Source organism: Nocardioides sp. Z30_9, from assembly GCF_058215735.1.
Genome location: NZ_JBZAJF010000002.1, coordinates 1,515,037 through 1,618,028 on the forward strand (window position 1 = coordinate 1,515,037; position 102,992 = coordinate 1,618,028).

At 71.1% G+C, this 102,992-nt stretch carries 97 protein-coding genes; 63 read left to right on the top strand and 34 right to left on the bottom strand.

Annotation, left to right across the window (positions count from 1 at the left end):
- The first annotated feature begins 153 nt into the window (after positions 1-153).
- Together AC4BGB_RS18065 and AC4BGB_RS18070 are read left to right on the top strand one after the other, a co-directional pair.
- Positions 154-1,698, top strand: coding sequence for a hypothetical protein (locus AC4BGB_RS18065; protein ID WP_490548325.1), 1,545 nt, complete (start codon positions 154-156; stop codon positions 1,696-1,698).
- A 44-nt stretch (positions 1,699-1,742) separates the two neighbouring features.
- The gene (locus AC4BGB_RS18070; RefSeq protein ID WP_490548327.1) at positions 1,743-2,972 is read left to right on the top strand and encodes an MFS transporter; all 1,230 of its coding nucleotides are present in this window, start codon (positions 1,743-1,745) and stop codon (positions 2,970-2,972) included.
- Here AC4BGB_RS18070 and ppsA read toward each other — a convergent pair.
- The 4 genes from ppsA to AC4BGB_RS18090 form a co-directional block, all read right to left on the bottom strand.
- Entirely contained in the window at positions 2,969-5,380 is a 2,412-nt protein-coding gene (gene ppsA / locus AC4BGB_RS18075) for a phosphoenolpyruvate synthase (RefSeq protein WP_490548328.1), read from the bottom strand. The genes AC4BGB_RS18070 and ppsA overlap by 4 nt on opposite strands.
- Positions 5,377-6,258 carry a pyruvate, water dikinase regulatory protein gene (locus tag AC4BGB_RS18080; protein WP_490548329.1) on the bottom strand — a complete coding sequence of 294 codons (882 nt, stop codon included), beginning with the start codon at positions 6,256-6,258 and terminating at the stop codon, positions 5,377-5,379. The genes ppsA and AC4BGB_RS18080 overlap by 4 nt, the downstream gene beginning before the upstream one ends.
- Positions 6,259-6,332: 74 nt before the next feature.
- Entirely contained in the window at positions 6,333-7,286 is a 954-nt protein-coding gene (locus AC4BGB_RS18085; protein WP_490548330.1) for an NAD(P)H-binding protein, read from the bottom strand.
- 44 nt (positions 7,287-7,330) lie between these two features.
- A complete protein-coding gene (locus AC4BGB_RS18090) occupies positions 7,331-7,798 on the bottom strand; it encodes an FHA domain-containing protein (protein WP_490548331.1) in 468 nt (155 codons plus the stop codon).
- 58 nt (positions 7,799-7,856) lie between these two features.
- Here AC4BGB_RS18090 and AC4BGB_RS18095 point away from each other — a divergent pair, with 58 nt between their 5' ends.
- Complete coding sequence (locus AC4BGB_RS18095; protein ID WP_490548333.1) at positions 7,857-8,750, top strand: MerR family transcriptional regulator; 894 nt, start codon at positions 7,857-7,859, stop codon at positions 8,748-8,750.
- A gap of 25 nt (positions 8,751-8,775) precedes the next feature.
- On the opposite strand, the gene AC4BGB_RS18100 is transcribed toward AC4BGB_RS18095, so the two are convergent.
- A complete protein-coding gene (locus AC4BGB_RS18100; protein WP_490548334.1) occupies positions 8,776-9,582 on the bottom strand; it encodes a hypothetical protein in 807 nt (268 codons plus the stop codon).
- Between the two features lie 108 nt (positions 9,583-9,690).
- Positions 9,691-11,148 (bottom strand): DUF222 domain-containing protein, encoded by a 1,458-nt coding sequence (locus tag AC4BGB_RS18105; protein WP_490548335.1) that lies wholly within the window; start codon positions 11,146-11,148, stop codon positions 9,691-9,693.
- A gap of 630 nt (positions 11,149-11,778) precedes the next feature.
- Here AC4BGB_RS18105 and AC4BGB_RS18110 point away from each other — a divergent pair.
- Positions 11,779-12,237: a hypothetical protein gene (locus tag AC4BGB_RS18110; protein ID WP_490548337.1), complete on the top strand. Its 459-nt coding sequence runs from the start codon at positions 11,779-11,781 to the stop codon at positions 12,235-12,237.
- Positions 12,238-12,252: 15 nt separating this feature from the next.
- On the opposite strand, the gene AC4BGB_RS18115 is transcribed toward AC4BGB_RS18110, so the two are convergent.
- From AC4BGB_RS18115 to AC4BGB_RS18130, 4 genes are all read right to left on the bottom strand, one after another.
- Positions 12,253-14,517 carry a glycoside hydrolase family 3 C-terminal domain-containing protein gene (locus tag AC4BGB_RS18115; RefSeq protein ID WP_490548338.1) on the bottom strand — a complete coding sequence of 755 codons (2,265 nt, stop codon included), beginning with the start codon at positions 14,515-14,517 and terminating at the stop codon, positions 12,253-12,255.
- Between the two features lie 68 nt (positions 14,518-14,585).
- Positions 14,586-15,686, bottom strand: a complete 1,101-nt coding sequence (metX, locus tag AC4BGB_RS18120; RefSeq protein WP_490548339.1) for a homoserine O-acetyltransferase MetX — start codon at positions 15,684-15,686, stop codon at positions 14,586-14,588.
- A gap of 16 nt (positions 15,687-15,702) precedes the next feature.
- Positions 15,703-16,992, bottom strand: coding sequence for an O-acetylhomoserine aminocarboxypropyltransferase/cysteine synthase family protein (locus tag AC4BGB_RS18125; protein ID WP_490548341.1), 1,290 nt, complete (start codon positions 16,990-16,992; stop codon positions 15,703-15,705).
- Positions 16,993-17,104: 112 nt separating this feature from the next.
- On the bottom strand, positions 17,105-17,992 hold the full coding sequence (locus AC4BGB_RS18130; RefSeq protein WP_490548342.1) for an SDR family oxidoreductase: 888 nt from the start codon (positions 17,990-17,992) through the stop codon (positions 17,105-17,107).
- A gap of 125 nt (positions 17,993-18,117) precedes the next feature.
- Between AC4BGB_RS18130 and npdG the strand changes: the two genes are divergently transcribed.
- On the top strand, positions 18,118-18,798 hold the full coding sequence (npdG, locus tag AC4BGB_RS18135) for an NADPH-dependent F420 reductase (RefSeq protein WP_490548343.1): 681 nt from the start codon (positions 18,118-18,120) through the stop codon (positions 18,796-18,798).
- On the opposite strand, the gene AC4BGB_RS18140 is transcribed toward npdG, so the two are convergent.
- On the bottom strand, positions 18,795-19,388 hold the full coding sequence (locus tag AC4BGB_RS18140; RefSeq protein ID WP_490548344.1) for a rhomboid family intramembrane serine protease: 594 nt from the start codon (positions 19,386-19,388) through the stop codon (positions 18,795-18,797). The two genes, npdG and AC4BGB_RS18140, sit on opposite strands and share 4 nt — an antisense overlap.
- 69 nt (positions 19,389-19,457) lie before the next feature.
- Between AC4BGB_RS18140 and AC4BGB_RS18145 the strand changes: the two genes are divergently transcribed.
- Genes AC4BGB_RS18145 through AC4BGB_RS18155 form a run of 3 tightly spaced genes read left to right on the top strand, consistent with a single transcriptional unit; the run spans position 19,458 to position 21,881 of the window.
- Entirely contained in the window at positions 19,458-20,393 is a 936-nt protein-coding gene (locus AC4BGB_RS18145; protein WP_490548345.1) for a glucosyl-3-phosphoglycerate synthase, read from the top strand.
- A gap of 26 nt (positions 20,394-20,419) precedes the next feature.
- A complete protein-coding gene (gene folP / locus AC4BGB_RS18150) occupies positions 20,420-21,283 on the top strand; it encodes a dihydropteroate synthase (protein ID WP_490548346.1) in 864 nt (287 codons plus the stop codon).
- A 10-nt stretch (positions 21,284-21,293) separates the two neighbouring features.
- On the top strand, positions 21,294-21,881 hold the full coding sequence (locus tag AC4BGB_RS18155) for a class III extradiol ring-cleavage dioxygenase family protein (protein WP_490548347.1): 588 nt from the start codon (positions 21,294-21,296) through the stop codon (positions 21,879-21,881).
- Between the two features lie 13 nt (positions 21,882-21,894).
- Here AC4BGB_RS18155 and AC4BGB_RS18160 read toward each other — a convergent pair whose 3' ends face one another.
- Positions 21,895-22,773, bottom strand: coding sequence for a crotonase/enoyl-CoA hydratase family protein (locus AC4BGB_RS18160; RefSeq protein WP_490548349.1), 879 nt, complete (start codon positions 22,771-22,773; stop codon positions 21,895-21,897).
- On the bottom strand, positions 22,770-23,990 hold the full coding sequence (locus tag AC4BGB_RS18165; protein WP_490548351.1) for an LCP family protein: 1,221 nt from the start codon (positions 23,988-23,990) through the stop codon (positions 22,770-22,772). The genes AC4BGB_RS18160 and AC4BGB_RS18165 overlap by 4 nt, the downstream gene beginning before the upstream one ends.
- 24 nt (positions 23,991-24,014) lie before the next feature.
- Here AC4BGB_RS18165 and AC4BGB_RS18170 point away from each other — a divergent pair, with 24 nt between their 5' ends.
- The 8 genes from AC4BGB_RS18170 (at position 24,015) to AC4BGB_RS18205 (ending at position 35,235) form a co-directional block, all read left to right on the top strand.
- A complete protein-coding gene (locus tag AC4BGB_RS18170) occupies positions 24,015-24,506 on the top strand; it encodes an acyl-CoA thioesterase (RefSeq protein WP_490548353.1) in 492 nt (163 codons plus the stop codon).
- A gap of 97 nt (positions 24,507-24,603) precedes the next feature.
- The gene (locus tag AC4BGB_RS18175) at positions 24,604-26,061 is read left to right on the top strand and encodes an LCP family protein (RefSeq protein ID WP_490548354.1); all 1,458 of its coding nucleotides are present in this window, start codon (positions 24,604-24,606) and stop codon (positions 26,059-26,061) included.
- A 30-nt stretch (positions 26,062-26,091) separates the two neighbouring features.
- Positions 26,092-27,900: a glycosyltransferase gene (locus AC4BGB_RS18180; protein WP_490548355.1), complete on the top strand. Its 1,809-nt coding sequence runs from the start codon at positions 26,092-26,094 to the stop codon at positions 27,898-27,900.
- A 77-nt stretch (positions 27,901-27,977) separates the two neighbouring features.
- The gene (glf, locus tag AC4BGB_RS18185; protein WP_490548356.1) at positions 27,978-29,174 is read left to right on the top strand and encodes a UDP-galactopyranose mutase; all 1,197 of its coding nucleotides are present in this window, start codon (positions 27,978-27,980) and stop codon (positions 29,172-29,174) included.
- Entirely contained in the window at positions 29,171-31,207 is a 2,037-nt protein-coding gene (locus AC4BGB_RS18190; RefSeq protein WP_490548358.1) for a glycosyltransferase, read from the top strand. The genes glf and AC4BGB_RS18190 overlap by 4 nt, the downstream gene beginning before the upstream one ends.
- Complete coding sequence (locus AC4BGB_RS18195; RefSeq protein WP_490548360.1) at positions 31,204-32,232, top strand: ABC transporter permease; 1,029 nt, start codon at positions 31,204-31,206, stop codon at positions 32,230-32,232. Before AC4BGB_RS18190 ends, AC4BGB_RS18195 begins: the two co-directional genes overlap by 4 nt.
- Positions 32,232-33,014, top strand: a complete 783-nt coding sequence (locus AC4BGB_RS18200) for an ABC transporter ATP-binding protein (protein WP_490548361.1) — start codon at positions 32,232-32,234, stop codon at positions 33,012-33,014. Before AC4BGB_RS18195 ends, AC4BGB_RS18200 begins: the two co-directional genes overlap by 1 nt.
- A gap of 169 nt (positions 33,015-33,183) precedes the next feature.
- Complete coding sequence (locus AC4BGB_RS18205) at positions 33,184-35,235, top strand: N-acetylmuramoyl-L-alanine amidase (protein WP_490548362.1); 2,052 nt, start codon at positions 33,184-33,186, stop codon at positions 35,233-35,235.
- Positions 35,236-35,254: 19 nt separating this feature from the next.
- On the opposite strand, the gene AC4BGB_RS18210 is transcribed toward AC4BGB_RS18205, so the two are convergent.
- Positions 35,255-35,986 carry a TIGR03089 family protein gene (locus AC4BGB_RS18210; RefSeq protein ID WP_490548363.1) on the bottom strand — a complete coding sequence of 244 codons (732 nt, stop codon included), beginning with the start codon at positions 35,984-35,986 and terminating at the stop codon, positions 35,255-35,257.
- 67 nt (positions 35,987-36,053) lie between these two features.
- On the opposite strand from AC4BGB_RS18210, the gene AC4BGB_RS18215 reads away from it, so the two are divergent.
- Entirely contained in the window at positions 36,054-37,133 is a 1,080-nt protein-coding gene (locus AC4BGB_RS18215) for a mannose-1-phosphate guanylyltransferase (RefSeq protein WP_490548364.1), read from the top strand.
- A gap of 40 nt (positions 37,134-37,173) precedes the next feature.
- Here AC4BGB_RS18215 and AC4BGB_RS18220 read toward each other — a convergent pair whose 3' ends face one another.
- Genes AC4BGB_RS18220 through cofD form a run of 3 tightly spaced genes read right to left on the bottom strand, consistent with a single transcriptional unit; the run spans position 37,174 to position 40,023 of the window.
- Positions 37,174-37,896: a DUF3105 domain-containing protein gene (locus AC4BGB_RS18220; RefSeq protein WP_490548365.1), complete on the bottom strand. Its 723-nt coding sequence runs from the start codon at positions 37,894-37,896 to the stop codon at positions 37,174-37,176.
- A gap of 39 nt (positions 37,897-37,935) precedes the next feature.
- Positions 37,936-38,916, bottom strand: coding sequence for a coenzyme F420-0:L-glutamate ligase (gene cofE / locus AC4BGB_RS18225; RefSeq protein ID WP_490548366.1), 981 nt, complete (start codon positions 38,914-38,916; stop codon positions 37,936-37,938).
- Complete coding sequence (gene cofD, locus AC4BGB_RS18230) at positions 38,917-40,023, bottom strand: 2-phospho-L-lactate transferase (protein WP_490548367.1); 1,107 nt, start codon at positions 40,021-40,023, stop codon at positions 38,917-38,919.
- A 134-nt stretch (positions 40,024-40,157) separates the two neighbouring features.
- Here cofD and AC4BGB_RS18235 point away from each other — a divergent pair, with 134 nt between their 5' ends.
- Positions 40,158-40,412 carry a WhiB family transcriptional regulator gene (locus AC4BGB_RS18235; RefSeq protein WP_490548368.1) on the top strand — a complete coding sequence of 85 codons (255 nt, stop codon included), beginning with the start codon at positions 40,158-40,160 and terminating at the stop codon, positions 40,410-40,412.
- A gap of 58 nt (positions 40,413-40,470) precedes the next feature.
- Here the strand turns inward: AC4BGB_RS18235 and AC4BGB_RS18240 are convergent, their stop codons facing one another.
- Positions 40,471-40,953 carry a metallopeptidase family protein gene (locus AC4BGB_RS18240; RefSeq protein ID WP_490548369.1) on the bottom strand — a complete coding sequence of 161 codons (483 nt, stop codon included), beginning with the start codon at positions 40,951-40,953 and terminating at the stop codon, positions 40,471-40,473.
- Positions 40,954-41,002: 49 nt separating this feature from the next.
- Here AC4BGB_RS18240 and AC4BGB_RS18245 point away from each other — a divergent pair, with 49 nt between their 5' ends.
- The 4 genes from AC4BGB_RS18245 to AC4BGB_RS18260 are packed head-to-tail and all read left to right on the top strand — an operon-like array spanning position 41,003 to position 43,956.
- Positions 41,003-41,359 (top strand): DUF3499 domain-containing protein, encoded by a 357-nt coding sequence (locus AC4BGB_RS18245; protein ID WP_490548370.1) that lies wholly within the window; start codon positions 41,003-41,005, stop codon positions 41,357-41,359.
- A 43-nt stretch (positions 41,360-41,402) separates the two neighbouring features.
- Positions 41,403-42,770 (top strand): phosphomannomutase/phosphoglucomutase, encoded by a 1,368-nt coding sequence (locus AC4BGB_RS18250; protein ID WP_490548371.1) that lies wholly within the window; start codon positions 41,403-41,405, stop codon positions 42,768-42,770.
- Positions 42,770-42,940, top strand: a complete 171-nt coding sequence (locus tag AC4BGB_RS18255; protein WP_490548372.1) for a Trm112 family protein — start codon at positions 42,770-42,772, stop codon at positions 42,938-42,940. Before AC4BGB_RS18250 ends, AC4BGB_RS18255 begins: the two co-directional genes overlap by 1 nt.
- Positions 42,937-43,956, top strand: a complete 1,020-nt coding sequence (locus AC4BGB_RS18260) for an SIS domain-containing protein (protein ID WP_490548373.1) — start codon at positions 42,937-42,939, stop codon at positions 43,954-43,956. Before AC4BGB_RS18255 ends, AC4BGB_RS18260 begins: the two co-directional genes overlap by 4 nt.
- A gap of 4 nt (positions 43,957-43,960) precedes the next feature.
- Here AC4BGB_RS18260 and AC4BGB_RS18265 read toward each other — a convergent pair whose 3' ends face one another.
- On the bottom strand, positions 43,961-44,905 hold the full coding sequence (locus AC4BGB_RS18265; protein ID WP_490548374.1) for a DUF808 domain-containing protein: 945 nt from the start codon (positions 44,903-44,905) through the stop codon (positions 43,961-43,963).
- Positions 44,906-45,068: 163 nt separating this feature from the next.
- On the opposite strand from AC4BGB_RS18265, the gene ahcY reads away from it, so the two are divergent.
- The 12 genes from ahcY (at position 45,069) to AC4BGB_RS18325 (ending at position 58,716) form a co-directional block, all read left to right on the top strand.
- Entirely contained in the window at positions 45,069-46,499 is a 1,431-nt protein-coding gene (ahcY, locus tag AC4BGB_RS18270; protein ID WP_490548375.1) for an adenosylhomocysteinase, read from the top strand.
- An 11-nt stretch (positions 46,500-46,510) separates the two neighbouring features.
- Positions 46,511-47,227 carry an MtrAB system response regulator MtrA gene (mtrA, locus tag AC4BGB_RS18275; protein ID WP_490548376.1) on the top strand — a complete coding sequence of 239 codons (717 nt, stop codon included), beginning with the start codon at positions 46,511-46,513 and terminating at the stop codon, positions 47,225-47,227.
- Positions 47,208-48,848, top strand: a complete 1,641-nt coding sequence (gene mtrB, locus AC4BGB_RS18280) for an MtrAB system histidine kinase MtrB (RefSeq protein ID WP_490548377.1) — start codon at positions 47,208-47,210, stop codon at positions 48,846-48,848. Before mtrA ends, mtrB begins: the two co-directional genes overlap by 20 nt.
- A complete protein-coding gene (locus AC4BGB_RS18285; RefSeq protein ID WP_490548378.1) occupies positions 48,845-50,605 on the top strand; it encodes an LpqB family beta-propeller domain-containing protein in 1,761 nt (586 codons plus the stop codon). Before mtrB ends, AC4BGB_RS18285 begins: the two co-directional genes overlap by 4 nt.
- A 94-nt stretch (positions 50,606-50,699) precedes the next feature.
- Positions 50,700-51,392, top strand: a complete 693-nt coding sequence (locus AC4BGB_RS18290; protein WP_490548379.1) for a ComF family protein — start codon at positions 50,700-50,702, stop codon at positions 51,390-51,392.
- 133 nt (positions 51,393-51,525) lie between these two features.
- Entirely contained in the window at positions 51,526-52,137 is a 612-nt protein-coding gene (gene hpf / locus AC4BGB_RS18295) for a ribosome hibernation-promoting factor, HPF/YfiA family (protein WP_490548380.1), read from the top strand.
- Positions 52,138-52,252: 115 nt separating this feature from the next.
- Positions 52,253-52,936 (top strand): response regulator, encoded by a 684-nt coding sequence (locus AC4BGB_RS18300; RefSeq protein ID WP_490548381.1) that lies wholly within the window; start codon positions 52,253-52,255, stop codon positions 52,934-52,936.
- Positions 52,937-52,982: 46 nt separating this feature from the next.
- Entirely contained in the window at positions 52,983-54,221 is a 1,239-nt protein-coding gene (locus tag AC4BGB_RS18305) for a winged helix-turn-helix domain-containing protein (RefSeq protein WP_490548382.1), read from the top strand.
- Positions 54,222-54,258: 37 nt separating this feature from the next.
- Positions 54,259-54,885, top strand: a complete 627-nt coding sequence (locus AC4BGB_RS18310; protein ID WP_490548383.1) for a class I SAM-dependent methyltransferase — start codon at positions 54,259-54,261, stop codon at positions 54,883-54,885.
- A gap of 127 nt (positions 54,886-55,012) precedes the next feature.
- Positions 55,013-57,856 carry a preprotein translocase subunit SecA gene (gene secA, locus AC4BGB_RS18315; RefSeq protein ID WP_490548384.1) on the top strand — a complete coding sequence of 948 codons (2,844 nt, stop codon included), beginning with the start codon at positions 55,013-55,015 and terminating at the stop codon, positions 57,854-57,856.
- Between the two features lie 25 nt (positions 57,857-57,881).
- Positions 57,882-58,337 carry an NUDIX domain-containing protein gene (locus AC4BGB_RS18320; protein WP_490548385.1) on the top strand — a complete coding sequence of 152 codons (456 nt, stop codon included), beginning with the start codon at positions 57,882-57,884 and terminating at the stop codon, positions 58,335-58,337.
- A gap of 40 nt (positions 58,338-58,377) precedes the next feature.
- The gene (locus AC4BGB_RS18325; protein ID WP_490548386.1) at positions 58,378-58,716 is read left to right on the top strand and encodes a hypothetical protein; all 339 of its coding nucleotides are present in this window, start codon (positions 58,378-58,380) and stop codon (positions 58,714-58,716) included.
- 30 nt (positions 58,717-58,746) lie between these two features.
- Here AC4BGB_RS18325 and AC4BGB_RS18330 read toward each other — a convergent pair whose 3' ends face one another.
- Both AC4BGB_RS18330 and AC4BGB_RS18335 read right to left on the bottom strand, forming a co-directional pair.
- Positions 58,747-59,217: an Rv3235 family protein gene (locus AC4BGB_RS18330; RefSeq protein WP_490548387.1), complete on the bottom strand. Its 471-nt coding sequence runs from the start codon at positions 59,215-59,217 to the stop codon at positions 58,747-58,749.
- Between the two features lie 2 nt (positions 59,218-59,219).
- The gene (locus AC4BGB_RS18335; RefSeq protein ID WP_490548388.1) at positions 59,220-59,816 is read right to left on the bottom strand and encodes a LysM peptidoglycan-binding domain-containing protein; all 597 of its coding nucleotides are present in this window, start codon (positions 59,814-59,816) and stop codon (positions 59,220-59,222) included.
- 113 nt (positions 59,817-59,929) lie between these two features.
- Between AC4BGB_RS18335 and AC4BGB_RS18340 the strand changes: the two genes are divergently transcribed.
- Positions 59,930-60,475 carry a hypothetical protein gene (locus tag AC4BGB_RS18340; RefSeq protein WP_490548389.1) on the top strand — a complete coding sequence of 182 codons (546 nt, stop codon included), beginning with the start codon at positions 59,930-59,932 and terminating at the stop codon, positions 60,473-60,475.
- A gap of 7 nt (positions 60,476-60,482) precedes the next feature.
- Here the strand turns inward: AC4BGB_RS18340 and AC4BGB_RS18345 are convergent, their stop codons facing one another.
- On the bottom strand, positions 60,483-60,725 hold the full coding sequence (locus tag AC4BGB_RS18345; protein WP_490548390.1) for a helix-turn-helix domain-containing protein: 243 nt from the start codon (positions 60,723-60,725) through the stop codon (positions 60,483-60,485).
- 89 nt (positions 60,726-60,814) lie between these two features.
- Here AC4BGB_RS18345 and AC4BGB_RS18350 point away from each other — a divergent pair, with 89 nt between their 5' ends.
- Both AC4BGB_RS18350 and AC4BGB_RS18355 read left to right on the top strand, forming a co-directional pair.
- Entirely contained in the window at positions 60,815-61,480 is a 666-nt protein-coding gene (locus AC4BGB_RS18350; protein ID WP_490548391.1) for a hypothetical protein, read from the top strand.
- 4 nt (positions 61,481-61,484) lie between these two features.
- Positions 61,485-62,678, top strand: a complete 1,194-nt coding sequence (locus AC4BGB_RS18355; RefSeq protein WP_490548392.1) for a CpaE/TadZ family protein — start codon at positions 61,485-61,487, stop codon at positions 62,676-62,678.
- On the opposite strand, the gene AC4BGB_RS18360 is transcribed toward AC4BGB_RS18355, so the two are convergent.
- Together AC4BGB_RS18360 and AC4BGB_RS18365 are read right to left on the bottom strand one after the other, a co-directional pair.
- Positions 62,654-64,015 carry a hypothetical protein gene (locus AC4BGB_RS18360; protein ID WP_490548393.1) on the bottom strand — a complete coding sequence of 454 codons (1,362 nt, stop codon included), beginning with the start codon at positions 64,013-64,015 and terminating at the stop codon, positions 62,654-62,656. The two genes, AC4BGB_RS18355 and AC4BGB_RS18360, sit on opposite strands and share 25 nt — an antisense overlap.
- Positions 64,016-64,020: 5 nt before the next feature.
- Positions 64,021-64,464 carry a hypothetical protein gene (locus AC4BGB_RS18365; protein WP_490548394.1) on the bottom strand — a complete coding sequence of 148 codons (444 nt, stop codon included), beginning with the start codon at positions 64,462-64,464 and terminating at the stop codon, positions 64,021-64,023.
- A 137-nt stretch (positions 64,465-64,601) separates the two neighbouring features.
- Between AC4BGB_RS18365 and AC4BGB_RS18370 the strand changes: the two genes are divergently transcribed.
- The 5 genes from AC4BGB_RS18370 (at position 64,602) to AC4BGB_RS18390 (ending at position 69,028) form a co-directional block, all read left to right on the top strand.
- Complete coding sequence (locus AC4BGB_RS18370) at positions 64,602-66,041, top strand: WS/DGAT/MGAT family O-acyltransferase (RefSeq protein ID WP_490548395.1); 1,440 nt, start codon at positions 64,602-64,604, stop codon at positions 66,039-66,041.
- The gene (locus AC4BGB_RS18375; protein ID WP_490548396.1) at positions 66,038-66,466 is read left to right on the top strand and encodes a DUF6912 family protein; all 429 of its coding nucleotides are present in this window, start codon (positions 66,038-66,040) and stop codon (positions 66,464-66,466) included. The genes AC4BGB_RS18370 and AC4BGB_RS18375 overlap by 4 nt, the downstream gene beginning before the upstream one ends.
- Positions 66,467-66,556: 90 nt before the next feature.
- A complete protein-coding gene (pruA, locus tag AC4BGB_RS18380; protein ID WP_490548397.1) occupies positions 66,557-68,185 on the top strand; it encodes an L-glutamate gamma-semialdehyde dehydrogenase in 1,629 nt (542 codons plus the stop codon).
- A gap of 4 nt (positions 68,186-68,189) precedes the next feature.
- The gene (locus AC4BGB_RS18385; protein ID WP_490548398.1) at positions 68,190-68,426 is read left to right on the top strand and encodes a hypothetical protein; all 237 of its coding nucleotides are present in this window, start codon (positions 68,190-68,192) and stop codon (positions 68,424-68,426) included.
- A gap of 62 nt (positions 68,427-68,488) precedes the next feature.
- Complete coding sequence (locus tag AC4BGB_RS18390; RefSeq protein WP_490548399.1) at positions 68,489-69,028, top strand: DinB family protein; 540 nt, start codon at positions 68,489-68,491, stop codon at positions 69,026-69,028.
- Positions 69,029-69,050: 22 nt separating this feature from the next.
- On the opposite strand, the gene AC4BGB_RS18395 is transcribed toward AC4BGB_RS18390, so the two are convergent.
- Complete coding sequence (locus tag AC4BGB_RS18395) at positions 69,051-69,536, bottom strand: DUF2505 domain-containing protein (RefSeq protein ID WP_490548400.1); 486 nt, start codon at positions 69,534-69,536, stop codon at positions 69,051-69,053.
- Positions 69,533-70,018, bottom strand: coding sequence for a DUF2505 domain-containing protein (locus tag AC4BGB_RS18400; protein ID WP_490548401.1), 486 nt, complete (start codon positions 70,016-70,018; stop codon positions 69,533-69,535). The genes AC4BGB_RS18395 and AC4BGB_RS18400 overlap by 4 nt, the downstream gene beginning before the upstream one ends.
- 59 nt (positions 70,019-70,077) lie before the next feature.
- Between AC4BGB_RS18400 and AC4BGB_RS18405 the strand changes: the two genes are divergently transcribed.
- Both AC4BGB_RS18405 and AC4BGB_RS18410 read left to right on the top strand, forming a co-directional pair.
- A complete protein-coding gene (locus AC4BGB_RS18405) occupies positions 70,078-70,905 on the top strand; it encodes a tryptophan 2,3-dioxygenase family protein (protein WP_490548402.1) in 828 nt (275 codons plus the stop codon).
- Between the two features lie 83 nt (positions 70,906-70,988).
- On the top strand, positions 70,989-75,866 hold the full coding sequence (locus tag AC4BGB_RS18410; protein ID WP_490548403.1) for an NAD-glutamate dehydrogenase: 4,878 nt from the start codon (positions 70,989-70,991) through the stop codon (positions 75,864-75,866).
- A gap of 9 nt (positions 75,867-75,875) precedes the next feature.
- On the opposite strand, the gene AC4BGB_RS18415 is transcribed toward AC4BGB_RS18410, so the two are convergent.
- Positions 75,876-76,031: a hypothetical protein gene (locus tag AC4BGB_RS18415; protein ID WP_490548404.1), complete on the bottom strand. Its 156-nt coding sequence runs from the start codon at positions 76,029-76,031 to the stop codon at positions 75,876-75,878.
- Positions 76,032-76,073: 42 nt separating this feature from the next.
- Here AC4BGB_RS18415 and AC4BGB_RS18420 point away from each other — a divergent pair, with 42 nt between their 5' ends.
- From AC4BGB_RS18420 to AC4BGB_RS18430, 3 genes are all read left to right on the top strand, one after another.
- Positions 76,074-77,003 (top strand): SDR family NAD(P)-dependent oxidoreductase, encoded by a 930-nt coding sequence (locus AC4BGB_RS18420; protein WP_490548405.1) that lies wholly within the window; start codon positions 76,074-76,076, stop codon positions 77,001-77,003.
- 67 nt (positions 77,004-77,070) lie between these two features.
- Positions 77,071-77,997, top strand: coding sequence for an esterase/lipase family protein (locus tag AC4BGB_RS18425; protein WP_490548406.1), 927 nt, complete (start codon positions 77,071-77,073; stop codon positions 77,995-77,997).
- A 247-nt stretch (positions 77,998-78,244) separates the two neighbouring features.
- On the top strand, positions 78,245-79,378 hold the full coding sequence (locus tag AC4BGB_RS18430; RefSeq protein ID WP_490548407.1) for a DUF222 domain-containing protein: 1,134 nt from the start codon (positions 78,245-78,247) through the stop codon (positions 79,376-79,378).
- On the opposite strand, the gene AC4BGB_RS18435 is transcribed toward AC4BGB_RS18430, so the two are convergent.
- The 6 genes from AC4BGB_RS18435 to AC4BGB_RS18460 all read right to left on the bottom strand — a co-directional run bounded on the left by AC4BGB_RS18435 (position 79,284) and on the right by AC4BGB_RS18460 (position 85,675).
- The gene (locus AC4BGB_RS18435) at positions 79,284-79,895 is read right to left on the bottom strand and encodes a class F sortase (protein WP_490548408.1); all 612 of its coding nucleotides are present in this window, start codon (positions 79,893-79,895) and stop codon (positions 79,284-79,286) included. The genes AC4BGB_RS18430 and AC4BGB_RS18435 overlap by 95 nt on opposite strands.
- Positions 79,896-79,929: 34 nt before the next feature.
- Complete coding sequence (locus AC4BGB_RS18440) at positions 79,930-81,201, bottom strand: hypothetical protein (RefSeq protein WP_490548409.1); 1,272 nt, start codon at positions 81,199-81,201, stop codon at positions 79,930-79,932.
- A 150-nt stretch (positions 81,202-81,351) separates the two neighbouring features.
- The gene (gene ku, locus AC4BGB_RS18445; RefSeq protein WP_490548410.1) at positions 81,352-82,350 is read right to left on the bottom strand and encodes a non-homologous end joining protein Ku; all 999 of its coding nucleotides are present in this window, start codon (positions 82,348-82,350) and stop codon (positions 81,352-81,354) included.
- A gap of 84 nt (positions 82,351-82,434) precedes the next feature.
- Entirely contained in the window at positions 82,435-83,388 is a 954-nt protein-coding gene (locus AC4BGB_RS18450; RefSeq protein ID WP_490548411.1) for an SDR family oxidoreductase, read from the bottom strand.
- An 11-nt stretch (positions 83,389-83,399) separates the two neighbouring features.
- The gene (locus AC4BGB_RS18455; protein WP_490548412.1) at positions 83,400-84,353 is read right to left on the bottom strand and encodes a bile acid:sodium symporter family protein; all 954 of its coding nucleotides are present in this window, start codon (positions 84,351-84,353) and stop codon (positions 83,400-83,402) included.
- Positions 84,350-85,675 (bottom strand): flavin-containing monooxygenase, encoded by a 1,326-nt coding sequence (locus tag AC4BGB_RS18460; protein WP_490548413.1) that lies wholly within the window; start codon positions 85,673-85,675, stop codon positions 84,350-84,352. Before AC4BGB_RS18460 ends, AC4BGB_RS18455 begins: the two co-directional genes overlap by 4 nt.
- 63 nt (positions 85,676-85,738) lie before the next feature.
- Here AC4BGB_RS18460 and ligD (AC4BGB_RS18465) point away from each other — a divergent pair, with 63 nt between their 5' ends.
- The 6 genes from ligD (AC4BGB_RS18465) to AC4BGB_RS18490 all read left to right on the top strand — a co-directional run bounded on the left by ligD (AC4BGB_RS18465) (position 85,739) and on the right by AC4BGB_RS18490 (position 94,015).
- Positions 85,739-86,701: a non-homologous end-joining DNA ligase gene (gene ligD, locus AC4BGB_RS18465; protein WP_490548468.1), complete on the top strand. Its 963-nt coding sequence runs from the start codon at positions 85,739-85,741 to the stop codon at positions 86,699-86,701.
- Positions 86,701-87,618 (top strand): non-homologous end-joining DNA ligase, encoded by a 918-nt coding sequence (gene ligD, locus AC4BGB_RS18470; RefSeq protein ID WP_490548414.1) that lies wholly within the window; start codon positions 86,701-86,703, stop codon positions 87,616-87,618. The genes ligD (AC4BGB_RS18465) and ligD (AC4BGB_RS18470) overlap by 1 nt, the downstream gene beginning before the upstream one ends.
- Before the next feature lie 222 nt (positions 87,619-87,840).
- Positions 87,841-89,340: a flavin monoamine oxidase family protein gene (locus AC4BGB_RS18475; protein WP_490548415.1), complete on the top strand. Its 1,500-nt coding sequence runs from the start codon at positions 87,841-87,843 to the stop codon at positions 89,338-89,340.
- 174 nt (positions 89,341-89,514) lie between these two features.
- Positions 89,515-89,781, top strand: a complete 267-nt coding sequence (locus AC4BGB_RS18480) for a hypothetical protein (RefSeq protein WP_490548416.1) — start codon at positions 89,515-89,517, stop codon at positions 89,779-89,781.
- A 74-nt stretch (positions 89,782-89,855) separates the two neighbouring features.
- Positions 89,856-91,151 carry an MFS transporter gene (locus AC4BGB_RS18485; RefSeq protein WP_490548417.1) on the top strand — a complete coding sequence of 432 codons (1,296 nt, stop codon included), beginning with the start codon at positions 89,856-89,858 and terminating at the stop codon, positions 91,149-91,151.
- The gene (locus AC4BGB_RS18490; protein ID WP_490548418.1) at positions 91,148-94,015 is read left to right on the top strand and encodes a DUF2804 family protein; all 2,868 of its coding nucleotides are present in this window, start codon (positions 91,148-91,150) and stop codon (positions 94,013-94,015) included. The genes AC4BGB_RS18485 and AC4BGB_RS18490 overlap by 4 nt, the downstream gene beginning before the upstream one ends.
- 47 nt (positions 94,016-94,062) lie before the next feature.
- Here the strand turns inward: AC4BGB_RS18490 and AC4BGB_RS18495 are convergent, their stop codons facing one another.
- On the bottom strand, positions 94,063-94,692 hold the full coding sequence (locus AC4BGB_RS18495; protein ID WP_490548419.1) for a TetR/AcrR family transcriptional regulator: 630 nt from the start codon (positions 94,690-94,692) through the stop codon (positions 94,063-94,065).
- Positions 94,693-94,773: 81 nt separating this feature from the next.
- Here AC4BGB_RS18495 and AC4BGB_RS18500 point away from each other — a divergent pair, with 81 nt between their 5' ends.
- From AC4BGB_RS18500 to AC4BGB_RS18545, 10 genes are all read left to right on the top strand, one after another.
- Positions 94,774-96,240, top strand: a complete 1,467-nt coding sequence (locus AC4BGB_RS18500) for an FAD-dependent monooxygenase (RefSeq protein WP_490548420.1) — start codon at positions 94,774-94,776, stop codon at positions 96,238-96,240.
- Positions 96,241-96,353: 113 nt separating this feature from the next.
- On the top strand, positions 96,354-97,325 hold the full coding sequence (locus tag AC4BGB_RS18505) for an FKBP-type peptidyl-prolyl cis-trans isomerase (RefSeq protein ID WP_490548421.1): 972 nt from the start codon (positions 96,354-96,356) through the stop codon (positions 97,323-97,325).
- A 114-nt stretch (positions 97,326-97,439) separates the two neighbouring features.
- Positions 97,440-98,114, top strand: coding sequence for a GAP family protein (locus AC4BGB_RS18510; protein WP_490548422.1), 675 nt, complete (start codon positions 97,440-97,442; stop codon positions 98,112-98,114).
- 167 nt (positions 98,115-98,281) lie between these two features.
- Complete coding sequence (locus tag AC4BGB_RS18515; protein ID WP_490548423.1) at positions 98,282-99,538, top strand: TadA family conjugal transfer-associated ATPase; 1,257 nt, start codon at positions 98,282-98,284, stop codon at positions 99,536-99,538.
- The gene (locus AC4BGB_RS18520; RefSeq protein ID WP_490548424.1) at positions 99,538-100,392 is read left to right on the top strand and encodes a type II secretion system F family protein; all 855 of its coding nucleotides are present in this window, start codon (positions 99,538-99,540) and stop codon (positions 100,390-100,392) included. The genes AC4BGB_RS18515 and AC4BGB_RS18520 overlap by 1 nt, the downstream gene beginning before the upstream one ends.
- The gene (locus tag AC4BGB_RS18525; RefSeq protein WP_490548425.1) at positions 100,389-101,315 is read left to right on the top strand and encodes a type II secretion system F family protein; all 927 of its coding nucleotides are present in this window, start codon (positions 100,389-100,391) and stop codon (positions 101,313-101,315) included. Before AC4BGB_RS18520 ends, AC4BGB_RS18525 begins: the two co-directional genes overlap by 4 nt.
- A gap of 25 nt (positions 101,316-101,340) precedes the next feature.
- The gene (locus AC4BGB_RS18530; RefSeq protein WP_490548426.1) at positions 101,341-101,505 is read left to right on the top strand and encodes a hypothetical protein; all 165 of its coding nucleotides are present in this window, start codon (positions 101,341-101,343) and stop codon (positions 101,503-101,505) included.
- Positions 101,477-101,890 (top strand): TadE/TadG family type IV pilus assembly protein, encoded by a 414-nt coding sequence (locus AC4BGB_RS18535; RefSeq protein ID WP_490548427.1) that lies wholly within the window; start codon positions 101,477-101,479, stop codon positions 101,888-101,890. The genes AC4BGB_RS18530 and AC4BGB_RS18535 overlap by 29 nt, the downstream gene beginning before the upstream one ends.
- Positions 101,887-102,330, top strand: coding sequence for a hypothetical protein (locus AC4BGB_RS18540; RefSeq protein WP_490548428.1), 444 nt, complete (start codon positions 101,887-101,889; stop codon positions 102,328-102,330). The genes AC4BGB_RS18535 and AC4BGB_RS18540 overlap by 4 nt, the downstream gene beginning before the upstream one ends.
- On the top strand, positions 102,327-102,779 hold the full coding sequence (locus AC4BGB_RS18545) for a pilus assembly protein TadG-related protein (protein ID WP_490548429.1): 453 nt from the start codon (positions 102,327-102,329) through the stop codon (positions 102,777-102,779). Before AC4BGB_RS18540 ends, AC4BGB_RS18545 begins: the two co-directional genes overlap by 4 nt.
- Positions 102,780-102,992 lie beyond the last annotated feature (213 nt).

Below are 102,992 nucleotides of genomic sequence, written 5' to 3' on the forward strand. Positions count from 1 at the left end.
CCGCGCAAGGGCGGGGTGGAGGAGCGGCACGCGTGGCGTTGGCCGCGGCACTCGACACGAATGAGGGCCGGTGCTGCCAAAAAGGCCATAACGGACTGAAATCCCCGTAACGTTCCTCTCGCCCGCCATTCGAGACGCCAACAGGGGTCACACATGTTCCACGCCCGCCCTGCACGCTCCGTGCCGGCGCGCGCCCTCGTGGCCCTGCTGCTCGTGCTGACGGCGACGGCCTGTGGGGGTGACGCGGACCCGCCGCTGCCACGGCCCGCAGCCAACGCGTCGGTGGACGCGGAGGCCGCCGCCGCGGAGGACCTCGGCGTCGAGGTGATCGGCCTTCCCGAGGACGTCGAGCTCGAGGTCGTCGAGACGGCGGAAGGGGCCGAGAACGGTGTCGACCTCGACTTCGTCTCGCCGGTGTTCACCCTGGCTCCCGCCGAGCAGCTCGTCGAGCCGGTCACGGTGATCATCGAGCTCGACAACGCGCTGCCCGACAACGTCCCGACCCTGGTCGCGACGCGGACCGCTGCGGACCAGCCCTGGACGTTCAAGCCCGGCCAGCTCACCAGCGACCTGCGCCACGTGGAGTACACGACCAACCGCCTCGACCAGGTCGGGGTGCTGACCCTGAACCTCGACGCCGCGCTGGCGAGCTTCCAGGCGGACGTGCGCAAGGGGATGGCCAGCGGGATCAGCCGGAAGACGCGTCAGCCCGACTGCGAGGCCAAGCCCGAGGCCCGCGAGAGCGGCTACTCGATCGCCTCCACCAGGAGCCAGACGCTGCTGTGGTGCTTCGGCCTCGAGGACGGCAAGCGCGTCGTGAAGGTCACCAACCGCAGGCTCAGCCCGGTGCAGCTCGCCCACCCCGAGGTCCCGGCACTCGACGAGCCGGCGGCCTCGCGCGCGTTCGCGCCGTGGCTGCCGATCCTCGGGACCGAGAGCACCTTCCTGCCGCCGGGTGGTACGGCGACCTACGACGCCGACCTCGAGCCGCTGACCTCGCTGTCGCTCTCGGCCAGCGCGGCCCCGGCGACCCAGTCGCTGCGGCTGCTCCAGGCGACCGTCCGGGCGACCGCCCTCAGGCTGGCCGCCTTCGACACCGGCCCAACGAACGTCGTGGCCACGGTCAAAGCCCTGCTGGCGATGCCGCAGTGCAGGAGGAGCCTGGGCAAGGGCAGCGACGCACTCCTGGCCGGCTGCTTCTCCCAGGGCAAGCTGGTGCGGGCGTTCGGTCCCCGTGCCGTGCTCCTGTCCCAGATCTTCGCCGCCCCGACGACTGCGGCGTTCCTGCGGGAGCAGGCACAGGCGATGACCGTCGCGCAGCCGGCCGAGCAGCAGCTGCTGGTGGTCAAGCGCGCGGCGCCTGACTTCAGCACCCTCGCTGGGTTCTGGTCGGGCAAGACCCGCCTGCTCGTGATCAGCAACGAGGGGATGGTCACCGAGACCCTGAACAGCGGCGTCGATCTCGTAATCAAGATGACCTACCAGCTCGAGGACCCGGTCGTCACGGGCGCCACCACGACCGCGAAGTCCACGGTCACGGCCGTCAAGGTCGGCCAGCGCAAGCTGCTCAAGGGACGGGTGCCGCGGGTCGGCAGCAAGGGCACGATCCGCCTCGACAAGGGGATCATCCGGCCGCCGTACCTCAAGACCACCTACTGCGAGCCGAAGAAGGCCAAGCGCGGGGTCTGCGGGAAGTAGCCCTCGATTGGCGGGGCCGTGACCCTCTCTGGTCTGCTGGACCCGTGACCCCGGTTCTCTCTGCCCGCAACGCCGTCGGGCTGGTGTTCTTCCTCAACGGACTGATCTTCGCGACCTGGGTCTCGCGGATCCCGGAGGCGCGTGAGTCCCTGGGCCTCGACAACGGCCAGCTCGGGCTGCTGCTGCTGGCGATCGCGGGTGGCTCGCTGTGCACGATGCCCACCACTGGGGCCGCCGTCGAGCGCCTCGGCACGGTCGCGGTCTCCCGCATCGGTGGCGCGTGCAGCGTGCTCGGGCTGCTCGTCGTGTCCTTCGCCCTGGCCGGCGACCAGGTGTGGGCGGCCGCGGCGGGGCTGTTCGTCTACGGCGTCGGCACCGGTGTCTGGGACGTGTCCATGAACGTCGAGGGTGCTGCGGTTGAGCGTCGCCTGGGCCGCAACATCATGCCGCGCTTCCACGCCGGGTTCAGCCTCGGCACGGTGGTCGGCTCGGGGGTGGGCGCAGCAGCCGTCGCACTGGACGTGCCGACCCTGGTGCACCTGCCCGTGCTCGCTGTCGTCTCGTTCGTGCTGCTGGCCGTGTCCACCCGCAACTACCTCCCCGACGAGCCAGTGGCCGAGCACCACGAGAAGTCGCCCTCGGCCTGGCAGGCCTGGCGTGAGCCCCGGACGCTGCTCATCGGCCTGATGGTGATGGCGCTGGCGCTGACCGAGGGCACGGCCAACGACTGGCTGGCCCTGGCCCTGGTCGACGGGTACGACGTGGAGCACTGGGTCGGGGTGGCGGGGTTCGCGGTCTTCGTGAGCGCGATGACCGTCGGCCGCCTCTTCGGCACGGTGCTGCTCGACCGGTTCGGCCGGGTCCCGGTGCTGTGGGGAACGATGGTCGGCGCGGCCGGGGGAGTGCTGCTGATCGTGCTGGGCCAGCACCCCGTCCTGGTCGTCGCCGGGATCGTGCTGTGGGGCCTGGGCGCCTCGCTGGGCTTCCCCGTGGGGATGAGCGCGGCCGCCGACGACCCCCGCCGGGCGGCCGCCCGGGTGAGCGTGGTCTCCACCATCGGGTACGGCGCGTTCCTCGCCGGCCCGCCGCTGCTGGGCTTCGTGGCCGACCACGTCGGCACCCTGGACGCGCTGCTGGTGGTGGCGCTGGTGCTGATCCCCTCGGCGCTGGTGGTGCCGAGCGCACGCGAGTCCCGCACCGGAGACACCGGTGACGCCCCGGGGACCGGCGGCGCCGGCCCCCGTGAGGCCAGCGCCGCCGAACCGAGTTCCTAGGCGCTCTTCTCGGTCGCCTTGCCGAGCCGGATCCAGGTGTCCACGACGGTGTCGGGGTTCAGCGACATGGACTCGATGCCCAGCTCGAGCAGCCACTCGGCCATGTCGGGGTAGTCGCTGGGGCCCTGTCCGCAGATCCCGACGTACTTCCCGGCCTCGCGGCACGCGGTGATCGCGCGCTCGAGCATGAACTTCACCGCGGGGTCGCGCTCGTCGAAGGACCCGGCGACCAGGGAGGAGTCGCGGTCCAGCCCGAGGGTCAGCTGGGTCATGTCGTTGGAGCCGATCGAGAACCCGTCGAAGTGCTCGAGGAAGTCCGCGGCCAGGATCGCGTTGGAGGGCACCTCGCACATCATGATCACCTGGAGGTCGTTCTCGCCCCGGACCAGACCGTGCTCGCCGAGCAGGTCGATCACGCCCTTGGCCTCCGCGAGGGTCCGCACGAACGGGATCATGATCTTGACGTTGGTCAGGCCCATCTCGTCGCGCACGAACTTCAGCGCCTCGGCCTCCATCGCGAAGCAGTCGACGAACTCCGCGGAGAGGTACCGCGAGGCTCCGCGATAGCCGATCATCGGGTTCTCCTCGTCGGGCTCGTAGAGCTCGCCGCCGACGAGGTTGGCGTACTCGTTGGACTTGAAGTCACTCATCCGCACGATCACCGGCTCCGGCGCGAACGCGGCCGCGATCATCGAGACGCCCTCGGCGACCCGCTTGACGAAGAAGTCCCGGGGGCTCGAGTAGGCCGCGATGGCGTCGCTGATCTGGGTCTTGAGGGGCTCGTCGAGGCTGTCGTGCTCCAGCAGCGCCTTGGGGTGGATCCCGATCTGCCGGTTGATCACGAACTCGAGGCGGGCCAGGCCCACACCGGCGTTCGGCAGCTGGGCGAAGGTGAACGCCTGCTCCGGCGTACCGACGTTCATCATGATCTTGGTGCCGATCTCCGGCATCGCGGAGAGCTCGGTCTCCTCGACGGTGAAGTCGAGCTCGCCCTCGTAGACGAAGCCGGTGTCGCCCTCGGCGCAGGAGACGGTGACCGCGCGCCCGTCCTCCAGGCTCCTGGTGGCATCCCCGGTCCCGACCACGGCCGGGATCCCGAGCTCGCGAGCGATGATCGCCGCGTGGCAGGTCCGCCCGCCGCGGTTGGTCACGATGGCCGCGGCCCGCTTCATGATCGGCTCCCAGTCGGGGTCGGTCATGTCGGCGATCAGCACCTCGCCCTCGTTGAACTCGTGCATCTCCTCGATGGAGGTCATCACCCGGACCTTGCCGGCGCCGATCTTCTGGCCGATCGCGCGGCCCTCCACGACGACCTCGCCCTTCTCGTCCATCCGGAAGCGCGTGCGCACCCCGGCGCGCGACATCACGGTCTCCGGCCGGGCCTGGAGCACGTAGAGCTCGCCGTCGAGGCCGTCCTTGCCCCACTCGATGTCCATCGGGCGCTGGTAGTGCTCCTCGATGGTGAGCGCGTGCCGGGCCAGGGTCTCGACCTCGTCGTCGGTGAGGCTGAGCAGCGGGCGCTCCGCCTCGTCGGTGTCGACGAACTCGGTGGTCTTCCCGACCGCCGCGTCCTCGGTGTAGACCATCTTGGTGGCCTTGCTCCCGACGCCGCGCTTGAGCACGGCGGGGCGCCCGGCGCGCAGCGCGGGCTTGTAGACGTAGAACTCGTCGGGGTTCACCGCGCCCTGCACCACGGCCTCGCCGAGGCCGTAGGAGGAGGTGATGAAGACCGCGTCGTCGAAGCCGGACTCGGTGTCCATCGTGAACATCACGCCGGAGGCGCCGATGTCGGAGCGGACCATCTGCTGCACCCCGGCGGAGAGAGCCACGGCGTCGTGGTCGAAGTCGTGGTGGACGCGGTAGGCGATCGCGCGGTCGTTGTAGAGGGAGGCGAACACCTCACGGATCGCCTGGAGCACGCCGTCGATCCCCTTGATGTTCAAGAAGGTCTCCTGCTGCCCGGCGAAGGAGGCGTCGGGGAGGTCCTCGGCGGTCGCGCTGGAGCGTACGGCGAACGACACCTCGTCACGCCCGGCGACGAGCTGCTCGTAGGCGGCGCGGATGTCGGCCTCGAGGTCCTCGGGGAACGGCTGGTTCGCCACCTCCTCGCGGATCTGCTTGCCGGTCTTCGCGAGCGCGCGCGTGTCGTCGGTGTCGAGGCCCTTGAGCTCCTCGGAGATCCGCTCGGCCAGCCCGGTGTCGCCGATGAAGCGGCGGAACGCCTCGGCCGTGGTCGCGAAGCCGTCGGGCACGCGGACGCCGAGGTCGGAGAGGTTGCTGACCATCTCGCCGAGGGAGGCGTTCTTGCCTCCGACCTCCTCGATGTCGTTCAGGCCGATCTCAGCGAACGGTCGGACGTTGACGGGCGAGTGCTGCTCCACGGTGGGCTCCTGGGTCGGGTCGGTCACTTCGACGTTCTCATTCTCATGGTCTTCAGGCGCTGCAGGATCATGGTGGCGAGCTCCTCGACCGACTTCGTCGACGAGTCGACCACCGGGAGGCCGTGCCGCTTGAACATGGCCTGAGTCTGCCGCAGCTCGAACGTGCACTGCTCGAGGGAGGCGTATTGGGAGTTCGGACGCCGTTCCTGGCGCACCGCCGAGAGGCGCTGCGGGGAGGTGATCAGGCCGAAGCACTTCTCCGGGATGTTGCGCACCGGCCGGGGCAGGTCGGAGGACTCGAGGTCCTCCTCGACGATCGGGTAGTTCGCCACGAACAGTCCGTGCTGGAGGGCGAGGTACATCGCGGTGGGCGTCTTGCCGCACCGGGAGGGCGCCACCAGGACCACGTCGGCCTTCTCGAGGCCGCGCACGCTCTGGCCGTCGTCGTGCTCGATCGTGTACTCGACCGCCTGCATCCGGCTGTTGTAGCGCTGCACGTCGCCGACGCCGTGCAGCCGGGCGGCCATCCGCACGCCCTTGGTCCCGAGGATCGACTCGACCTTCTGCATGTGCAGGTCGAAGAAGTCGATCACCGGGCACCGGGTCTCCTGCAGTGCCTGGCGCACGTCGTCGCGGGCGGCGGTGGTGAACACCAGTGGCGTGCGTGCGCTCTCGTCGAGGACCGCGTCGATCCGGGCCACCACGGCCCGGGCCTCCTCGACCGAGGAGATGAACGGGATCACGGTCCGGTCGAAGCGCAGGTCGGGGAACTGGATCAGCAGCGCGTTGCCCATGGTCTCGGCGCTGATCCCGGTGCTGTCGGAGAGGAAGAACACCGGAACGACGTCACCTCCACCGTCCTCGACGGCGGCCTCGTTGACGGCCAGGCGGGGTACGTCGTTCATCTCGCTCCTTCGACACTGCGGAAGACGAGTCAAACGCCCCGGGCCGCGCGCCACAAGTCGGCGCGGACGAGAGCCTATGCCGGGTCGGTCGAGGCAGCTGCCTGGACGTCGCCCAAAAGGCTGGTGGCCTCCTCCTCACTGTCCTCCAGGGAGCGGGAGAAAGCCTCCACGAGCGGGACGAACTGATGTCCCGGCGCTGCCAGCTCGCGACGCGCGTCGTCCTCGGCGCACACCATGTCGTGGGCCAGGCTCTGCACCAGCGAGGTCACCGTTGGCCGCGGCATCCCGGTGACCCAGGCGACGATCCAGCCGACGAGCAGCCGAGGGGCCCACGGCACCGTGAACTGGCGGCGGCGGAGCCCGGCGACGTCCGTGACGAGGCCCAGCAACTCGGGGTAGCTGACCACCGCGTCCCCGCCGACGTCGTAGTGCCGGTTGCGGGGTTCCCCCTGCAGGGCCCTCCCGACGAGGTGCACCACGTCCTGGATCGCCACCGGCTGCAGCCTGGTCCGCATCCAGCCCGGGATCGGGGTGAACGGGACCCGCTCGACGAGCCGGGTCAGGATCTCGAAGGAGGTGGAGCCGGCGCCGACCACCATGGCGGCGCGGAGCACGGTCGTGGGGACGCCCGAGCCGAGGAAGACCTCCTCGACCTGCAGGCGCGAGCGCAGGTGGTCCGAGAGGCCGTCGTCGGGCACGAGGCCGGAGAGGTAGACAATGCGCTCCACTCCGGCGTCCTCGCAGGCGGCGGCGACCTGGCGGGCTGCGCGCAGGTCCTTGGTCACGAAGTCCCCGGACTCCATCGAGTGGACGAGGTAGACGACTGCGTCGACCCCCTCCACGGCGGAGCGGATCAGGTCCGGGTCCTCGATGTCGAAGGGCCTCGGCGTGACCTCCGGGCTCCAGGGGTAGTCCTCGACGGCCCCCTCCCGGCGTACGGCGGCGAGGACCTCGTGGCCCTGCTGCAGCAGCTCGGGGATGAGCCTGGAACCGACGTAGCCGGTGGCGCCGGTGACGAGCACCCGCATTCGATCACTCCTCGTTCAGGGTTGTGGGATCCCGGTCGGGAACCTCACCGGTCGCGCTGGTTCGCCTGGATGGCGCTGCGCGGGGGCTGGGCGTACTGGTGGCCGAACTCGCCGCCGATGCGGCCTCCGAAGGGACGGCCGTGGTCGGCGTACTCCTCGCGGAAGAAGGCGAGACAGTGCTCTCCGATGTCGACGCGGGCGCCGGTGCGCAGGATCGCCGAGGTCGCGACGGGGGCGCCGTGGACCCGGACCAGGGGTCCGCAGTTGCTGAGCATGTACTCGTCGTCGTCGTCGTTGAAGACCATCGTGTGCACGTGCTCGATGCCGGGCAGCACGATGTCGCAGATCTCGTTGGAGCCGATCAGCACCATCGGGTGGTCGAGCCAGTACACCGGTTGCTGCTGACCTTCCCAGCGGTCCTCGAGCTTGAGCATCAGGCGTGGACGCCCGGCGCGTTCGTGGGCGTGCGTGGTGGTGGCCCCGGCTCGGGGGACCCAGCGGTCGGTGGACATGGCCGGCTCCAATCCTCGACATTGACCTCAACAAGGTGTTGAGGTTTATCATCACACTATGAACTCGATGCAAACCGATGCGCAAGTCGACCCAGCCGTGGACGGCGCCGGGAGCCTGTCCATCGGGGAGCTCTCCGAGCGCACCGGGGTCGCCCCGGCGACGCTGCGGATGTGGGAGACCAGGCACGGGTTCCCCGTCCCGCGCCGGCTCGCCAGCGGTCACCGCCGGTACCGGGAGGAGGACGTCGCCACCATCCGGGCCGTGCTGCGGCACCAGGACGCCGGCACCCGGCTCGAGCAGGCCATCGCGCACGCGATGCAGGACGCGGTGCCGGTGGCGCCCTCGGTGTTCGCGCTGCTGCGCCGGCGTTACCCCCACCTCGGCGTGCACCGGCTGAAGAAGGCCACGCTGGACGCGTTGTCCTCGGCGATCGAGGACGAGTTCTGCGCCAAGGCCGACCGGGCCGCGATCTACGGGTCCTTCCAGGAGGAGCGCTACTACCGCGCGGCGCAGCCTCGCTGGACCGAGCTGGCACGCGTCTCCGCGGGCGTCACGGTCTTCGCCGACTTCACCGACCCGGAGGTGGAGGCCGCGCCCTCTGAGGTCGCCCTGCCGCCGGACGCGCCGATGCGGCGCGAGTGGGTGGTGGTGTGCGACGCGCTGGACCTCCCCGTGGCGCTCACGGCCTGGGAGCTCCCCGGGCAGTACGACGTCCCCGACCGGCTCCGGCTCTTCGAGAGCATGTGGACCGTGGACGGTGCGGCGGTCCACGACGCCGCCCGGGTGTGCGCTTCCGTGGCCGAGCAGTACGGTGCACCCCCGACCTCGGGAGCGCTCGCCGCCACCGCGGGCGCGGGCGAGCAGGGCGCCCACCCGCACACGCCCGACCTCGCCGCGGTCACGGCGCTGTTCAACCGGATGGTGGCCTACGTGGACCGGGCAGGTGACTGAGCGGGCGTGGACTCACGCCCCGCGCTCACGCGTGGCCGCTGAGCTGGTCCAGCCGGGCCGCGAGCGCGTCGATCATCGCGTTGGCCCGCTTCGACGGGACCGCCGACTTCCGGTCGCCGCCGACGCTGCACACCGGGAGCACGTCGACGGAGAGCTTCGCACCGCCGGCCAGCGCCCGCAGCTCGTCGACCTTGTCGCCGAACGGTGACCCGCTGCCCGGTGAGTAGTAGCGCACGACCTCGTCGAGCTCGTCGGCGTAGAGGTCGGTCTTGGTCACTGCGATGACCAGCCACACGGGCTTGTCCCGGCGTACGGCCATCGAGGCGATGCGGTGGGCGGTGATCGCCCAGTCCTCGAGCTCCGCGGCGAGCTGCTGCTCGCGGGTCGCGGTCGCCGCGCCGGTGGTGCCCGCCGTACGCCGTGGGGTGGCGTAGCCGTTGGCGACCACGTGGATCACCCCGTCGACCGGCTCGTCGTGGAACACCTCGTCGAGGGCGCCGAGCCGGGTCGCCGCGTTGTCTCCGGGCACGACCAGGAAGCGGAAGCCCTGGAGCCGGGGGGAGCGGCGGGTACGGCGCTCCATCACCGCGGAGCCGACCTCCGCCGTGCCCTCACCGGCGGTGCGCCGCGAGAGCTGGTCGGCGAGCTGGGTCTTGCCGACCCCGGTCATCCCGGTCACGGCCACCGTGGGGAAGCGGCGCCGCAGGAGCCGGGTGACCCGGTCGGGAGCCGACGCCAGCCCGGAGACCAGGCCGCCGGCGATGGTGGCACCGAGTGCGGCGCGACCCGAGCTGGGCAGGATCGTCCGGAATCGGGTTGCTGCGCGGGACACGGGGCCTCCTGGCCGTACGGATCAGGGGTGCTGGCACGCCCGAGCCTACGTTCCGGGCGTGCAGCGTGCTCCCGGCGCGCTCGGGCGCTGGTCGGTCGCCGCCCGGGCTCAGGAGGCGAGGGCCAGTGCGGTGAGGCGCTCCTCCAGCGGTGAGTCGTATCGGGTTGGTGTGGTGGGGGTGCGCCGGTGCACGCGGTGGGTGCCGGTGTGGTCGACGAGGTAGCGGGCTCCGTAGGGGTCGCGCCACTCGTAGACGCCGGGGCGGGGTTGTCGCACGCTCCACCCGCCGTGGGTCTTGATGCGGTGGTGGAAGCCGATCATGGGGCCGTAGTTCCCGATGCGTGACTGCTGCTCACCGGCCGCTGCGCGCTGCCGGGACCAGGCGATGGTGTGGTCGAGCTGCATGTCGCGAGTGGTGTTGCTCGCGTAGGGGAAGGTGTCGGCCGGCGTCAGCAGATGCACGGCCTGTCGATGTCGCTGCGGGATCTCCCAGGCGTCGACCGGGACCTGGTCGAGGGGGTCCAGAGCCGGGGTGATCTTGAACCGGCAGCGTTCGCCGAGGTGGCGGCGGACCCAGTCGGCGGTGACCGGGGCGCTGCCCTCGACCCGCGCGACCGGTCCGAGGTGCCCGGTCGGGGTGGCCGTGTCGGTGCCTTGGGCGGCGAGGTGGACGAACAGCCACACCGCCGGGAGCAGCTGCCGCTCGTAGAGGAGGTCCGCGGGCACGACCGCAGGGTCGAACGGCTCCGGTTCCAGCCCGTCCTCGGCGGCGTCCGCACGGGCGTGGAGCTGGTCGCGCACCCGGGCGTAGCCGGCGAGGATCCGGACCGCCTGGGCCGGGTTGGCCAGGATCAGCACCGCCTTGACCCGGCGCTCGTCCAGGGACGAGTCGTCGCCCATGGTGAGCAGGGCCTGGGCCAGGTAGGCGACGGTGGCGTCGATCCGGGCGACGGTGGCGAAGTCGGCCCGGACGTAGAAGCCGCGCATCCCGTGCTCGGTGGAGTGGGTGGTCCGCGCGAACCTCTCCCGGGCGGCGGCGAGCTCGCGGGCCGCTGCGGCGTCCGGGTCGGCGGCCTTGATCGCGGCCTCGACCAGGGTCTCGAACCGGGTCCACGACAGCCGCCCGTCGGCGTACGGCGCCACCCGGGCGTCGACGTAGGCCGCCTCCTCCGGGTTCAGGTTGCGGGTCCTGCGCGCCACGAACCGGGCGTGCTGCTCGTCGATCGCCAGTGTCTGCACCCCGGCCCAGTGCTGCGGCAGCCGGTGCTCGAGATCGAGCGCATCGGCCACCAGGCGGCCCCCGGCGTACGGCGAGAGGCCGAGTCGCGCGGCGAGCACCGACGGCGCGAACTCCGCGACCAGCGGGGTGCCCTCACCGCCGAGCCGCACCGCCCGCTCCCGTCCCGGCAGCCTTGCCTCGACGGGATCCACGGTGCCGGCGCCGTGCTGACGCGCGAACTCCGCGACCAGCACCAACAGCTCCGCACTGGTCCGGCGCTGCCGCAGCCGCAGCGTGTCCACCTCGTCGAGGAGGTCACGCTGGGAGAGGTCCGCGGTCTCGGCCATGAGTGAATCCCATCACCGAGCACTGACAAGAAGCAGCGAGTTTCGCCTTGTCTGACCGGAGATCGGGGAAGATTTTGGGAGCGGATGGAACCCTCGGCCGCCGGGCGACGTCGCATGTACATGAACAGGTGCCTGACTGGTCGGACACGGCGCGCGGTGGTCCTGGTGCTGTCACTGGCAGCCCTGTGGCTGGCCGGATGCACGAGCACCGAACGGCCCGGGGACCGGACGGCTGCGCCCATGGACCGGGCCGGCTCGTCCAGCCAGCCGCCTCCCCGCACATGCCTCGATCCCGCTGAAGCGACGCGGGAGACCATCGCGGGGACGGCGGCGTGGGCGAGGTTCTGTCCTGGGCCCGAAGGCCGCACAGCACCTGCTGAGGTTCCCTCCGACGCGCTCACCACGCACCTGGATCTCCTCGGCGGCCTGGTCGAGCTGGACACGGGTCGCACCTCTGTGGCGACGCGGTGCGGTGACTGGGTGGGCCGCACCTACCGAGTACAGATCGGGTACGCCGATGGCCGTGTCGCCACGATCGTCGGGCACACCGATCCCGATTGTGCGGGGCGACTACCTGCAACGGGCACGCCGGTCGTCGGACCGGACGGGCGGGGCGTGTACGGGTTGGTGATGACGGCGTTCGGGCGTCAGTACGCCGACCAGTTCGAGCACAGCGCGAGCGGCGTACCGCTCGTGTGCCCCGATGAACCGCGCAAGCCCGGCACCGTCGACCTCGACGGTGCCTCGGCCTCGCTCGACACCGGTTACCTCCTCGGGGAGCGCCAGCCGATGATCACGCCGCTCACGGCGGTACGCGGCATTGTCTGCACGTGGCCGTACCGGGCAGAGGACCGCGAGCCCGGAGTGCGAGAACTCGACCGCGAGCAGGCCGAGCGGGTGCGGATCGGGCTGCACGCGATCTCAGGGGCCATGGTCGACTGTCCTGGCAGCCCGGAGCCGACGTACACCGCCGTCGTCGAGGACCGCACGGGCACCCGGCGCGCGGTCACGATCATCGACTCGGAGTGCGCGACGGTGATCCGCAGCGACCAGGGCTACGGCCTCGGGTTCGACTGGCTGGACCGCTGAGGACATGAGACCCACTCAGCTCAGCCGACTCACCAGGTCGTCGAGGAGGTCGTGGTCGAGGCCGCCCATGCCGAAGCCGGCGAGGGTGGACAGGGGCATGGTGCCGACGACCTGGATCATCGCGGGGTCGGCGAGGACGTCGCCGGCCGGGCCGTCGCCCATCGCGTCGAGCAGGACCGCGCGGCCGCGGTCGTCGTCGAGCCACTCGTGCAGCGTGGAGTCCCGGTCGAGCGGTGCGGCGATGCGCGGTGCGTCCAGCGCCAGCACGAGGCTGTGGGGCAGGTCCCGCGAGGAGGTGCCGACGTGCAGCCCGAACTCGCCCGCCTCGACGACCCAGCGGCCCAGCAACGTGGACCAGAACGAGAACGCCCGGGTGTCCAGCTCGATGGTGACCTCGTCCGACTCCCCGGGCTCCAGGCCGACCTTGGCGAAGCCCTTCAGCTCGCGGTCCGGGCGGCGCACGCTGGACTCGGCGTCGGAGACGTAGACCTGCACCACCTCCGCGCCCGCGCGCTTCCCGGTGTTGGTGACCCGGACCGTGAGCCGAACCCGGAGGTCCTCGTCTGCCACGGACCCGGTGACCTCGACCTCGGGCGGCGCGACCTCGAACGTGGTGTAGGACAGGCCGAAGCCGAACGGGTGGCTGACCTCGAGCCCGAGGGCGTCGTAGGACCGGTAGCCGACGAAGAGTCCCTCGCCGTACCGCACCTGCCGGGAGTCACCGGGGAAGTTCAGGTACGACGGGTTGTCCTCCAGCCGCTGCGGGATCGTCTCGGCGAGCTTGCCGGACGGGTTCGCGGCCCCGGTGAGCAGGTCGGCGACGGCGCCGCCCGCGGCCTGGCCGCCGAGCCAGCACTCCAGGACGGCCCCGACCCGGTCCTCCCAGGCCGAGGTGCGTACGACGGACCCGTTGGCGAGCACGACCGCGACCTCGTTGCTGACCTGGGCCACGGTCTCCAGCACGGCGAGCTGGTTGCCGGGCAGCTCCAGGTGGGTGCGGTCGAAGCCCTCGGACTCGGCCGCGTCGGGCAGCCCGAGGAACAGCACCACGGCGTCGGCTCGACGGGCGAGGTCGCGGGCCTCCTCGAGCAGGGCGGCGTCGATCCCGTCGTCCTCTCCCAAGGTGAAGCCGGGGGAGTGGACCACCTCGACGCCGGTGGCCAGGAGCGCCGTGAGCTCCTCGAGCGGCACGTCGACCGAGGTCGGGTTCACCTGCGAGCTGCCGGCGCCCTGGTAGCGGGGCGAGGTGGCGAACGCGCCGATCACCGCGAGGGTCTGCCCGTCGGCCAGCGACAGCGGGAGCACGCCGTCGTTGCGGAGCAGCACCGCGGACTCGGTGGCGGCGCGGCGGGCGAGCCGGTGGTGCTCGTCGTACGCCGGCTCGGGCGGTGTCGCCTCCAGCACCGGGGTCGCCTTCTCCACCAGCCCGAGCACCCGGTGCACGGCGAGGTCGAGGACCTCCGGGGCCAGCTCGCCGGAGGCCAGGGCGGCCAGCAGCGCGACGTCGCTGCGGCCCTTGTCCGGCGGCATCTCGAGGTCGAGCCCGGCGGCGAGCGCGGTGACCCGGTCGTGGACCGCGCCCCAGTCGGAGACGACCAGGCCCTCGAACCCCCACTCCTCGCGAAGCACCTCGGTGAGCAGCCAGTGGTGCTCGGAGGCGTAGGTGCCGTTGACCTTGTTGTAGGCGCACATCACCGTCCAGGGCTGGGCGCCGGTGACCACCCGCTCGAAGGCCGGCAGGTAGATCTCGCGCAGGGTCCGCTCGTCGACCTCCGCGCTGACCCGCAGCCGGTCGTCCTCCTGGTTGTTGGCCGCGAAGTGCTTCAGCGAGGTGCCGATGCCCTGCTCCTGGATCGCGGAGACCAGGGCGAGCGCGAGCTCGCCGGCGAGGTGGGGGTCCTCGGAGAAGTACTCGAAGTTGCGCCCGCACAGCGGTGAGCGCTTGATGTTGATCCCCGGTCCGAGGATCACCGAGACGCCCTGCACCCGCGCCTCCTGGGCCAGTGCGGCACCGACCTCGGCGAGCAGGTCGCGGTTCCACGAGCTGGCGAGCCCGCTCGCGGTGGGGAAGCAGGTGGCGGGGAGGCTGCCGCCGATCCCGACGTGGTCGGACTCCCGCGGCTGCATCCGCAGCCCGTGCGGCCCGTCGGCGACCATCACCCGGGGGACCTCGAGGCGTGGGACCGCCGCGGTGTGCCAGAAGTCGGCGCCCATCGTGAGCGCGACCTTCTCCTCCGGCGTCAGCTGCTCGACGAGGGCTGCAGGGTCCAGACCGGGCACGAAGGACTCCGTTCGCGGGTGAGTGCGTCTGGCTTCGACGCTAGCCGCTCCCGCTAGGCCTGGACACCTCAGGCGAGGAAGTCGGCGACCTGCTCGTGGTAGCCGGGCGGGCGCAGCAGAAACGAGTCGTGCCCCCACACCGACGCGATCTCGACGTGCCGGCTCTCGGCCCCCGCGGCGGCCAGCTGCTCGTGCAGCCGGACCGAGTGGTGCGTCGGGAAGCGCCAGTCGGTGTCGAAGGAGATCGCCAGGAACCGGGTCCCGTACGCCGCCGCCCGCTCGGCCGCAGTCGGGTCGGCGAACGGGTCGAAGTAGTCCATCACCCGGCTCAGGTAGAGGTAGGACAGCGCGTCGAACCGCTCCAGGAACGAGCGGGCCTGGTAGTCGAGGTAGGACTCCACCTGGAAGTCGGTGCCGATCCGCGGCGGACCGTCGTCGCGGCGCTCCCGGCCGAACTTCTCGTCGAGCAGCTGCTCGGAGACGTAGGTGATGTGCGCCATCATCCGGGCCACCGAGAGCCCCGCGGCGGGGCGGGTCCCGGCGGCGGCGTACTGCCCGCCGTGGAAGTCGGGGTCGGAGAGGATCGCGGTCCGCGCCACGGCCGAGAAGGCGATGTTCTGCGCGGAGAGCTGGGAGGACGCCGCGACCAGCACGGCCCGGTCGATCTCCCCGGGGGCGTCGATCGTCCACTGCAGCACCTGCATCCCGCCCAGCGAGCCGCCGATCGCGGCGAACAGGTGGTCGATGCCGAGGTGCCGGAGCAGCCGCCGGTGCACGGTGACGAGGTCCGACATCGAGAACAGCGGGAAGTCCATCCCGTAGGCCCGGCCGGTCGCGGGGTCGATCGAGCTCGGCCCGGTGGTGCCGCGGCAGCCGCCGAGCAGGTTGGGGGAGATCACGAAGAACCGGTCGGTGTCCAGGGGACGGCCCGGGCCGATCAGGCTGTCCCACCAGCCCGGTCGCGCGGGGTCGCCGTGGTGCCCGGCGGCATGGGCGTCGCCGGTCAGGGCATGGCACACGAACACGGCGTTGTCGCGGGCCGCGTTCAGGACCCCGTAGGTCTCGTAGGCCACCTCGACCGGGCCCAGGGAGGAACCGTCGGAGAGCACCAGCGGGTCGTCCTCGTCGTACAGGACGACCCGCTGGGTGCTCACCAGGCCGAGTGGCACTTGCTCACCGTGGTGCTCACTTGGCAGCGGTCAGTGCCTGGTCGAGGTCGGCGATCAGGTCCTCGATGTGCTCGATGCCGATGGAGAGCCGCACCAGGTCCTCGGGGACGCCCGCGTTGTCGAGCTCCTCGGGGGTCAGCTGGGAGTGGGTGGTGGTGGCGTTGTGGATCGCCAGCGACTTCGCGTCACCGATGTTGGCGAGGTGGCTGAACAGCTTCAGCGCCTCCACGAACCGCTTGCCGCCGTCGCGGCCGGACTTCACCCCGAAGCTGACCAGGCCGCCGTAGCCCCGGCCCTCGATGAAGGTGCGGTCGGCGACCTCCTTGTGCTCGGAGTCCGGCAGGCCCGGGTAGCTGACCCAGGAGACGAGCTCGTGGCCCTGGAGGAACTGGGCGACGGCGAGCGCGTTCGAGCTGTGCCGCTCCATCCGCAGGTGCAGCGTCTCCAGGCCCTGGAGGAACAGCCAGGAGTTCAGCGGGGCGATGGCAGCGCCGGTGTTGCGCAGGAGGACGGTGCGTGCGCGGATGATGAAGGCCATCTCCGCAGCGGCCTCGGTCCACACCACGCCGTGGTAGGCGGCGTCGGGCTGGGTCAGGCCGGGGAAGCGGTCGGCGTGGGCGGCCCAGTCGAACTTGCCGGAGTCGACGATGACACCGCCGACCGAGGTGCCGTGGCCGCCGATGTACTTGGTGGCGGAGTGCACGACGACGTCGGCACCGAGGTCGAACGGGCGGCACAGGAAGGGCGTCGGCGCCGTGTTGTCCACGATCAGGGGCAGGCCCGCGGCGTGCGCGGCGTCGGCCCAGGCGCGGATGTCGACGACGTTGATCTTCGGGTTGCCGACCGTCTCGGCGAAGACGAGCTTGGTCTTCTCGTCGACGTGCTGGGCCAGCTCCTCGGGCTTGGTCGGGTCGACGAAGCGGACCTCGATCCCGAACTGGGGCAGCGTGTGCGCGAACAGCGCGTAGGTGCCGCCGTAGAGCGTGGAGATCGCGACGATGTTGTCGCCGGCGTAGGTGAGGTTCTGCACGGCGTACGTCGTGGCGGCGGAGCCGGAGGCGGTCGCGAGCGCACCCACACCGCCCTCGAGCTGGGTGATCCGCTCCTCGAAGACCGACTGCGTCGGGTTCATGATCCGGGTGTAGATGTTGCCGGGCTCGGCGAGCGCGAACAGGTTCGCGGCGTGCTCGGTGTCGTTGAAGACGTAGGAGGTCGTCTGGTAGATCGGCACCGCTCGCGCGTTGGTCGCGGAGTCGGGCTCCTCCTGTCCGGCGTGGACGGTCAGGGTCTCGGGGCGGTAGGTCATCGGGTCTCCTCGGTGTGGGTCGCGATCAGCATAAAAGCACCAAACAACTAGACTATGGATGACCGCCTGTCGAGACGATCGTCCCATCCCCGGGACGCGGGCTCACGCCGGCTCACTCCGGGCTCATTCTGGGCTCACTCTGGGATCGCTCTGGGCGGCCCAGCAGGTCACGGAGCGAGAGCGGCGGCCGCCCGGTGAGCCGCGCGACGTCGTCGCTGAGCGCGGCGACCTCCCCGGCGGCGATCGCGGTGTACGTGCTCACCCACGCGTCGTACTGCCAGTCGGGGGCGGGCCAGCGCCGGCGCGACTCGTAGGCCTCCTCGACGGTCTCGTCGTGGTAGCACACCTCCCGGCCGAGCCCCTCGGACAGCACCTGCGCGACCGAGTCCATCGACAGCGCCTCGGGACCGGTGAGGTCGTAGGTGGCCCCCGTGTGCGCACCGGGGTCGCGCAGCACGGCCGCGGCACAGGCCGCCACGTCGTCGCGGCTCACCGCGGAGAGGAGCCCGTCCCCGGCGGGACCGCGGATCACGCCGTCCTCCCCGACGATGTCGGGCAGGAAGTCGAGGTAGAAGTTGTCCCGCAGGAACGTCCACTCCAGCCCGCTCGACCGGACGTGCTGCTCGGTGGCGTAGTGGTCGCGGCCCAGCGTGAACGTGCAGTCAGGGGCGGCGCCGAAGAACGAGGTGTAGACGATCCGGCGTACGCCGGCCTGGGCGGCCGCGTCCACGAAGGTCCGGTGCTCCTCGAGTCGGTCCGCGCTCTCGGACGCCGAGACCATGAACAAGGTGTCCACGCCGGCCAGGGCGGCAGCGGAACTGTCCCGGTCGCGGTAGCCCACGAACTCCACGGCGACGGCACCGTCGAGGTCGGGGACGCGCGCCGGGTCACGGGCCAGCAGGCGGGTCTCGACGCCGGCCTCGGCCAGGCGGCGGGCCACCCGGCTGCCGAGCGCGCCGGTGGAACCGGTGACGGCGAGGGGAGGCAGGACGGCGCTCATCGGTCCAGAGTAGGCACGGCATCGTGCCGTGGGAGAGGCGTCCACGACCCGACCCCCTCGCCGCGCCCCTGGGGGCGCGGTGTTGGATGGCAGGCCAGCCCTGAGGCGACCCCGAGGAGACCCAGATGAGCCTGCCCGAGTCCCTGAACGACAAGACCGTCGCCGTGCTCGGCGGCACCGGCCCGCAGGGGCGCGGCCTGGCCCGTCGCTTCGCCGCAGCAGGGTTGCCGGTGGTGCTCGGCAGCCGCAGCGCCGAGCGCGCCGAGGAGGCCGCAGCCACGCTGGCCGAGGCCACCGGGGGCACCGTGACCGGCGCCGACAACGCGGGCGCCGCGACGGCCGGCGACATCGTCGTGGTGGCGGTGCCGTGGGACGGCCACGGAGACCTGCTGCGCGGCCTCGCGGGTGAGCTCGCGGGCAAGATCGTGGTCGACTGCGTGAACCCGCTGGGCTTCGACAAGAGGGGCGCCTACGTGCTCGAGGTCGAGGAGGGGTCGGCCGCCGAGCAGGCCGCTGTGCTGCTGCCCGACTCCACCGTGATCGGCGCCTTCCACAACGTCTCCGCGGTCAAGCTCGAGGACCCGGAGGTCACCGAGGTGGACACCGACGTCCTGGTGCTGGGCGAGGGGGAGGACCGCGAGGCCTGCGACCTGGTGCAGGACCTGGCCGGGACGATCCCGGGCGTCCGTGGGATCTACGGTGGCCGGCTGCGCAACGCCCACCAGGTGGAGTCCCTGACCGCCAACCTGATCAGCGTGAACCGGCGCTACAAGGCGCACGCCGGCATCAGGATCACCGACATCTAGCGGTTCGGCGTACGCCGGAGCAGGAACGCCGCCCAGGCCCCGCCGAGGAACCCGAACAGGTGCGCCTGCCAGGACACGAACGGCTGTCCGGGCAGGACACCGGTGATCGTGCCGCCGTAGACGAGCAGCATCATGATGCTCACCGTGATCGCGCCGGGGCTGCGCTCGGCCAGGCCGCGCAGGAGCAGGAACCCCAGCAGGCCGAAGATCACCCCGCTGGCGCCGATCACGACCGTTCCCGGGTTGCCCAGGAGCCAGGCGCCGAGGCCGCTGGTCAGCGTGGTGATCACGATCACCGCGACGAACCGGCCCAGGGTCACGGAGGCGTAGGCGACCACCCCGAGCACCGCGAACACCAGCGAGTTCGAGAGCAGGTGCCCGAACCCCGCGTGCAGGAACGGCGCGAGCGGGATGCCCTCGAGGCCCTCGACGCTGCGGGGCCGGATGCCGTAGGCGTCCAGGCGGCCGTCCATGCCGGCGTCGACGAGCTCGAGCGCCCACAGCACGAACAGCGTCACCGCCACCATCCCGAAGGCCCCGGGGAGCCGGTGGGCCCAGCGCTCCTCGCGTCGGTCCAGACCGTAAGACATGGGGCCATCGTGCCAAGGCCCTGGTTGCGGTCGCGGGGCGCTTCGCACCGGAGACTAGGTTGGCCATCGATGAGCCATCCCTCGTACGGCGACCGCACCCACCGCTGGCAGGACTGGGACCTCGACCTGCTGCTGCGGCGCAAGCGGGAGTCCGGGCAGACGGTCAGCCTGGTGGTCCCGGCGCGCAACGAGGCGGCCACGGTCGGCGCCGTGGTGGGCCGGGTCCGCGAGGCGCTGCTCGAGACCACGGCGCTGCTCGACGAGATCGTGGTGATCGACTCCGACTCCACCGACGACACCTTCGCCGTGGCCACGGACGCGGGTGCCGTCGTACACCGCTCCAGCGAGATCCGGCCCGACCTCGGCACCCACCCCGGCAAGGGCGAGGCGATGTGGAAGTCGCTGTTCGTCACCCGCGGCGACCTGATCGTGTTCATGGACGCCGACCTGCTCGACTGGGACACCCACTTCGTCCCGGGCCTGCTCGGGCCGCTGCTCGACGGCGACGGGGTCGCGCTGGTGAAGGGCTTCTACGAGCGCACCGAGGGCGACGACGCCGCCGGCGTCGCGTCCCTGGAGGGCGGCCGCGTCACCGAGCTGGTCGCGCGCCCGCTGATCGCGCTGGAGTGGCCCGGGCTCGCCTGGCTGGTCCAGCCCCTGGCGGGGGAGTGGGCCGTGCGCCGCGAGGTGTTCGCGCAGCTCCAGGTCCCCACGGGGTACGCCGTGGAGCTCGCGGCGCTCATCGACACCGCCCGCCTGCTCGGGCCCGGCGCGATCGCCCAGGTGGACCTCGGCCGGCGGGCGCACCGGCACCAGTCGCTGGGCGACCTCGGCAGCATGGCGGTGCAGATCATCGCGGCGTCGAGCCGTCGCTCGACCGGGGCGGCGCCGGAGCGTGTTCCTTTCGTCCACCCGCGCAAGGCCGGCGACGAGATCGACACCGTGCGCCGCGAGGTCACCCTGGTGGAGCGCCCACCGGCGGCAGGCCTCCTGCCGCCGGGCTGATCGGGGCGGGTGGGAGGATTCGGGGCATGACGCTCCGTCTCGGCCGGCAGTCCTTCGCCGACGACCGGCGACTGATGATGGCGATCGTCAACCGCACCCCGGACTCCTTCTACGACAAGGGCGCGACCTGGTCGGAGGACCGTGCCTTCGACCGCGTCGGGCAGGTGGTCGACCTCGGTGCCGAGATCGTCGACATCGGCGGGATCAAGGCCGCGCCCGGCGAGGAGATCGACGCCGAGGAGGAGATGCGGCGCACTGTGCCGTTCGTGGAGCGGGTGCGCATCGCCTACCCCGACGTGGTGATCAGCGTCGACACGTGGCGGGCCTCCGTGGGGCGGGCCGTGTGCCGCGCGGGCGCCGACCTGCTCAACGACGCCTGGGGCGGTGCGGACCCCGAGCTGGTCGACGTGGCCGCCGAGTACGACGTGGGGCTGGTCTGCACGCACACCGGCGGGGTGGTGCCGCGGACCCGCCCGCACCGGATCGAGTACGCCGACGTGGTGGCCAGCGCGATCGCCGACACCACGTCGTACGCCGAGCGGGCGGTCACCGCGGGGGTGGACCCGAGCAGCGTCGTGATCGACCCCGCCCACGACTTCGGCAAGACCACCCACGACTCGCTCGAGCTGACCCGGCGCCTGGACGCGATGGTGGCGACCGGCTGGCCGGTGCTGGTGTCGCTGTCGAACAAGGACTTCGTGGGCGAGTCCCTCGACCTGCCGGTGGACCAGCGGCTCACCGGCACCCTCGCGGCCACGGCGATCGCCGCCTGGCACGGAGCGAGGATCTTCCGGGTGCACGAGGTCGCCGAGACCCGTCAGGTGGTGGACATGGTCGACGTCATCGCCGGCCGCCGTCCGCCGGCGCGCACGATCAGGGGCCTGGCGTGAGGAGATGGGCGTGATCCGGACCGTGCTGGTGCTGCCCAGCCCGCCGGCGCTGCTGGCCCCCCGCTCGGTCGTCGACCCCGTCGCCGAGCTGCGCGAGGCCTGCGCGCTCGCCGTCTCCGAGCTCCCCGAGGACCAGCCGGTCGTCGTGCTCGCCGAGCCCGTGACCCCGGCCAACGCCGCCCGCGGGATCACCGAGCCCCTGGGCCACCGGGTCGCCGCCCACCTCCTGGGGGACCGCCCGTTCGAGGCCGTGCTGGCCTCGCCCGGCGCGGCTACCGCCCTCGTGGAGCCTCCGGAGCCGACGACGCTGGTGGTGATGGCCGACGGCTCGGCCCGTCGCGGCGAGAAGGCGCCGGGACACCTGCATCCCGGCGCGATCCCCTTCGACGATCACGTCGAGGAGGCGCTGCGCTCCGGTGACGCCGAGGCGCTGGCGGCGCTGGACCCCGAGGTGGGAGCCGAGCTCTGGTGCGAGGGCGTCGCCGGGCTGCGCGTGCTCGGCGAAGTGGCCCGGGGTCGCCGGGTCCTCGCCGAGGTGGTCTACGCGGACGCGCCCTACGGCGTCGCCTGGTGGGTCGCCCGCTGGGACCTCACCTGATCAGAAGACCGGCTCAGAAGATCGGGGGGAGCTCGCTGGCCTTCCCGGTGAACTGGGGGTCGCGCTTCTCGCGGAACGCGGCCACACCCTCCTTGCCGTCGGCGACGCTGGTGTGGAACATCGCCAGGCTGTCGGCGCGGTGGGCCTCGAGCGGGTGGTCCACCGCGCCGTTGCGGTAGAGCAGCTGCTTGGCCAGCCCCAGGGCGACCGGGGAGCGGTTCACCACGAAGCTGCGCGCCAGCTCCTGCGCTGCGTCGAGCAGGTCCTCGGGCTCGTGCACCGAGCGCAGCAGCCGGCCGGCGTACGCCTGCTCCGCGGTGAGGATCTCCGCGGAGTAGACCCACTCGAGCGCCTGCTGGATGCCCACGATGCGCGGCAGGAACCACGAGGACGCCGCCTCCGGGACGATGCCGAGGCGGCCGAACACGAACCCGATCCGGGCCTTGGTGGAGGCCATCCGGATGTCCATCGCGAGCGTCATCGTCGCGCCGATGCCCACGGCTGCGCCGTTGATCGCCGCGATCACCGGCTTGGGCAGCTCGTGGATGGCCAGCGTGACCTTGCCGCCGGTGTCGCGCACGCCGTCGTTGATCTCGGGCTCCTCGAGCCGCTCGCGCAGGTCGGCCGGCGTGGGGGAGAGGGTGTCGTCGAGCCCGAAGACGTTGCCCTCCGCGGAGAGGTCCATCCCGGCGCAGAACGCCCGGCCGGCCCCGGTGACCACGACCGCGCGGACCTCGTCGCGCATGGCCTCGTTGCGGAAGAAGTGCTCCAGCTCGCGGGCCATCGTCACCGTGAAGGAGTTCAGCGCGTCCGGCCGGTTGAGCGTGAGCGTGCCCACACCGTCCTCGTCCAGGGTCCAGCTCAGCGTCTCGTAGGTCACGGCGTCGGTCATTTGCTCACTCCAGGCAGTCCGGTCGGGGTGCAGAGGCGCTTCGGGATGTCCCCGGTGCGGTCCTCCTTGATGTACTTCAGCAGCGCCAGCGCGCGCTCCTTGTCCCAGTGCACCTGCTGGTCGGCGATGGGGATCCCGCAGGTGAGGCCGTCGGTGCCGTTGACCCGCGTCATCGCCAGGCCGAACTTGGCCAGCGCGATCGGGCCGGTGCCCTCGCTGATCCGCAGCGAGGAGGTGGCGGCCTCGTTGACCCGGAAGTAGCGGAACGGGTTGACGAACGTCCACGGCGACTTGATCTCGGAGCCGATCGCGCTGACCACCTCGCGCTGGTGCCGGGCACGGTCGATGTCGCCGTACGGGCTGACGTGGCGCGAGCGCGCGTAGCCCAGGGCCGTGACGCCGTCCACGTCCTGGCAGCCCTTCTTGATCCGCAGGTTGGCGCGCCGGTCCACCATCCGCCTGGTCGGGCAGATCTCGATGCCTCCGACCGCGTCGACCGAGTTCACGAAGCCGCCGAAGCCGATCTCGACGTAGTCGTCGATGTGCAGGCCGGTGTTCTTCTCGATCGTGTCCACCAGCAGCTTGGGACCGCCGATGGCGAAGGCCGAGTTGATCTTGGAGGTGCCACGACCCGGGATCGAGACGATCGAGTCGCGGGGGATGGACATCAGCACGCTCGGACCGTCGCCGGTGTGCAGCAGCATGATCGTGTCGGTGCGCTGCCCGCGGTCGTCGACGCCGCCGGTCCCGAGGCGCTTGTTCTCGGCCTTGGAGAGTCCCTTGCGGCTGTCGGAGCCGACCAGCAGGTACGTCGTGCCGGGCTGCGAGTCCGGGCGGGCGCCCGCGGGCTCGATGTCCACCTTGTCGATGTTGTTGACCGCCCAGAACGGCACGGCGACCAGGAACACCAGCCACGCCACCACGAGGAGCAGCAGGATCCGGCCCACCGGGGGCCTCCTGCGCCGCCCCTTGGCGGGCTTGGCGCCGGCGTCCGTCTGGGGTCGCCTGGGAGGCGCCACGGGCTGGTTCGGCTGCACGGGCCGGCTCGACCGGCCCTGCTGGCGCGGGCGGTCGATCTGGGGCAGGACCTGGGTGGGCTCGGGGTCCTCGGAGCCCCGGCCGCGGCCCCCGCCCCGGGAGGCGCCGGACTTCCCGCCGTAGAGCCAGCCGTAGTCGGGCCCCTCGTCGCTTCCGCCGCTGCTACCGCTCTCAGGCATGGCGCAGACGCTACCGTGCAGTTCATGGACCCGTTGCCACCCACGTACAGCCGGGTGAGCCTGACCCTGCTGGCCGGTCAGGCACACGTGAACCTGCTCGGCAACGTGCACGGTGGCGAGGTGATGCGGCTGGTCGACTCGACGGCCGGCGCGGTGGCCCAGCGGCACAGCGGAGGTCCCGCCGTGACCGCGGCGATGGACGAGATGGCCTTCCTCGCCCCGGTGCACGTGGGGGACATCCTGCGCGCGACGGCGCAGGTCAACTGGGCCGGCCGCACCTCGATGGAGGTCGGGGTGCACGTGGAGTCCGAGCCGTGGAACCAGGCGGGCACCGAGCCGGTGCACGTGGCGTCGGCGTACCTCGTGTTCGTGGCGATCGACGAGCACGGACACCCGCGTGAGATCCCCGGTCTGGAGGTCGGCGACGCCGAGGAGGTACGCCGCATGCGCGAGGCCGAGATCCGCCGCGCCCACCGGCTCGCACGCAAGACCGAGATCGACCTGGGTCGCGCCTAGACCACTCGGCGCGCCTCTCGCGGCGTGACTGCTGTGGCTGGTGATACTTGTCGGCACCGACTCGCCGCCCGCGCACGACCCCGAGAGGTCCCCCTTCATGGCCCCTGTTCCACCCCTGCTCGAAGCACGGCCCGCTGTACGCGGATCCCGGGCCAGCGGAGTCCAGTTCCGCCGTGCCCTCGTGCTGATGCTGATGACCCTGGTGATGCCCGGGTCGGCGCAGCTGGTCGCAGGGAACAAGCGGGTCGGGCGGGTCGCGCTGCGGATCGCGGGGGGCCTGGTCGCCACGGTCGTGGTGCTGTTCCTGCTCGGGATGATCTTCGGCTCGTTCGTGTTCTGGCTGCTGAGCAACACCTTCGTCCTGGGGATCGTCCGGATCGTGCTGATGGCGATGGCGGTCGGCTGGGCCTACCTGTTCGTCGACGCGTGGCGTCTCGGTGACCCGCTCGCGCTGCGGCAGAAGCAGCGCTTGGCGATGGTCGGCATCAACGGGGTGCTGTGCTTCAGCGTCGCCGGATCGCTGCTGTTCGCCTCCAGCGTGGTCAGCGCCCAGAAGGACTTCATGAGCGCGATGTTCACCGACGGCGTCGCCACCGGTGCGCACGCCGGGCGCTACAACGTGCTGCTCCTGGGCGGGGACTCGGGCTCGGACCGGTGGGGGCTTCGCCCGGACAGCCTGTCCGTGGCCAGCATCGACGCCGAGACCGGGGAGACGGTCCTGTTCGGCCTGCCCCGCAACATGCTGAACTTCCCCTTCCCGAAGGGGTCGATCATGGACGAGCAGTTCCCCGACGGCTACGACTGCGGCCCCGAGTGCGAGCTCAACTCCCTCGCGACGTACGCCGCCGACCACAAGGCGCTGTTCAAGGGAGTGAAGAACCCGGCGGTCGAGGCGACCGTCCAGGGCGTCGAGGGCATCACCGGCCTGAAGATCAACTACTTCGCGATGGTGAACCTGCAGGGCTTCGAGAAGCTCGTCGACGCCGTCGGCGGGGTCACCCTCAACGTCCGCGACGCGATCCCGATCGGCGGCATCGGCGCTCCGGTGACCGGCCACATCAAGCCGGGCAAGCGCAAGCTGAACGGCTTCGAGACGCTCTGGTTTGCCCGCTCCCGCGTGGCCGCCGACGACTACTCGCGGATGGCGCGGCAGAAGTGCGTGCTGAACGCGATGCTCCAGCAGCTCAGCCCCCAGACCGTGGTCCTCAACTTCGACAAGATCGCCAAGGCGAGCACCGCCCTGATCACCACCGACCTGCCCAAGGGCGAGGTCGACCGGTTCGCCGAGCTCGCGCTCAAGGCCCGCGAGAAGCCGATCCGCACGGTCTCGTTCGTGCCCCCGATGATCTCCACCAGCAACCCCGACATCGACAAGATCCACGCCGAGGTCGACAAGGCGATCGACCGCTCCGAGGGCAAGAAGTCGAAGGACAAGCCGACGAAGGCCTCCAAGCCGGCGCCGGCCCCGAGCACGGGCACCACCGGTGGGTCGATCGGCAGCCTCAAGGCGGGGTACGCCGCCAACCAGGCCACCGACCTGTCCTCGGCCTGCTGACCGTTCGGCCCCTCCCGTAAGGTGCCGGACGTGTCAGAGACGACGGGGGCCGGTACGGCCGGGGGCTCCAGCGTCCCCGACGTGAGGGCCGTGGTCGTCACGTGGAACCGGTGCGAGCTGCTCGGCGAGGCGCTCGCGGCGCTGCGTGACCAGACCCTCCCGCTGGGCGGGATCGTGGTCGTCGACAACGCCTCCACCGACGAGACGCCGCAGCTGCTCGACGCGCAGCAGGGGCTCGACGTCGTACGCCTGACCCAGAACACGGGAGGCGCGGGCGGCTTCGCCGTGGGGATCGAGCAGGCGATGACCCACGCCCCCGACCTGGTCTGGCTGCTCGACGACGACACCATCCCGACCCCGAACGCCGCCCGGGAGCTGGTGCGCGCCTGGCAGGACTACCGCGCCCGGCACGGCCGTGCGCCGGCGGTGGTGGCCAGCAAGGTGGTGTGGACCGACGGTCGCGACCACCCGATGAACACGCCTCGCAGGAAGCCGGGAGCCGGTCGCGCGGAGAGCGCGGCGGCGGCCACGGTGGGGGCGGTGCCGATCCGGTCGGCCTCGTTCGTCTCGATCATGTGCGACGCCGAGGCGGTCCGCAGCCGGGGGCTGCCGGTGGCCGACTACTTCTTGTGGAACGACGACTTCGAGTACTCCACCCGGCTGATCCGCGACGGCGTCGGGCTCTACTGCCCGCGCAGCGTCGTGGTCCACAAGACCAAGGTGTTCGGCTCCACCGACGCCGACCCGGGGGAGCGGTTCTTCTTCGAGGTCCGCAACAAGCTGTGGCTGTTCACGAGGTCCCGCGGGCTGCGCCCGGCCGAGAAGGCCGTCTACGGCGCCTCCACGCTGCGCCGCTGGGCGGGCACGTTCGCGAAGTCCTCGGACCGCGCCACCCTGCGCGGCGCCCTGGTCAAGGGGGTCCGGGCCGGTCTCGGGTCCGGTCCGCGCCCGAGCGCCGCGGTGCTCGCCGAGGCGGGGTGGATCTCCCCGGAGCGGCGGAGCACGAAGCTGGACCCGGGGCAGCCGTTCTCGTTGCTGATGAGCACCTGGGGCGGTGACCGCCCCGACTACCTCCGGGCGGCGTTCGTCTCCACCGTCCAGGACCAGACGCGTCGTCCGGCCCAGGTCGTGCTGGTGCAGGACGGACCGGTCCCCGAGGAGCTCGCGGCCGAGATCCGCCACCTGGCCGCGACCAGCCCGGTGCCGGTCACCCACGTGGAGATGCCGGCGAACCTCGGTCTCGGCCCGGCGCTGGACGCCGGCCTCCAGGCCTCCGAGCACGAGATCGTGGCCCGGATGGACGCCGACGACGTCAGCGCCCCGGACCGGTTCGAGAAGCAGCTCCCGGTGGTCGAGGCCGGTGCGGACATCGTCGGCTCCGGGCTCTGGGAGTTCGCGGAGTCGCCCGAGGAGGTGGTGGGTCGCCGTACGCCGCCGGTCGACCCCGACCAGATCCGCCGCGTGATCAAGTTCCGGGACCCGTTCAACCACCCCACGGTCGTCTACCGCCGTACGGCGGTCCTCGCCGCCGGCGGATACACCGACCTGGCGCTGATGGAGGACTACCTGCTCTTCACCCGGATGGTCACCATGGGGGCAGTGCCGGCCAACCTCGCGGAGCCGCTGGTGCACTACCGGGTCGGCGACGGCGCCTACGCCCGGCGCGGGGGAGTCGCCCTGCTGCGCTCCGAGCTCGCGCTCCAGTCCAGGTTCCGCCGGCTCGGCCTGACCACCCGGCGCCAGTACCTGCGCAACGTCGCGATCAGGGGCGGATACCGGCTGGTCCCGGAGGCTGTGAGAAAGGTCGCCTACCGCAGCCTGTTGGCGAACCGATCCTGAGGCGTGCGCGGCTAGACTGTCGCGGGTCGAACGGCCCGAATCTGCCGGTCGTCGCACCCCACCGCTGAGGAGCTTCGTTGAACGCCGAGCAGACCCCCGACCTCGTCATCGTCGGATCCGGTTTTTTCGGCCTCACCATCGCAGAACGCTGCGCCAGTGAGCTCGGGCTGAAGGTCCTCGTGCTGGAGCGCCGGCACCACCTCGGCGGCAACGCCTACAGCGAGCCCGAGCCCGAGACCGGCATCGAGGTGCACGTCTACGGTGCGCACCTGTTCCACACCTCCAACGAGGTCGTGTGGGAGTACGTCAACCGGTTCACCTCGTTCACCGGCTACCAGCACCGCGTCTTCGCCAAGTACCAGGGGCAGGTCTACTCCTTCCCGATGAACCTGGGGCTGATCAACCAGTTCTTCGGTCGCAGCCACACCCCGGACGAGGCACGCGCCCTGATCGCCGAGCAGGCCAGCGAGATCGACACCGCCGACGCGCAGAACCTCGAGGAGAAGGGGATCAGCCTGATCGGCCGCCCGCTCTACGAGGCGTTCGTCAAGGGCTACACCGCCAAGCAGTGGCAGACCGACCCCAAGGAGCTCTCGGCCGACATCATCAGCCGCCTCCCGGTCCGCTACAACTTCGACAACCGCTACTTCAACGACAAGTACGAGGGCCTCCCCGTCGACGGCTACACCGCCTGGCTGACGCGGATGGCGGACCACCCCAACATCGAGGTACGCCTCGAGACGGACTTCCTCGACCCCGCCAACGGGTACGCCGAGCAGTTCAAGGGCAAGGTCCCGATCGTCTACACCGGCCCGGTGGACGCCTACTTCGGCAACTCCGAGGGCCGGCTGTCGTGGCGCACCGTGGACCTCGAGCCCGAGGTCCTCGACGTCGACGACTTCCAGGGAACCTCGGTGATGAACTACAACGACCAGGAAGTCCCGTACACCCGGATCCACGAGTTCAAGCACTTCCACCCCGAGCGCACGCACCTCCCGGGCAAGACCGTGATCGTGCACGAGTACTCCCGCTTCGCCGAGGAGGGCGACGAGCCCTACTACCCGGTGAACACCGCGGAGGACCGCGCGAAGCTGCTCAAGTACCGCGACCTCGCGCGCAAGGAGCCGATGGTGCTCTTCGGCGGCCGTCTCGGCACCTACAAGTACCTCGACATGCACATGGCCATCGGCTCGGCCCTGTCGATGTACGAGAACAAGCTCAAGCCGCACTTCCGCGGCGGTGCGGAGCTGAAGTCCGGAGGAGTGGACGAATGACGACGACCCTTGCCACCGACGCCACGGGACCGGACCCGGTCGTCGCGACCGGGCGCCGGGTGCTGCAGCGCTTCGTGCTGCCGGCCGACCGTGACCTCGACGTGCTCCCGCTGTACGTCGACACCGAGCCGGCCGTCCTGGACGCCGACAAGGCCTCGATCGGCTCGAGCAGCGTCGCCAAGAACATGAACCGGGCCGCGCTGCGCCAGTCGATCTCGACCGGGACCTCGCTGCACCCCGACGCGATCATCGACCGCCACCGCCTGCGGGTCGACCACAGCGACCGGATCTCGTCCGGCACCTACTTCAACGGCTTCCCCGCCAGCTACTGGCGGCGCTGGACCGTGGTGGAGGAGGTCACGCTCGACATCACCGTGAGCGGGCCCGGCGCCACCGTCACCGTCTACCGGTCGATGGCCAACGGCCGCTCCCAGCGCGTCGACGCCGCCACCACCGAGGGCGGGGAGCGCAACCGGTTCGAGTTCCACCTCTCCCTGGTGCCGTTCGTCGACGGCGGCTGGTACTGGTTCGACGTGGTGGCCGGCGACGAGGACGTGGTCATCGAGGAGGCCACCTGGGTCGCCGACGTACCCGTCGACCTGGTCACGCCCGGCACCGTCACCGCCGGCATCACCACGATGAACCGGCCGGACTTCTGCGCCAAGCTCGTCGGCCAGCTCGGGGCCGACGCCGAGGTCAAGGCGCTGCTCGACGAGGTCCTGGTGATGGAGCAGGGGACCGACAAGGTCACCGGCAGCGAATACTTCGAGGCCGCCGAGGCGTCCCTCGACGGCAAGCTGCGCGTCATCGAGCAGGGCAACATCGGCGGTTCGGGCGGGTTCGCCCGGGCGCAGTTCGAGACGCTGAAGGCCGACCGCTCCAAGTACGTCCTCTTCCTCGACGACGACATCGTCGCCGAGCCGGAGAGCATCCTGCGCGCCGTAGCCTTCGCCGACCTGGCCCGCCGGCCCTCGATCGTGGGCGGGCACATGTTCAGCCTGTTCTCCAAGGCCCGGCTGCACAGCTACGGCGAGATCATCAACCGCTACCGGTTCTGGTGGATGTCGCCGCCCACGGTGGAGACCGACTGGGACTTCGGCGCCCGCAACCTGCGCAGCTCGCGGTGGCTGCACCGCCGGGTCGACGTGGACTTCAACCCCTGGTTCATGTGCCTGATCCCCACCGAGATCGTCCGCGAGATCGGCCTGAGCCTGCCGCTGTTCATCAAGTGGGACGACTCCGAGTACGGCGTCCGCGCCCAGGCCGCCGGGTTCCCGACGATCACCATGCCCGGAGTCGCCGTGTGGCACGTCCCGTGGACCGACAAGAACGACGCGCTGGACTGGCAGGCCTACTTCCACCAGCGCAACCGGTTCGTGGCCGCGCTGCTGCACTCACCGTTCCCGCACGGTGGCCGGATGATCCGGGAGAGCTTCAACCACCAGGTCAAGCACCTGCTGGCGATGCAGTACTCCACCGTCGAGCTGCGCCACCTCGCGCTCGAGGACGCCCTCGCCGGACCCGACCAGCTCCACGACGACCTCCCGGTCAAGCTGGGCCAGGTGCGCGAGCTGCGCAAGCAGTTCACCGACGCCCAGCTCAAGACCGACCCGGACGCCTTCCCGCCCCCGCGCCGCGAGAAGCCGCGCAAGCGCGACCTCGACTCCGAGATCCCGGGCCGCGCCTCCCAGCTGCTCTCCGCGGTCAAGGGGTCGGTGCGCCAGTTCGTCGGCACCCGCAAGCTCTCCCGCGAGTACCCCGAGTCGGCCCTGCCCGCCATGGACGCGAGCTGGTTCCGGCTGGCCACGCTCGACTCCGCGGTGGTCAGCATGCCGGACGGCACGGCGGCTGCTCTCTACCGGCGCGACCCCGAGATGTTCCGCGACCTGCTGCGCCGCACCGTGGAGATCCACGAGCGGCTCTACCGCGAGTGGCCGCAGCTCTCGCGCGCCTACCGGGCCCAGCTGGAGGAGATCACCTCGGTCCAGCGGTGGGAGAAGACGTTCGCGGCGTCCACCAAGGACCCTCGATGAGAGCCGCCAACAAGCGGGCCGAGGGGAGTGGGGCCGAGGCGGTCGACGAGGAGACCCGGCGCAAGCGGGCCGCCCGGCGGGCCCGCAGGATGCTGCGCAACAACGCGGACGCGATGCCGGTCGTGGAGGCCGACGGCGGCCCCCGCCAGGTCCGCGTGGTCGACGCCGAGCTGGCACCCCCCTCACCGCGCGGTGGTCTCTTCGAGGTCTTCCAGCAGCCCTACCTGCTCAAGCTGATCGTCCAGCGCCAGCTGGCCCAGATGTACGCCGCGTCGCTGCTGGGCCTGCTGTGGTCCTACGTGCAGCCGGCCCTCCGGTTCGCCGTCTACTACGTGATCATGGGCTTCGTCCTGAAGCTGCACGCGGACACGCCCTACTTCGCGATCCACCTGTTCACCGGGATCGTGGTGGTGCACTACTTCGGCGAGACCTGGGGCGGTGGCACGCGCTCGATCTGGCAGAACAAGTCCCTGGTCCAGAAGATGCGGATGCCCCGGGAGATCTTCCCGGTGGCCTCGATGCTGGTGGCGGCGTACCACACACTGCCGCAGCTGCTGGTGCTCGTGCTCGCCTGCCTGGCCTCGGGGTGGCACGTCACTTGGACCGCGATCGGCGCCGGGCTCCTCGGCATGGCGATCCTGGTGAGCTTCGCGATGGCGATGGCGCTGATCTTCTCGGCGCTCAACGTCTTCTTCCGCGACTTCCAGAACATCGTGCAGACCGTGATGCAATTCATGCACTTCCTGGTCCCGATGATCTACCCGTTCGCGATGATCTACGACGCCCACGAGTCCCACCCGGTCCTCTACCAGCTCTACCTGGCCAACCCCGTCGCGCAGGCGGTGCTGCTGCTGCAGCGGTTGTTCTGGTACCCCCTGATCGAGGACACCAGCAAGATGGGCCAGGCGTTCCCGCCGGACATGTACGTGCGCGGCTTCATCACCCTCGCCCTGTGCCTGATCCTGGTGTGGGTGGCCCAGAGGTTCTTCTCGCGAGTCGAGAACAAGTTCCCGGAGCGGCTCTGATGACGGTCTCGATCAAGGTGGAGCACGTGACCAAGGAGTTCACGATGCAGTACCACCGCACGCTGAAGCAGATGGCCGTCGCCTCGGTGAAGCGGCTGCCCCTGCAGGAGAAGTTCCTGGCGGTCAACGACGTCTCCTTCACCGTCGAGCAGGGCGAGTCCGTGGGCCTGATGGGCCTCAACGGCTCGGGCAAGAGCACCCTGCTCAAGGTGATCAACGGGGTGATGCGCCCCGACCAGGGCGAGATCCTGACCCGGGGCCGCATCGCCGGCCTGATCGCCAAGGGCGCCGGCTTCCACCCCCAGCTCACCGGTCGGGAGAACCTCTTCCTCAACGGCGCGATCATGGGGATGAGCGAGGCGGAGACCAAGCGCAAGTTCGACGCGATCGTCGACTTCGCCGACATCGGCAAGTTCATGGACACCCCGGTGTCGCACTACTCCTCGGGCATGTACGCCCGGCTGGGGTTCTCGATCGCCATCCACGTCGACGCCGACATCTTCCTCGCCGACGAGGTCCTGGCAGTGGGGGACCGCCCGTTCAAGAAGAAGTGCATGGCCAAGATGCAGGAGATCCGCCAGCAGGGCACGACGATCTTCTACGTCAGCCACGCCACGGCCTCGGTGCGGGCGATGTGTGACCGCGTGCTCGTCCTGGAGTCCGGTCGCCTCACCTACGACTCGAAGACCGTCGAGGGCGGCTCGGTCGACGGCGGCATCCACCACCTGCAGTACGACGACGAGAACGCAGCCACCGACGAGGAGCTCGGCGCGGACGTGTGACAAATGAGGTCACAGCGCAAGGAAATGATTAGCGAGCCATTTAAATTACACCCTTGTAATTCATTAAATACAACGGTGTAATTCGGGCAAATCGCTTTCCAAATGCTGTGACGGGTGTGAACCTTGGTACTCGTGTGACTCGCTTCCCCCATCACGTGGAGTGCCCTCAATGCCTTTCAGCCGTGCCCGTTACGTCACGTTCTGCCAACAGTCCCTGGTGACGGCAGCCGTCCTGGCCGTCGGCGTCTCCGCCGCCGGCGTCAAGACGCTGGACATCGTTCCCCAGCCCGCCCCGCACGCGGGGGAGCAGGCGTCGACGTCCCCTCACGAGGTCACCGGGCCTCCGGACGGGTCGACGCGCCCGAGCGCGTTCGCACGCTCCGCGCCGGCCGCGACCAGGTCGGCCCCGGTCCGCGCTGTCCCGCCGACCGCTGACCGCGCGCCGGTTGACAAGGCGCCGGTGAAGAGCAAGGTGCGCGAGATCAAGGTGACCGGCGTCCAGGCGAAGGGCACTCCGGGTGCCGCTCAGCGAGTCGCCCCCAAGACTCCGGCCACCCAGGCTCCGGCCACACAGGCTCCGGCCCCCAAGCCCGCTGCCCCGGCAGCTCCGGCGAACGGGGAGAAGCTGGTGGCGCTCTCGGAGCCGCAGACCGTCCGCGGGTACGCCACGGTCGGGATCACCTGGAGTTCCGGGGTCGAGTACGCCGACGACGCCATCAGGGTCGAGGTGCGCACCGCTCGCGAGGGCGCCTGGTCGGGCTGGATCGAGGCGGGCTACCACGACGAGCACGGACCGGACGCGGCCGAGGCCGCCGTGGCAGGGGAGCGCCCCGGCACCGACGCACTCGTGGTCGGTGACGTGGACCAGGTGCAGATGCGCGCGTTCACCACCGACGGCGTCACCCCGCCCGACCTCAAGCTCGCGGTGGTGGACCCCGGAACGGGCGCGCAGGTGCGCCAGGCGCCGGCCATCGACACCGCGGCGCTGGCACCGACCTCGACGTCACCGACCCCCCCGGCAACGGCCCCGACCTCGGCACCTGCCCCGGCGACGGACGCTCCCGCCGCGGGTGGATCCGGCGACGCGGTGCTCAGCGCCATGAAGGTCGCCCCCAAGCCCTACATCTACTCCCGCGCACAGTGGGGGGCCAACGAGCGGCTGCGCGAGCAGACCAGCCCGGGCTACGGCACCATCAAGGCCGGCTTCATCCACCACACGGTGAACGCCAACAACTACACGGCCGAGCAGGTGCCCGCCCTGCTGCGCGGCATCTACGCCTACCACACGCAGTCGCGGGGCTGGCGCGACATCGGCTACAACTTCCTCGTCGACCGGTTCGGCCGCATCTGGGAGGGCCGTTGGGGCGGCGTGAACAGCGCGGTCGTCGGCGCCCACACGTCGGGCTACAACGAGGTCTCGTTCGCGATGTCGGCCATCGGCAACTTCGACATCGCCAACTCGCCGCAGGCAGTCTCCGACGCCTACGCCCGGCTGTTCGCCTGGAAGCTGTCGGCCTACGGGATCCGTGCCGACGCCACCCGGGTCTACGTGAAGAACCGCTACTTCCAGGCGATCAGCGGGCACCGGGACGCGGGCTCGACCGCGTGTCCGGGGCGCTACCTCTACGCGAAGCTCCCGGCCATCCGGCAGGCGACCCAGAAGCTGCAGAACGCAGCCCAGGGAGGGGCCCCGGCCCCCACGCCCGCCAAGCCGGTGACCCCGGCTGGCCCGGCGTACACGGGGGCCGTGCGCAGCGACGCCCGCTGCACGCACGCCACGGTGAGCAAGCGCGCCTACGGCTACGTCGGCTCGGCCAAGAACACCAGCCTGCTGGTGCCGCTGCAGTGCCTGCTCAAGGGCCAGGGCCACTACCCCTACGCCGTGACCGGCCGCTGGAACGCTCAGACCCTCGCCGCGATCCAGGCCTTCCAGAAGCGCGTCAAGCATCCGGTGGCAGCCGGGTTCAGCCGCAACGACTGGGTGAGCCTGCACGCGACCGGGAGCAGCGGGCGCGTGCTGGGGACCGGGTCCAAGGGGACTGACGTGATGCGGGTGCAGCGTGCCATGAACGCGGCGCTGCACCGCAAGCTGCCCGTGACCGGCAACTACAACAAGCGCACCAAGCGGGTCGTCCGGATCTACCAGAAGAGGGTGGGCATCAAGTCGACCGGAACGGTCGCGAACCAGACCTGGGCAGCCCTGCGGGCAGGCCGGATCTAGCCAGGCACCGGCACCGTCGTCAGGACGTGGCGCGCAGCTCGGACGTCGCGCGCTCGTCCTGGCGCAGGGTCGGCCACCGGGTCGCGGCGACGTTGCGCAGCAGCACCAGCGACCCGTCGGCGAGAAGGGGTGCGAGGAAGGCCGGGACACCCCGGCCGGCCGCGGGGTGCTCGTCGGTGAGCAGCCGGACCCCCGGCTCGCAGGGGGTGACGGCGGCCGTCTCGAGCAGCTCGGCGTGGGTGTGCGCGCTGTCCACGTCCAGCCAGGCGACCGTGTCCGGGCTGGGCGGGGTGCTGCCGATGAACACGTCGCTCTGGCCCGGCCACAGGACCCCGTAGTCGAGCACCCCGGCGGGCAGCGGCTCGGGGAAGCGGACCGCGAACGGACGCAGCGAGCAGGCGACGACCTCGTCGGCGTCGCGGTGCCGGTCCAGTGAGTCCGGACCGCACACGACGACGCTGTGCGGGGCCCGGGGGTCGTCGGTCACCGCAAGGCCGGCGCTCCAGGCCGCGCCGAGGAAGACCGGCACCAGCCAGTGGGCGGGCAGGTCCAGCAGCACGGTCTCACCGGAGTCCAGGCCGAGCTCGTCGGTGAGCAGGTTGGCGGTCTTGCTGACCCAGTTGACGTAGGTGGTCACCGACAGCTCGGTGCGCTCGCCCGTGGCGTCGTCGTAGGCCGTCACGAGGGGCTGCCCGGGGTCGGTTCGCAGGCGCTGGACGACCAGTTCGGGGAAGGTACGAGGGGTGATCACAGCGCAACCGTAGTCGCCGGTGGGCAGGAGCGGTCGCACCTGCAGCGGTGATGACAAGATGCCCGCCATGACTTCCTCAGTGCTCGACCGGCTCTGGGCCGTGGTGCCGGCCGGTGGTGCCGGCACCCGGCTGTGGCCGGTCTCCCGGGCGAACCGCCCCAAGTTCCTCCTCGACCTCACCGGGAGCGGGCGCACCCTGATCCAGGGCACGGTCGACCGGCTGACCCCGCTGGTGGGGGAGCGGGTGGTGGTTGTGACCGGGGCGGTGCACCAGGACGCCGTACGCGCCCAGCTGCCGGAGGTGGACCGCGTCATCGCAGAGCCGTCCCCGCGCGACTCGATGGCCGCGATCGGCCTCGCCGCCGCCCAGCTCGAGCGCGAGGACCCCGATGCGCTGATCGGCTCGTTCGCCGCCGACCACGTGATCACGGGGGAGGAGGCGTTCCTCGCCTGTGTGCGCGAGGCCGCCGAGGTCGCCGCGCAGGGGCTGCTGGTGACCATCGGCATCGAGCCCACCCACGCCGCCACCGGGTTCGGCTACATCCGCGGCAGCGACCCGCTGCCCGGGTTCCCCACGGCGCGCAGGGTCACCGAGTTCGTGGAGAAGCCGGACGCCGAGCGTGCGGAGGCCTACGTGCGCAGCGGGGACTACCGCTGGAACGGCGGCATGTTCCTGGTCCGGGCGGCGACCCTGCTCGACCTGCTGGCCGAGAACCACCCCGAGCTCGCCGCGGGGCTGCGGGCGATCGCGGCGGACCCGTCGCTGCTCGAGACGCAGTGGCCGAGCCTGACCAGGATCGCGATCGACCACGCGGTCGCCGAGCCCGCCGCGGCGGCCGGCCGGGTCGCGATGGTGCCGGGTCCCTTCGGCTGGGAGGACGTGGGCGACTTCGCGGCACTGGCCGAGATGACGCCCGAGGCTGCCGGGGGGATCAAGCTCGTCGGCGAGCAGGCGCACGTCGTCTCACGCGACGCCAGCGGCCTCGTGGTGAGCACCACGGGCCGCACGGTGGCTGTCGTCGGGCTCGAGGACGTCGTGGTGGTGGACACCGGCGACGCCCTGCTCGTCACCACCTACGCCCACGCGCAGGACGTGAAGGCGGTCGTCGACGAGCTGAAGCGGAGCGGGCACCAGGAGCTGACCTGATCCGAGAGGACGTGTCAGCGGGTGCCCGCTCCTGCCGGCCTCAGGGGGCGTTGGGCTCGGGTGCGTCGGAGGCGGGGTAGGCGTCCATGAACTTCTCCACGACCGCACCGGAGGGCTCGGCGCAGTACTGCCTGATGCCCTGCTGCTTCTCCGGGCCGGTCCAGTGGGTCAGCGCGACGTGCTTGCCCTCGGGGAAGGCGCCACCGTCCTTCGACGTCCACGGGGCGGCGATGAACTTGTCGGTCTCGCCGTCGAACTTCGCCGCGATCGCCTTGACCTCGCGGTAGATCTTCGTGCCCGGCTTGACGCTGTCGTCGTACCACAGGACCGTGTGGCCGTGCTCGAGGCTGTGCACGAGGCGCTCGACCTCGGGCCGGTCCCCGACGGTGTAGAAGCTGCGGATCTCCGAGCCCTGGAGGAAGTTGCCCCAGTGCGGTCCGGAGGCGGGCGGCGCCTTCGGGTAGGAGATCTTGGTGCCGGGGTTCACGTGGTCGTTGTTCCCCGTCGCCTCCTCCTTGACCACCGGGTCGCACTGGGCGGCGGACGTCGTGGCGCCGACCTCGGCCAGGGGAGTGCCCGCGTTCTTCTTCGCCTCGCGCTCGTTCTGGAGGTAGGGGATCAGAGCGGCGGCCAGGAGGCCGAGCACGACCACGATGCAGGCACCGAGGATCAGCAGGCTCCGCCTGCGTTCCTTGCGTTGCTGCTCCTTGCGGAGCTGCTCGGCGATCGCTCGCCGATTGTCGCGTTCGTTCTTCTTTGCCACTCGAGGCCAGCCTTTGATCGGGGGGTGTGCGCGGAGAGTCTACGGAGCGGTGGGTGAGATCATGACGTGCTCCCCGTGGAGGTCCGGCGTGGCGACGTCGCTGTGCGGCTGCCATCCGTGCGCGTGGGCCACCAGGCGCACCCGCTCGGCGGCCACGACCTCGTCCCGCAGCTGCCCGGACGGCAGCTGGACCCGGATGGAGACGCCTCGCGTGGAGGCCTGCAGCCCGCACGACTCGAGCGCCTCCAGCACCTCCTCGGACGTGGCCGCGCTGCCGAAGCAGTCGGGGGAGACCCCGCGTACGGCGGCGACCACCGCCTCGCGGGCACCGAGGGCGAACATGTCCTGCTGGCGGGGGCGGAGCAGCGGTCCGGCGCCCGGGCCGTGCTCGCCGGCGGGGAGCACCCGCTCGCCGAGGCCGCGCACCACCGAGACGGGTCGCGCGCCCAGCTTGCCGGTGACCAGCTCGGCCACGGAGGCCAGCTCGTCGGCGACCGCAGGTGCCGTGACCGCCAGGGGGTTGCCGTAGGAGTCGGTGCGCCCGGCGTGGTCGTCGAGGGGCTCGAGGCCCGCGACGCCGATGGCGATGTCGGTCTGTCCCTGTCGCCACGCACGGCCGGCGGTGTCGGTGAGCACCACGGCCACGTTCGGGCCGTCCTCCTCGCGGACCCGCTCACGCAGCGTGCGGGCAGAGTCGTCCGGGCTCACCGGCAGGAGCACGACGTACCCCGGGGCGACGTTGGAGGCATCCACCCCGGCGGCCGCCATCACCAGGCCCAGGTGGTTCTCCACGATGGAGGTGGGTCCTCGGCGAGCCACCACCCGGACGGTCTCGTCCCGGATAGCGGCCTCGCGGTCACCGCGGCGGACCCGGCCCTCGGCCTTGCTGACGACCTTGCTCGTGACCAGGACGATGTCGCCGTCCTGGAGGGCGTCACGCCCGGAGAGCCCACGCAGCAGGTCCCCGAGATCGGTCCCCTCGGTGATCTCGCCGATGCCCTCGACGGCCCAGGCCTCCAATCAGGCACCGCCTGTTTCTGTCTCGGCCGGTTCGATCGCGGCCAGCTCGATCGCGGCCGCGACCAGGTCGGCGGTGGCGTCGTGGTCGGTCATCCACAGGGGGACCGCGCGGCAGCGGATCCCACTGGCCTGCACCCGGTCCACGCTCGCCTCGTCGACGGTGTCCACCAGCCAGCCGTCGAGCAGGCCGCCGCCGGAACGGGCGCCGTAGTGCTCCGCGACGCCGGCCGCGGAGACCTCGACGCCGATCACGCCGAGCAGCTGGCGGGCCATCCCGTGGACGTGGTCCGAGCCGATGATGCCGGAGACGCCCACCACGGGTGCCGAGGTCGCCACGAGGGCCTCCCTGATCCCGGGCACTCCCACGATCGTGCCGATCGAGACGACCGGGTTCGACGGAGGCACCAGGACGAGGTCCGCGCCCGTGATCGCCTCGACCACGCCGGGAGCCGGCCGGGTCTCGGCGAGCCCGATCGGCACGACGCCGTACGCGGGCACCTCGGCGTGGTGACGGACCCAGTACTCTTGGAAGTGCACCGCGCGTCGCTCGTCGGTGTCCGGGTCGTCGATCACCACGTGGGTCTCGACACGGTCGTCGGTCATCGGCAGCAGCGTGAGGGCGCCGGCCTCGGTGGCGGGCAGCCAGCGGCGGCACAGTGCCGCGGTGACCGCGCTGAGCGGGAAGCCGGCCTCGAGCATCTGGGTCCGGACAAGGTGGGTGGCGATGTCACGGTCGCCGAGACCGAACCAGGTCGGCTCCACGCCGTACGCCGCGAGCTCGTCCTTGGCGTTCCAGGTCTCCTCCCGCCGCCCCCAGCCGCGATCGGTGTCGATACCGTCGCCCAGGGTGTACATCACCGTGTCCAGGTCCGGGCAGACCTTGAGGCCGTGCACCCAGATGTCGTCGGCGGTGTTGGCGATCACGGTCACCGAGGTGTCCGAACCGGTGCGCTCCACCAGTCGAAGCAGGCCCTGGAGAAAACGGGCACCGCCGACACCACCGGACAAAACGGTGATACTGCTGGGCAGTGGACGGGAGCCCTGGTCAGGGCGCGAGGAGGGGCGGTCAGGGCCGCCGCCGGGGGTGCTCAGGGGGGATTCGGACATGTTCTCAAGTGTGGACCAGTTGGTCCAATACCAGACTTTCGCTTGACTTCAGGGGTACGACAGGCATGTAATCACACCAGTGTGATTAGTAACTCGGTCCGTCAGGATCGAAGGGTCGAATAGGGGCAAACACCGTGCGCGAACTGTATCTGCTCGAGGGCGATTCCGAAGACGCTGGATGGCAGGAGCGCGGGCTGTGCGCTCAGACCGATCCAGAGGCGTTCTTCCCGGAGAAGGGCGGCTCCACCAGGGAGGCCAAGAAGGTCTGCCTGACCTGCGAGGTGCGCCAGGACTGCCTGGAGTACGCGCTGGAGAACGACGAGCGCTTCGGCATCTGGGGCGGGCTCTCGGAGCGGGAGCGCCGCAAGCTGAAGAAGCAAGCCGTCTGAGGCCGGCGGGCGGGCTCCGGCCTTCCCGCCCAAGCTCGTGGACCCAGGCTCGGGTGACTCAGGGCTCGTAGTCGGGGTGCACGTCCTCGGCCGGTACCCCGAGGTAGTCCGCGAGCTGCTCCACCACGACGGTCAGCACCAGTGCCTCGAGGTCCGTGCGGGTCTCGGCCCGGTGCTCCAGGGGCCGCCTGAACAGCACCAGCCTGGCCGGCGTCGTCGGCGTCGCCGGCACCAGCGAGGCCAACGGGACCCGCGGGGCCACCCAGGTGCTCGGCAGCACGGGGATGTCCTCTACCGCGAGCTCGACCAGGGCGAGCTCCTCGGTCCACCGTGACTCGACGTCGTTCATCACCTCGACCGCGATCTGGTCGAAGCGCTCCCGCGCCGACCGCTGGGCGGGGACCGGGCCGCCGGGGGCGCCGGGTCCGAAGGCCGGGCCACGCATCCCACGACCACGCCGGTCGTGCAGGAAGCCTGCGCGCCGGGCTCCGGCGAGCTCCCCGTCGGGGACCGCCCCGATTCTGGGTGAGGGATTCTCCACGACCGCGAGCCTAATGGGCCAACCGTCCGGGGAGTTGTAACCTCACGCCGTGGGTCTCCTTCGTCGTTGTTCGCGTACTGCCTGCGGGCGCCCTGCCATCACGACGTTGACCTACGTCTACGCCGACCAGACGGCGGTCGTGGGCCCGCTGGCCACCTACGCGGAGCCACACGCCTACGACCTGTGCGACCGGCACAGCGAACGGCTCTCCGCCCCTCGCGGGTGGGAGGTGCTCCGGCTGGCCAACGACGACCACCAGGGGCCCACCTCCGACGACCTGCTCGCGCTGGCCGACGCGGTCCGCGAGGCCGCCCAGCCCAAGCCGGTCGAGGTCCCGCTCAACCCGCCCCAGCAGCCTGAGGGCACCCGCCGCGGACACCTGCGCGCGCTGCGTTCCGAGGACTGAGGCGGCACCTGCCCACGGGCGGCGCGATGGGTAGGGTCTGCGCATGCCGAAGACCAGCGACCCCGCCAATCTCGCCGCGATCTTCAAGGCCTACGACGTCCGCGGCACGGTGCCGGACCAGATCGACGACGACCTCGCCCGTCGGGTGGGCAACGCCTTCGTCGCGGTGACCGGCGCCGATCGCGTGGTGGTCGGCCACGACATGCGCCCCTCCTCGCCCGGCATGTCCCGGGCTTTCGCCGAGGGTGCCGCGTTGGCCGGTGCCGAGGTGACGCTGATCGGCCTCGCCTCGACCGACCAGCTCTACTTCGCCTCCGGACGGCTGGAGCAGCCCGGCGTGATGTTCACAGCGAGCCACAACCCCGCGCAGTACAACGGCATCAAGATGTGCCGCGCGTTCGCCGCACCGATCGGCCAGGAGACCGGGCTGATGGAGATCCGGGACCGGGTTGCGGGGGGCGAGACGCTCACGGCGGAGCGGCCGGGCGCCGTCGTGGAGCAGGACGTGCTGGGCGACTACGCGGCCTACCTCCTCGGCCTGGCGCCGGTGAAGGGCCGCCGGCTCAAGGTGGTCGTCGACGCCGGCAACGGGATGGCCGGTCTCACCGCCCCTGCCGTGCTCGGCGAGGTCGACCTCGAGGTCGAGGAGCTGTACTACGAGCTCGACGGCACCTTCCCCAACCACGAGGCGAACCCGATCGAGCCGGCCAACCTGGTCGACCTGCAGGCCAAGGTCCTCGAGACCGGCGCCGACATCGGCCTGGCCTTCGACGGGGACGCCGACCGGTGCTTCCTGGTCGACGAGCGCGGCGAGCTGGTCAGCCCCAGCGTGCTGACCGCCCTGATCGCGGCCCGCGAGCTGCTCAAGGCCCCCGGCGCCACGATCATCCACAACCTGATCACCTCGCGTGGGGTCCCCGAGATCGTGCGCGAGCTCGGCGGGGTCCCGGTGCGCACCCGCGTCGGCCACTCCTACATCAAGGCGCAGATGGCCGAGACCGGTGCCGTGTTCGGCGGGGAGCACTCAGGGCACTTCTACTTCCGCGACTTCTGGCGCGCCGACTCCGGGATGCTCGCGGCCCTGCACGCCCTGGCCGCGCTGGCCGAGAGCAGCGCGCCCCTGTCCGAGGTGATGGGTCCCTACGCCCGCCACGTCGCGAGCGGCGAGATCAACTCCGAGGTGCTCGACCAGCAGGCCGTCCTCGACGAGCTCGAGCAGACCTGGAGCGGGCGAGACGACGTGGAGGTCGACCACCTCGACGGGCTCAGCGTCACCCATGAGGACTGGTGGTTCAATGTTCGCGCGTCCAACACCGAACCCCTGCTGCGACTCAACGCGGAGGGTACGGACGCTGACACGATGACGCAGGTTCGCGATGCTGCGCTCGCCATCATCAGAAGGAGCAAGTGATGAATCTGGACAGCCATCTCCTCGACGTGATCGTCTGCCCGGCCTGCCGGCAGGCGCTCGCGGTCGACGAGGCCGCCGAGGAGCTGGTCTGCGTCGGCTGCGGCCTGGCCTACCCCGTGCGCGACAACATCCCGGTGCTGCTGGTCGACGAGGCCCGCAAGCCGGGATGAGCTTCGACGACGGCCTCCTGGACGACGAGCGGGCCCTGGCCCGCGTGGACGCGCGGCTGCGCCACCTGGCCGAGGGAGGTGCGCGGGTCCGCCGCGAGGCGCTGGCCGCCCAGGAGGCGGTCGCCCCGGCCGTCGCCCGCCTCGCCGAGGAGCGTCCCCGGGCCGTGGTGGCCGCAGGTCCGGACTCCCGGCTGCTGCGCGCGGTGCTGGAACCGGTGTGTCCCGTCCCCTTCGTGGCGTGGCCCGGCCCCGGGCTCCCGGGCTGGGCCGGCAGCCTCGACCTGGTCGTCGTACTGGCTCCCGAGGGAGCCGACGCCGCGACGGCCGCTGCCGTGGCCGAGGCCGTGCGCCGCGGCTGCCAGCTGGTGGTGGCTGCGCCGGCGAGATCCCTGGTCGGCGAGCACGCCCAGGGGCGTGACGTGATGCTGCTGCCGACCCAGACGGGGGACCAGCTGGCCGTCGCGGTGGTGGTCCTGGAACTGCTCGACCAGGTCCACCTCGGGCCGGGCACCGACCCCGAGGTGGTCGCGAACGCGCTCGACGACATCGCGATCGCCTGCGGCCCGCACCGCGACATCGCGGTGAACCCCGCCAAGATCCTCGCGATCGGGATCGCGGACTCGAACCCGATCTTCTGGGGCGGGACCGTGCTGGCCGCCCGCGCCGGTCGCCGGATCGCGGAGTCCGTACGCCGGGCCACCGGCCGCACCGCGCTGGCGGCCGACGCCGAGCACCTGCTGCCCGTCCTCGCGGCGACCGCTCCCTCCGACGTCTTCGCCGACCCGTTCGCCGACGGCGGCCTCGAGCGCCGCCCGGCGCTGGTGGTGCTCGACGACGGGGCCGTCGACCCGGCGGTCCTCGAGACGCGGCGCCTCCTCGAGGAGACCGCCCAGGCCCACGGCGTCAGGGTGGAGACCATCTCCTCGCAGGCCGAGGGAGACGTCGCCCGCTACGCCGCGATGCTCGCCACGGGGACCTACACCGCGACGTACCTGCAGCTCGGTCTCGACGCCTGAGGCGTCAGTGAGCGCCGGCCTTCTTGCCCGGCCCGAACGGGAGCACGTGCATCACCGCGACGACCACAGCGCCCACCAGGACGCCGACCACTGCCGAGCAGGCGGTGTTGGTCAGCCAGCCCAGGACCGCGCCCATCGCGTGCCAGGAGTCGTGGGCGGCGTGCTCGAGGTCGTGGACCAGGGAGTACGGCGCATGCCAGCCGAGCTCGTCGACTCCCACGAGCAGGATGTGCCCGCCGACCCACAGCATCGCCACGATCCCCACGGCGGAGATGACCGCCAGCAGCTTGGGCATCCCCGCCACCAGGCCGAGGCCGATCCTGCGGACCGCCGCGGAGCTCCGCCCGGCCAGGGAGAGGCCGAGGTCGTCCATCTTCACGATGCCCGCGACCACGCCGTAGACCAGGATTGTGATCGCGATCGCGACCACCACGAGGATGGCGGCCCGGGACACGAACGGCTCGTCGGCGACCTCGTTCAGCGAGATCACCATGATCTCGGCGGAGAGGATGAAGTCGGTGCGGATCGCACCGGACACCACGGTGTCCTCGTCGGGCCGCTCCTCCGCGCCGGTCTTCGCCGCGGCGCCGCGGTGCGCGATCCGCTCCCAGATCTTCTCCGCGCCCTCGTAGCAGAGGTAGGTGCCGCCCACCATCAGGATCGGGGTCAGCAGCCACGGCAGGAACTGGCTGAGCAGGAGAGCGGCGGGCAGGATGAACAGCAGCTTGTTGCGCAGGGACCCCTTGGCGATGCGCCAGATGAGCGGCAGCTCGCGCTCGGCGGCGACGCCGTGGACGTACTGAGGGGTCACCGCGGTGTCGTCGACGACCACTCCGGCTGCCTTGGCGCTCGCGCGGCCCGCCGCGGCTCCCACGTCGTCGACGGAGGCGGCCGCCAGCCGGGCCAGTGCTGCCACGTCGTCGAGAAGGCCGAACAGTCCACCGCTCACGCCCGCGAGCCTAGCGCCGCGGACCTTGCTCGCGGCTGCTGGGCGCCGCGCGTCGCCTTGAGTAGACTGCCCCGAGCGCCTTTCGCACGAGATCGTGGCCAGACGCCGCCGCACCCCCAGGTGCGCTGACCACTCGACCCCCCAGCACACAAGGACTTCACTGATGGACTACAAGGTTGCCGACCTCACGCTGGCCGACTACGGCCGCATCGAGATCGAGCTCGCCGAGCACGAGATGCCCGGCCTGATGGCGATGCGCGAGCGCTACGGTGCGGACAAGCCGCTCGCCGGCGCCAAGATCGCGGGCTCGCTGCACATGACCACCCAGACGGCGGTGCTGATCGAGACCCTCGTGGCGCTCGGCGCCGAGGTCCGTTGGGCCTCCTGCAACATCTTCTCCACCCAGGACCACGCTGCGGCCGCGGTGGTCGTGGGCCCGAACGGGACCCCGGAGGACCCCCAGGGCGTCCCGGTCTTCGCCTGGAAGGGCGAGACGCTGGAGGAGTACTGGCAGTGCGCCCAGGAGATCCTGGACTGGCCCGGGGACGAGCACCCCAACATGATCCTCGACGACGGCGGCGACGCCACGATGCTGCTCCACCTCGGCGTCCAGGCTGAGAAGTCCGGGGTCGCACCCGACCCGGCGACCGCGCACAGCACCGAGCAGCGCATCGTCTTCGAGCTGCTCAACGCCCAGCTCGAGAAGAGCAAGGACCACTGGACCCCGATCGCCAACTCGGTCAAGGGAGTCACCGAGGAGACCACCACCGGGGTGCACCGCCTCTACGAGATGATGCGCGAGGACTCGCTGCTCTTCCCGGCGATCAACGTGAACGACTCGGTCACGAAGTCCAAGTTCGACAACAAGTACGGCTGCCGCCACTCGCTCATCGACGGCCTCAACCGCGCCACCGACGTCCTCATCGGCGGCAAGGTCGCCGTGGTCTGCGGCTACGGCGACGTCGGCAAGGGGTGCGCGGAGTCGCTGCGCGGCCAGGGCGCCCGGGTCATCGTCACCGAGATCGACCCGATCTGCGCGCTGCAGGCCGCCATGGACGGCTACCAGGTCGACACCCTGGAGAACGTGCTGCCCCAGGCCGACATCATCATCACCTCGACCGGCAACAAGGACGTCGTGACCATCGACCACATGCAGTCGATGAAGCACAACGCGATCGTCGCCAACATCGGTCACTTCGACAACGAGATCGACATGGCCGGCCTCGAGGCGCCGGGCGTCGCCGAGCGCAAGAACGTGAAGCCGCAGGTCGACCTGTGGACCTTCCCCAACGGCAAGGCGATCATCATCCTCTCCGAGGGCCGGCTGATGAACCTCGGCAACGCGACGGGTCACCCCTCGTTCGTGATGTCGAACTCGTTCACCAACCAGGTCCTGGCCCAGATCGAGATCTTCACCAAGACCGAGGAGTACCCGGTCGGCGTCTACGTGCTGCCCAAGCACCTCGACGAGGAGGTCGCCCGGCTCCACCTCGGCGCGCTGGGGGTCAAGCTGACCACGCTCACCGAGGAGCAGGCCGCCTACCTCGGCATCCCGCAGGAGGGCCCGTACAAGTCCGAGCACTACCGGTACTGACGGGTAGTCGGGTGGCGCAGCCGGAGGTGGTGGATCGGGCACGGGTCCTCGTCGTCGACGACGACGCGGCCCTGGCCGAGATGCTCACCCTCGTGCTGCGCAACGAGGGCTTCGTGAGCCGGATCGTCACGCGTGGCGACGAGGCCATGGCCGCCTTCCGGTCCTTCCGCCCCGACGTGGTGCTGCTGGACCTGATGCTTCCGGGCAAGGACGGCATCGACGTGTGCCGTGAGATCCGGGCCGAGTCCGGCGTACCCATCGTGATGCTCACCGCGCGCAGCGACACCATCGACGTGGTCGTCGGCCTCGAGTCCGGGGCCGACGACTACGTCGCCAAGCCGTTCAAGCCCAAGGAGCTGATCGCCCGCATCCGCGCGCGGGTACGCCGCTTCGAGGTGCCCACGCCCGACGACCTCCACATCGGGGACCTCACCGTCGACGTGGCCGGGCACTCGGTCACCCGCAACGGCATGCCGATCGCCCTGACCCCCCTCGAGTTCGACCTGCTGGCCTGCCTGGCGCAGAACCCGCGCAAGGTGTTCACCCGCGAGGTCCTGCTCGAGCAGGTGTGGGGCTACCGCCACGCCGCCGACACCCGGCTGGTCAACGTCCACGTGCAGCGGCTGCGAGCCAAGATCGAGGTCGACCCGGAGAACCCGACGATCGTGCTGACGGTCCGGGGCGTGGGCTACAAGGCGGGCGCGGCGGATGAGCCGTCCCTCCGCTAGCCGACGCGCGACCGAGCTGCTGACGCGACTACGAGGCCTCCCCGGCGCCGTCGCCTCCTTCTGGCGCCGTTCCCTGCGCACCCGCGTGGTGACCGCGATCGTCGTGCTCTGCGCGGTGGTGGTCGGCTCGGTCGGGTGGCTGGTGCTCCGGCAGATCACCGACGGGCTGGTCAAGGGCCGCGTCGATGCGTCCGTGGCCGAGGCCAGGACCGAGACCGCCACCGCCCGCGAGCGCCTGGGGTCGGCCGGCGGGAACGACTTCGACCCCGACACCCAGCTGCGGCTGCTGGTGGAGAGCCTGGTGGCCCGCGGCGAGGTGAAGGGCTTCGATGTGGTCGTGCGGGGCCCGGTGGGGGAGGGAAGCGACGCGGCGGGCGTCCGCACCACCCCCACGGTGGACTCCGACAGCGTCCCGGAATCACTGCGCCGCTGGGTCGAGGGCAGCGAGGACGGGCTGGCCTGGACCTACACGCGCATCGGCTACACGACCCCGGCCGACTCCGGAGCCGTGCCCCGCCGGTCGCAGCCGGGGGTGGCGGTCGGCTCGACCGTGGTGCTGCCCTCGAACGGGGGCAGCTACGCCCTGTACTACCTGTTCCCGATGGACCAGGAGCAGCGCACGCTGGTGCTGCTGCGTGGTGTGTTGCTCACCGCCGGGCTGCTCCTGCTGGTGCTCGTCGCCGGCGTGGCACTGCTGGTCACCCGGCAGGTGATCACCCCCGTGCGGCTGGCCAGGCGGGTCGCGGAGCGGATCGCCTCGGGGCAGCTCGAGGAGCGGATGCACGTGCGCGGCGAGGACGACATCGCCCGGCTCGCGATGTCGTTCAACCAGATGGCCGGGGCCCTGCAGTCCCAGATCCGCCAGCTGGTGGAGCTCTCCCGCGTCCAGCGCACGTTCGTCTCCGACGTCTCGCACGAGCTGCGCACCCCGCTGACCACGGTGCGGATGGCCGGCGACGTCCTCTACGACGCGCGGGACAGCTTCGACCCCGTCACCAGGCGGGCCGCGGAGCTGCTGCAGACCGAGCTCGACCGCTTCGAGAGCCTGCTCGCCGACCTGCTCGAGATCAGCCGCTTCGACGCCGGTGCCGCCGTGCTGGAGCTCGAGGACACCAACCTCCACGACGTCGCGCAGCGGGTCGTCGCGGCCACCGCCCCGATGGCGCTGCAGCGCGGGGTGACGGTGAGCATCGCGGACGAAGGCATGTTCATGGCGCAGGCCGACGTACGCCGGGTCGAGCGGATCGTGCGCAACCTGGTCACCAACGCGATCGACCACGCCGACTCGACCGGCGTGACGATCCGGCTGGCGAGCGACGACGAGGCCACAGCGCTGAGCGTCCGCGACCACGGCGTCGGCCTGCAGCCGGGACAGTCCTCGATGGTGTTCAACCGCTTCTGGCGTGGCGACCCGGCACGCGCCCGCACCACCGGCGGCACCGGCCTCGGGCTCGCGATCGCCCTGGAGGACGCCCGCCTGCACGGCGGCTGGCTGCAGGCCTGGGGCACACCTGGCGGCGGTGCGCAGTTCCGGCTGACGCTGCCCCGGCAGGCCGGCGCCCCGCTGACGCACAGCCCGCTCCCGCTCGTTCCCAAGGACATCCGGCAGGGGGTCGGATGAGCTCGGTCGCACGTCTGCGCACGCTTCTCGTGGTCCTGCTGGTGCTGGCCGGCAGCCTCGCGGGCTGCGCCAGCCTGCCCGAGTCCGGCGAGGTGCGCCGCAGCCCCGCCGACCTCCCGGACCGACCCCAGGACGCGCCCTACTTCAGCCCGCCGGGTCCCTCGGCGGACGGCAGCCCGGAGTCGATCGTCTCGGGCTTCCTGGTCGCGATGCAGGCCAACCCGCTGAGCACCTCCATCGCCCGGGGGTTCCTCTCCGAGCGCGCCAAGGCCACCTGGCAGCCGCAGCGCGGCACGATCGTCTACGACGCCTACTCCGTGGAGCCGGTGCCCAGCGGCGTCACCGTCCGGCTGGCCGACACCCAGCGACTCGACGCGCGCGGCGCCTGGCGAGCGGGTCCGCCGGCGGGATCGGAGAGCCTCGACCTCTCGCTGGTCTCCGAGAACGGGCAGTGGCGGATCGACAACCCCGTGAACGCACTGGTCGTCCCGACCTCGTTCTTCGACCGGAGCTTCGCGCGGTTCAACCTCTACTTCTTCGACCAGACCGGGAAGACGCTGCTGCCGGACCCGGTGTTCATCCCGCGGGGGGAGCAGACGGCGACCAACCTCGTCCGCGGCCTGCTCGCCGGGCCGGGGGAGGCGCTGGACGACATCAGCCGGTCCGCGCTGCCGTCGCGGACGGGCCTGGACCTGTCCGTCGTGGTGACCGAGAGCGGCGTCGCGGAGGTGCCGCTGTCCCGAGAGCTGCTCCGCGCCTCGCCGGCCGAGCTCTCCCGGGCCGTGGACCAGCTCGCCTGGACGCTGCGCCAGGTGCCCGGCATCGAGAGGGTCCGGATCACCGTCGACGGTGCTCCCGTGCCGTTGCCCGGCGGACGGGTCGACGCCTCGGTGACCTCGGGCCCCGAGTACGACGCCGCCGGCCCCTCGCGCGCCCAGCTGTGGGCGCTGCGGGGCAACCGAGTGGTCGACCTCTCCCCGGACTCGAAGGGCAGTGCCGGCGTGGGAGGGCCGTTCGGGCGGCCCGGCTTCTCGATGCGCAGCTTCGCGGTGAGCGAGCCGCCGCAGCGCATCGCCGCGGTCTCCGGCAGCGGCAGCAGCGTCTATGTGGCGGGCACCGAGGGCGGGACGAAGGGGTCGGCCGTGTCGAGCCCGCTGGTGCGGGGCACCGACGTGCTGCGACCTTCCTTCGACATGTTCGGGGACCTGTGGCTGGTCGACCGGACCCCCCGTGGTGCCCGCGTGTACCTGGTCAGCGAGGGCCGGGTCCGCCCGCTGAGGGTCCCCGGCGTCACGGGTGCCGACGTGGCCGCGTTCTCCGTCGCCCGGGACGGCAGCCGGATGGCGGTGGCGTACGCCGGCCTCCCCGCCCCGCAGGTGCGGGTGATCGACATCCTGCGCACCGACGAGGGGATCGTCTCGGGAGCAGGGGACACCCGGTCCCTGACGGCGAAGGTCCCCGAGAACGCCCGCATCCTCGACCTCGGCTGGCGCGACCCCGGCACCCTCGCGGTGCTCAGCCGCCCCAGTGCGGAGACCAGCCAGGTGAGCTTCCTGTCCACGGACGGGTCACCCACGCACCGCGACCTGATCGAGCCCAACGTCTTCCGCGGCGCGGCCCAGGCGATGGTGGTCTCCCCGGACGAGAACGTGCCGCTGCGCCTGGTCACGCCCGCCCAGCGGCTCTACACGCTCAGCGAGAACGGCAGCTGGCCCCGGACCAGCTCGAAGGTCGCTGCCGCGGCGTACGCCCCCTGACCGGAGGGCGTCCACACCCCTCGCCCGGGACGCCTGGCTCCACAGGGTCCGCGGCCCAGCGCGGCGGCGACGTGGCGAGGACCAGGATCGGCGGGTGCTCGACGCCTGGCTCGACCTGGTGCACGGCGCTGCGTGCGTGGGCTGCGCCGCCCCGGGCCGGTCGCTGTGTGCCCGGTGCCGCTCCCGGCTGCCGCAGGGCGGGCGCCCGGTACGGCCCACGCCGTGTCCGCCGGGCCTGGCGGCGTGCTTCGCCGCGGGGGAGTACGACGACCTGCTGCGCGCCATGGTCCTCGCCCACAAGGAGCACGCGGTGTTCTCCCTGGCCGAACCCCTCGGCACGGTGCTCGCGAGCGCGGCCGCCCTTGCGGTGGATCCGGCCGTCGCCACGCTGCTGGTCCCGGTGCCCTCCCGCGGCGCCGTGGTTCGTGAACGCGGCCACGACCCGGTGCTGCGCCTCACCCGTGCTGCGGCGCGGTTCCTGCGGGCTGGCGGGGCGCGCGTCCGGACCGCGTTGGTCCTGGAGCAGTGCGGCCCGGTGCGCGACCAGGCCGGCCTGAGCGCGGGGCAGCGGTCGGTCAACCTGGCCGGCTCGATGCGGGTCCGGACGGCCGCCCGGTCCGCGCTGGCCCGCCGGCCCGAGCCGGTCTCGCTGGTGGTCTGCGACGACGTGCTCACCACCGGGGCGACGGTGCGGGAGGCGCAGCGCGCCCTTGAGGACTCGGGCCTCACGGTCCGAGCAGTGGCCACGGTGGCCGCGACACGCAAGCGGCTCCCGCACCCACCGTGAGCGCCAGTCTCGTCGGAGGGGGGCGCCCTACCGCTTTCAGGAGGCGCCGACTACCGTCAGGTCAACCCCCCAGGACGTTCCGGGACGTTCGGCATCGAGCGTTTCAAGCCGTGTGAACTACAGGAGGTCAGCGATGGATGTTGTGGTCAGCACTCGTAACTGCGAGGTGTCCGATCGGTTCCGCCAGCACGCCGAGGAGAAGCTCAGTCGGCTGGAGAAGCACGACCACCGGATCATCCGCGTCGATGTACTCGTCGAGAAGGAAGCCAGGGCTCGCGAGCCCGAGCGCGCCGTACGGATCGAGCTGACCGCGAAGTCCCGCGGGCCCATCGTCCGTGCCGAGGCCTGCGCCGAGGACAAGATGGCTGCACTGGACCTGGCGCTGGACAAGATGGCCTCCCAGATGCGCAAGGCCGCGGACCGGCGCAAGGTGCACCGCGGACAGCGCAAGCCCGAATCACTGGGTGAGGCGATGGCGCGCACCGCCGTGCCGGCCGAGGAGACCGAGGAGGACACGGCCATCGAGCACAAGGTCGGTCCGGTGACGGTCACCGGCGACGGCCCGCTGGTGGTCCGGGAGAAGACCCACGCCGCGACCCCGATGAACCTCGAGCAGGCGCTCTACGAGATGGAGCTCGTCGGTCACGACTTCTTCCTGTTCGTGGACAAGGAGAGCGAGCGTCCCTCGGTGGTCTACCGCCGACGCGGTTATGACTACGGCGTGATCACCCTCGACGTCAGCTGACCGCCCCACCAGCCCCACCAGAACCTCGGTGACTACTCCCGGCGTGGTCCGAAAGGACCACGCCGGGATAGTCCATCCCGTACCCATTCGGGCCAACCTCTGCCATAGTGACCGAATGGTCGCCGATGCCACCCCTGCCCATGACGAGCCAGTGCGTGTGGTCGTCGTCGACGACCAGGAGCTCTTCCGCCGTGGACTGACGATGCTGCTCGGCGTCGAACCCGACATCGAGGTGGTCGGTGAGGCGGGCGACGGCATCAGCGCCACCGACCTGATCGTGGCCACGGTGCCCGACGTGGTGCTGCTCGACGTACGCATGCCCAAGCGCTCCGGGCTGCAGGCCTGCATCCAGATCAAGGAGCTCGTGCCGAGCGTCAAGATCATCATGCTCACGGTCAGCGACGAGGAGGGTGACCTCTACGAGTCGGTGAAGAACGGCGCGTCGGGCTACCTGCTCAAGGACTCCTCCATCGACGAGGTCGCGCAGGCGGTCCGCGTCGTCGCCGAGGGGCAGTCGCTGATCAGCCCGTCGATGGCGGTCAAGCTGATCGACGAGTTCAAGGAGATGGCCCGCACCGACCGCGAGCAGGTGATCATCCCGAAGCTGACCGATCGCGAGCTCGAGGTGCTGCGACTCGTCGCGACCGGGATGAACAACCGCGACGCCGCCCGCGAGCTGTTCATCAGCGAGAACACCGTGAAGAACCACGTGCGCAACATCTTGGAGAAGCTCCAGCTGCACTCGCGCATGGAGGCGGTCATGTACGCCGTGCGCGAGAAGCTCCTCGACATCCCCTGATCCGGCGGCCGTCACATTGTCGGCGCTGCCGGGCATACTCGGCCCCGTGGCGACCGACCAGCTCTCCCTCGCGCAGGCGCGGCGGATCGCCCTGGTCGCGCAGGGGTTCCGGGACCCCCGGCACACCGTGCCGACGATGCGCACCTTCGCGCGCACCCTGACCCGCACCGGGGTGCTCCAGGTCGACTCGGTCAACGTGCTCCAGCGGGCCCACTACATGCCGCTGTTCTCCCGGATGGGCGTCTACGACCCCGCGCTGCTCACCCGTGCCTCGGAGAAGCACCCTCGCCGGATGGTGGAGTACTGGGCGCACGTGCAGGCGTTCATGCCCGTCGACCTGTGGCCGGTGATGCGTCACCGGATGGACAGCTTCCGCGACAGCCCGCGTTGGGGTGGCTGGTTGCAGACCAACCCCGGACTCGCCGAGGGCGTGCTGGAGCAGGTCCGCGACCGGGGGGCCACCACCGCCCGCGACCTCGACGACGAGCCGCGGGGGCCCAAGCTGCACTGGGGATGGAACTGGTCGGAGGCCCGCAAGGCCCTGGACTTCCTCTACCTCACCGGCGACCTGGCGATCGCCCGGCGCACCCCGTCCTTCGAGCCCGTCTACGACCTGGCCGAGCGGGTGATCCCTCGCGAGCACCTCGAGGCCCCGGCACTGGACGCCTTCGCCGCCACCAAGGAGCTGGTGCGCCGCGCTGCCCGCAGCCACGGCGTGGGCACGCTGCGGTGCCTGACCGACTACTACCGGCTCCAGATGCAGCCTGGGGCCGGCCAGAAGGCGGCCAGGCTCGCGGTCGACGAGCTCGTCGAGGACGGCGAGCTGCTGCCGGTGCAGGTCGAGGGGTGGCAGCGCCCGGCGTACCTCCATCGCGACGCGGCCCTGCCCCGGCGGGTGGACGCGCGCGCGGTGCTGAGTCCCTTCGACCCGGTGGTGTGGGAGCGCGAGCGCACCGAGCGGCTCTTCGACTTCCACTACCGCATCGAGATCTACGTGCCCGAGGCCCAGCGGCGCTACGGCTACTACGTGCTGCCGTTCCTGCTCGGCGACCGGATCGTGGGCCGGGTCGACCTCAAGGCCGACCGCCGCACCGGCCGGCTGCTGGTCAAGGCGGCGTACGCCGAGCCCGGTGCGCCGGCCGAGACCGCGGCCGAGCTGGCCGAGGAGCTGCGCGAGCTGCAGCGCTGGCTCGGGCTCGAGGACGTCTGCGTCGACCCCCGGGGCGACCTCGCTCCCGCGCTGGCCGCCGAGCTTTCCACCGGGCCGTCCACCGGGCCTGCGTGAGCAGCGCGCCGGTGCGCGAATGGTGCAGGGTGGGGTGATGAGCGTGGTCCGGCACCCCTTCTTCGCCCGTCTCTACAGCCGGGTGATCGCGCCCGGCATCGCCAAGCAGGGCGGTGACGCCCTCCGCCGGCGGGTGCTGGCGGGCCTGAGCGGGACGGTGGTGGAGGTCGGGGCCGGCGACGGGGCGAACTTCGGGTTCTATCCCGCGGAGGTCCAGCGGATCGTGGCCGTCGAGCCCGAGCCCTACCTGCGGGCGAAGGCGGCGGCCCGCACGGGGGAGCGCGTCGAGCTCCACGACGCGGTGGCCGACGACCTGCCCCTGGGTGACGGCACCGCGGACGCGGTCGTCTTCAGCCTCGTGCTCTGCTCGGTGGACCAGCCGGCGGCCCTCGCCGAGGCCCGGCGGGTGCTGCGGCCCGGTGGCCAGCTGCAGTTCCTCGAGCACGTCCGTGCCGAGGAGCCGCGCATCCGCCGGCTGCAGCGGGTCCTGGACTCGACGGTGTGGCCGCTGCTCGGTGGCGGGTGCCGCCTGTCCCGGGACACCGAGTCGGCGATCAGCCGGGCGGGATTCGCGATCACGGAGATCGACCGGTTCCACTTCCCCGACGGGGTGCGCGGTCCCTCGTCGTGGGTGATCGCCGGAAGCGCCGTACCCGCTGGGTGAGTCGGATTGAAACAATGCTCCACCCCGGAGCGTTACGATACTTGAAGGGCCCAGCCGTGACGCTCAGTCGCGCCCGGCCACGACCCCAGTGAAGGTCCCACCCCCAAGTTCCCCAGGAGTTATCCGCGTGTCGCTGATCGACAAGGTCCTGCGCATCGGCGAGGGCAAGATCCTGCGCCAGCTCGAGGCCATCGCCAAGGCGGTCAACGCCATCGAGGACGACTTCGTGGCCATGTCCGACGAAGAGCTCCGCGCGATGACCGACGAGTTCAAGGACCGGCTCGCCAAGGGGGAGACCCTCGACGACATCATGCCCGAGGCGTTCGCCACCGTCCGCGAGGCCGCCAAGCGCGTGCTCGGCCAGCGGCACTTCGACGTGCAGATCATGGGTGGCGCGGCGCTCCACCTCGGCAACATCGCCGAGATGAAGACCGGTGAGGGCAAGACCCTGGTCTCGACCCTTCCGGCGTACCTGAACGCGCTCGCCGGCAAGGGCGTCCACGTCGTCACGGTCAACGACTACCTCGCCAAGTACCACGCGGAGTGGATGGGCCGGGTGCACCAGTTCCTCGGCCTGACCGTCGACGTGATCCTGCCCGACATGCGCCCCGCCGAGCGTCGCGTCGCCTACAACGCCGACATCACCTACGCCACCAACAACGAGCTCGGGTTCGACTACCTGCGCGACAACATGGCCAACTCGCTGGAGGACTGTGTCCAGCGCGCGCCGTTCTTCGCCATCGTCGACGAGGTCGACTCGATCCTGATCGACGAGGCGCGCACGCCGCTGATCATCTCGGGCCCGACCCAGGACGAGGTGGAGTGGTACGCCGAGTTCGCGAAGGTCGCGACCAAGCTGACCAAGGACGTCGACTACGAGGTCGACGAGAAGAAGCGGACCGTCTCCATCCTCGAGCCGGGCATCACCAAGGTCGAGGACTACCTCGGCATCGAGAACCTCTACGAGTCCGCGAACACCATGCTGATCTCGTTCCTGAACAACTCGATCAAGGCCAAGGAGCTGTTCCGCAACGACAAGGAGTACGTCGTCATCGACGACGAGGTCCTCATCGTCGACGAGCACACCGGCCGCATCCTGTCGGGTCGCCGCTACAACGACGGCCTCCACCAGGCGATCGAGGCCAAGGAGGGCGTGACCGTCCGCGAGGAGTACCAGACCCTCGCCACGATCACCCTGCAGAACTACTTCCGCCTCTACGAGAAGCTCTCCGGCATGACCGGTACGGCGATGACCGAGGCCTCCGAGTTCGACAAGATCTACAAGCTCGGCGTGGTCCCGATCCCGACCAACAGGCCGATGGCCCGGATCGACCAGAAGGACCTGATCTACCGGACCGAGGAGGCGAAGTTCGACGCGGTCGTCGAGGACATCGCCGAGCGTCACAAGAAGGGCCAGCCGGTCCTGGTGGGCACCACCTCGGTGGAGAAGTCCGAGCGACTCTCCGGCCTGCTCAAGCGCAAGGGCGTCCCGCACTCGGTGCTGAACGCCAAGATGCACGCCGACGAGGCGAAGGTCGTCGCGATGGCCGGTCACCGGGGCGCCGTCACGGTCGCCACCAACATGGCCGGTCGAGGCACCGACATCATGCTGGGTGGCTCGACGGAGTTCCTCGCCGACCAGGAGCTGCGCGACCGCGGGCTCGACCCGGTCGAGAACGCCGAGGAGTACAACGCGGCGTGGCCCGAGACCCTCGAGCGCATCACCGCGCAGGTGAAGGCCGAGCACGACGCGGTCACCGAGGCCGGTGGGCTCTACGTGCTGGGCACCGAGCGGCACGAGTCGCGCCGGATCGACAACCAGCTCCGTGGACGCTCCGGGCGTCAGGGTGACCCGGGTGAGTCCCGGTTCTACCTTTCGCTCGGCGACGACCTGATGCGGCTGTTCAAGTCCGACTGGGTCGAGCGCGTGCTGCTCGCTCTCAAGGTCCCCGACGACGTCCCGATCGAGAACAAGTCGGTGACCAAGTCGATCCAGTCCGCGCAGTCGCAGGTCGAGGCGATGAACTTCGACTCCCGCAAGAACGTCCTCAAGTACGACGACGTGATGAGCCGTCAGCGCGAGGTCATCTACGGCGAGCGCCGGGCCGTGCTCGAGGGTGCCGACCTGCACGACCAGGTCGTCACGATGATCGACGACACCATCGCCACCTACGTCACCGCAGCCACCGAGAGCTTCCCCGAGGAGTGGGACCTCGACGCGCTGTGGGAGGCGATGAAGTCCATCTACCCGATCTCGCTGCGCTACCAGGACCTCGAGCGTGAGGCCGGCGGTCGCGACGGCATGGACCGCGAGACCCTGGTCGCCGACCTGCAGGCCGACGCGCAGAAGGCCTACCAGGCCCGCGAGGCCGAGGTGGGCTCGGAGGTGATGCGCGAGCTCGAGCGCCAGGTGATGCTCTCCGTGCTCGACCGCAAGTGGCGCGAGCACCTCTACGAGATGGACTACCTGCGCGAGGGCATCGGCCTGCGGGCGTACTCGCAGCGCGACCCGCTCGTGGAGTACCAGCGCGAGGGCTTCGACATGTTCAACGCCATGAAGGAAGGCATCCGCGAGGAGACCGTGGGCTTCCTGTTCAACCTCGAGGTCCAGGTCGACGACGACGAGGACGACGACGAGGACGAGGAGGAGCTGGTGGCGGCCAACGCCGTCACCGACACCCTCGAGGCCGCGCAGCACGTCCACGTCCACGACGGCCACGCCCACGTGCCGAGCGTCAGGGCCAAGGGACTGCAGACGCCCAAGGCGCCGCAGAACCTGACCTACACGGCACCGAGCGAGGACGGCGACGCCGAGGTCTTCACCGAGCCCGGCACGGTCACGAACGCGGACAACCCCTACGCCGGGGTCAGCCGCAACGCGGAGTGCCCCTGCGGGTCGGGCAAGAAGTACAAGAAGTGCCACGGCGCTCCGGGCGGGCCGACCGGCCTGACCGCGCGTCCGGCCGGCTGAGCCGGGGGAGAGGCACGGCGCTGCGGTGTACGTCAGTTGTTCCTGCGGTCGTCAGCACTGGGGACGCTACGGGGCGGCGGGGCTGCTGCTGACCGACCCCGGTCGCACCGGGGTGGTGCTGCAGCACCGCTCGGCGCGGGTCCACCAGGGCAACACCTGGGCATTCATGGGCGGCGCGATCGAGCGCGGCGAGGACCCGGCGACGGCTGCCCTCCGCGAGGCCCACGAGGAGAGCCGCCTCGACGCGAGCGGCGTCACGGTGCTGCGAGACGTGCCCGGTCTCCAGCACCCGGAGTGGCGCTACACCTACGTCCTGGCGCAGACGCCGCGGCCCGAGGACCCGGAGCTGCCGGGTGGCTCGAGCTGGGAGGCCGAACGGACCACCTGGGTCGACCTGGACGCGGTCTCCGGCCTGCGGCTGCACCCCGTGCTGGCCGAGGACTGGCCCTGGCTGCACGCGCTGCTGCGCACCGGCGACTGAGCCTGCTCGGCACCGGCGGCTGAGTCACGGTCACGTCGCGGTGCGCCGTATGCTCGGAGCCGGGGTCGCGACCGATGGAGGCAGGAAGACCATGCGCGGCGGCTACGGCACCAGTGACCACGGCACGCTCGCGGACCGCAACCGGACCCTGCGCCCCGCTCCGGCGGCGGTGCCGCCGGACCCTGAGCGTCCCCCGGGGCGTCCCCCGAGTCCCGCCCGGCACTGCCACGTGCACGGTGAACCGAGCCTGCTGGTGGAGTGGCGACGCGGGGCGACGCAGTGGGAGGGCCGCGTGATCAGCGTGACCTGGCTGGGCGAGGCAGGCGGCTGGGCGACCGTGGAGCGGTGGGTCGCCGCCGGGGAGATCGAGCGCAGCTAACGTCCCCGGCTGCGGGATCGTCAGCCCGAGTCACCCGAACTCCAGCGCGGTGCAGCACCAGCGACCGCCGAGGTGCTCGATGCGGGCAGCGATGGCGCGTGAGCGCTCGCCGTGCCGGACGTGGATGCTGATCTCCGCGGCACCGGCGGACGGGCAGAACACGCGCACGCTGCGCACCTGGCTGCGCAGCCGGCGCATCCGCCGGTCCCCGGGCGTGGTCCGGGCGAGCAGCGCCGCCCGCCGCTGCAGGTCGGCGTAGACGCTCTCGGTGGTCCACCGCAGCAACTGGCTCGGACCCCGGTCGCCGCCGACGACCTCCACGACCGCGCTCGCGAACCGGTGCGCGAAGGCCTCGAGCTCGGCACGCTGCCCCGGGAGCACCCGCAGGCCGGCCGCGCGGGTGGGCCGGACCGGGGTGTCGTAGGCGAGCGCGAGGGTGCCCTGCACGCTGGCGAGCGGGACGGGGTGGGGGCCTGAGGACCGGTGGGCGGGCATGGTCATGGCTACTCCTGGTGGTGACGGCTGGACTCGTGGGCGGTTGCTGGGACGACCAGTCGCTGTCCTGGCCGGATCAGGTCCGGGTCGGGTCCGATGACGTGTCGGTTGCGGTGGTGGACCCGCTCCACGAGGGCGGCGACCTCCGCCGTACGGGCGTCAGCCGGGAGGCGACGCTCTGCGATCCGCCACAGCGCGTCGCCCGGCCGGACCAGCACCCGCTCGCGGACCTCGACGACGCCACCCGTGGGCCGGGCGGGGGGCCGCAGGTCGGCGCCGGCGGCCGGTGACCCGGGGGCGGCGACCAGCGCGATCCCTACTGCGGCCAGCAGCGCCCGGCGCAACGACGGCGGACAGGCCACCCATGCGGTGGCGCGCAACCGGCCCGCGGAGGCAGCCTCGACGGTGGCGGCCGCGCACAGCAGCGCACCCCACGCAGCTGCCCCGAGCAGCATCCAGGCGGCGCCAGCGGCCAGCAGGTGGTCGAACCCGTCGGGGGCGGCGTGGCGCAGCGACTCGGTCAGCGCCGCCACACCCCGCACCGCGACGAGGCTCAGCAGGAGCAGCCCGGCAGCCCTGGTTCGCGGCAAGAGGATCTGTTTCATGCTCGATGCTTCCGTTTGCTTGCGTTTGCATCAGTCAAGGCCTGCAGTAGACCAGTGTCAATCGCTCGTCCACAGCCGGTTTGCTCCGACGGGGAAGGGGCACCACAGGTGGCATGGGTTGGGAAGAGTCGATGTTCGCGGTGTTCGAGGACCTCGAACAGCAGGCCACGGGTCTGCAGCTCGCGGAGCGTGACGCGGAGGTCGCGGACCTCAGCGTCGCGGAGTACTCACGGATCACCCTGGCTGCCCGGCTGCACGCCTCCGTCGGGATGCACCTGCGGATGCGCCTGGTGGGCGGTGCCCAGGTGGCCGGGCGGCTGGCCAGGGTCGGCGAGGACTGGCTGCTCCTGGTCGACCACAGCGCCGAGTGGATCGTGCGCCGCGACGGGGTCGCCACCCTCTCCGGCCTGTCCTCACGAGCCGACAGCGAGGAGACCTGGACCGTGATGGACCGGCTCAGCCTGCGCGCGGTGCTCCGACGGATGTCGAGCGTGAACGAGAGCTGCCAGGTGCACTTCGCCGACGCCCATCACTCCCAGGGCCGGGTCGGGCGCGTGGGCAGGGACTTCTTCGAGCTGCACGTGGGCGAGGGGGAGAGCCGTAGCGTGCAGGTCGTGCCGGTGATGGCCGTCGCTGCGCTCCAGGGGCGCACCGAGTGAGCGGACCTCAGTCCTTGGCGGTCGCTGACCCCTCGACGAACGGGTGCTCGTCCACGAACCGGTCGGCGTCGGCGTACGCCCGCTCGATGTAGGCCTCGAGCTCGCTGGCCTCGACCCGCCACTGACCCCGCCCCCCGATCTTGAGGGCACGCAGCTCCTTGCGGCGGACGAGTGCGTAGACCTGTGCGCTCGAGGTGTTTAGGATCTCCGCCACGTCGGCAAGCTGCAAGAACCTCGGGGTCGCGCTCATGTGCCCCACTGTGCCAGTGTTCACGTGCGGTTGCGAGCGGACGACACACGTTGCCTGTGGATGGCTCCACCGAGGAAGGGGCACACGCGATGACGACGGTGCTGCAGCAGGAGACCGGGGCACCACGCGCGGTGCGGCCCCGTCCGCCGGGCTGGCGAAGCCCCCGGCTCGTCCTCGGGATCGTGCTCGTCACCGGCTCGGTCGTGCTGGGTGCGCGGCTGCTCGCGGCAGCCGACGACACCGTCGGGGTGTGGGCGCTGAGCCGCAGCCTCCCCGCGGGAGCCGCCGTGGAGGCGGGCGACCTGGAGCGGCGCGAGGTGCGCTTCCCGGACGAGGCCACCGCGGACGGCTACCTCTCCAGCGACGACGACCTCCCCGTGGGCACGACCCTGAACCGTCCGGTCTCCGCCGGGGAGCTGCTGCCGCGCTCGGCGTACGCCGCGACCGATGACGCGGGCCTGGTCGAGGTGCCGATCAGCGTCGTCGCCGACGACCTCCCGGCCACGGTCAGGCAGGGCTCGGTGATCGACGTCTGGGTCGCGCCCAAGGCTCCGGCCGCAGGGGAGGACCGGCCCCGGGCCACCCCGGTGCTCACCGACGTGGTCGTGGTGGCGGTGCCCCGCAGCTCCGAGTCCCTCGCGCCCCAGACGACGCGCCAGGTGATCGTCGGTGTTCCCGACTCCCGCAGCTCGGCCCTCGGGTCCGCGCTGGGAAGCATGTCCGAAGGACGCGTCGTCATCGCCCGGAAGGGCTGAACCGGTGGCCGAGCGGGTCACCGTCCTCCTCGCCGCCGCGGGCGAGCCCTGGGAGGCCTCGGCGCTGGGCCTGCTCGGCGACGACGACGCCAGCGTGGTGCTCAAGCGGTGCGTGGACCTGACCGACCTCCTCGCCAGCGCCGCGACAGGGGAGGCCGACGTCGCGGTGGTCTCCGGGGACCTGGGCGGTCTCGACGCGGACGCGGTGATGCGCCTGCTGCGCGACGACGTGCGCTGCGTCGCCGTCGGTGGGGACGCGGACGGGCTCGGCCGGATCGGGGTGGTGGCAGTGGTTCCCCGGGCCGACCTCGATCAGCTGCCCGACGCGGTGGCCACGGCCGGCTCCCGCGAGCTGGTGATCGACCCCGAGCCGGTCGCCGACGGCCGGCTGGAACCCATCGAGGCGTCCGGCCGGCTGGTCGCCGTACACGGTCCTGCCGGCGCCCCGGGGCGCACCACGCTCGCGATCGGCCTCGCTGCTGAGCACGCCCACCGCGGCGACCCCACCGTGCTGGTGGACGCGGATCCGCACGGCGGGGCGGTGGCGCAGCACCTCGGGGTCCTCGACGAGGTCTCGGGCCTGCTCGCGGCGGCCCGACTGGTCAACGCCGGGTCCCTGGACGCGGCTGCCTTCGCGCGCTGCCGGCGCCGGGTGGGTGACCACTTCGAGGTGCTCACCGGCCTGCCCCGTCCCGACCGCTGGGTGGAGGCACGACCGGGGGTGCTCGACGCCGTCCTGGAGAGTGCGCGCGAGGTCGGCGACGTGGTGGTCGACACCGGGTTCAGCCTCGAGGACGAGGCCGACCTGGGGCGTCACGTGTCGCGCAACCAGCTCACCCTGGACGCCGTCGGCGCCGCGGACCACGTGGTGGCGGTCGGAACCGCCGAGCCCACCGGGCTGGCCCGACTGGCGCGCACCCTGGTGGAGCTGCGCGACAGCACCGATGCGCCGGTCACGGTGGTGGTCAACCGGATGCGGGACTCGCTGGGGTGGAGCCGGCGCGACATCACCGGCATGGTCGAGGGCTACGTGCGCCCGGCGGGGGTGCACTTCCTGCCCGAGGACCGCGCCACGACCGACCGGGCGCTGGTGGCGGGTCGCGCCCTCACCGAGCTGGGTGACTCAGCGCTGCGTCGCGCCGTGGCCAAGGTGCACGACTCGGTGCTTGCAGGTCACAAGCCGCCCATCAGCAGGTAGAGCCCGGTGGCGGTGTAGAAGACCATCACCATCAGCATGCCGATCTGCCCGGTGACCTGGTGCCTCGCGGGGAGCAGCGCGATCGCCCTGTCGTGGGCGGCGATCACGCCGACCACGTGGCCCGTGATCACCGCGAGCACCTTGATCACGGCGAGCAGCGTGGGGTGGAACGAGAGCCAGTAGTTCACCGACAGGTCCGCCGTGCCGAGCAGGTTGTCGCCGCGCACGAGCGGGTCGCTGAGCTGGATCAGGGTGACCTGGCCCTGCTCGAGCAGGTAGGTCAGGTAGTGCGCGGTCATGTAGCCCACGATGATCGGGATCACCGAGTGCGCCAGCCGGCCGGGCAGCTCGCGGCGGCGTACGGCGCGCGGGCCGGTGCGGTCGACGCCGGTGGACATCGCCGCCACGCAGAACGTGAGGGCGACCACCAGGCAGAACACCAGCATCGCGACCGAGTTGACCAGCGTCGAGTCGAGCCCGACGTCGCGGACGAACCGCTGCCACTGGATCGTGTCCTTGTAGCTGTCGAAGGCCGTGGAGCCGAACAGCACCGCGACCACGGCGACGAGGCCGGGGCGGGGGACGACCGTCGCGAGATTGGCCAGGGGGCTGCGCACGACGAGCCGGCCGTCCTCGCGGCCCCACACCGAGAGCTTCGCGACCAGGTTGGAGTAGACCTCGAAGGGGTCGGCGCGCTCGAACCACTCCTCGCCGAACACGGCCGCACCGATGAGCATCAGGGCGAGGTAGCCGGCCAGCCAGACCCGGACCGTGCCCAGGTAGGCGCTCTGCGGGTTGACCAGCTCCTGCCACACGAACGCGAACAGGCCGGCCGCGGCGGGCCAGTAGCCCAGCTTCGCCGGGTAGGTCACCAGGCCGACGCGGGGGTCGCCTCCGGTGACCTTGGCGAGCAGCAGGTTGAGGGTGCGCACCGGGCTGAACGCGCGGACCACCGGGCCCAGGAGGAGCGAGGCGGGGACCAGCCCCACCCACACCAGCACGTAGAAGGTGCCCAGCGCGGGGTTGTTGACCAGGTCGGGACCCCAGACCAAGGCCCAGGCGACGTAGCCGAAGAACGCCAGGCCGAGGACCCGGAGCGTCCAGGCGAACCAGCCGCTGTCGACCACGCCGGCGAGCGCCGCCGGGGCGGGGCGGCCGCGGCGGGTGTCCTCGTAGCGGGGCTTGCGCCAGGCCAGGGCGAGGACGCAGAAGGAGACGACCAGCGCGGCGATCGCTGCGGCGACGGCCAGGTCGAGGGGGAGGGGCAGGTCCTTGGCGCCCCCCAGCCCGTGCATCGGGACAACGGCCGGCACCAGGCCGACCACCTCGCCGGTCACGGGGCTCAGCGCACCTGGAGCTGCACGACCAGCTGGTGGAGGTCGTGGGACTCCACCTCGACCACTCCGGGCTTGTCGATGGTGAGCTTGTGGTCGGAGGTGCCCGCGGGGTAGGCGATCTCCTGCTCCGGGGAGCTGTGCACGTGCAGCTCGCCGGCCTCGTCAGCGACCACGTGCAGGGTGAACGGCTTGCCTGCCTCCACCTTCTTCACGACTCCGTCAGGGGTGACCTTCCCACCCTTGAAGGTGATGTCGATCGTGGTGCCCTTCGGCTTCGCGGGCTCCTGGGTGGGCTCCGTGGCGGTGGGGGTCTCGCTCGGCGCGCTGGTCGGCGCCTCGGAGGACTTCGGCTGCTCGGCCGAACCCGAATCGTCGCTCCCGCATCCGGCTACCAGGAGCCCGAGGACTGCGGTCACCGCGACCGCGCCGGTGCGAAATGGGAGTGGCATATATTCCTCCATCTGGTGGTACGGGCGTTCGGTCCGGTCCTGCGCTCTGCCAGAATCCCATGTGGCCCAACGGTTCCGGGGTACGGGGTCGCGTGATCATGAGCACTGTCACAGGTTCTCCGGATGGAGGTGGGTGAATGCGCGAGCGGCTCCGCGCGAGCGATCTCGCCCTGCTGGCGGAGGAGACTCCGCACACGCCGATGCACAACGCCACCCTGGAGATCTTCGACCCGGGTGACTCGGGCTTCGACTACTCGGCCCTGCTGACCCACATCGACGACCGGATCGCGTTCGTCCCGCGCTACCGCCAGCGCATCCGCCGGGTCCCCGGGCGCCTCGCCAACCCCGTCTGGGTCGACGACGAGGACTTCGACCTCGCCTACCACGTACGGCGCTCCGCGCTGCCGCGCCCGGGCACGCTGGACCAGCTGCGCGAGCTCACCGCGCGGATCATGTCGCGTCGCCTCGACCCGGACCGCCCGCTGTGGGAGATGTACTTCATCGAGGGGCTCGAGGGCGGCCGGGTCGCGCTGCTCTCCAAGTCCCACCAGATCCTCGTCGACGGCATCTCGACCGTCGACCTCGGCCAGGTGCTGCTCGACGTCGACCCGGGGCCACGACAGCTGGTCCTCGACGACTGGCGGCCCGAGGACGAGCCCACTCCCACCAGCCTGGCGCTCAGCGCCCTGGTCGAGTCGGCGCGCGACCCGCTCGTCGCCGTGGCCACGATGCGCAGCAACGCCGAGGCAGTGGGCCGCACGTTCTCCGGTGTCGCCGCCAGGGCCGGCTCGGTGGCGGGGTCGCTGTCACGTCGGCGGCCCGCGATCGACTCGCTGTTCAACATCGAACCGTCCGCCCAGCGCCGGCTGGTGTGCGTGCGCACCTCGCTCAAGGACTACCGCAAGATCCGCCGGGTCCACGGCGGCACCGTCAACGACGTGATCCTGGCAACGCTGTCCGGGGCCGTCCGGGCGTGGCTGATGACCAGGTCCGAGTCGGTCCCTGCGGGGCGCAGGCTCCGGGCGCTGGTGCCGATGAGCGTGATCGACGAGGAGCTCGAGCCGACGTCGCTGGGGTCCCAGGTCGTCGGGCACCTCGTCGACCTGCCGATCGGCGAGGGCTCGCCCGTCGTACGCCTGCACCAGGTCTCCTACGCGCTGCGCGCCCACAGCGAGACCGGTCGGGCCGTCGCGGCCGACCGGATCGCCGGCGTCGCCGGGTTCGCGCCCACCACGTTCCACTCGCTGGGTTCGCGAGTGGCCTTCAAGGAGGCCCGCGGGAGCGTCAACCTGGTGATCACCAACGTCCCCGGCCCCCAGTTCCCGATGTTCCTCGCCGGTGCCGAGATGGTGGAGACCTACCCGGTGCCGCCGCTGTTCCCGGGGTTCTCGCTCTCGGTGGGAGTGACCTCCTACGACGGCGCCGTCTACTACGGGATCAGCGCCGACCGCGACGCCCTCCCGGACGTCGACGTGCTGGGGCTGTGCGTGCGCGAGGCCCTCGACGAGCTGGTCGACAGCGCCAGCGAGAGCCGCGTCCGCGCCCCGCGCGGGCGCAAGAATCCCGGCAAGCCGTGAGTGTTCGCATCTACGTGCCCGCGACCCTGCGCACCCTCGCGCGGATCAGTGAGCACGGCGGGATCGGACCCTCGCCGGTGCACGCCCACGCCGTGACGCAGTGGCTGCGCGCGGAGTGGCCCGAGGCGGACGAGGAGGAGCTGGCGTACGCCGCCCTGATGGCCGCCGCCGACGACGCGGCCGCAGCGCTCGCTGCCGCCGGTGAGGACGAGGAGGATCGGCCGCGCCGGGTCGTGCTCGTCGCCGAGGTCCCCGGCGTCGTGGAGGACCCCGAGTCCACGGCGGTCACCGCCGACTCGGCCATCTCCCTGCGGGTGGTGGCGGCCGTGCATGCCGACACCGAGGACATCGACCCCACCGCCGGCGACGAGCTCGGCGACCTCGGCTGGTTCGGCGTCCAGGAGATCCCCGAGCTGATCGAGTAGGCCCGGGTGCCACGGGCCGGCCTGCCACGGTGTGGACGGTCCCTGCGCTCGGGTTGGTCGCGCTCGGCGGTGTCTGAGAACATCGCGAGCATGGATGCGATCACCACGCCCCCCGCTCCGGTCAACGAGGCGAACCTGAACTACGCCCCCGGGAGCCCCGAACGGGTCGCCGTCGAGGCGGAGCTCGCGCACCTGGCCGCCAGCCCGGTCGACCTCACCGCGACCATCGGCGGCCGCAAGCAGCTGGGCGGCGGCGCGGAGATCCAGGTCGTCCAGCCGCACGACCACGCGAGCGTGCTCGGCGTACTGAAGAACTCCACGAAGCGTGACGCCCAGGCCGCGGTGAGGGCCGCCAGCGAGGCAGCCCCCGCCTGGCAGGCGATGTCCTTCGACGACCGGGCCGCAATCATCCTCAAGGCCGCCGACCTGCTGGCCGGCCCGTGGCGGGCGCGGCTCAACGCCGCCACCATGCTCGGCCAGTCCAAGACGGTGTGGCAGGCCGAGATCGACGCCGCGTGCGAGCTGATCGACTTCTGGCGGTTCAACGTCCACTACGCCCGCGGCATCCTGGCCGAGCAGCCGATCGCGAACAGCCCCGGGGTGTGGAACCGCACCGACCACCGGCCGCTGGAGGGGTTCGTCTACGCGATCACGCCGTTCAACTTCACCGCGATCGCCGGCAACCTGCCCACGGCGCCGGCGTTGATGGGCAACACGGTCATCTGGAAGCCCTCACCGACCCAGCAGCTCGCCGCGCACCTGACCATGGAGCTGCTCGAGGAGGCCGGGCTGCCGCCGGGCGTGATCAACATGCTCCCCGGGGACGGTCTCGAGGTCTCCGAGGTGGTGCTGAACCACCGTGACCTCGCCGGCATCCACTTCACCGGGTCCACGCCCACCTTCCAGAAGCTGTGGGCGACGGTGGGGGAGAACCTGACCGGCTACCGCGCCTACCCGCGGATCGTGGGCGAGACCGGCGGCAAGGACTTCATCGTCGCGCACCCCTCTGCCGACGTGGACGTGCTCCGGGTGGCGATGATCCGCGGCGCGTTCGAGTACCAGGGGCAGAAGTGCTCGGCCGCCTCGCGTGCCTACGTGCCGCGGTCGGTGTGGAAGAAGCTCAAGGACCAGCTGGTCGCGGAGACCGAGAACCTCACGATGGGCAACGTCACCGACCTGTCCAACTTCATGGGCGCGGTGATCGACGACCGGGCGTTCGCCAAGCACAAGAAGGCGATTGCGCGAGCCAAGCGCTCCCAGAAGCTGGACATCCTCGCCGGCGGGCAGGTCGACGACTCAGTGGGCTACTTCGTGCGGCCCACGATCGTGGAGTCGAGCGACCCGACGGACGCGGTCTTCAGCGAGGAGTACTTCGGCCCGATCCTCGCCGTGCACGTCTACGACGACGACCGCTTCGAGACGGTGGTCGACCAGATGGAGTCGTTCGCGCCGTACGCCCTGACCGGTGCGGTCATCGCCCAGGACCGCGAGGCGATCGCGTGGACGATGAACCGGCTGCGGTTCGCGGCCGGCAACTTCTACATCAACGACAAGCCCACCGGGGCCGTGGTCGGCCAGCAGCCCTTCGGTGGTGCCCGCGCCTCGGGGACCAACGACAAGGCCGGGGCTCCCGGCAACCTGACGAGGTGGGTCTCGGCGCGCTCGATCAAGGAGACGTTCGCGCCGCCCAAGGACCACCGTTACCCACACATGGGCTGATCCCGTGACACCACTCGAGACGGCGCTGTACTCGCTACCGCAGCACCTGGGTCCGCTGCACCCTGTCGAGCAGGCCCTGACCCTGGCTCTCGCCTTCGGCCCCTTCCTGCTCCTCGGCCTGACCATCTGGCTCAGTCGCCGCCGCGACGCCCGCGAACGCGCGGCCGAGGCGGAGGGGACTGGAACCGAGTCCGGGACTGGGCGCAGGCACGACCCCGACAATCCGCCGACCGGGCACTGACGTCCCGCTGTACGACGGCGAGCGGGCACAAAAGGCGTTGCGGTCGTCACTAGGGTCAGCACATGAGCCTGACCCCACGCGCCGAGGCGCCCCTGTCCGGTAGCGAGGCGGAGGTCTTGCGGGGCTTCCTCGACCACCACCGCGACACGTTGCGGTGGAAGACCGGAGGCCTGGACGCCGACCAGCTCGACCAACGCCTGGCGCCGTCGACGATGACCCTGGGTGGCCTGCTCAAGCACATGGCCTATGTCGAGGACTGGTGGCTCAACCAGGTCTTCGCCGGGCGTCCCGAGCCGGAGCCGTGGGCATCGGCGGACTGGCAGGCGGACAATGACTGGGAGTGGCACACGGCGACGGACCACACGCCGGACGAGCTCCGCGCGCTGCTGGACGAGGCGGTCGCTGTCTCAGAGGCGATCGTGACCGAGGCGCTGGCTGCGCCCGAGGGACTCGATGCACTGTCGGTGAGGAGCAGCAATCGCCAGCCGGACCAGCGGTTCAGCCTGCGCTGGATCCTCTTGCACCTGATCGAGGAGTACGCGCGGCACAACGGCCACGCCGACCTCCTGCGGGAAGCGGTGGACGGCCGGGTGGGCACCTAGCGCCCGCTCGGCGTCGTACGGGCTAGGGGCGGGACAGCCAGTCGACGCCGACCTCGTGCTCGGCGCGGAGCGCGCGGCTCAGGAGGCCCGCGACCAAACCCTCGATCTTGCCGCCGATCAGGGGGATGTTCACCTTCACGGTGATGTTGACCGTCTCGGTGGTGCCGTCGGGGTCCTCGGTGAGCATCGCGGTGCCGCTCATCTCGCCGGGCTTGCCGGGGATGGAGACGTGGATGTTGCCCTTGGCCGGGGCGGTCCAGTCCTCGGTCTGGACGATGTTGATCTCGTCGCCGACGAACTTCCTGGCGAAGCTCGGAATCCCGTCGGCGGCCTGGACCTGGTCGATCTTGACGGTCATGCCCTTGCCGTCGCTCTCGATCTGGACCGTGTGCCGCAGCACGTGCTGGCGGTCGCAGACCTCCTCGCGGAAGGCGGGGTCGGCGAGCATCCGGTGCACCTGCTCGAGGCTGGCGCCGTCGTACCTGAGCTCCTCGGAGACCTTCTTCATGCCTGCGTCCTCTCCAGCCACGCGACTCCGGCCGCGTGCTCCTTGTCCATGCCGTTCGCGACCAGGTCGCCCATCAACGCCTCGAGCTTGCCGCCGAGCAGCGGCACCTTCACCTTGACCTCGACGTCGAGGACCTCGGTGGTGCGGCCACCGGACTCGGTGAGGCTGAGCGTGCCGGAGATCGAGGTCGGCTTGCCGGGGGTCTCGATCGTGATCGTGCCACCGGCGGGGGAGTCCCACTGCTCGGTCTGCACGGCGCGGGTGGTGGCGCCGGCGAACTTCTTCGCGAACCCGGGCACGCCCTCGGTGGGCTGCACCTGGTCGACGACCACCAGCATCCCCTCGCCGCTGGGCGTGATCGTGACGTCGGCGGAGAGCACGCCCATGGCGTCCGCGGAGGCCTGGCGGAAGGCAGGGTCGGAGAGCATCGCGAAGACGTCGGCCAGGGGCGCGTCGTAGGCGATCTCGTGTCGAAGGTGCATGTCCGCATCATGGTGCATCCGGCGGGCTGGGGCGTCGGGGGCGCGCATAGGTTGGCCCCATGGAAGAAGAGAACTTCGTGTCCTTCGGCGAGGAGGCGGCCCGGGAGTCACGCCAGCTGACCTACGGCAGCTACCTCCGGCTGCCGCAGCTGCTGGACGCGCAGCACCTCGAGTCGGATCCGCCGGCGCACGACGAGCTGCTGTTCATCACGATCCACCAGGTCTACGAGCTGTGGTTCAAGCAGCTCCTGCACGAGGCGGAGACCGTGCGCGACGCGCTCGTCTCCACCGATGCCGCGAGCGAGGGCCGCGACCTGTGGTTCGCCCGGCACCTCCTGGGCCGCATGCACGTGATCGAGCGGGTGCTGGTGCAGCAGGTCGACGTGCTGGAGACGATGACGCCGCAGGACTTCCTCGCGTTCCGCCAGCAGCTGGCCCCGGCGAGCGGGTTCCAGTCGGTGCAGTTCCGCGAGCTGGAGTTCCTCTCCGGCGCCAAGGACGAGGGGTACGTCGACCGGTTCCGCGGTCTCACCGAGGCAGAGCAGGACCGGCTCGCCCGGAGACTCGAGGAGCCGACCCTGTGGGACGGCCTGGTGCACGTGCTCGGGGAGGCCGGGCTCGACATCTCCAGCGACGAGGCGATCACCTCGTCCCTGCGCGAGGTCGCGCGGCAGCGGTCGGCGTACTCCGACATCTGGGGACTGGCCGAGGCGCTGCTCCAGCACGACGAGCTGGCCGCCGCGTGGCGCGCCCGGCACGTGGTGATGGTGGAGCGGATGATCGGCTCCAAGACCGGCACGGGCGGGTCGAGCGGCTCGACGTACCTGCGCAGCCGGCTGGACCTGAAGTACTACCCCCTGCTGTGGGAGCTGCGCTCGGTGCTGTGAACGACGGGCTCGCGAGCGATTCTCGGGGCTCGCCTGAGCGAGCCACGTTGTCGCGCGACCTCCGCGGGCATAACGTCGAGGAGGTGACGGCGCTTGAAGAAGGCAAGTCCGAGCTGCTCTCGAGCCTGTGTGCCTACGCGGCCTCGAGGCCGGCCAGCCCCGAGGTGGCTGACGACCTGCCCGGCGTGCTCCGTGCGTTCTACCGCCACGTGGCCCCCGAGGACCTGGTGGAACGCGCACCGGGTGACCTCTACGGCGCGGTGATGGCGCAGCTGCGCCTGGCCGAAGATCGGCCGCAGGGCACGGCGAGCGTGCGGGTGTTCACCCCCAGCCCCGCGGTCAACGGCTGGTCGGCCCGCGGGCACACCGTCGTGCAGGTGGTCACCGACGACATGCCGTTCCTGGTCGACTCGGTCTCGATGGCGCTGAACGCCGAGCAGCTCGCGATCCACCTGGTCATCCACCCCCAGTTCGTCGTACGCCGAGACGTGACCGGCCGGCTCCACGAGGTGCTCGACGAGCACGCCGCGACCGATGCGCACGACGTGGGCCGCGAGTCGTGGATGCACCTGGAGATCGACCGCATCCCCGACGAGCAGACCGGCCCGATCACCGAGAAGCTGACCAAGGTGCTGGGCGACGTGCGCGATGCCGTCGAGGACTGGCAGCGGATGCACGCCCAGGTGGACAAGATCGTCGACCAGCTCGAGCAGGACCCGCCCCCGCTCCCGGCCGAGGAGATCGAACTGGGCATCGAGCTGCTGCGCTGGCTCGGTGACGACCACTTCACCTTCCTGGGCTACCGCGAGTACGCGCTGGAGGCGACCGCGGAGCCCGGCGACGGGGCGGGGGAGCGGCTGGTCGCGGTCCCGGGCACCGGCTTCGGCATCCTGCGTGCCGACCCCTCGGCGCCGAGGCTGCTGCCCGAGGCGGTGGCCGCGCGCGCACGGGACAAGCAGCTGCTGGTCCTGGCCAAGGCCAACTCCAAGGCGACCGTGCACCGGCCCGCCTACCTCGACTACGTCGGGGTGAAGAAGTTCGACAGCGACGGCGAGGTGATCGGGGAGCGCCGGTTCCTGGGGCTGTTCTCCTCGGCGGCCTACACCGAGTCCGTGTCCCGGATCCCGGTGCTGCGCGAGAAGGCCGAGGCGGTCATCGAGACCCTCGGCCTCGACCCGATGTCCCACGCAGGCAAGTCCTTGATGGACGTGCTGGAGACCTACCCCCGCGACGAGCTCTTCCAGACCCCGGTCGAGGACCTGGTGCCGATCGCGTCGCAGGTGATGTACACCCGCGAGCGCCGCCAGCTGAAGCTGTTCGTGCGCCGCGACATCTACGACCGCTTCCTGTCCTGCCTGGTCTACCTGCCCAAGGACCGCTACAACACCAGCGTCCGCGAGCGCATCGCTGCGATCCTCAAGCAGCAGCTCGGCGGGGAGAACGTCGAGTACACCGCGCACGTCGGGGAGTCCTTCGCCGCGCGGCTGCACTTCGTCGTACGCCCACCGGTCGGTGAGCAGATCGGTGACGCCGACGTGCCCGACCTCGAGCGGCGGCTCGCGGAGGCGGCCCGGTCCTGGCGCGACGACTTCACCAGCGCCGTGGTCACGGAGTACGGCGAGGAGCAGGGCAGCCGGCTCGCCCGGAACTACGCCACCTCGTTCCCGGAGGCCTATAAGGAGGACTACCCGCCGCAGAGCGGTGCCGTCGACCTCGGCCGCCTCGAGGAGATCGAGGGCGAGGTGGGGTTCGCGCTCTCGCTCTACGAGGACGTCAGCGCCGCGCCCGGACAGGCGCGGTTGAAGGTCTACCGGATCGGTCCCGCGCTCTCGCTCTCCGAGGTGCTGCCGATCCTGTCCACCACCGGCGTCGAGGTGGTCGACGAACGGCCCTACCAGCTCGAGGGCCTGGACCGGGAGTCCTACATCTACGACTTCGGGCTGCGCTACCCGGAGGCGTTGCCCGACCACGCGCGCGAGCTGTTCCAGGACACCGTGACCGCGGTATGGGACGGCGCGAACGAGAGCGACGGGTTCAACGCCCTGGTCCTGGCTGCCGGGCTCACCTGGCGGCAGGCGAGCGTGCTGCGGGCCTACGCGAAGTACATGCGCCAGGGCGGCACCCCGTTCGCGCAGGACTACATCGAGGACGCCCTGCGCAACAACGTCGCGATCACCCGCTACCTGGTCCGGCTCTTCGAGGCGCGCTTCGACCCCGGGTCGCCGGCTGCGGACCGGGGCCGGGGCGGGACCGGGGACGCGAACGGGGACGCGAACGGGGACGCGAACGGCCAGCTGAGGGCCGACAGCGAGAGCCGTACGGCGATGTGCGCGGACCTCGAGTCGCGGGTGCTGCGCGCGCTCGACGACGTGACCAGCCTGGACCAGGACCGGATCCTGCGGTCCTACCTGACCAGCATCAAGGCCACGCTGCGCACCAACTTCTTCCAGACCGACGCGGACGGCCGGCCCCTGGACCGGCTCGCGCTGAAGTTCGACCCGGCCGCCATGCCCGAGCTCCCCGAGCCGCGTCCCAGGTTCGAGATCTTCGTCTGTTCGCCCCGGGTGGAGGGGGTGCACCTGCGCTTCGGGGCGGTGGCCCGTGGTGGGCTGCGCTGGTCGGACCGACGCGACGACTTCCGGACCGAGGTGCTCGGGCTGGTCAAGGCGCAGATGGTCAAGAACACCGTGATCGTGCCGGTGGGCGCCAAGGGCGGCTTCTTCTGCAAGCAGCTGCCCGACCCGTCCGACCGCGATGCCTGGATGCGCGAGGGGGTCGCTTGCTACACCTCGTTCATCTCCGGCCTGCTCGACCTCACCGACAACCGGGTCGACGGGCCGCAGGGCAGCGTGGTCGTCCCGCCGGCGCGCGTGGTCCGCCACGACGGCGACGACCCCTACCTGGTGGTCGCGGCCGACAAGGGCACCGCGACCTTCAGCGACATCGCCAACCAGATCGCGACCGACTACGGGTTCTGGCTCGGGGACGCGTTCGCCTCCGGCGGCTCGGTCGGCTACGACCACAAGGCGATGGGGATCACCGCCCGCGGCGCCTGGGTCTCGGTGCGCCGGCACTTCCGCGAGATGGGCATCGACTGCCAGAACGAGGACTTCACCGCCGCGGGCATCGGTGACATGAGCGGTGACGTGTTCGGCAACGGGATGCTCTGCTCCGAGCGGACTCGCCTGGTGGCCGCCTTCGACCACCGCGACATCTTCCTGGACCCGAACCCGGACGCGGCCACGTCGTACGCCGAACGCAAGCGGCTCTTCGACCTGCCGCGCTCCTCGTGGCAGGACTACGACCGCTCGCTGATCTCCGAGGGAGGCGGCGTGTGGTCGCGCAGCGCCAAGTCGATCCCGCTCAGCGCCGAGGTGCAGGCAGCGCTGGGGATCGAGGCCCGCAAGCTCACCCCGGCGGAGCTGATGCGCGCGATCCTGGTGGCACCGGTGGACCTGCTGTGGAACGGCGGCATCGGGACCTACGTGAAGAGCGCCCGCGAGAGCCATGCGGAGGCCGGCGACAAGTCAAACGACGCGATCCGCGTCGACGGCGGCGAGCTGCGCGCCCGGTGCGTGGGGGAGGGCGGCAACCTCGGGTTCACCCAGCGCGGCCGGATCGAGTACGCCGCCCGGGGTGGCCGGATCAACACCGACTTCATCGACAACTCGGCCGGGGTGGACACCTCCGACCACGAGGTCAACATCAAGATCCTGCTCGACCGGGTGGTCACCGACGGCGACCTGACCCGCAAGCAGCGCAACGAGCTGCTGGCCTCGATGACCCACGAGGTGGCCGACCTCGTGCTGGCCGACAACTACCAGCAGAACCTGGCGCTGGCCAACGCGTCCTCGCAGGCGCCGGCCCTGCTGCACGTGCACGAGGACTGGATGCGCACGCTCGAGCGCGCCAACCTGCTCAACCGCGAACTGGAGGCGCTGCCGACCCGCAGCGAGGTGGCCCGCCGGCTCGAGGCCAAGGAGGGACTGACCGCACCCGAGCTCGCCGTGCTGCTCGCCTACACCAAGATCGTGCTCGCCGAGGACCTGATCGACAGCGACCTGCCCGACGACCCGTTCTTCCGGGGGGAGCTGTTCTCCTACTTCCCGGCGAAGATGCGGCAGGGCTACCGCGGCCCGATGGAGAAGCACCCGCTGCGCCGCGAGGTCGTGGCCACGCAGGTGGTCAACCAGCTGGTCAACAACGCCGGGATCACCTACTTCCACCGGCTCTCCGGGGAGACGTCCTCGACGACTGCCGAGCTGACCCGGGCGTTCTTCGCGGCCCGGGAGATCTTCGGGGCCGCGCGCCTGCAGCGCCAGGTGGCCTCCTTCGACAACCGGCTCGACGCGTCGGTGCAGACGCGGATGCGGCTGGAGATCCGCACGCTGGTCGAGCGGGCCTCGCGCTGGCTGCTGAACAGCCGCCGCGCCTCCGGCGACGCCGAGTCGCTGGTGGACGCGTTCGAGGTCGTGGTGGAGAAGGTGATGGCCGAGCTGCCGCTGCTGATGACAGGGCGCGAGCTCGAGGCGTTCGAGTCCAGGCGCGACGACCTCGTGGCGCGTGGAGTGCCGTTGGAGCTGGCCGTGCACGTGGCGGTGTGCCAGCCGGCGTACATGCTGCTGAGCGTGGTGGAGACCGCCACGCGCGACGACCTCGACCCGATGGAGGTCGCGCGGGTGCACTTCGAGGTCGGCGAGCGGCTCGGCCTGCCGCTGCTGGTCTCGCGCATCCTCGCCCTTCCGCGCCAGGACCGCTGGCAGACGATGGCCCGCGCGGCGCTGCGCGACGACCTGCACGCCGTGCACGCCCAGCTCGTCGCCCAGGAGCTCGCCGGCCACGTCCCGCCGGAGAAGGACACCGAGCGGGCCGTGCGGACGCTGCAGGAGATCTGCTCGGAGGAGGACACCGACCTCGCGCGGCTCTCCGTGGCGCTGCGGGTGGTGCGGGGACTGCTGTAGTGCGCCGGGTCAGTCGACCTCCTCGAGCAGCCCGGTGCCCACGTCGAAGACGAACCCGCGCACGGAGTCCTTCTTCGGGATGAACGGCGAGGCCTTGATCCGGGCGATCGACTGCCGCACGTCCTCGCCGAGGTGTCCGGATCGTGAGCGCCGGGGGAGCAGCACCTGGCGCCGGGTGCGCCGGGCACGCGGGGATAGCCTGCGCCCATGACTGGCCCCGTGGACGCCGCGATCACCCTGCTCACCACGCCGGTGGCGCTCGTGCGCCGGCACCTGGTGACACCGGCCGCGCGGCTGGTGGGTGCGCCGCTGCCGAGTCCGCTGACCGGTCGCGTCGTGCTGGTCACCGGTGCCTCCTCGGGGATCGGGGAGGCCACGGCGAAGGCGGTCGCGGCTCGCGGGGCGGTGGTGCTGTGCGTGGCCCGTCGGCAGGGCGAGCTGGACCGGGTGGTCCGGGAGATCGAGGAGGCCGGCGGGGCGGCGTACGGCCACGTCTGCGACCTCACCGACGCCGAGGCCACCGACGCCCTGGTGCGTGACGTGCTCGACCGGCACGGGCACGTGGACATGCTGGTGAACAACGCCGGCCGCTCGATCCGGCGGTCGCTGGAGTTCTCCTACGACCGGATGCACGACTTCGAGCGCACGATGGCAATCAACTACTTCGGACCGGTCCGCCTGACCCTGGGGCTGCTGCCGACGATGCGGGAGCGTCGGTTCGGACACGTCGTCAACATCGTGACCTGGGGCGTCCAGCTGAAGGCACCGAAGTTCTCGGCCTACATCGCCTCGAAGTCGGCGCTGGACAGCTTCGCCCGGATCGCGGGCCGGGAGACCTTCTTCGACAACGTCACGTTCACCAACCTGCGGCTCGACCTGGTGCGTACCGACATGATCGAGGCGACCGACGCCTACCGGAAGGCTCCGGCGAAGACCCCGGAGCAGGCCGCGCTGCTCGTCGTACGCGCGCTGGAGGACCGGCCGCTGACCGTCTCCACCGCGGTCGGCCGCATCGGCGAGGTGCTCAACCTGCTGGCGCCGCGCGCGATGGACGCCGTGATGGCCACGATGGCCGCGCGGATGCCGGACTCGGCGGCCGCGCGGGCACACGTGGAGCAGGGGAGCGTGGCGTTGTAGTCGGGTGCGGCCGTAACCCGCAGCGGACCACCTCGTTGGTCAGGTCCTGCGACCTAGGAGATCACCCATGCGACGTGTTGCGACCCTTGGGCTCGCGCTGGTGGCCGCGATCAGTGTCCTCATCCCGTTCACGTCCCCGGCCCAGGCGGCGCAGGACGACCACCCCGTGCCGTACGACTTCCTGGTCTCCGCCCTCCAGGGTGGCATCACCCGTGATCTGCCGGGGGCCAACGACTGGTCCTGCTCGCCGACGAAGCGGCATCCACGGCCGGTGGTGCTGGTCCACGGCACCTTCGCGAACAGCAACGAGAACTGGCAGACCTACGCGCCGCTTCTTGCGAACGAGGGCTATTGCGTCTTCGCGTTGGACTACGGCTCCAACGCTGCCTACCCCGGCGGCGACTACATAGGTGGCTTGCGGCCGATGGAGGACGGCGCAGCGCAGCTGAAAGACTTCGTCGGTCGCGTCAAGCGGGCGACTGGTGCCGAGAAGGTCGATCTGATCGGCCACTCCCAAGGCACGTTGATGCCGAACTACTACGTGAAGTTCCTCGGTGGGGCGTCTTCGGTGCACCACTACATCTCGCTTGCGCCGCTGTGGCACGGCACGAACGTGGCGCAGCCCGCGAAGGTCTTCGCGGCGCTCTTCGGTCGTGAGGACGCGACGCCGTTGTGCCAAGCGTGCGGCCAGTTCCCGCCCGGAACCGACTTCATCACGAAGATGCGTGCGGGCGGCGTCAAGGCCAGTGGGGTCCGCTACACCAACATCGTCACCGTCTACGACGAACTGGTGGTGCCGTACTCGTCAGGCCTCGAGCCGGGAATGAGAAACATCGTGCTGCAGGACGTCTGTCCGCAGGACGGCTCCGAGCACGGTCAGCTGGCGGCGTCGCCCAATGCCGCACGCATCGTGTTGAACACTCTCGATCCGGCCGGCGCTCGGCCTGTCAGGTGTCGCGCGGTGACCGGCCTCGGAACGCTTCCCGGGACCTGACCCGCTCGCCTCCGGGGGAGTTCGGCCCAGGTCCCTCACTTGGGTTCGCCTGCCACAGCCAATTGAATCCGCCCTCTTGCGGGTCCATTCCTTCGCCTGTAGAATCGAACACAGGTTCGATCCAATAGTGATGCTGAGGGATCGGCCCGGACCGCCGTGAGTCGGGGGTCCGCCTGCTCACGGGCGTGCTGCATCGACATGTGAGACCAGTCAGTCATGGTCACGAGTCGGTGCAGGAGGTGCTCAGGTGGGCTCGACGTTCGATCGTCCTTCGGTGCACCCGGTGCTGGGGTGCGCGGACACCGTGGAGGAGGCGCTGAAGTCCGCGGCCGATGTGGCGGTGGAGTTCATGACGCCGGGCCAGAAGAAGGCTGCGTTGGTGCAGCTGATCCGGGTGGAGGCGCAGCTGGCCTCGCTGAAGCTGCGGGTGCTCGCCGCCTCCGACGACCTCGCCGTCGAGGAGGGGGCTCGGGACGCAGCGGCGCTGGTCACCCATCACACCCGCACCGACCGTGGTGAGAATCGCCGCGACCTCGCCCTCGGTCAGGCGCTGGACCGGCGCTGGCAGCACCTGGGCTCCGCCCTGGGGGCGGGTGAGGTGAACGTGGCCCAGGCCCTGGTGATCTCCCGCGCGCTCGACGTCCTGCCGGCGGTCGAGCTCGGTGCGGAGATCATGGCGGCCGCGGAGGCGCATCTGGTGGCGCAGGCTGCGCACTTCGGTCCCTGTGAGCTCCGGGTGCTGGGTCGGCGGATCCTGGACCACGTCGCTCCCGAGGTCGCCGAGGAGCAGGAGGCCAAGGAGCTGGCCGCCGAGGAACGACGCGCACGTCGACGCACCAGCCTGGTCAGCAAGCGCCTCGGGGACGGGTCCACCCGGATCACCATCCACGTCCCCGACAGCGTCGCTGCCCGGCTGCACACCTACCTGGAAGCGTTCACATCCCCGCGACACCACAGCATCGAGGGCTTCACTGCAGGCACGACCGAGCGCGTTCCCGCCGACGTACGCCGGGGCCAGGCGTTCTCCGCGCTGCTCGAGGCGGTCGACCCGAAGCGGCTACCGGTCCACGGCGGGGATGCGACCACGGTGATCGTCACCATCCCCTCGCGGACCTGCGCCGTGACTGGTGCGAGGCGCACCACTGGGGCAGAGCCTGGGCCAAGGGCGGCCGCACCGACCTCAAGGACGGCGTGCTGCTCTGCTCCTGGCACCACCACCGCGCCCACGACGACGGCTACGACGCCAGCCGACTACCCAACGGGGACGTGCGGTTCAGCCGACGGTGCTAGGTCTTGTCGACCTTCTCGCGGACGCCGAGTGGCTTGGCGAAGACGACGATGTTGCTGTCGTAGGACTTGCCGTTCCAGTCGGTGCAGGTGATCAGCACCAGCCGCCGGCCGCCGCGGTCCTGGGAGAAGATGCTCACCGCTCGCTCGGCGAGCTTGGCCTTCGACCAGGTGACCACCCGGGTGGCGCTGTACTCCATCGTCCCCTTGGGGGTGACCACCTTGACCACCTGTCCCTTGCGCATCCGGCCGATGTTGTCCATCACGCCACCGCCGGTGTGCACGGTGTGACCGGTCAGCACGGTCTGTCCCTGGGGTGCGCCCGGCTGGGCGCTGCGCTGCCACCAGCCGATGTCGCGCGGGTTCCGGGGAGGGTCGAGGACCGCGTCGGGGGAGACCTCGATCGGCAGGATCGGCGCCCGGATCTTCAGCGACGGCACCACCAGCCGCACCGGCTTCGCGGGGGCCGCCATCGCTGTGTAGCCGGGTGCGGCCTTCGCCTCCACCTTCGGTGAGGGGAGCACGAAGCCGGAGACAACGAGCACTCCGGAGACCACCAGCATCACGGTCTGCCAGGTGGCGATGCGGGCGTCCCAGGCCGAGGCGTTCACGAGGCCACGTCCGTCGGGTTCGCGTCGTTCGGCGTCACGCCCGCAGGCGGCGGAAGGTGACGAACCCGGCCGCGCTGGCCATGAGCACCGCGAAGGCGCCCAGCACGATGGCGTTCGTGGACCCGTCACCCTGGCCGGCGTGGGCACCGGCCGTGGTGGCGGTGCCGGCGGAGACGGCCGTGGGGATCGCGGCCGGCGGGCCGGCGACCTCGGGGGCGGCGACCTGGGCAGCCGGGGCGACGCGACCGTTGGGACCACAGGCGACGTTGCCGATCTGGAGGTTCAGGAGCGAGGCGCCAACCGCCTCCTTGGCGATGGGCAGCACCTCGAGCTCGAGGGCGCGGACCTTGATCGAGTCGTTCCCGCTGCGGGTCTGCTTGTTCAGGGTCAGCTTGATCAGGTTGTCGCTGAGCGGCTGGAGCACCGCGGTCCGGATCGCAGCGACCAGGGTGTCGATGACCTGCGTCTGGAGCGTGGGGAGCAGGGCCGCCAGCGGGGCGAGCGGACCGGTGGTGCCCGGGGCAGCCAGCATGCTCCGCAGCTGGGTCGCAACAGCGTCGGTGATGACCTTGGTGGCCTTGTCGAGATCGACGACGACCTCGGTGTTCGGGGCGGGGTTGGCGGGCAGGTCCACCAGGGTGAGCTTGGTTCCAGCGATGTCCAGGACCAGCTTGCTGTTCGCGATCGTCGCGTCACCCGAAGCAGTGCCGACGCCTGCCTTGCAGCTGGCCTCGATCACACCGAGCGAGCCGGTGATGCCGGTGGTGCCGAGAGGTGTCTGGGCGATGGCCTCGCGCAGCGGGCCGGTGATCTCGCTGAGGATCAGCTGGAGCGGGGCGTTGACCTCTGCCAGCGGGCCGAGCGGGCCGGCCGGGTCGATCGCGATCAGCTTGCTGAGGTCGAGGTTGCTCAGCGACAACCCGATCGGGTCACCGGGCTGGATGCAGCTGGAGTCGCCGATCGCGACCACCGAGCCACCGTTGCCGGTGACACCGGCACAGGCGGCCGACTGCCCCTTGCCGTCCTTGACGGTGGCCGTGGCCTCCTGGGCGAGGACACCGGCATTAAGCAGCTGCTGGTTCTTCAGCACGGAGAGCGGAGGGGAGGCGTCGCCGGTCTTCTTCTCGCTCGTGCCGTCATGGGTCGCTTCGGTGTTGCCCGTGCCCTGACCGTTGCCGGCGATCGAGATCGTGACCGCGTTCGCACCTGCCTGCGAGACCGGAGCTGCCGCGACTGCGGGCGTGGCGGCGACCGTGCCGAGCGCGAGGGCTCCGACGATGGATGCGAGGCGCAGGTGTGAGCGCACTTGGTTCCTCCCCAGGAAGGCTCGGGCCGGCACGGTGCAGGCTCGAGCGATGTTCGATGACCCGGTTAACGGTCCGCGAGCCCGTTGGTTACGCGCACAGGGTAGGAGAATTCGCGCATCTCGTCTGGTGCGCGTCTCAGGGAGTGAGGGTCAGCTCGCCTTCTTCGCCGTGGCCTTCTTCGCCGTGGTCTTCTTCGCCGGGGTCTTCTTGGCAGCCTTCTTCGCAGTGCTGGTGCTGGTGCTGGTCTTGCTGGTCTTCTTGGCGGCGGTCTTCTTCGCCCCGCCCTTGGCCGACGACCCGGTCTCGTCCCCGGTCTCCTCGTCCTCCTCGGACTCGTCCTCTTCCGCGGCCTCGGCCTGCGCGGGCTTCTCGCCGCGGGCGGACTTGGCGGCGTCCACGCTGCGCTGCAGTGCCGCCAGCAGGTCGACGACCTCGCCGGAGGACTTCTTCGTCGCGGGGGTGCTCTTGACCTCGCCGCCCTCGATCTTGTTCTTGACCATCTCCTCGACCGCCTCGCGGTAGTCGTCCTCGAACTCCGAAGGATCGAAGTCGCCGGCCAGGGTCTCGACGAGCATCTTGGCCATCTTCACCTCGGCGGGCTTGGCCTCGCTGGTGTCGACCGAGCCGAAGTCGGCCTCGCGGATCTCGTCGGGCCACATCATCGTCTGCATCACGATCACGTCGTCGCGCACGCGCAGCACCGCCAGCGAGGTGCGGTTGCGCAGTGACACCGTCACCAGTGCCATCCGGTCCGCGGCCTCCAGCGCCTCACGCAGCAGCGCGTAGGGCTTGGCGCCGGACTTCTCCGGCTCGAGGTAGTAGGACTTCTCGAACAGCATCGGGTCGATCTGCTCGCTGGGCACGAACTTCTCCACGCTGATCTCGCGGCTGCTGTTCGCGGGCAGGGCGGCCATGTCCTCGTCGGTGAGGATGACCATCTCGCCGTCCTCGGTCTCGTAGCCCTTGGCGATGTCGGCGTACTCGACCTCCTCGCCGTCGAGGCTGCAGGTGCGCTGGTACTTGATCCGGCCACCGTCCTTGGCGTGGACCTGCCGGAACGAGATGTCCTTGCTCTCGGTCGCGGAGTACAGCTTCACCGGGACACTGACCAGGCCGAACGAGACGGCGCCCTTCCAGATTGCACGCATGTGATCAGGATGCCCTGATCCGCGGAGCGGGACAATCAGCACAGCCGGCGGCACCTAACAATCAGTGCCGCCTGAGCGCAGCGATCAGTGGGGAGCCATCGCCTCGGGGTGCGTGGCCCGCCAGGCCTCGAACGCCTCCCGGCTGGTGCGGGTCGGCACGTGGCCGAGCACCTCGCGCAGTCGGGTGTTGTCGAGCACCGGTCGGAACTGGAGGAACTTCGTCTGCTCGGGCCCGTACGCCGTCAATCCGAGCCGCTTGCCGATCGCGAGCGCGGCGCGCAGCAGCGGCTCCGGGAGCGTCAGCGTGCGCTTGCCGAGGGCGGCGGCGATCTCGTCCACGGTGAGCGCACCGTCGCCGGCGACGTTGAAGATGCCGGTCACCGGGCCGGTCACGGCTCGCTGGATGATCGCGGCGACGTCGGTGTCCCAGATGAACACGAACGGCGACTTCGACCCGCGGATCTTCAGCAGCCGCGGGCGCATGAACAGCGCGGTGATCTGGTTGTCCACGCGCTCCCCGAGGATCGTCCCGATCCGCAGCACGACCTGCTCCAGCTCGGGGTGCGTTGCTCGCAGCCCGGCGAGCATCTCCTCCACGAGGCGCTTGTGGTCGGAGTAGGCGAACTCCGGGTTGCCGCGCACGGGCTGGTCCTCGGTGATCCACGCCGGGCTGTCCGGGTGATAGCCGTACGCCGCGCCGCTGGAGGACACCACGATCCGGCGTACGCCGTGGGCCAGGCAGGCGTCCAGGACGTGCCGGGTGCCGTCGACGTCGACCGCGCGCTCCAGCTCGCGGGAGGAGTCCTTGCCGGGGGTGACGATCGAGGCGAGGTGCACCACCACCTCGGGGCGGCTCTCACCGATGACCTCGTCGACCACGGCAGGGTCACGGACGTCCATCACGACGTGCCGCACGCCCGTGGTGGGGACCTGCGGCACGCGCAGGTCCGCGCTGGTGACCTCGTGCCCGGCGTCGGCCAGCCCGCGCACCACCGAGGTGCCCAGGAAGCCGCTGCCGCCGGTGACCAGCACCCTCATGCCAACATCCGTCATGCCGGCGCCGCCTCACGTGGCAGGGACCGGTTCGCCGAGCGCCTGCGCCAGACGATGGCCACGGCCAGGCCGGCGATGATGTCCCAGATGCCCCACCAGGCGGCGACGAGCGCCATCCCGCCGAGGCCGTCGTAGTAGGTGAACACCAGCAGCAGCCCCAGGCCCGCGTTGCGGATGCCGACCTCGAAGGTCATCGCCTTGGTGCTCGCCGCGGGCAGCCGGGTGCCGCGTCCGATGGTGTAGCCGAGCAGCAGCGCGAGCGCGTCGTGCAGGAAGACCGCGATCAGCACGACGCCGATGTAGTCGACGAAGATGCCCCAGTTCTTGGCGACACCGATCACGATGATCGCCCCGAGCCCGATGAAGGAGATCGGACCCACGACCTTGTGCGCTGCCGCAGCGAAGTTGGGGACCAGCTTGGCCAGGGCGACGCCCAGGACGAACGGGATGCCGATCACGAGCGCGATCTCGGCGAGCATGTCGACGGGACTGAGCTCGATCCGCTCGAGCAGCTTGCTGCCGCTCGGGTGCAGTCCGCCCCAGAACGCCATGTTCAACGGCATCAGGAAGATCGCCAGCACGTTGCTGACCGCGGTCATCGACACCGACAGCGCCACGTCGCCCCCGGCACGGTGGGTGAGGATGTTGGAGACGTTCCCGGGCGGGCAGCACGCGACCAGGATCAGGCCGAGTGCGACCGAGCCGCGCAGGTCGAGGGCCAGGGTGAGCAGGAAGGTGATCGCGGGCAGGAGCAGGAACTGTGCGAGCACGCCGATCGTGATCGTCCCGGGCCTGCGGGCGGCGGCCTTGAAGTCCTCCACGTCGGTGTCCAGCGCGATCCCGAACAGGATCAGGCCGATCACGATCTTCAGGGTGGTCAGCGAGGACTCGTTGAAGATGATCTTGATGTCGTCGACATCGGTCGCGAGCATGGTCAGCAGCGGACTCACGGGTGCACCTCCAGGCGCTCGATCTCTCGGCGTACGGCGCCCCGGTAGGCGTCCTTGTTGACGTAGTAGGCCATCCGCTCCAGGCCGAGGTAGGAGTAGCCACCGGAGAGGTCCGGCGCGGGGCCGTGCAGCCGCTCCTCGAACCCGGCCAGGCTGGCCGACCCCGCGGCGCGCGCGCTGATCACGCTGGCGACCAGCTCGGCCTGCTCGTAGCGGCCCTGCCAGCCGATGCCGGAGGCCTCGATCATGCCGAGCACGAACAGGTTCGGGTCCCGGCGGCTGAACACGTTGAGGTAGAGGTCGGGCGCCCTCCCGGAGTTCGGGCCGGTCCAGTCGAGCAGCGCGTGGTCCACAAAGGGGTAGTGCAGCCGGTAGCCGGTGGCCAGCACGATCAGGTCGTAGTCGCTGCGTGACCCGTCGAGGAACACGACCCCGCTCCCGTCGAGCCGGTCGATGTCCTTGCGGACGTGCAGGTCGCCGTGCCCGGCGTGGTGCAGCACCAGCGTGTTCACGATCGGGTGCGACTCATAGATCTTGTGGTCGGGCGCCGGGAAGCCGAACCGGGTGGGGTCGCCGGTGAACAGCTTCAGCACCCGGCTGTCGATCGCCTGCTTGACCCGCGCCGGCAGCGGCTTGCCCTGGTTGAGGGTGTCGGAGGGCTTGCCGAACAGGTACTTCGGCACGAAGTGGTAGCCGCGGCGCACGCTGAGGTCGACCGAGGCCGCGTGGTGCACGGCGTCCACGGCGATGTCGCAGCCGGAGTTGCCGGCCCCGACCACCAGTACGCGCTTCCCGGCGAAGACCTGTGCGCTCTTGTAGGCGCTGGTGTGCAGCACCTCGCCGTCGAACTTCCCCTCGAATTCCGGCACGTTCGGCTCGCTGAGGGTGCCGTTGGCGACCAGGACGCCCGCGTGCTGCGTCGTACGCCGGCCCTCGGGACCGTTCACGGTGACCGCCCACCTGCCCCCGGCCTCGCCGGCGACGGGCTCGACGCGCTCGACCTCGGTGCCGAAGCAGAACCCCTCGCGCAGGCTGAAGTGGTCGGCGAAGTCGTGGAAGTACTCCAGCAGCTCCCGGTGGCAGGGGTAGTCGGCCACCGACTCCTTCATCGGGAACTCCGCGAACTGGGTCGTGGTCCGCGACGAGATCAGGTGCGCCGACTCGTAGACGGTGCTGCGCGGCCCGCTGATGTCCCACAGCCCGCCGACATCGTCCGCGAGCTCGTAGCCGACCCAGGGGATCCCGAAGCGCTGCAGGTTGCGCGCAGCAGCCAGTCCGGAGGGTCCGGCCCCGATAATGGCGTAGCTCAGTGCACTTTCCACGTGCGCAGTCTGCACCACGTTCCTGCGTGCGAGTGTTCCTGCCACAATGACCGCGTGCTGCCGATGCTCGCGACCAAGGGCGACCGGGTCCCGACGGGTGCCGGCTGGTCGCATGAGGTGAAGTGGGACGGCATGCGTGTCCTGGTGGACGTCTCCGCCGGCCGCACCCGGATCTGGTCGCGCAACGAGAACGACGTCACTGTCTCCTTTCCCGAGCTGGTCGCCATCGGTGAGGCCGTCGCCGAGGTCACCGACGACCTCCTCCTCGACGGAGAGGTCGTCGCCCTGGGGGACGGGGTGCCGTCGTTCGGTGCGCTGGCGGACCGGATGCACGTCAAGGACGCCAACCGGGCGCGCCGCCTCGCCGAGACGAACCCGGTCACGCTGGTCGTCTTCGACGTCCTGCGGCTCGACGGTCGCGACCTCACCGGCCTGCCGCTCTCCGAGCGTCGCGAGCACCTCGAGGAGCTCGGCCTCGACACGGTCCCCGGGCGGATGGGCGCCTGGCACGTCCCCGCGGCGTACGACGACGGGCAGATGCTGCTCGACGCGGCGACCGAGCAGGGCCTCGAGGGAGTGGTGAGCAAGCGGCTCTCCTCGCCGTACCGGCCCGGCGTGCGCAGCAAGGACTGGCTGAAGTTCCCGATCCGCCCGACCGGCTCCTTCGTCGTCGGTGGCTTCCGCCACGAGACCGACAGCACCCACCGGATGGGGGCCGTGCTGGTGGGGGTGCCCACGGCGGCCGGGCTGCAGTTCCGCGGCCGCGTCGGCAGCGGCATCGCCGGCAAGGCCGGTGTCCTGCTCACCGAGCTGCTCACCCCGCTGGTGGTCGAGGACTCGCCCTTCACCGAGACGCTGCCCCGGCTGGACCGGGTCGGGACCGTGTGGGTGCAGCCGAGCCTGGTGGTCGACGTGCAGTACCTCCGGCTGACCACCGACGGGCGCCTGCGCCAGCCGGCCTACCGCGGCGTGCGCACCGACCTCACGCCCGCAGACCTGACCGACCCTGACGAGGAAGGGGCCTGATGGCCGCCAAGCGCACCGAGACGCCCGTCGAGGTCGACGGGCACCGCCTCACGCTGGTCAACCTCGAGAAGGTGATGTACCCGCGGACCGGGACCACCAAGGCCGAGGTGCTCAACTACTACGCCCAGGTCGCGCCGGTGATGCTCCCGCACCTCGCCGACCGGGCCGTGACCCGGATCAGGTGGCCGCACGGGACCGGCGACAAGTCGTTCTTCGAGAAGAACGTGCCCAGCGGCGCTCCCTCCTGGGTACGCACCGTGACGGTCCCGACCTCGGGCTCGCGCACGCAGAGCCAGGAGGAGGGGGAGCTGCAGTTCCCGGTGATCGACTCGCTGGCCACCCTCACCTGGCTGGTCAACCTGGCCTCGCTCGAGCTGCACGTCCACCAGTGGACCGTGACCAAGCGCGGTCGGGTGCAGAACCCCAACCGCCTCGTGATCGACCTCGACCCCGGCGAGCCGGCCGGGCTGGGGGAGTGCGCCCAGGTGGCGCTGCTCGTCCGGGAGCGGCTCGCCGCCGAGGGCCTGGACTGCGTGCCGGTCACCAGCGGCTCCAAGGGCCTGCACCTGTACGCCGGGCTGGACCGCAAGCGCACCCACGCCGAGGTCCGGGACTGGGCCAAGGAGATCGCCGAGGAGCTCGAGAAGAGCCACTCATCGCTGGTGGTCTCGCAGATGACCAAGGCCCGGCGGGGCGGCAAGGTCTTCCTCGACTGGTCGCAGAACACCGGCGCGAAGACCACCATCTCGCCGTACTCACTGCGCGGACGCGACCTGCCGACGGTGGCTGCCCCGCGCACGTGGGCGGAGGTCGAGGCCGGTGCGGACGACCCACTCGCGCTCGAGCACCTCCGGTTCGAGGAGGTGCTCGAGCGCGTCCAGGAGGACGGTGACCTGTTCTCGATCGCGGAGGCGTAGCCCCTGACACGTCCGCCGACCCCGAGATTCGGCGGACGGGGTGCAGAACCCGATGTCTCCCCTGTGGTGTCCCGTGGCAGTGCCGCGAGACACGGTACCTTTGCCCCGATTTCAGAACGCTAAACCGCCCGAATCCCAACTGGCTGACCTCACCCGTCGCCGATCGGCCTCTCGCTCGTTGAGAGGCCGGACGAGCCGAACGGCTCGGTGAGGACGGACACCATGGCCCAGATCACCAGGCGCACCCTCGTACGCGGCGCCGCCGGAGTCGGCGCAGTCACGACCGGCGCGCTCACGACCGGGATGCTGGACGGCGCCGCGGAGGCGGCCACGCTCCAGGGCAGCCTGCCGGCGAGCGTGGACGTGGTCGTGGTGGGCGCCGGCATCTCCGGGCTCGTGGCGGCGCGTCAGGTCGCCCGCTCCGGACGGTCCGTGCTCGTGGTCGAGGCCAGGGACCGGGTCGGCGGCCGGGTGCTGAACCACCGGCTGAGCTCCGGTGAGGTGATCGAGTCCGGTGGCGCGTTCGTGGGACCCACCCAGGACCGGATCATCGCGCTGGCCGACGAGCTGAAGGTCGCCCGGTTCGACGAGTACGCCGAGGGCAAGAGCGTCTACAACTCCTCGGGCCTGCTCGGCCGGCTCACCTACCAGGGCACCGTGCCGCCGGACCCGTTCGTGCTCCCCGACGCCGCGCTGCTGCAGACCCGGCTGAACCGGTGGGCTGCCCAGGTGGACGTGGCCCAGCCGTGGACGCACCCGCGTGCCCGGGAGTGGGACTCGATCACCCTCGGTGACCACATCCGGCAGCGCTCGCTGAACGTCGAGGGCGTCTCCAACCTGATGCGGTGCTGGACCCAGCCCGGGTTCGGCGCCGACCCGGACCAGATCTCGCTGCTGTTCGTGCTGCACTACATCGCCTGCTCGGGCAACGAGACCACCACGGGCACCTTCGAGCGCAACTCCGACACCGTCAACGGCGCGCAGGAGCAGCGCTTCGTCGGCGGCTCGCAGCTGATCCCGCTGCGCCTGGCCGCCCAGCTCGGCGACCGGGTGGCCCTGGGGGCGGCCGTCACGAGGATCGACCAGACCAGCAGCCGTGCCGTCGTACGGACAACGCGCGGGTCCGTCTCCTGCAAGCGCGTCATCCTCGCCGTGCCGCCGGAGCTCGCCCGCACGATCCAGTGGGGTCCGGCGCTGCCCGCCCCGAAAGCCGGCCTGCTGGAGCGGATGGACATGGGCGACCTGATGAAGTGCGACGCGGTCTACTCAGAGCCGTTCTGGCGCAAGGCCGGGCTCAACGGGTTCGGGATCAGCGACCACGGCGCCGTCCGGGTGGCCTTCGACAACTCCCCGCCGGACGGGAGCCCGGGCGTGCTGCTGGCGTTCGTCGGCGGGTCCACCTGGAAGCAGCACGGCCTCAGCTCGCTCGCCGCGCGGCGCTCGGCGGTGCTGGCGGGGTTCGCGGAGATGTTCGGCGAGAAGGCGCTGCACCCGATCGAGTACGTCGAGCACGACTGGACCAAGGAGCGCTGGACCAGGGGCGGGCCCGTCGCGATCATGAAGCCCGGCACGATGACGTCGTACGGCGCGCAGCTGCGCACCCCGCACCTGCGCACCCACTGGGCCGGCACGGAGACCGCGACCTACTGGAACGGCTACATGGACGGAGCCGTTCGCGCAGGCGAACGCGCAGCCGCGGAAGTGCTGCGCCTGCTGGTCTAGAGCGCTACCTGCCGCAAACCGTGCTGTTCGTGACGTATGCGGCGTACGACCCTAGGCTCGCCGGACAGCTCATCAGAGGCTCGGAACGACCGCCCGGTCGGCTCCGCGGCACTCGTCCGCACCATTTTCGGGCACCATTTCAGGCACCATTGAAAGCAACATCGGGGGACTCGGTTGCCACACACCTGGGCACGTCGGATCCTCGCGCTGGCTGCGGCCGGCGCGGTCGGGTTCGGCTACGTGCAGGTGGCTGCGGTGCCGGCGACACCGACGCCCCCCAGGCCCTCGCTGAGCTCGATGGTGGACCACGTGCAGGCAGACCTGGCGTGGTTCCGCACCGCCGTCCCGCGTGACGCCGGGTGGTGGAGGAACGTGTACGCCGCCTCCTCGGGCAACCTGCGCGAGCTGGAGTCGTTGCTCACCGAGCCACGGACTCGCTGACCCTCTCGCGGGCAGAATGCGGCCGCCCGGTCGCGGACAGAACAGCCGTGCCGTGGCTCCTCTAGGGTGCGGCCATGCGTGAGAGCCGAGTGGACCGGAGCCTGTGGGGCTGGGTGGTCCTGCTGGGCTTCGCCGGCCAGCTGGCGTGGACGGTCGAGAACATGTACCTCAACGTGTTCGTCTACGACACGATCACCGACTCCCCGACGGCCCTGGCGGTGCTGGTCGCGAGCAGCGCTCTCGCGGCGACCGTCGCCACGCTGCTCGCCGGTGCCGCCTCGGACCGCCGTGGGCGGCGCCGCGAGTTCATCGCGGTCGGCTACGTGCTGTGGGGTGCGTGCACCGCCGCGTTCGGGCTGGTCGACGTCGAGACCGCGGCCGCCCTGGTCCCCGCGGCGGACGCCGTGATGCTCGCCCTGGTCGCTGTGATCGCGCTCGACTGCGTGATGAGCGTCCTGGGTGCCACCGCGAACGACGCCGCCTTCAACGCCTGGGTCACCGACTCCACCCACGAGGGCAACCGCGGGCGCGTCGACGGCGTGCTCGCGACGATGCCGCTGCTGGCCATGCTGGTGGTCTTCGGCGCCCTGGACCCGCTGACCAAGGGCGGGCACTGGCAGCTGTTCTTCTCCGTCGTCGGTGGCAGCACCGCCCTGGTCGGGCTGGTCGCGTGGTTCGGGCTGCGGGAGTCTCGGCAACCGCGGCCGGGTGGCGGCTATCTGGCCTCGGTGGTCCACGGGCTGCGGCCGAGCACCGCGCGAGCCAACCCGCGGCTCTACCTGACCCTGGCGGCCTGGGCGGTGCTCGGAACCAGCACGCAGGTGTTCCTGCCGTTCCTGATCATCTACGTGCAGCGCTACCTCGACATCGACGGCTACGCGATCGTGCTCGCCTCGGTGCTGCTGGGCGCGGCCGTGGTGAGCATCCTCGGTGGGCGGGTGCTGGACCGGGTGGGTCCGTCGCGGGCGATCCTGCCCGTCGCCGGGGTGTACGCCGCCGGGCTGGTCCTGATGTTCCTCGCTCGCGGGATGGTGCCGGTCATCGGCGCGGGCATCGTGATGATGTCGGGCTTCATGCTCGGTGTCGCCGCCATCTCCGCGACCGTCCGCAACCTCACCCCGCCCGACCGTGCCGGGCAGGTGCAGGGGCTGCGGATGGTGTTCGCGATCCTCATTCCCATGGTGGTCGGGCCGTTCATCGGTGCCGCGGTGATCACCGGTGCCGACGAGACGTTCGTCGAGCTGGGCGTGACCAAGCAGGTGCCGACCCCGTGGATCTTCCTGGCGGCCGCGCTCGTGGTGGCGCTGATCGTCGTACCCGTGCGGCTGCTGCGTGCCCGCGAGCGCGAAGCTGTCGGGGTCTCCTCGTGATCACCACGTGGGGCGAGGCCCTCGACCCGGACGACGTGCTGGGGGAGTACCCGCGCCCCCAGCTGGTGCGTGACTCCCACCTGAACCTCAACGGGCGGTGGGAGCACGCATTCACCAGCGCGGAGAGGACCGAGCGGCCGGGCCGGTGGGACGGCGAGATCGTGGTGCCGTTCTCCCCGGAGGCCCCGCTGTCGGGCGTGGGCCGGACGCTGCAGCCCGACGAGGCGTTGTGGTACCGGCGCAGCTTCACGATCCCCGACGGGTTCGTGCGTGCGCGGGTGCTGCTGCACTTCGGCGCGGTGGACCAGGACTGCGAGGTCTGGGTCGACGGCACCCGCGTCGGTGGGCACCGCGGCGGCTATCTCCCGTTCACCCTCGACGTCACCGACGCGCTCGCCGGTGATGAGCACGAGCTGGTCGTGCGGGTCCGCGACGTCACCGACACCTCGTGGCGCAGCCGGGGCAAGCAGAAGCTCGAGCCCGGCGGCATCTGGTACACCCCGCAGTCGGGGATCTGGCAGACCGTGTGGCTGGAGTCGGTGCCGGAGCGGTGGGTGGACCGGCTGGTGCTCACCCCGGACCTGGCGACCGGCGAGGTCGAGGTGACCGTGGTGGCCGGTCCTGTGACCGGTGGTGCGGCCGGCCCGGCCGGGGATGCGCTGGTCACGGTGCGGGCGGGGGAGCGCGAGCTCGTCTCCGCCCGGGTCGCGGCCGGCGTACCGACGCGACTCGCTCTCGGTGAGGACGTCCGGCTGTGGTCACCGGAGGACCCGTTCCTCCACGACGTCGAGGTGCGCCTGGGTGGAGGGCCGGGTGAAGGGCTGGGGGAAGGGCTGCCCGAGGACCGGGTCACCAGCTACGTGGCGATGCGCTCCTTCGGGACCGGCCCCGACGAGCGCGGGCGCACCCGGCTGCTGCTCAACGGCCGGCCCTACCTGCACGCGGGACTGCTCGACCAGGGGTACTGGCCCGACGGTCTCTACACCGCGCCGTCCGACGAGGCGCTGGTCCACGACATCCGGGTCGCCAAGGAGCTCGGCTTCACGATGCTGCGCAAGCACATCAAGGTCGAGCCGCTGCGCTGGTACCACCACTGCGACCGGCTCGGCATGCTCGTGTGGCAGGACCTGGTCAACGGCGGCCGCAGCTATCACCATGCCGTGGTCACCGCGCCGGTGCTCACCCCGGTGCGGCTGCCGGACTCGCGGTACCGGCTGTTCGGCCGCCAGGACGCGGAGGGCAGGGCCGAGTTCCTCGGCGAGCTCGAGGACACGATCGAGCTGCTGGGCTCGGTGCCGAGCATCGCCGTCTGGGTGCCGTTCAACGAGGGCTGGGGACAGTTCGACGCCCGCGCGGTCGCCGAGCGCGTCAAGGACCTGGACCCGACCCGGGTCGTGGACCACGCCAGCGGCTGGCACGACCAGGGTGGCGGGGACCTGGTCAGCCGTCACCTCTACTTCCGGCGCTACCGCCTCTCGCGCCGGGACGCCGCGGACCCCCGCGCGGCGGTGCTCTCGGAGTACGGCGGCTACTCCCACCGGGTGCCCGGGCACGCGTGGAGCGAGAAGGAGTTCGGCTACCGCAAGTACGCCGACCGCGGGTCCTTCGAGCGCGCGTTCCTGCGGCTGCAGCACACCCAGGTCGGGCCGGCCGTCGACGAGGGGCTCGCCGGTTTCGTCTACACCCAGCTCGCCGACGTCGAAGAGGAGACCAACGGACTGATGACCTACGACCGACGAGAGCTCAAGGTGGACGCCGAGGCGGTGCGCACCTCCAACCGGCGGCTGCGCCAGCGCCACGACCACGCGGCCGGGGCAGCCGGGGCAGCAGACTCAGCCGCCCCTGCACTCCCGGTGCCGGTCCGGGAGCGGGAGATCACCGAGCCGGTCTCGCTGACGCTGCCCGACGGACGGCTCAACCCCGACGCGGTCGGCTGGACCCGGACCCCGTTGATCACCACCGACGGCATCGGCCGGGGCCGATTCGGGCGCGGACGCAACAAGCGCTGGGAGTACTGGGCGGTGACCACCCCGACGCACGTCGTCGCGCTGGTCCTCTCCGACATCGACTACGCGGCCGTGCACGGCATCTGGCTGCTCGACCGGACCACCGGCGAGGCGATCGCCCACGACGCGATCGGCGTCCTCGGCCGCAGCGCGACCCTGCCCGGCACGCTCGGCGCCGGCCCGGCGAGGTCACGCACCAAGCAGGTGCACATCGACATCGAGGAGGTCGACGGTGGCAGCCGGCTGCGCGCTCACGGCGAGCGGGTGCGGATCGACGTGGTCGCGCACCGGCCCGAGGGCCACGAGTGCCTCGGCGTGGTGGTGCCCTGGACCGACCGGCTGTTCCAGTACACCGTCAAGGACGTCGCCCGGCCGGCCACCGGCACCGTGTGGGTCGACGGGGTCGCGGCCGACGTACCCACCGGAGAGTCGTGGGCGATCCTGGACCACGGTCGCGGCCGGTGGCCCTACGACGTGCGCTGGAACTGGGGCGCGGGCTCCGGGCGCACAGACGGCCACGTCATCGGCATCCAGGTCGGCGGCAAGTGGACCGACGGCACCGGCTCGGTGGAGAACTCGCTGCTCGTCGACGGGCACCTGTCCAAGATCAGCGAGGAGCTCGTCTGGGACTACGACCCGGGCGACTGGATGGCACCGTGGCGGATCACCGGCGAGGGCGTCGACCTCACCTTCACGCCGTTCCACCTCAAGGACTCGGTCACCGACTTCAAGGTGTTCGCCTCCAAGACCCACCAGTGCTTCGGGCACTGGGCCGGCCGGGTGCGCGACGACACGGGGGAGTGGGTCCGCGTCGAGGACGTCGTCGGCTGGGCCGAGGACGTGCACAACCGCTGGTGACCCGGTTTCGGTGACGCCGCCCTGCCGTTTGGGCGAGCTGGCTGCGCTCAGGCCGCCGGCTCGGACCGGAGCAGGGTGCGCTCTGCGCTGGTGAGCAGCACGGCCGCGATCGCGGCGGCGTCGAGACCGCGGCCGGAGTAGAGCGCGTCGAAGGTGCCGAACGAGGTGAGCATCCACAGCGTGTTCACCGCTTCCTCATCCGTGACGTCGGCGCTCAGGTGGCCCTGGCTGCGCAGGTCGGCGACCAGGCGGTGCAGGCCGCGCGTGCGAGCCTCGTCGATGCGTGAGCGGGTTTCCTCCAGCGCGCCCGGGTCCGCGCCGACCGGCGCGAACATCACCGCGAAGATGTCGCGCTCGGCCGCGAAGACGTCGGTCCAGGCGGCGATCGCGCCGCGCAGGTGGACCAGGGCGTCGGGGTTGCGGACGGCCTCGACGAGCTGAGCCCAGCCGGCCTGCTCGAACAGGTGGTTGCCGAACTCCTCGAGCAGCCCGGCCCGGGACCCGAAGATCAGGTAGATCGAGGACCGGGAGACACCGGCCTCGGTGGCGATCCGGTCGATGCTGGCCGCCTTCGACGGCGCCTCGCGCATGGTGCGGTGCAGCGCGGCGAGGACGTTCGTGCGGGTCACGTCGGCCGACTCGGCGCGCCGGGTCTGGTGGTAGGGGCGCGAGGACATCGCACCGATCCTCGCACTTGCCAGGGTCGAACTTCAATGGACATACTGTCCAGCCAAATCCATTCAGATCCGAGGAGCCCCATGCCCGAGCAGCACACCCCCGTCCTGGTCGTCGGCTCCGGGCCGGCCGGACTCCTCACGGCGGCGCAGATCGCGGCCACCGGTGTCGAGGTCACCCTGGTGGACCGGCGCAGCGGCGAGTCGACCCTGCCGCGCGCCACGGCGGTCACCGTCCGGTCGATGGAGATCTTCCGGGGCTACGGGCTCGAGGAGAAGATGGTGGCCGGCTCGGTCCCGGTGGTGCCGTTCGGCCGCAAGGCGGCCTCGCTGCTCACCGACCCGGAGGAGATCGTGCCGGTCGGCTTCCCCGCTGACGCCGACTCGGCGGAGGCCAGCCCCTGCCAGATCCGGTGGATCCCGCAGGACCACGTGGAGCCGGTGCTGCGCGACCACCTGATGGGCTCGCCGTACGTCGACGTCCGCTACCACTGCGAGGTGGTCGACCTGCACCCCGGCGCCGACGGTGTCCGCGTCGTGCTGCGGGACCCCCGCACCGGGGTCGAGGACGAGATCGTCGCGCAGTACGTCGTCGCGGCCGACGGCGCGCACAGCGTGGTCCGCCAGCGGGCCGGGATCTCGATGGTCGGCGACGACGGGCTCGGCACCTACGACCTGGTCCACTTCCGGGCCCCGGTGCGGCGGTTGCCGGACGAGCCGCTGTACGGGCTGAACGTCATCACCGACCCGGAGGTCCAGGGGTGGCTGATCCCCTCGGGCGTGGGCGACCGCTGGTTCAGCGGCAGCATCGCCGCCAAGGACAAGCCGCTGCTCAGGGACCGGCCCGAGGACGCGATCGCGACGCTGCGGCGCAACACCGGGGACCCCGACCTCGAGCCCCGGATCGAGATGATCGGCAACTTCACCTTCGCCGCCCTGCTGGCCGACCGCTACCGCGCCGACCGGGTCTTCGTCGCCGGCGACGCAGCCCACCGGATGACGCCACGCGGCGGCATGGGTCTCAACACCGCGATCCACGACGGCCACGACCTGGGCTGGCGGCTTGGCTGGTTCCTGCGCGGCTGGGCGGGGGAGGACCTCCTGGACGGGTACGAGCGCGAGCGCCGCCCGGTCGGCGAGTGGAACGTGACCCGCTCCGCGAGCCTGACCGGCAGCCGGCTCGACCCGGCCATCGGGCTCTCCCGCGACCTCAACGGCCGGCTGCCGCACAGCTGGCTCACGCCGGACACCTCCACGGTGGACCTGGTGGGTCCGGGGCTGACCGTGCTGGTCGCCGGTGACCCGGCGCCCTGGGAGGCGGCGCCGGCGCAGGCCTGGCCGACGACCGTGCACGACGTTCGTCACGTCGGCCCCGAGCTCGGCCTGGCCGAGGGGGAGGCCCTGGTCACGCGACCCGACGGCAAGCCGGTGTGGCGCGGGACGGTCAGCACCAGCGCAGAGGCTGAAGCGATCTTCGCCACGGTCGTCGCCGACGGTCTGGCGCCGCTGTGCGGCGAGGTGCCGGTCCACGAGGTCGAGCCGGTCGGCTGACCGACGGCCCCAGCGGGGTGTCGGGGCGGGATGGTTCGGCGGGCCGCACAGGCTCCGCTCAGGTTCGCCCGTTAACGTCGCAGGCCTTGCCCCCCATCCAGAAGGTCGAACTCTTGACTCGTCGCGCCTCCCGCATTGCAGCCTCCCTGATCCCGCTCGCCCTGCTCGTTCCCCTCGCGGCGTGCGGCAGCTCCTCGACCGAGGAGAAGTCGTCCTCGGCAAAGAGCCAAGGGCTGGACGAGGTCTCCTTCACCGGCGACGTGGGAAAGAGCGTGAAGGCGAAGTGGGACACCAAGGTCGCCCTTCCGGACTCGACCAAGGTCACCACCCTGGAGAAGGGCGACGGCGACAAGATCGCCAAGGGCGATGCCGTCAGCACCTACCTGTGGGTCGGCAACGGCACCACCAAGAAGGAAGTCTTCAGCTACTACGACAACGGCGCCCCCGAGTCGCTGCCCAACACCGGGCAGCTCGGCACCGTGTTCGACCAGATCTTCGAGGACGCGACGTACGGCTCCCGGGTGGTCGCCGTGACCAACTCGACCGACCTGTTCGGGTCCCCGACGGCCGGCGCGCAGCTGGGGATCGGTGAGAAGGACGGCATCGTGCTCGTCGCCGACCTGGTGAAGAAGGCCCCGGTCGCGCCGACCCCCAAGGACGACAAGGTGCACGACGCGCCCGCCAGCGAGTTGCCGAAGGTCGTGGTCGAGAAGGGGAAGCCCGTGAGCTTCGACTGGGCCGGGATCGAGGAGCCGGCCCTGACCACCCCGGTCCAGCGCGTGGTGCTGAAGAAGGGCAAGGGCGCGGTGGTGAAGGCCACCGACACGGTCACGGTGAACTACTTCGGCATGACCTACAAGGGGGAGAGCCCCTTCGACGAGAGCTTCACCAAGGAGCCTTACACCAAGCCGCTGAGCGAGCTGGTCCGCGGCTGGAGCATCGGTCTGCCCGGTGTGAAGGTCGGCAGCCGCGTGCTGCTGCAGATGCCGCCCGCCTTCGGGTACGGCGCCGAGGGCAGCGCCCCGGCCATTCCCGGCAACGCGACCCTGTGGTTCGTGATCGACGTGGTCAAGACGGCGAAGTAGCCCGCCCGGCGGTGCCCCCGGGCGGGGGTGACCGGGGAGCTGGTGGCCAGGGCCTCGGGCTTCGGTCCCTCGACACGAGGCGCGTCAGACGGGCCATCGTTACGCTTCCGGTAAATGGTCAGTGTCCTCGCGCTCGTGATCCCGCTGGCTCTCGCGGGAGCTGTCAGCCCGGTCATGCTCACGGAGCAGACCGTTCTCCTGGCTGGGCGCGACGGCCGCCGCGTCGCGGGGTGCTACGCCATCGGGGTCGGCGGAACCTTGCTGGTGCTCCTGTCGGTCCTGGTGCTCTTCGGCCGTTCGATCGCCCTCCCCAAGGAGCCCCGGCTCAGCGACTCGCTCGACGTCGTCCTCGGCGTCCTTCTCGTACTCATCGCTGCCGTGCTGCGATACCGCCGGCCGCGTGACCCGAAGCCCAGGAAGTCGCGCGATCGCGGGCTCGACCCGGGACAGGCGCTGGGCTTCGGAGTGTTCTCGATGGCGACGAACTTCACCACGTTGGCGGTGATGGTCCCCGTGGCCAAGGAGATCGCCGCCGGTGATCTCGACGTACCCGCCCGCCTGATCGTGGTCTGTGTCGTGGTCCTCGTGACAGCGCTGCCGGCATGGCTCCCGATTGCGATGACGCTGGTGGCGCCCGACCCCTCGCAACGCGCCCTGCAGGCTCTGGCCCACTTCATCGACAAGCGCGGTCGCCTGATGACGGTGCTGCTGCTGGCCGCGGGAGGACTCTTTCTGGTGGGCCGCGGCGTCGTGCACATCATCGGCGTCGAGGTGCCGTTCGCCGGCTAGTCGGGCTCGGGGGACACGGCCTGCTTGTCGGTCGAGCGGCGCACGTAGCCCAGCACCCGAAGCGGCTTGGTGGTCATCGACGCTCCGGCGTGGCCGCGGGCAAGGGTTGTCCACAGGCAGAGAATTTGTGTGGCCGAGTCTCGTATTTCGGGAGTAAGCAAGGGTGCATGCCGGTGGGGCTCTCGCGCATCTCGACGGTCGACCTGGTCGCTGACCTCGACCAGCAGCTGCGTGCGGTCGTACGCCGTGAGGGGGTCGACCCGCAGCTGGACGCGGGGCGGGTGCGCCGCCTGGCCGAGGACCTGGTGCGGGCCCACGACGAGCGGAGCCTGACCGGGGTCGTGGCTCCGGTGCCCGATCCGGCGGGTGTGGTCGGAGAGCTGGTGGCCAGGGTGTCCGGCTTCGGTCCGCTGCAGCGGTTCCTCGACGACCCACAGGTCGAGGAGGTGTGGATCAACGAGCCGAGCCGGGTGTTCATCGCGCGCAACGGTCGTCATGAGCTGACCAACGTGATCCTGACCCGGCAGGAGGTGCAGGACCTGGTCGAGCGGATGCTGAAGTCGAGCGGGCGGCGCATCGATCTCTCCCAGCCGTTCGTGGACGCGATGCTGCCGGCCGGGCATCGGCTGCACGTGGTGCTGGAGGGGATCAGCCGCGAGTTCGCGGCCGTGAACATCCGCAAGTTCGTCCTCAAGGCGGCCCGGCTCGGCGACCTCGTCCAGCTTGGCTCCCTGCCTACGACTGCCGCGCGCTTCCTCGAGGCAGCGGTGCTGGCGGGCCAGAACATCGTGGTGGCCGGAGGGACCCAGGCCGGGAAGACCACCCTGCTCAACTGCCTCGCCGCAGCCATCCCGGGCGGGGACCGGATCGTGTCGGCCGAGGAGGTCTTCGAGCTCAGGTTCAGCCATCCCGACTGGGTCCCGATGCAGACGCGGCAGGCGGGGCTCGAGGGCACCGGCGAGGTCACGCTGCGCGACCTGGTCCGGGAGACCCTGCGGATGCGCCCGACCCGCATCATCGTCGGAGAGGTCCGCTCGGCGGAGTGCCTCGACCTGCTGCTCGCGCTCAACGCCGGCCTGCCCGGGATGGCGACCATCCACGCCAACAGTGCCCGCGAGGCACTGGTCAAGCTGTGCACGCTGCCACTGCTGGCCGGGGAGAACATCTCCGCCCGGTTCGTGGTGCCCACCGTGGCCAGCTCCGTCGACCTCGTCGTGCACCTCGGCCTTGACGGCGCCGGCGTACGACGGGTCAACGAGATCGTCGCCGTGCCCGGAAGGGTCGAGCACGACATCGTCGAGACCGAGCCGATCTTCGTGCGGCAGGACGGCGAGCTCGTGCACACCGGTGGGATGCCGACGCGGGTGGACACGTTCGAGCGGGCCGGGGTGGACGTGCACCGGATCCTGCGGGGAGGCGACTGATGGGCGCGGTCCTGGGGCTGGGGTTCGGGGTCGGCCTGCTGCTGATCTGGTCGGCCTTCCTGACCCCGGTGCCGGTAGCGCCAAGAGCGCCCCGGCCATCGCGGCTACGGCCGCTGCTGAGCAGCGCCGGCCTCGGCGACGTCAGTGTCGCTGGCTTCGTGGTGGTGTGTGGCGTGTGCGCCGCGGTGGCCGCCGCCGTCGTCCTGGTGGCGTCGAGGACGGTGCCGGTGGCGCTGGTGTTCGGCGTGATCGGTGGCTATCTGCCGGTGGCCGTCGTCAACGGGCGCGCCAGGCGCCGGCAGCAGGAGTTCGCCGAGGTGTGGCCCGAGGCCGTCGACAACCTCGCCTCCGCCGTCCGGGCCGGCATGTCGCTGCCGGAGGCGCTGGGGGCTCTGTCCGAGCGCGGTCCCGAACCGCTCCGCGCGGCCTTCGCCGGCTTCGCCCTCGACTACCAGGTCAGCGGCCGCTTTGCCGACGCGCTGGACCGGCTCAAGGAGCGCCTGTCCGACCCAGTGGGCGACCGGGTGGTGGAGAGCCTGCGGGTGGCGCGGGAGGTCGGCGGAGGTGACCTCGGCCGGTTGCTGCGCAGCCTCTCGGGGTTCCTGCGCGACGACGCGCGCACCCGTTCGGAGCTGCAGGCCCGGCAGGCATGGACCGTCAACGGCGCTCGCCTCGCCGTCGCCGCTCCGTGGCTGGTGCTGTTGCTGATGTGCTTCCAGCCCGAGGTGATCCAGCGCTACTCCACCGGAGCGGGCGTGGCAGTCCTGGTCGGCGGGGCGGTGCTGTGCGCGGTCGCGTATCGGGCGATGGTCCGGATCGGACGGCTGCCGACCGAGCGACGGATCCTGGCATGACCGCGCTGGCCGGGGGAGCGCTCGGCGCCGCATTCGGCCTCGGTCTCTGGCTCGTCGTCGCGGCGGTGCTCGATGCGCGGCGTACCCAGCTGGCGGTGCGGGTGCTGCCGTACGTGCGGGACCTGCCCCGTCCCGCCTCGCTGCCGGTGCCCGTAGCTCCCGGCAACGCCTTCGTCGGCGTCTTCGGGCCGGCGCTCTTCGGTGCCGGTCGCGTGGTGGAGCGGGTCCTCGGCGGTGCCGCCTCGGTGCGTCGACGGCTCGAGCGTGCAGGGCTGGAGACCGACGTCGCCCAGTTCCGCGTCGAGCAGGTGATCTGGGGGCTCGTCGCCTTCACCGTCGTCGCGGCGCCGTCGGCGTTTCTCGCCGCTGCGTCGCCGGAGCGCTCCGTGCCGCTGCTGGTCTTCTGCGCGATCGCGTTCGTCCTCGGCGTGCTGCTCCGGGAGAACAGGCTGACCGCGCAGGTGGAGCAGCGCGAGCGGCTGATCCTCCAGGAGTTCCCCACCGTGGCCGAGCTGCTGGCTCTCGCGGTGGCCGCGGGGGAGGGGCCGGTCGCGGCGTTGGACCGCGTCGTACGCCGCAGTCAGGGCGAGCTGTCCGCGGAGCTGGGGCGCGTCCTCGCGCAGGTGCGCACCGGTACGCCGATCACCCGCGCGTTCGACGACCTGGCGAGCAGGTCGGGGCTGGCGGTTGTCTCCCGTTTCGCCGAGGGCATCGCGATCGCGGTCGAGCGGGGGACCCCGCTCTCGGACGTGTTGCACGCGCAGGCCGGTGACGTCCGTGAGGCCGGACGCCGCGCCCTGATCGAGTCCGGGGCGCGCCGCGAGGTCCTGATGATGGTCCCGGTCGTGTTCCTGGTGCTGCCGACGGTCGTGGTGTTCGCGTTCTGGCCGGGACTGGTGGGGCTGCGCCTCGTCGTCCCGTGAAGTGTTCGACCGAGAGGAGATCGAGATGAGACACCTGAGGCGACATCGGCGCCGAGACGAGCAGGGGGACGTCCCGGGGTGGGTGCTGATCACGGTGATGACCGCCGGGCTGGTGGCCGGGCTCTGGGCGATCGCCGGATCCCAGCTGGGCGCGATGCTGCGTGAAGCGCTCTCGTCGGTCACCGGCTGACCGGCACGTCCGCGACGAGCGGGGCGCGGCGGTGGTCGACTTCGTGCTCGTCGCCATGGTGCTGGTGCCGCTGGTGCTGGGGCTCCTGCAGGTCGGGCTGGTGATGCACGTGCGCAACACCCTGGCAGCCGCGGCGACCGAGGGGGCTCGCTACGGCGCGAACGTCGACCGCACGCCGGCCGACGGTGCCGCTCGCACCCGGGAGCAGGTACGTGGCGCCATCGCGGACCGCTTCGCGCACGACATCAGTGCTCGCCGTGAGTCCGCGGGCGGCGTACCGACCGTGGCGGTCACCGTGCGTGCCGAGGTGCCGCCCCTGGGGTTGTGGGGGCCGGGAGTGCATCTGTCGGTGACCGGTCACGGCGTCGAGGAGACAGTGCCGTGAGCCGGCGGGCGCGCGACGAGTCCGGTACGGCGCTGATCGAGTTCGTCTGGCTGGCCATCCTGCTGCTGGTGCCGCTGCTCTACATCGTCCTGGCGGCGTTCGACACCCAGCGCTCGGCGTACGCCGCCTCCGCTGCAGCCCGGTCGGCGGGAAGGGCGTTCGTGACCGCGCCGGACCAGGCCACCGGCCATGCCCGCGCCCGGGCGGCGGTCAACCTCGCCTACCGCGACCAGGGGCTCGACGTCGTGCCCGAGGTCCGGATCAGCTGCCGCCCAGACCCGGGCAACTGCCTCACCCCAGGGTCGGTGGTGCGCGCCGAGATCCGCTCCGCGGTCGACCTGCCACTGATGCCGGCGGCACTGGGGTCCAACACCCCGCACATCCGGGTCGACTCCGAGCACGAGGCGCCCTACGGCACCTTCAGGGAGGCCAGGCCGTGAAGGTCCGTGCCAGGGGACACGCGTCCAGGAGCGAACGGGGCTCGGTTACCCCGCTGATCATCGGGTTCACCGTCGTGGTGGCACTGCTGGTCGCGGTGGTGGTCGACGCCTCGGCCGCCTACCTGCGCCGCCAGGGGCTCAACTCCGCCGCTGACGCAGCGGCGCTGGCTGCAACAGACGGGATACAGGGGGAGGAGGTCTACACCCGCGGGTTGGGCCGCACTGCACAGATCGACCCGGCGACCGCGCACCGCTACGTCGCGGAGTACTTCGCCAGCAGCGGGATCCGGCGCAGGTTCCCCGGACTGGGCTACTCCGTGGAGACGAGGGGCAACACCGTCCTGGTCAGGGTGGTCGCCCCCATGGACCTGCCGCTGCGCGTCCCCGGGGTGGGGTCGGACGTGACGGTCACCGGAGCCGCCGCGTCGGTAGTGGTGGTTTCCGAGTGAACTGGAGGGGCTGGGAGCTACTGGAGGGACGAGGTGCGCGTCACATCGCCCCGATTTGCACGTTGGCCCGAGGGGCATTAATGTTCTTCTTGTTGGGCCGGAGTGAGCAAGACGCAGGACGCAAGACCGTCAGGTCAGCGGCCGGATCCGGACCAAAACCCCACATGGTTCACCTCAGCTGAGGTGGTTCGAGTGCGCGCAACTGCGGCCTCG

Coding starts and splice junctions, on each gene's coding strand:
- ku (WP_490548410.1), bottom strand. CDS start 82,350: ATGCGTGCAATCTGGAAGGGCGCCGTCTCGTTCGGCCTGGTCAGTGTC.
- AC4BGB_RS18255 (WP_490548372.1), top strand. CDS start 42,770: ATGAATCTGGACAGCCATCTCCTCGACGTGATCGTCTGCCCGGCCTGC.
- mtrB (WP_490548377.1), top strand. CDS start 47,208: ATGAGCCGTCCCTCCGCTAGCCGACGCGCGACCGAGCTGCTGACGCGA.
- AC4BGB_RS18450 (WP_490548411.1), bottom strand. CDS start 83,388: ATGAGGGTGCTGGTCACCGGCGGCAGCGGCTTCCTGGGCACCTCGGTG.
- AC4BGB_RS18145 (WP_490548345.1), top strand. CDS start 19,458: ATGAGCCATCCCTCGTACGGCGACCGCACCCACCGCTGGCAGGACTGG.
- AC4BGB_RS18140 (WP_490548344.1), bottom strand. CDS start 19,388: ATGTCTTACGGTCTGGACCGACGCGAGGAGCGCTGGGCCCACCGGCTC.
- AC4BGB_RS18340 (WP_490548389.1), top strand. CDS start 59,930: ATGGGTTGGGAAGAGTCGATGTTCGCGGTGTTCGAGGACCTCGAACAG.
- AC4BGB_RS18520 (WP_490548424.1), top strand. CDS start 99,538: ATGGGCGCGGTCCTGGGGCTGGGGTTCGGGGTCGGCCTGCTGCTGATC.
- AC4BGB_RS18400 (WP_490548401.1), bottom strand. CDS start 70,018: ATGCACCTTCGACACGAGATCGCCTACGACGCGCCCCTGGCCGACGTC.
- ahcY (WP_490548375.1), top strand. CDS start 45,069: ATGGACTACAAGGTTGCCGACCTCACGCTGGCCGACTACGGCCGCATC.
- AC4BGB_RS18370 (WP_490548395.1), top strand. CDS start 64,602: ATGCGCGAGCGGCTCCGCGCGAGCGATCTCGCCCTGCTGGCGGAGGAG.
- AC4BGB_RS18215 (WP_490548364.1), top strand. CDS start 36,054: ATGACTTCCTCAGTGCTCGACCGGCTCTGGGCCGTGGTGCCGGCCGGT.
- AC4BGB_RS18090 (WP_490548331.1), bottom strand. CDS start 7,798: ATGTCCACCGACCGCTGGGTCCCCCGAGCCGGGGCCACCACCACGCAC.
- folP (WP_490548346.1), top strand. CDS start 20,420: ATGACGCTCCGTCTCGGCCGGCAGTCCTTCGCCGACGACCGGCGACTG.
- AC4BGB_RS18080 (WP_490548329.1), bottom strand. CDS start 6,258: ATGAACGACGTACCCCGCCTGGCCGTCAACGAGGCCGCCGTCGAGGAC.
- AC4BGB_RS18310 (WP_490548383.1), top strand. CDS start 54,259: ATGAGCGTGGTCCGGCACCCCTTCTTCGCCCGTCTCTACAGCCGGGTG.
- cofD (WP_490548367.1), bottom strand. CDS start 40,023: ATGTCCGAATCCCCCCTGAGCACCCCCGGCGGCGGCCCTGACCGCCCC.
- AC4BGB_RS18500 (WP_490548420.1), top strand. CDS start 94,774: ATGCCCGAGCAGCACACCCCCGTCCTGGTCGTCGGCTCCGGGCCGGCC.
- AC4BGB_RS18530 (WP_490548426.1), top strand. CDS start 101,341: ATGAGACACCTGAGGCGACATCGGCGCCGAGACGAGCAGGGGGACGTC.
- ligD (WP_490548414.1), top strand. CDS start 86,701: ATGGCCGCCAAGCGCACCGAGACGCCCGTCGAGGTCGACGGGCACCGC.
- AC4BGB_RS18285 (WP_490548378.1), top strand. CDS start 48,845: ATGAGCTCGGTCGCACGTCTGCGCACGCTTCTCGTGGTCCTGCTGGTG.
- AC4BGB_RS18105 (WP_490548335.1), bottom strand. CDS start 11,148: ATGGCCGAGACCGCGGACCTCTCCCAGCGTGACCTCCTCGACGAGGTG.
- AC4BGB_RS18110 (WP_490548337.1), top strand. CDS start 11,779: ATGACGGCGTTCGGGCGTCAGTACGCCGACCAGTTCGAGCACAGCGCG.
- AC4BGB_RS18510 (WP_490548422.1), top strand. CDS start 97,440: ATGGTCAGTGTCCTCGCGCTCGTGATCCCGCTGGCTCTCGCGGGAGCT.
- AC4BGB_RS18205 (WP_490548362.1), top strand. CDS start 33,184: ATGCCTTTCAGCCGTGCCCGTTACGTCACGTTCTGCCAACAGTCCCTG.
- AC4BGB_RS18525 (WP_490548425.1), top strand. CDS start 100,389: ATGACCGCGCTGGCCGGGGGAGCGCTCGGCGCCGCATTCGGCCTCGGT.
- ligD (WP_490548468.1), top strand. CDS start 85,739: ATGCTCGCGACCAAGGGCGACCGGGTCCCGACGGGTGCCGGCTGGTCG.
- pruA (WP_490548397.1), top strand. CDS start 66,557: ATGGATGCGATCACCACGCCCCCCGCTCCGGTCAACGAGGCGAACCTG.
- AC4BGB_RS18195 (WP_490548360.1), top strand. CDS start 31,204: ATGAGAGCCGCCAACAAGCGGGCCGAGGGGAGTGGGGCCGAGGCGGTC.
- AC4BGB_RS18300 (WP_490548381.1), top strand. CDS start 52,253: ATGGTCGCCGATGCCACCCCTGCCCATGACGAGCCAGTGCGTGTGGTC.
- AC4BGB_RS18515 (WP_490548423.1), top strand. CDS start 98,282: ATGCCGGTGGGGCTCTCGCGCATCTCGACGGTCGACCTGGTCGCTGAC.
- AC4BGB_RS18130 (WP_490548342.1), bottom strand. CDS start 17,992: ATGAGCGCCGTCCTGCCTCCCCTCGCCGTCACCGGTTCCACCGGCGCG.
- AC4BGB_RS18405 (WP_490548402.1), top strand. CDS start 70,078: ATGGAAGAAGAGAACTTCGTGTCCTTCGGCGAGGAGGCGGCCCGGGAG.
- AC4BGB_RS18260 (WP_490548373.1), top strand. CDS start 42,937: ATGAGCTTCGACGACGGCCTCCTGGACGACGAGCGGGCCCTGGCCCGC.
- AC4BGB_RS18175 (WP_490548354.1), top strand. CDS start 24,604: ATGGCCCCTGTTCCACCCCTGCTCGAAGCACGGCCCGCTGTACGCGGA.
- AC4BGB_RS18390 (WP_490548399.1), top strand. CDS start 68,489: ATGAGCCTGACCCCACGCGCCGAGGCGCCCCTGTCCGGTAGCGAGGCG.
- AC4BGB_RS18365 (WP_490548394.1), bottom strand. CDS start 64,464: ATGCCACTCCCATTTCGCACCGGCGCGGTCGCGGTGACCGCAGTCCTC.
- AC4BGB_RS18190 (WP_490548358.1), top strand. CDS start 29,171: ATGACGACGACCCTTGCCACCGACGCCACGGGACCGGACCCGGTCGTC.
- AC4BGB_RS18395 (WP_490548400.1), bottom strand. CDS start 69,536: ATGAAGAAGGTCTCCGAGGAGCTCAGGTACGACGGCGCCAGCCTCGAG.
- npdG (WP_490548343.1), top strand. CDS start 18,118: ATGAGCCTGCCCGAGTCCCTGAACGACAAGACCGTCGCCGTGCTCGGC.
- AC4BGB_RS18485 (WP_490548417.1), top strand. CDS start 89,856: ATGCGTGAGAGCCGAGTGGACCGGAGCCTGTGGGGCTGGGTGGTCCTG.
- AC4BGB_RS18420 (WP_490548405.1), top strand. CDS start 76,074: ATGACTGGCCCCGTGGACGCCGCGATCACCCTGCTCACCACGCCGGTG.
- AC4BGB_RS18095 (WP_490548333.1), top strand. CDS start 7,857: ATGAACTCGATGCAAACCGATGCGCAAGTCGACCCAGCCGTGGACGGC.
- AC4BGB_RS18475 (WP_490548415.1), top strand. CDS start 87,841: ATGGCCCAGATCACCAGGCGCACCCTCGTACGCGGCGCCGCCGGAGTC.
- AC4BGB_RS18160 (WP_490548349.1), bottom strand. CDS start 22,773: ATGACCGACGCCGTGACCTACGAGACGCTGAGCTGGACCCTGGACGAG.
- AC4BGB_RS18065 (WP_490548325.1), top strand. CDS start 154: ATGTTCCACGCCCGCCCTGCACGCTCCGTGCCGGCGCGCGCCCTCGTG.
- AC4BGB_RS18330 (WP_490548387.1), bottom strand. CDS start 59,217: ATGACCATGCCCGCCCACCGGTCCTCAGGCCCCCACCCCGTCCCGCTC.
- hpf (WP_490548380.1), top strand. CDS start 51,526: ATGGATGTTGTGGTCAGCACTCGTAACTGCGAGGTGTCCGATCGGTTC.
- AC4BGB_RS18350 (WP_490548391.1), top strand. CDS start 60,815: ATGACGACGGTGCTGCAGCAGGAGACCGGGGCACCACGCGCGGTGCGG.
- AC4BGB_RS18495 (WP_490548419.1), bottom strand. CDS start 94,692: ATGTCCTCGCGCCCCTACCACCAGACCCGGCGCGCCGAGTCGGCCGAC.
- AC4BGB_RS18335 (WP_490548388.1), bottom strand. CDS start 59,816: ATGAAACAGATCCTCTTGCCGCGAACCAGGGCTGCCGGGCTGCTCCTG.
- AC4BGB_RS18425 (WP_490548406.1), top strand. CDS start 77,071: ATGCGACGTGTTGCGACCCTTGGGCTCGCGCTGGTGGCCGCGATCAGT.
- AC4BGB_RS18250 (WP_490548371.1), top strand. CDS start 41,403: ATGCCGAAGACCAGCGACCCCGCCAATCTCGCCGCGATCTTCAAGGCC.
- AC4BGB_RS18125 (WP_490548341.1), bottom strand. CDS start 16,992: ATGACCTACCGCCCCGAGACCCTGACCGTCCACGCCGGACAGGAGGAG.
- AC4BGB_RS18200 (WP_490548361.1), top strand. CDS start 32,232: ATGACGGTCTCGATCAAGGTGGAGCACGTGACCAAGGAGTTCACGATG.
- AC4BGB_RS18345 (WP_490548390.1), bottom strand. CDS start 60,725: ATGAGCGCGACCCCGAGGTTCTTGCAGCTTGCCGACGTGGCGGAGATC.
- AC4BGB_RS18085 (WP_490548330.1), bottom strand. CDS start 7,286: ATGCGGGTGCTCGTCACCGGCGCCACCGGCTACGTCGGTTCCAGGCTC.
- AC4BGB_RS18170 (WP_490548353.1), top strand. CDS start 24,015: ATGGACCCGTTGCCACCCACGTACAGCCGGGTGAGCCTGACCCTGCTG.
- AC4BGB_RS18165 (WP_490548351.1), bottom strand. CDS start 23,990: ATGCCTGAGAGCGGTAGCAGCGGCGGAAGCGACGAGGGGCCCGACTAC.